The organism is Pseudomonas sp. C2.3V, assembly GCF_058536325.1.
Genome location: NZ_JBZUBN010000002.1, coordinates 1 through 114,527, shown reverse-complemented (window position 1 = coordinate 114,527; position 114,527 = coordinate 1). Strand labels below are relative to the sequence as shown.

General features: G+C 54.1%; 103 protein-coding genes, 3 pseudogenes and 1 riboswitch (1 of these 107 running past the window's edge). Of the genes and pseudogenes, 61 read left to right on the top strand and 45 right to left on the bottom strand.

The window, feature by feature from the left end; all coding sequences use genetic code 11:
* The 7 genes from AC4LF3_RS20365 to AC4LF3_RS20335 form a co-directional block, all read left to right on the top strand.
* Positions 1–375: the 3' portion of an intermembrane phospholipid transport YdbH family protein gene (locus tag AC4LF3_RS20365; protein ID WP_491836504.1), read on the top strand. The gene continues 2,232 nt to the left of window position 1, outside the view; 375 of the gene's 2,607 nt are visible here — the last part of the coding sequence; the start codon falls outside the window, past its left edge; the stop codon is at positions 373–375.
* On the top strand, positions 375–566 hold the full coding sequence (locus AC4LF3_RS20360) for a YnbE family lipoprotein (protein ID WP_019363875.1): 192 nt from the start codon (positions 375–377) through the stop codon (positions 564–566). Before AC4LF3_RS20365 ends, AC4LF3_RS20360 begins: the two co-directional genes overlap by 1 nt.
* Positions 567–576: 10 nt before the next feature.
* A complete protein-coding gene (locus AC4LF3_RS20355; RefSeq protein WP_219652274.1) occupies positions 577–915 on the top strand; it encodes a YdbL family probable chaperone protein in 339 nt (112 codons plus the stop codon).
* 259 nt (positions 916–1,174) lie between these two features.
* Positions 1,175–1,588, top strand: a complete 414-nt coding sequence (locus AC4LF3_RS20350) for a response regulator (protein ID WP_019363877.1) — start codon at positions 1,175–1,177, stop codon at positions 1,586–1,588.
* 193 nt (positions 1,589–1,781) lie between these two features.
* The gene (locus AC4LF3_RS20345) at positions 1,782–2,114 is read left to right on the top strand and encodes a hypothetical protein (protein WP_491836501.1); all 333 of its coding nucleotides are present in this window, start codon (positions 1,782–1,784) and stop codon (positions 2,112–2,114) included.
* A 61-nt stretch (positions 2,115–2,175) separates the two neighbouring features.
* Positions 2,176–2,799: a glutathione S-transferase family protein gene (locus AC4LF3_RS20340; RefSeq protein ID WP_019363879.1), complete on the top strand. Its 624-nt coding sequence runs from the start codon at positions 2,176–2,178 to the stop codon at positions 2,797–2,799.
* 109 nt (positions 2,800–2,908) lie between these two features.
* Entirely contained in the window at positions 2,909–3,550 is a 642-nt protein-coding gene (locus tag AC4LF3_RS20335) for an FMN-binding negative transcriptional regulator (RefSeq protein ID WP_491836498.1), read from the top strand.
* A gap of 29 nt (positions 3,551–3,579) precedes the next feature.
* Here the strand turns inward: AC4LF3_RS20335 and AC4LF3_RS20330 are convergent, their stop codons facing one another.
* A complete protein-coding gene (locus AC4LF3_RS20330) occupies positions 3,580–4,185 on the bottom strand; it encodes a TetR/AcrR family transcriptional regulator (protein WP_491836497.1) in 606 nt (201 codons plus the stop codon).
* Between the two features lie 245 nt (positions 4,186–4,430).
* Between AC4LF3_RS20330 and AC4LF3_RS20325 the strand changes: the two genes are divergently transcribed.
* Positions 4,431–7,136: a beta-glucosidase gene (locus AC4LF3_RS20325; RefSeq protein ID WP_491836496.1), complete on the top strand. Its 2,706-nt coding sequence runs from the start codon at positions 4,431–4,433 to the stop codon at positions 7,134–7,136.
* A gap of 235 nt (positions 7,137–7,371) precedes the next feature.
* Complete coding sequence (locus tag AC4LF3_RS20320) at positions 7,372–7,923, top strand: ATP-dependent Clp protease proteolytic subunit (RefSeq protein WP_434136605.1); 552 nt, start codon at positions 7,372–7,374, stop codon at positions 7,921–7,923.
* A gap of 90 nt (positions 7,924–8,013) precedes the next feature.
* Here AC4LF3_RS20320 and AC4LF3_RS20315 read toward each other — a convergent pair whose 3' ends face one another.
* Positions 8,014–8,448, bottom strand: coding sequence for an HhH-GDP family DNA glycosylase (locus tag AC4LF3_RS20315; RefSeq protein WP_434136604.1), 435 nt, complete (start codon positions 8,446–8,448; stop codon positions 8,014–8,016).
* A 271-nt stretch (positions 8,449–8,719) separates the two neighbouring features.
* Here AC4LF3_RS20315 and AC4LF3_RS20310 point away from each other — a divergent pair, with 271 nt between their 5' ends.
* Positions 8,720–9,310 carry a DUF4142 domain-containing protein gene (locus AC4LF3_RS20310; RefSeq protein ID WP_010798559.1) on the top strand — a complete coding sequence of 197 codons (591 nt, stop codon included), beginning with the start codon at positions 8,720–8,722 and terminating at the stop codon, positions 9,308–9,310.
* Positions 9,311–9,780: 470 nt separating this feature from the next.
* Here the strand turns inward: AC4LF3_RS20310 and AC4LF3_RS20305 are convergent, their stop codons facing one another.
* From AC4LF3_RS20305 to AC4LF3_RS20280, 6 genes and pseudogenes are all read right to left on the bottom strand, one after another.
* Positions 9,781–10,086 carry an ArsR/SmtB family transcription factor gene (locus AC4LF3_RS20305; RefSeq protein ID WP_010798560.1) on the bottom strand — a complete coding sequence of 102 codons (306 nt, stop codon included), beginning with the start codon at positions 10,084–10,086 and terminating at the stop codon, positions 9,781–9,783.
* A gap of 100 nt (positions 10,087–10,186) precedes the next feature.
* Positions 10,187–11,308, bottom strand: a complete 1,122-nt coding sequence (locus tag AC4LF3_RS20300) for an alkene reductase (RefSeq protein WP_491836493.1) — start codon at positions 11,306–11,308, stop codon at positions 10,187–10,189.
* Positions 11,309–11,742: 434 nt separating this feature from the next.
* Positions 11,743–13,620, bottom strand: coding sequence for a J domain-containing protein (locus AC4LF3_RS20295; protein ID WP_491836491.1), 1,878 nt, complete (start codon positions 13,618–13,620; stop codon positions 11,743–11,745).
* Between the two features lie 5 nt (positions 13,621–13,625).
* Entirely contained in the window at positions 13,626–15,320 is a 1,695-nt protein-coding gene (locus tag AC4LF3_RS20290) for an Hsp70 family protein (protein WP_491836489.1), read from the bottom strand.
* A gap of 284 nt (positions 15,321–15,604) precedes the next feature.
* Positions 15,605–16,468, bottom strand: coding sequence for a methyl-accepting chemotaxis protein (locus AC4LF3_RS20285; RefSeq protein ID WP_371106396.1), 864 nt, complete (start codon positions 16,466–16,468; stop codon positions 15,605–15,607).
* A pseudogene (locus AC4LF3_RS20280) lies at positions 16,460–17,392 on the bottom strand (methyl-accepting chemotaxis protein); the annotation flags it as partial. The gene AC4LF3_RS20285 and the pseudogene AC4LF3_RS20280, both read right to left, overlap by 9 nt.
* A gap of 1,031 nt (positions 17,393–18,423) precedes the next feature.
* Here AC4LF3_RS20280 and AC4LF3_RS20275 point away from each other — a divergent pair.
* Entirely contained in the window at positions 18,424–20,208 is a 1,785-nt protein-coding gene (locus AC4LF3_RS20275) for a S8 family serine peptidase (protein ID WP_312271489.1), read from the top strand.
* A gap of 2 nt (positions 20,209–20,210) precedes the next feature.
* Positions 20,211–20,831 carry a hypothetical protein gene (locus tag AC4LF3_RS20270; RefSeq protein WP_491836487.1) on the top strand — a complete coding sequence of 207 codons (621 nt, stop codon included), beginning with the start codon at positions 20,211–20,213 and terminating at the stop codon, positions 20,829–20,831.
* Between the two features lie 67 nt (positions 20,832–20,898).
* Here the strand turns inward: AC4LF3_RS20270 and AC4LF3_RS20265 are convergent, their stop codons facing one another.
* Both AC4LF3_RS20265 and AC4LF3_RS20260 read right to left on the bottom strand, forming a co-directional pair.
* The gene (locus AC4LF3_RS20265) at positions 20,899–21,924 is read right to left on the bottom strand and encodes a hypothetical protein (RefSeq protein ID WP_491836485.1); all 1,026 of its coding nucleotides are present in this window, start codon (positions 21,922–21,924) and stop codon (positions 20,899–20,901) included.
* 371 nt (positions 21,925–22,295) lie between these two features.
* Complete coding sequence (locus tag AC4LF3_RS20260) at positions 22,296–23,228, bottom strand: bestrophin family protein (RefSeq protein ID WP_074825642.1); 933 nt, start codon at positions 23,226–23,228, stop codon at positions 22,296–22,298.
* Positions 23,229–23,505: 277 nt separating this feature from the next.
* Here AC4LF3_RS20260 and AC4LF3_RS20255 point away from each other — a divergent pair, with 277 nt between their 5' ends.
* The 3 genes from AC4LF3_RS20255 to AC4LF3_RS20245 are packed head-to-tail and all read left to right on the top strand — an operon-like array spanning position 23,506 to position 25,756.
* Positions 23,506–24,720: an MFS transporter gene (locus tag AC4LF3_RS20255; RefSeq protein ID WP_491836483.1), complete on the top strand. Its 1,215-nt coding sequence runs from the start codon at positions 23,506–23,508 to the stop codon at positions 24,718–24,720.
* Positions 24,721–24,754: 34 nt separating this feature from the next.
* Positions 24,755–25,243, top strand: coding sequence for a GNAT family N-acetyltransferase (locus AC4LF3_RS20250; protein ID WP_010798570.1), 489 nt, complete (start codon positions 24,755–24,757; stop codon positions 25,241–25,243).
* Positions 25,244–25,291: 48 nt separating this feature from the next.
* Entirely contained in the window at positions 25,292–25,756 is a 465-nt protein-coding gene (locus tag AC4LF3_RS20245; protein ID WP_491836481.1) for a GNAT family N-acetyltransferase, read from the top strand.
* On the opposite strand, the gene AC4LF3_RS20240 is transcribed toward AC4LF3_RS20245, so the two are convergent.
* On the bottom strand, positions 25,757–26,590 hold the full coding sequence (locus AC4LF3_RS20240; protein ID WP_491836479.1) for an EamA family transporter: 834 nt from the start codon (positions 26,588–26,590) through the stop codon (positions 25,757–25,759).
* A gap of 50 nt (positions 26,591–26,640) precedes the next feature.
* Positions 26,641–27,552 (bottom strand): LysR family transcriptional regulator, encoded by a 912-nt coding sequence (locus AC4LF3_RS20235; RefSeq protein WP_289925858.1) that lies wholly within the window; start codon positions 27,550–27,552, stop codon positions 26,641–26,643.
* A 97-nt stretch (positions 27,553–27,649) separates the two neighbouring features.
* Here AC4LF3_RS20235 and AC4LF3_RS20230 point away from each other — a divergent pair, with 97 nt between their 5' ends.
* Positions 27,650–28,435, top strand: coding sequence for a TSUP family transporter (locus AC4LF3_RS20230; protein ID WP_491836477.1), 786 nt, complete (start codon positions 27,650–27,652; stop codon positions 28,433–28,435).
* An 8-nt stretch (positions 28,436–28,443) separates the two neighbouring features.
* On the opposite strand, the gene AC4LF3_RS20225 is transcribed toward AC4LF3_RS20230, so the two are convergent.
* The 3 genes from AC4LF3_RS20225 to AC4LF3_RS20215 form a co-directional block, all read right to left on the bottom strand.
* Positions 28,444–29,055 (bottom strand): LysE family transporter, encoded by a 612-nt coding sequence (locus AC4LF3_RS20225; RefSeq protein ID WP_019363901.1) that lies wholly within the window; start codon positions 29,053–29,055, stop codon positions 28,444–28,446.
* Positions 29,056–29,102: 47 nt separating this feature from the next.
* On the bottom strand, positions 29,103–29,912 hold the full coding sequence (locus AC4LF3_RS20220) for an AraC family transcriptional regulator (protein ID WP_010798576.1): 810 nt from the start codon (positions 29,910–29,912) through the stop codon (positions 29,103–29,105).
* A gap of 81 nt (positions 29,913–29,993) precedes the next feature.
* On the bottom strand, positions 29,994–30,206 hold the full coding sequence (locus AC4LF3_RS20215) for a DUF3079 domain-containing protein (RefSeq protein ID WP_010798577.1): 213 nt from the start codon (positions 30,204–30,206) through the stop codon (positions 29,994–29,996).
* A 919-nt stretch (positions 30,207–31,125) separates the two neighbouring features.
* On the opposite strand from AC4LF3_RS20215, the gene AC4LF3_RS20210 reads away from it, so the two are divergent.
* Entirely contained in the window at positions 31,126–31,473 is a 348-nt protein-coding gene (locus AC4LF3_RS20210; RefSeq protein WP_010798578.1) for a DUF805 domain-containing protein, read from the top strand.
* A 356-nt stretch (positions 31,474–31,829) separates the two neighbouring features.
* Here AC4LF3_RS20210 and AC4LF3_RS20205 read toward each other — a convergent pair whose 3' ends face one another.
* Positions 31,830–32,183 carry a DUF4870 family protein gene (locus tag AC4LF3_RS20205; RefSeq protein WP_010798579.1) on the bottom strand — a complete coding sequence of 118 codons (354 nt, stop codon included), beginning with the start codon at positions 32,181–32,183 and terminating at the stop codon, positions 31,830–31,832.
* Positions 32,184–32,708: 525 nt separating this feature from the next.
* On the opposite strand from AC4LF3_RS20205, the gene AC4LF3_RS20200 reads away from it, so the two are divergent.
* Genes AC4LF3_RS20200 through AC4LF3_RS20170 form a run of 7 tightly spaced genes read left to right on the top strand, consistent with a single transcriptional unit; the run spans position 32,709 to position 42,132 of the window.
* Complete coding sequence (locus AC4LF3_RS20200) at positions 32,709–36,455, top strand: nitrate reductase subunit alpha (protein WP_491836474.1); 3,747 nt, start codon at positions 32,709–32,711, stop codon at positions 36,453–36,455.
* Positions 36,452–37,984, top strand: a complete 1,533-nt coding sequence (gene narH, locus AC4LF3_RS20195; RefSeq protein WP_074825624.1) for a nitrate reductase subunit beta — start codon at positions 36,452–36,454, stop codon at positions 37,982–37,984. The genes AC4LF3_RS20200 and narH overlap by 4 nt, the downstream gene beginning before the upstream one ends.
* Before the next feature lie 4 nt (positions 37,985–37,988).
* Entirely contained in the window at positions 37,989–38,696 is a 708-nt protein-coding gene (narJ, locus tag AC4LF3_RS20190; protein WP_491836845.1) for a nitrate reductase molybdenum cofactor assembly chaperone, read from the top strand.
* 11 nt (positions 38,697–38,707) lie between these two features.
* Positions 38,708–39,412 (top strand): respiratory nitrate reductase subunit gamma, encoded by a 705-nt coding sequence (narI, locus tag AC4LF3_RS20185; protein WP_010798583.1) that lies wholly within the window; start codon positions 38,708–38,710, stop codon positions 39,410–39,412.
* Positions 39,409–39,966, top strand: a complete 558-nt coding sequence (locus tag AC4LF3_RS20180) for a fused DSP-PTPase phosphatase/NAD kinase-like protein (RefSeq protein WP_010798584.1) — start codon at positions 39,409–39,411, stop codon at positions 39,964–39,966. The genes narI and AC4LF3_RS20180 overlap by 4 nt, the downstream gene beginning before the upstream one ends.
* A 4-nt stretch (positions 39,967–39,970) precedes the next feature.
* The gene (locus AC4LF3_RS20175) at positions 39,971–40,855 is read left to right on the top strand and encodes a peptidylprolyl isomerase (protein WP_491836472.1); all 885 of its coding nucleotides are present in this window, start codon (positions 39,971–39,973) and stop codon (positions 40,853–40,855) included.
* 59 nt (positions 40,856–40,914) lie between these two features.
* On the top strand, positions 40,915–42,132 hold the full coding sequence (locus AC4LF3_RS20170; RefSeq protein WP_312271558.1) for an MFS transporter: 1,218 nt from the start codon (positions 40,915–40,917) through the stop codon (positions 42,130–42,132).
* A 164-nt stretch (positions 42,133–42,296) separates the two neighbouring features.
* Here the strand turns inward: AC4LF3_RS20170 and AC4LF3_RS20165 are convergent, their stop codons facing one another.
* Positions 42,297–44,501, bottom strand: a complete 2,205-nt coding sequence (locus AC4LF3_RS20165; RefSeq protein ID WP_491836470.1) for an OsmC domain/YcaO domain-containing protein — start codon at positions 44,499–44,501, stop codon at positions 42,297–42,299.
* 477 nt (positions 44,502–44,978) lie between these two features.
* Between AC4LF3_RS20165 and AC4LF3_RS20160 the strand changes: the two genes are divergently transcribed.
* From AC4LF3_RS20160 to AC4LF3_RS20135, 6 genes are all read left to right on the top strand, one after another.
* Positions 44,979–46,715 (top strand): glycoside hydrolase family 5 protein, encoded by a 1,737-nt coding sequence (locus AC4LF3_RS20160; protein ID WP_491836468.1) that lies wholly within the window; start codon positions 44,979–44,981, stop codon positions 46,713–46,715.
* Positions 46,716–46,912: 197 nt separating this feature from the next.
* A complete protein-coding gene (locus AC4LF3_RS20155) occupies positions 46,913–47,035 on the top strand; it encodes a hypothetical protein (protein WP_280117362.1) in 123 nt (40 codons plus the stop codon).
* A gap of 632 nt (positions 47,036–47,667) precedes the next feature.
* Positions 47,668–47,916, top strand: coding sequence for a hypothetical protein (locus AC4LF3_RS20150; RefSeq protein WP_010798589.1), 249 nt, complete (start codon positions 47,668–47,670; stop codon positions 47,914–47,916).
* Between the two features lie 162 nt (positions 47,917–48,078).
* Entirely contained in the window at positions 48,079–48,594 is a 516-nt protein-coding gene (locus tag AC4LF3_RS20145; protein ID WP_491836465.1) for a cupin domain-containing protein, read from the top strand.
* A 426-nt stretch (positions 48,595–49,020) separates the two neighbouring features.
* A complete protein-coding gene (locus AC4LF3_RS20140; protein WP_491836464.1) occupies positions 49,021–50,214 on the top strand; it encodes a GAF domain-containing sensor histidine kinase in 1,194 nt (397 codons plus the stop codon).
* A 94-nt stretch (positions 50,215–50,308) separates the two neighbouring features.
* On the top strand, positions 50,309–50,545 hold the full coding sequence (locus AC4LF3_RS20135; RefSeq protein WP_010798593.1) for a hypothetical protein: 237 nt from the start codon (positions 50,309–50,311) through the stop codon (positions 50,543–50,545).
* A 47-nt stretch (positions 50,546–50,592) separates the two neighbouring features.
* On the opposite strand, the gene AC4LF3_RS20130 is transcribed toward AC4LF3_RS20135, so the two are convergent.
* Entirely contained in the window at positions 50,593–51,204 is a 612-nt protein-coding gene (locus AC4LF3_RS20130) for an NAD(P)-dependent oxidoreductase (protein WP_491836462.1), read from the bottom strand.
* A 111-nt stretch (positions 51,205–51,315) separates the two neighbouring features.
* Here AC4LF3_RS20130 and AC4LF3_RS20125 point away from each other — a divergent pair, with 111 nt between their 5' ends.
* Positions 51,316–51,690: a winged helix-turn-helix transcriptional regulator gene (locus tag AC4LF3_RS20125; protein ID WP_010798595.1), complete on the top strand. Its 375-nt coding sequence runs from the start codon at positions 51,316–51,318 to the stop codon at positions 51,688–51,690.
* An 18-nt stretch (positions 51,691–51,708) separates the two neighbouring features.
* Here AC4LF3_RS20125 and AC4LF3_RS20120 read toward each other — a convergent pair whose 3' ends face one another.
* A complete protein-coding gene (locus AC4LF3_RS20120; RefSeq protein WP_491836844.1) occupies positions 51,709–52,758 on the bottom strand; it encodes a DUF1615 domain-containing protein in 1,050 nt (349 codons plus the stop codon).
* Between the two features lie 338 nt (positions 52,759–53,096).
* Here AC4LF3_RS20120 and AC4LF3_RS20115 point away from each other — a divergent pair, with 338 nt between their 5' ends.
* Both AC4LF3_RS20115 and AC4LF3_RS20110 read left to right on the top strand, forming a co-directional pair.
* Positions 53,097–54,248 carry a dienelactone hydrolase family protein gene (locus AC4LF3_RS20115; RefSeq protein ID WP_491836460.1) on the top strand — a complete coding sequence of 384 codons (1,152 nt, stop codon included), beginning with the start codon at positions 53,097–53,099 and terminating at the stop codon, positions 54,246–54,248.
* A 19-nt stretch (positions 54,249–54,267) separates the two neighbouring features.
* On the top strand, positions 54,268–54,606 hold the full coding sequence (locus tag AC4LF3_RS20110; protein WP_491836458.1) for a YceK/YidQ family lipoprotein: 339 nt from the start codon (positions 54,268–54,270) through the stop codon (positions 54,604–54,606).
* Positions 54,607–54,838: 232 nt separating this feature from the next.
* On the opposite strand, the gene AC4LF3_RS20105 is transcribed toward AC4LF3_RS20110, so the two are convergent.
* Positions 54,839–55,015, bottom strand: a complete 177-nt coding sequence (locus AC4LF3_RS20105; RefSeq protein WP_491836457.1) for a hypothetical protein — start codon at positions 55,013–55,015, stop codon at positions 54,839–54,841.
* A 494-nt stretch (positions 55,016–55,509) separates the two neighbouring features.
* Here AC4LF3_RS20105 and AC4LF3_RS20100 point away from each other — a divergent pair, with 494 nt between their 5' ends.
* On the top strand, positions 55,510–55,695 hold the full coding sequence (locus tag AC4LF3_RS20100; protein WP_122044094.1) for a hypothetical protein: 186 nt from the start codon (positions 55,510–55,512) through the stop codon (positions 55,693–55,695).
* 74 nt (positions 55,696–55,769) lie between these two features.
* Here AC4LF3_RS20100 and AC4LF3_RS20095 read toward each other — a convergent pair whose 3' ends face one another.
* Together AC4LF3_RS20095 and AC4LF3_RS20090 are read right to left on the bottom strand one after the other, a co-directional pair.
* Positions 55,770–55,910, bottom strand: a complete 141-nt coding sequence (locus AC4LF3_RS20095; protein WP_019364986.1) for a hypothetical protein — start codon at positions 55,908–55,910, stop codon at positions 55,770–55,772.
* Positions 55,911–56,064: 154 nt separating this feature from the next.
* Positions 56,065–58,122, bottom strand: a complete 2,058-nt coding sequence (locus tag AC4LF3_RS20090) for a UvrD-helicase domain-containing protein (RefSeq protein WP_491836454.1) — start codon at positions 58,120–58,122, stop codon at positions 56,065–56,067.
* A gap of 708 nt (positions 58,123–58,830) precedes the next feature.
* Here AC4LF3_RS20090 and AC4LF3_RS20085 point away from each other — a divergent pair.
* The 3 genes from AC4LF3_RS20085 (at position 58,831) to AC4LF3_RS20075 (ending at position 63,368) form a co-directional block, all read left to right on the top strand.
* Complete coding sequence (locus tag AC4LF3_RS20085; protein WP_491836452.1) at positions 58,831–60,252, top strand: OprD family outer membrane porin; 1,422 nt, start codon at positions 58,831–58,833, stop codon at positions 60,250–60,252.
* 337 nt (positions 60,253–60,589) lie between these two features.
* A complete protein-coding gene (locus AC4LF3_RS20080) occupies positions 60,590–62,137 on the top strand; it encodes a TerC family protein (protein WP_491836450.1) in 1,548 nt (515 codons plus the stop codon).
* Positions 62,138–62,360: 223 nt separating this feature from the next.
* The gene (locus AC4LF3_RS20075; protein WP_404628351.1) at positions 62,361–63,368 is read left to right on the top strand and encodes a TerC family protein; all 1,008 of its coding nucleotides are present in this window, start codon (positions 62,361–62,363) and stop codon (positions 63,366–63,368) included.
* Positions 63,369–63,416: 48 nt separating this feature from the next.
* On the opposite strand, the gene AC4LF3_RS20070 is transcribed toward AC4LF3_RS20075, so the two are convergent.
* Both AC4LF3_RS20070 and blaLUT read right to left on the bottom strand, forming a co-directional pair.
* Positions 63,417–64,724: a glycoside hydrolase family 5 protein gene (locus AC4LF3_RS20070; protein ID WP_491836448.1), complete on the bottom strand. Its 1,308-nt coding sequence runs from the start codon at positions 64,722–64,724 to the stop codon at positions 63,417–63,419.
* Positions 64,725–65,204: 480 nt separating this feature from the next.
* Positions 65,205–65,266, bottom strand: a riboswitch (Fluoride riboswitch).
* 43 nt (positions 65,267–65,309) lie between these two features.
* On the bottom strand, positions 65,310–66,200 hold the full coding sequence (blaLUT, locus tag AC4LF3_RS20065) for an LUT family class A beta-lactamase (RefSeq protein WP_491836446.1): 891 nt from the start codon (positions 66,198–66,200) through the stop codon (positions 65,310–65,312).
* A 312-nt stretch (positions 66,201–66,512) separates the two neighbouring features.
* Here blaLUT and AC4LF3_RS20060 point away from each other — a divergent pair, with 312 nt between their 5' ends.
* Genes AC4LF3_RS20060 through AC4LF3_RS20050 form a run of 3 tightly spaced genes read left to right on the top strand, consistent with a single transcriptional unit; the run spans position 66,513 to position 69,584 of the window.
* The gene (locus AC4LF3_RS20060) at positions 66,513–67,532 is read left to right on the top strand and encodes a 2-hydroxyacid dehydrogenase (protein WP_074829354.1); all 1,020 of its coding nucleotides are present in this window, start codon (positions 66,513–66,515) and stop codon (positions 67,530–67,532) included.
* 12 nt (positions 67,533–67,544) lie between these two features.
* Positions 67,545–69,164, top strand: coding sequence for an L-lactate permease (locus AC4LF3_RS20055; protein ID WP_434140815.1), 1,620 nt, complete (start codon positions 67,545–67,547; stop codon positions 69,162–69,164).
* A 60-nt stretch (positions 69,165–69,224) separates the two neighbouring features.
* A complete protein-coding gene (locus AC4LF3_RS20050) occupies positions 69,225–69,584 on the top strand; it encodes a DUF5064 family protein (RefSeq protein ID WP_491836443.1) in 360 nt (119 codons plus the stop codon).
* Positions 69,585–69,679: 95 nt separating this feature from the next.
* Here the strand turns inward: AC4LF3_RS20050 and AC4LF3_RS20045 are convergent, their stop codons facing one another.
* On the bottom strand, positions 69,680–69,931 hold the full coding sequence (locus AC4LF3_RS20045; RefSeq protein ID WP_010798611.1) for a hypothetical protein: 252 nt from the start codon (positions 69,929–69,931) through the stop codon (positions 69,680–69,682).
* Positions 69,932–70,254: 323 nt separating this feature from the next.
* Here AC4LF3_RS20045 and AC4LF3_RS20040 point away from each other — a divergent pair, with 323 nt between their 5' ends.
* A complete protein-coding gene (locus AC4LF3_RS20040; RefSeq protein WP_125889164.1) occupies positions 70,255–71,088 on the top strand; it encodes an isocitrate lyase/PEP mutase family protein in 834 nt (277 codons plus the stop codon).
* A 6-nt stretch (positions 71,089–71,094) separates the two neighbouring features.
* Here AC4LF3_RS20040 and AC4LF3_RS20035 read toward each other — a convergent pair whose 3' ends face one another.
* Together AC4LF3_RS20035 and AC4LF3_RS20030 are read right to left on the bottom strand one after the other, a co-directional pair.
* Positions 71,095–71,475 (bottom strand): hypothetical protein, encoded by a 381-nt coding sequence (locus AC4LF3_RS20035; protein WP_074829344.1) that lies wholly within the window; start codon positions 71,473–71,475, stop codon positions 71,095–71,097.
* Between the two features lie 190 nt (positions 71,476–71,665).
* Positions 71,666–72,565 (bottom strand): LysR family transcriptional regulator, encoded by a 900-nt coding sequence (locus tag AC4LF3_RS20030; protein ID WP_074829341.1) that lies wholly within the window; start codon positions 72,563–72,565, stop codon positions 71,666–71,668.
* A 168-nt stretch (positions 72,566–72,733) separates the two neighbouring features.
* Here AC4LF3_RS20030 and AC4LF3_RS20025 point away from each other — a divergent pair, with 168 nt between their 5' ends.
* Positions 72,734–73,894, top strand: coding sequence for an aspartate aminotransferase family protein (locus tag AC4LF3_RS20025; RefSeq protein WP_491836843.1), 1,161 nt, complete (start codon positions 72,734–72,736; stop codon positions 73,892–73,894).
* 2 nt (positions 73,895–73,896) lie between these two features.
* Entirely contained in the window at positions 73,897–74,649 is a 753-nt protein-coding gene (locus tag AC4LF3_RS20020; RefSeq protein WP_491836439.1) for an SDR family NAD(P)-dependent oxidoreductase, read from the top strand.
* Positions 74,650–74,801: 152 nt separating this feature from the next.
* Here AC4LF3_RS20020 and AC4LF3_RS20015 read toward each other — a convergent pair whose 3' ends face one another.
* Entirely contained in the window at positions 74,802–75,998 is a 1,197-nt protein-coding gene (locus tag AC4LF3_RS20015) for an MFS transporter (protein ID WP_491836437.1), read from the bottom strand.
* Between the two features lie 87 nt (positions 75,999–76,085).
* Here AC4LF3_RS20015 and AC4LF3_RS20010 point away from each other — a divergent pair, with 87 nt between their 5' ends.
* Positions 76,086–76,583, top strand: coding sequence for a MarR family winged helix-turn-helix transcriptional regulator (locus AC4LF3_RS20010; protein ID WP_122044080.1), 498 nt, complete (start codon positions 76,086–76,088; stop codon positions 76,581–76,583).
* A 134-nt stretch (positions 76,584–76,717) separates the two neighbouring features.
* Positions 76,718–77,959 (top strand): alanine transaminase, encoded by a 1,242-nt coding sequence (gene alaC / locus AC4LF3_RS20005; protein ID WP_491836435.1) that lies wholly within the window; start codon positions 76,718–76,720, stop codon positions 77,957–77,959.
* 47 nt (positions 77,960–78,006) lie between these two features.
* Here alaC and ddlA read toward each other — a convergent pair whose 3' ends face one another.
* From ddlA to AC4LF3_RS19980, 5 genes are all read right to left on the bottom strand, one after another.
* Positions 78,007–79,101, bottom strand: coding sequence for a D-alanine--D-alanine ligase (gene ddlA / locus AC4LF3_RS20000; RefSeq protein ID WP_312271520.1), 1,095 nt, complete (start codon positions 79,099–79,101; stop codon positions 78,007–78,009).
* Positions 79,102–79,236: 135 nt separating this feature from the next.
* Complete coding sequence (locus AC4LF3_RS19995) at positions 79,237–79,428, bottom strand: hypothetical protein (RefSeq protein ID WP_010798621.1); 192 nt, start codon at positions 79,426–79,428, stop codon at positions 79,237–79,239.
* Positions 79,429–79,801: 373 nt separating this feature from the next.
* Entirely contained in the window at positions 79,802–81,571 is a 1,770-nt protein-coding gene (dld, locus tag AC4LF3_RS19990; RefSeq protein WP_491836433.1) for a D-lactate dehydrogenase, read from the bottom strand.
* Positions 81,572–81,932: 361 nt separating this feature from the next.
* A complete protein-coding gene (locus AC4LF3_RS19985; RefSeq protein ID WP_491836431.1) occupies positions 81,933–83,735 on the bottom strand; it encodes a glycoside hydrolase family 15 protein in 1,803 nt (600 codons plus the stop codon).
* 11 nt (positions 83,736–83,746) lie between these two features.
* Complete coding sequence (locus tag AC4LF3_RS19980) at positions 83,747–84,640, bottom strand: SDR family oxidoreductase (RefSeq protein ID WP_074829320.1); 894 nt, start codon at positions 84,638–84,640, stop codon at positions 83,747–83,749.
* Positions 84,641–84,967: 327 nt separating this feature from the next.
* Here AC4LF3_RS19980 and AC4LF3_RS19975 point away from each other — a divergent pair, with 327 nt between their 5' ends.
* Complete coding sequence (locus AC4LF3_RS19975) at positions 84,968–85,423, top strand: ribosomal maturation YjgA family protein (RefSeq protein WP_491836842.1); 456 nt, start codon at positions 84,968–84,970, stop codon at positions 85,421–85,423.
* Between the two features lie 23 nt (positions 85,424–85,446).
* Here the strand turns inward: AC4LF3_RS19975 and AC4LF3_RS19970 are convergent, their stop codons facing one another.
* Complete coding sequence (locus AC4LF3_RS19970) at positions 85,447–85,827, bottom strand: c-type cytochrome (protein WP_491836428.1); 381 nt, start codon at positions 85,825–85,827, stop codon at positions 85,447–85,449.
* A 274-nt stretch (positions 85,828–86,101) separates the two neighbouring features.
* Between AC4LF3_RS19970 and AC4LF3_RS19965 the strand changes: the two genes are divergently transcribed.
* Both AC4LF3_RS19965 and AC4LF3_RS19960 read left to right on the top strand, forming a co-directional pair.
* Positions 86,102–86,326: a curlin repeat-containing protein gene (locus AC4LF3_RS19965; RefSeq protein WP_404628363.1), complete on the top strand. Its 225-nt coding sequence runs from the start codon at positions 86,102–86,104 to the stop codon at positions 86,324–86,326.
* An 18-nt stretch (positions 86,327–86,344) separates the two neighbouring features.
* Positions 86,345–87,421 carry a hypothetical protein gene (locus AC4LF3_RS19960; RefSeq protein ID WP_491836426.1) on the top strand — a complete coding sequence of 359 codons (1,077 nt, stop codon included), beginning with the start codon at positions 86,345–86,347 and terminating at the stop codon, positions 87,419–87,421.
* A gap of 163 nt (positions 87,422–87,584) precedes the next feature.
* On the opposite strand, the gene AC4LF3_RS19955 is transcribed toward AC4LF3_RS19960, so the two are convergent.
* Positions 87,585–88,784 carry an N-acetylmuramoyl-L-alanine amidase gene (locus tag AC4LF3_RS19955; protein ID WP_219653364.1) on the bottom strand — a complete coding sequence of 400 codons (1,200 nt, stop codon included), beginning with the start codon at positions 88,782–88,784 and terminating at the stop codon, positions 87,585–87,587.
* Between the two features lie 195 nt (positions 88,785–88,979).
* On the opposite strand from AC4LF3_RS19955, the gene AC4LF3_RS19950 reads away from it, so the two are divergent.
* Positions 88,980–90,062: an IS630 family transposase gene (locus tag AC4LF3_RS19950; RefSeq protein WP_447110440.1), complete on the top strand. Its 1,083-nt coding sequence runs from the start codon at positions 88,980–88,982 to the stop codon at positions 90,060–90,062.
* Positions 90,063–90,801: 739 nt separating this feature from the next.
* On the opposite strand, the gene AC4LF3_RS19945 is transcribed toward AC4LF3_RS19950, so the two are convergent.
* Complete coding sequence (locus AC4LF3_RS19945; protein WP_491836423.1) at positions 90,802–93,195, bottom strand: TonB-dependent siderophore receptor; 2,394 nt, start codon at positions 93,193–93,195, stop codon at positions 90,802–90,804.
* 512 nt (positions 93,196–93,707) lie between these two features.
* Here AC4LF3_RS19945 and AC4LF3_RS19940 point away from each other — a divergent pair.
* Complete coding sequence (locus AC4LF3_RS19940) at positions 93,708–93,863, top strand: hypothetical protein (RefSeq protein WP_404628368.1); 156 nt, start codon at positions 93,708–93,710, stop codon at positions 93,861–93,863.
* 83 nt (positions 93,864–93,946) lie between these two features.
* On the opposite strand, the gene AC4LF3_RS19935 is transcribed toward AC4LF3_RS19940, so the two are convergent.
* The 3 genes from AC4LF3_RS19935 to AC4LF3_RS19925 form a co-directional block, all read right to left on the bottom strand.
* Positions 93,947–94,567 carry a LysE family translocator gene (locus tag AC4LF3_RS19935; RefSeq protein WP_491836421.1) on the bottom strand — a complete coding sequence of 207 codons (621 nt, stop codon included), beginning with the start codon at positions 94,565–94,567 and terminating at the stop codon, positions 93,947–93,949.
* 188 nt (positions 94,568–94,755) lie between these two features.
* A complete protein-coding gene (locus tag AC4LF3_RS19930; protein ID WP_219653397.1) occupies positions 94,756–95,343 on the bottom strand; it encodes a glutathione S-transferase family protein in 588 nt (195 codons plus the stop codon).
* Positions 95,343–95,768 carry a VOC family protein gene (locus AC4LF3_RS19925; RefSeq protein WP_026003723.1) on the bottom strand — a complete coding sequence of 142 codons (426 nt, stop codon included), beginning with the start codon at positions 95,766–95,768 and terminating at the stop codon, positions 95,343–95,345. Before AC4LF3_RS19925 ends, AC4LF3_RS19930 begins: the two co-directional genes overlap by 1 nt.
* A 113-nt stretch (positions 95,769–95,881) precedes the next feature.
* Here AC4LF3_RS19925 and AC4LF3_RS19920 point away from each other — a divergent pair, with 113 nt between their 5' ends.
* The 3 genes from AC4LF3_RS19920 to AC4LF3_RS19910 all read left to right on the top strand — a co-directional run bounded on the left by AC4LF3_RS19920 (position 95,882) and on the right by AC4LF3_RS19910 (position 101,796).
* Complete coding sequence (locus AC4LF3_RS19920) at positions 95,882–96,790, top strand: LysR family transcriptional regulator (RefSeq protein WP_491836420.1); 909 nt, start codon at positions 95,882–95,884, stop codon at positions 96,788–96,790.
* Positions 96,791–97,606: 816 nt separating this feature from the next.
* Entirely contained in the window at positions 97,607–100,654 is a 3,048-nt protein-coding gene (locus AC4LF3_RS19915) for a hybrid sensor histidine kinase/response regulator (RefSeq protein WP_491836419.1), read from the top strand.
* A gap of 479 nt (positions 100,655–101,133) precedes the next feature.
* Positions 101,134–101,796: an HAD-IA family hydrolase gene (locus tag AC4LF3_RS19910; protein ID WP_286786818.1), complete on the top strand. Its 663-nt coding sequence runs from the start codon at positions 101,134–101,136 to the stop codon at positions 101,794–101,796.
* Positions 101,797–101,882: 86 nt separating this feature from the next.
* On the opposite strand, the gene AC4LF3_RS19905 is transcribed toward AC4LF3_RS19910, so the two are convergent.
* From AC4LF3_RS19905 to AC4LF3_RS19895, 3 genes and pseudogenes are all read right to left on the bottom strand, one after another.
* Positions 101,883–104,102, bottom strand: coding sequence for a beta-glucosidase (locus AC4LF3_RS19905; RefSeq protein ID WP_491836417.1), 2,220 nt, complete (start codon positions 104,100–104,102; stop codon positions 101,883–101,885).
* A gap of 695 nt (positions 104,103–104,797) precedes the next feature.
* A pseudogene (locus AC4LF3_RS19900) lies at positions 104,798–105,232 on the bottom strand (methyl-accepting chemotaxis protein); the annotation flags it as partial.
* 114 nt (positions 105,233–105,346) lie between these two features.
* Positions 105,347–106,108 (bottom strand): annotated as a pseudogene (locus tag AC4LF3_RS19895) (PAS domain-containing protein); the annotation flags it as partial.
* 325 nt (positions 106,109–106,433) lie between these two features.
* Between AC4LF3_RS19895 and AC4LF3_RS19890 the strand changes: the two are divergent.
* Positions 106,434–106,811, top strand: a complete 378-nt coding sequence (locus tag AC4LF3_RS19890) for a VOC family protein (protein ID WP_312602290.1) — start codon at positions 106,434–106,436, stop codon at positions 106,809–106,811.
* A gap of 100 nt (positions 106,812–106,911) precedes the next feature.
* On the opposite strand, the gene AC4LF3_RS19885 is transcribed toward AC4LF3_RS19890, so the two are convergent.
* On the bottom strand, positions 106,912–107,253 hold the full coding sequence (locus AC4LF3_RS19885) for a carboxymuconolactone decarboxylase family protein (protein ID WP_026003721.1): 342 nt from the start codon (positions 107,251–107,253) through the stop codon (positions 106,912–106,914).
* A 152-nt stretch (positions 107,254–107,405) separates the two neighbouring features.
* Complete coding sequence (locus tag AC4LF3_RS19880) at positions 107,406–108,341, bottom strand: LysR family transcriptional regulator (protein ID WP_491836415.1); 936 nt, start codon at positions 108,339–108,341, stop codon at positions 107,406–107,408.
* 145 nt (positions 108,342–108,486) lie between these two features.
* Between AC4LF3_RS19880 and AC4LF3_RS19875 the strand changes: the two genes are divergently transcribed.
* The 7 genes from AC4LF3_RS19875 to nfsB all read left to right on the top strand — a co-directional run bounded on the left by AC4LF3_RS19875 (position 108,487) and on the right by nfsB (position 113,679).
* Positions 108,487–108,660 (top strand): hypothetical protein, encoded by a 174-nt coding sequence (locus AC4LF3_RS19875; protein WP_491836413.1) that lies wholly within the window; start codon positions 108,487–108,489, stop codon positions 108,658–108,660.
* Positions 108,661–108,700: 40 nt separating this feature from the next.
* Positions 108,701–109,252 carry an ester cyclase gene (locus tag AC4LF3_RS19870; RefSeq protein WP_491836411.1) on the top strand — a complete coding sequence of 184 codons (552 nt, stop codon included), beginning with the start codon at positions 108,701–108,703 and terminating at the stop codon, positions 109,250–109,252.
* A gap of 252 nt (positions 109,253–109,504) precedes the next feature.
* Positions 109,505–110,512: a zinc-binding alcohol dehydrogenase family protein gene (locus tag AC4LF3_RS19865; protein WP_491836409.1), complete on the top strand. Its 1,008-nt coding sequence runs from the start codon at positions 109,505–109,507 to the stop codon at positions 110,510–110,512.
* A 21-nt stretch (positions 110,513–110,533) separates the two neighbouring features.
* On the top strand, positions 110,534–111,049 hold the full coding sequence (locus tag AC4LF3_RS19860) for a DJ-1/PfpI family protein (protein ID WP_491836408.1): 516 nt from the start codon (positions 110,534–110,536) through the stop codon (positions 111,047–111,049).
* Positions 111,046–112,215, top strand: coding sequence for an L-dopachrome tautomerase-related protein (locus tag AC4LF3_RS19855; RefSeq protein ID WP_491836407.1), 1,170 nt, complete (start codon positions 111,046–111,048; stop codon positions 112,213–112,215). The genes AC4LF3_RS19860 and AC4LF3_RS19855 overlap by 4 nt, the downstream gene beginning before the upstream one ends.
* A gap of 16 nt (positions 112,216–112,231) precedes the next feature.
* On the top strand, positions 112,232–113,008 hold the full coding sequence (locus tag AC4LF3_RS19850; protein WP_491836405.1) for a glycine betaine ABC transporter substrate-binding protein: 777 nt from the start codon (positions 112,232–112,234) through the stop codon (positions 113,006–113,008).
* A gap of 17 nt (positions 113,009–113,025) precedes the next feature.
* Positions 113,026–113,679, top strand: a complete 654-nt coding sequence (gene nfsB, locus AC4LF3_RS19845) for an oxygen-insensitive NAD(P)H nitroreductase (RefSeq protein ID WP_491836403.1) — start codon at positions 113,026–113,028, stop codon at positions 113,677–113,679.
* A gap of 86 nt (positions 113,680–113,765) precedes the next feature.
* Here the strand turns inward: nfsB and AC4LF3_RS19840 are convergent.
* On the bottom strand, positions 113,766–114,527 hold a 762-nt coding region (locus AC4LF3_RS19840; RefSeq protein ID WP_019364107.1), incomplete at its 5' end, for a ParA family protein.

Below are 114,527 nucleotides of genomic sequence, written 5' to 3'. Positions count from 1 at the left end.
GAGCAAGGCGTTGTCGGCGCACGTGGAGCAGGCGTGCTACGCTTCCGCTCGGATCGAATCAAGGCGCTGGGGCGGAGCAATCCCGGGATGAAACTGGTAGCCGATGCGCTCGACGATTTCCATTACGAGGTACTGCGTAGCGGCGTTGATTACCGTGAAGACGGTACACTGATGCTTTCACTCCGCCTGGAGGGCCGCAACCCTGATATTGAAAAGGGACGAGCGTTCAACTTTGGAATCAACCTTGAAGAAAACATTCCGCAACTACTGACCAGTCTGCAACTGACTGACCGAGTCAGCGACACCATTCAACGTCGTGTGCAGGAACGCCTGCGTCGTGATCAAACTGGCCCCAAACCCGAGGAGAAGCCCTGATGGGGTTGCGCCCACTATTCGGCATGTTGCTCTTATGCCTCCTGACAGCAGCCTGTACACCTACCGTACAGGTCGCGGTTCCAAACGAGCCGATCAACATCAACCTGAACGTAAAAATCCAGCATGAAATCTACATCAAGGTAGACAAGGCACTGGACAACGTTCTCAGCGAAAACAGCGGTCTATTCTAAGGAACCAGCCATGCGAATCCGTGTTGCCAGTTTGATGCTGGCCTTGCTTTTCACCAGTCCCGCCTGGGCCATGAGCCTCAACGAGGCGATGGCCACCCTGAGCCATGCCAAGGCAAGTGGCCAGGTGGGCGAACAACCCAATGGCTACTTGGGCGCGGTTGACGGGAGCAGCCAAGGCACCGAAATTGCCAATCTGATCAATCAGGCCCGCCGCGATGAGTACCAGCGTCTGGCTCAGCAAAATGGCATCCAGCTGGGTGATGTAGAAGCCATCGCCGGCAAGAAGGCGATCGAGAAGACACCCGCGGGGCAATACATCCAGCTCAATGGAAAGTGGGTCAGAAAATAAACGGTACCTGCATGAAAAGCCAGCATCTTGCTGGCTTTTATACATCTATTTTACTTGTAAGCTACTCGTCCAGATCCAAGCCTAACGCTTTGGCCAAGCCTGTACGGATACAACAAATTCGCCAATATCATGACTCCGGCTGGCACTTAATCACTCTCTTTGTGTCCATTTCTTCGAACCACATAGGGAACACGCCGAGTCCTCCGAGTACATCCGTTTGACGACGGCTTCTGGCAGATATCTGGAAAAGCACTGACATATGTATAGTCAACAATCGACACAAGGTACCAACCGCACCCCCTCCACTGTTCTCGTTGTAGAAGATGAGGAAGTGATTCGGGAATTCGTCCGTGAGCTTCTGGATGGCGAGGGTTTCAACGTCATGACCGCAGAGTCGGCCGACGTGGCTCATGCCCTTCTGCAGGACAAGGCGGCAGATATCGACCTGCTGATCACCGACATCCGTATGCCAGGCTCGATGGACGGTGCCCAACTTGCCAATCATGTAGGCGCTACATGGCCTCATATCCCAATCATTGTAATGTCCGGTTATGACACGCCAGCCACTGCCAGCATCAAGTACAAGGTCAGGTTTCTGCCCAAACCGTGGTCGATCGGCCAGCTAATCGATATGGTAACGGGTGTTGCGTACTCTGCGACTCCCAGTACCTGACCCTTCTTGAACGGGTTGAACAATACCTCCAGTTGATCAACCCGCTGCGGCACACGATTAAACCACTATCCATGAAGCATGCTCCGTGTTCGACCTAGGCCAACTTGCTCTGCTGTTTTCCTAGCATCTCTCGAGCAAATAAACCTGTCCGCCCAACGCTCTAAAAAGTTTTCACGGGCCTATATGTACACCTATGAGTATTGATACGCCCCCCTACCCCGTTACGCCTGATGGCCGCTATTTCGTGGTACGTGGTCAACTCTGGCGATGCACCAATCCTGCACTTTCAGAGGCGCAACGCAAGGTGCTTACCCGCGAGTTGATGACGGCGCGCAGAGAGGTGGGGCAAGCGAAGCGCAACCACGACAAAGCGGCTGAACAGCAGGCTCGCCACCGGGTCGATGAAGCCAAGCGCGCTTTAGGTGAGCGTGGGCCAGTGTGGTGGACAGACGGAGCGCCCGACTATAACCGTCGACGAGTTACCAACACGCCCTATGCAGGCTGGTTTGAAACATTGACGTCCTGAGAAATACCCAACCATTTCAGGCAATGGGTAGAATCAGCAGTAACCTCTAAAGGGAAATACTATGCTGACGGTTCTGGGAAAGGCGACGTCGATCAATGTTCGCAAGGTCATGTGGACGTGCGAAGAGCTTGGCATTCCCTTCACTCTTGAAGAGTGGGGCACAGGGTTCAGGCCAACGGATGATCCGAACTTTCTAGCTCTGAATCCCAACGCCATGGTCCCGGTTATCCAGGACAAGGGGTTCGTCTTGTGGGAATCGAATTCAATCATTCGCTATCTGGCGAACCACTATAATGGAGAGGCTCTATATCCGGTGGAGAATAAGGGTCGCGCCATCATTGATCAGTGGATCGACTGGCAGGCCTCTACGCTGAACCCCTCCTGGAGCTATGCCTTCCAAGCGCTGGTGAGGCGGTTATCCAGCCATCAGGATCCAGAACAAATCAGCCAGAGTCATCGCCAATGGTCAGCATGTATGGCCATACTTGACGCCCAGCTTCAGAAAACCCAGGGTTATGTAGCAGGTGAAGTCTTTTCGCTTGCGGACATTCCGATCGGTCTTTCTGTGAACCGATGGTTCGAAACGCCTGTAACACATCCCCATCTACCCGCCTTGAACACTTATTATGATCGGCTGGCTGAGCGCTCCGGTTTTCTGGTCTATGGTAGAAATGGCATTCCGTAATTCAGCACGGACCTCATAACTGTAATGTTCAATCTGCTGCATTCTGTATATGGTTGTCTCTGGAGGCATACCGTTAAGGTTACATTGATTCTCTAACGGAGCCTTGCGCATGTACCTTCCGACCCCTTTCAAGGAAACGGACCCAGCCGTTCTGCATCGCTTCGTCAAGGAGCACCCGTTGGGTGCCTTGGTTATACAGGGAAGTCATGGTTTGTCTGCCGAACATCTTCCGTTTTTGTTGGAAAGCGAGGAGACGGGTCTAGGCATTCTCAAGGCTCATGTGGCGCGTGCCAGCCAGCTCTGGCAGGAAGCGCTTAATGGCCATGACGAAACGCTTGTCATCTTCCAGGGGCCAAGCGCCTATATTTCACCTTCCTGGTATGCCAGTAAACTTGAAACGCACCGGGTCGTGCCGACTTATAACTATGCCACCGTACATGCCTACGGACGGATCAAGGTCAGAGACGATGCCCAATGGGTCAGAGGCCTTGTGGCTCGCCTGACCCGTGCACATGAGGCTACTCAGGACACGCCCTGGAGAATGACCGATGCGCCAGCCGACTTCATTGACGAGCAACTGTCTCGAATTGTCGGTATAGAAATCCACGTTTCCCGCTTGGAAGGAAAATGGAAGATGAGCCAGAACCGCAGCGAAGCGGACCGTAAAGGCGTACTTCAAGGCCTACACCGTGAATCTACACCTCAGACCACCGAAGCAGCAGCCGAAATGCTCCGCACCTCACCAGAATAAGCTTAACCCCCCCCCTAAAAAGCGGCAGGTTACGTCTGCAGACGATACCCCTTTAGAAAGAAGGCTACCGCCCTTTGCACGGCGGGGCCGATCAGGCTCGGGTCAATGGCGGGCTCTAACGCCAGCATAGCCTGCTCATGGAACTCGGCCTCCAGCAAAGCCTTGAGATGTAGCGCCGCTACCCAAGGATCAGAAGGTTCCAATACACCGTTATCCATGGCGTTACGGAGCACCTCTGCCATTCGAGACCAGCCAATCCTGGGTCCGTTCTCATAGTAGATAAGCCCTACCTGGCTGTTTCCGGCACTCGATTGCACCAGGCGTCGGCCCTGCATGATTTCAGGTCGAATAATGGTCTGGACATATTCATTACCAAACCGCTCCAGCATCTCGGGCAAATCGGCGTCTAGCGGAAGGTGCGCAAATATTGGCTCAAAATGCTTGGCAGCATTGGCGCGGATACATTCGGCAAACAGCTCTTCCTTGGAACTGAAATAGTTGTAGAGCGTCGCTTTTGAACCGCCTACGCGGCTGGCAATTTCAGACATAGATGCCTGATCAAAGCCCAACTCCATAAAAACCGTCGAGGCAACGTCCACTATTTCGCGGCGTTTGCTTGGGCTTTTCGTTCTCATCCTGCGTCCATGATCACCAACATAATCCTGCCATGCTAAGGCAGATCGTCACACCAGAAAACTTAATAGCGTTTTAATACTCATAGGCCACCAGATAAAAGCAAAGTAATAGCGCTTTGCTTTCAAAAGTGTGAACTTGTCCAATAACTAAACTGAACAGTACGGTTATTTTAAGCGCCCTTCATATTCCAAATGAGATCAGCCTCACGCTGATTATGTAAATCCTAGGATGGACCCCCACCAACATGCAGAAACCTACTCGTGTTTTTCCTGTGGCCAGCAGATCCTTGCTAGCCGTAGCCTTGGCAAGTGCCAGCTGCGCCTGGGCTGCCCCCCTCAAGCAAGGTCCGGAAGTCGAAAGCAGAGTCGAGTCGATCCTGTCCCAGATGTCCCTGTCGGACAAAATCAGCTACATCAATATCGATAACGGCTACATGATGCGTGCCATGCCCAAGTTTGGCTTGCCGGGCACTCTAGCCCGCGATTCCTCTCTTGGCGTAACCGTTGAAGGCACCATGTTCGGGGTGCAGTACCCTGCCCAGTCCGCGCTGGCAGCAACCTGGAACGTGGACCTGGCCAAAACCTACGGTCTGGCTATTGGCTACGACACTCGCGCATCGGGCGGACAGCAACTGCTCTCTCCCGGCCTCAACATGTACCGTACGCCTTACAATGGCCGCTCTGCTGAGCACCTGACCGGCGAAGATCCCTTCCTGGGTGCCGTGCTGGCGCCAGCTGTCGCCAATGGCATCGAAGCTCAAGGTATCTGGACAGGTGCCAAGCACTTTGTCGCGAACGAGCAGGAGGCCAACCGCCATTACCTGAATGTGAAGGTCGACAATCGCACCCTGCGTGAAATCTACCTGCCCGGCTTCGAGTCTCTGGTCAAGAATGCCAATCCCGCGTCAATCATGTGTGGCTTTAACAAGATCAACGGCGATTATGCCTGCGAGAGCCACAGCATGATCGCCGACATGCTCAAGGGCGAATGGGGTTTCAAAGGTTTCGTTGTCAGCGACTTCAACTCCATCCAGAACGGCTACAAGGCGGCGATGGCTGGTGCTGATCTGGACATGCCCAGCGGCCTACAGATGAACGAATCCGTTCTGATGCCGTACGTGTGGAGTGGTCAGTTGCCGGTGTCAGTGATCGACGAGAAGGTCCGTCGTAACCTGCGCGCCATGATTGGCTTTGGCTTTGACAAAGGCCTGCCGACCGCATCGCACATAGGTAACGATCCGCGCAGTCTGAGCACGTCCCTTGATATGGCCCGGCAGGGCATCGTTCTGCTACAGAACGAGAAAGCAAAAGGCTCTTCCAATAACCTGCTGCCGCTGCCTAAAACCGCACGCATTGCTGTGATTGGTGATATCGCAAAGCAGCGTCCACCCTACCCCTTCGGTACCGGTTGGTCTGCCGCCAATACCTATACCACCGAGCTGCAAGGCCTGCAGCAACTGGCTCAGGATAAAAGCCAGATCACCTATATCCAGGCACTGTCTCTCGATCCGCAAACGTCGGAGTGGTACACCTCCAATGACAGCACCGGCTCCACCGAGACCGTAGCAGGTCTGACAGCTGAATACTTCAACAATCCAAACTTCTCGGGCGAGCCCGCCGTCAAGCGTATTGAACCCGGTATAAACTGGGATTTCCTGAAGGCACAGAACGTCACGGCCAATGGCGTCACTACCATTGATGGCTTCAGCCCGGACCAGGATAATTTCTCGGCCCGCTTTACCGGCAAAATCAAACCGACCGTCAATGGCGACCAGGTATTCAAGGTACGTGGTGATGGCGCTTACAAGCTATGGGTAGACAACAAGCTGGTCATCGACTTCGATGGCAAACCATTGTCCAACGACCTGGCGGACTCAATCTCTCACTCGGGCAAGGCATATAACCTCAAAGCCGGCCAGACCTACGACATCAAGCTCGAATATAGCCGCGTCAACGATCACTATATTCCAACGTCGGGTAGCCTGTATGGTCTGCAGATGAGCTGGGCGTCGCTGGCTGCGCCTAAAGACCTGAGCCAATATGACGCTGTCATGGTAGCCGTAGGCTTCAACAGCGAGTACGAAGGCGAAGCATCGGATCATGGATTCGATCTGCCTGAGTACCAGAGCGATCTTATCCAGAATGTCATCAAGGCCAACCGCAACACTATCGTTGTGCTGCATGGCGGTGGCGGCATGAACCTTGAGCCCTGGGTGAAGAAGTCCAAGGCCGTATTACATGCCTGGTATCCTGGTCAGTTGGGCGGTCAGGCCCTGGCGGAAATCTTGTTTGGCGATACCAACCCCTCTGCCAAGCTGCCGATCTCGATCGAAAAGCGTATCCAGGATAACCCTGCCTATGCCAGTTACCCGAATCCGGATTTGTACGTGGGTGACAATGCCCAGACCGAGATGACATATTCGGAAGGTGTATACATGGGATATCGTGGGTTGGATAAGCAGCGTACCAAGCCACTCTTCCCGTTTGGTTTCGGTCTGTCATATACCACGTTCAGCTTCTCTGACCTGAAGATTGGTCCGAAGTCGCTGACACCTGGTTCAACCATCGACGTCACCTTTACCGTCACCAACACCGGCAATAAGGATGGCTATGAAACAGCCCAGGTTTATGTCAGCCCCAAAAAGGCAATGATCGACCGTCCGAAGAAAGAGCTAAAAGGCTTTACTAAAGTGTTCCTGAAAGCCGGCCAGTCCAAGCAGGTCACCGTTCAGCTGGACGCGCGTTCGCTGGCCTACTTCGATGTGAACACATGGAATTGGCTTGCTGATGCTGGTCGTTACATGATCTCTGTAGGCGACTCTTCGGATAACCTGCCGCTGGAAGGTATGCTGACCAACCTGTACCAACAGTCACTGCCAACCAATACTAGCAACCCGCTGCCACCGAAGATGCAGAAGGCCGTACAGGTCGATACCTCACAGGCGTATTGAGTTAATCCCGCAACAGGAAAAAGGCGCTGCACAGGCGCCTTTTTTGTTGAGGATGAAAGCTTGATCAGAAATTCCATCGCTAAAAATCAAAATGGTCGGCCTCAAGAAACCAATAACGTTCCAGGTAGCCTACCTGCTGTCATGAACGCTCAAGGATTGCCCAAGAATGCCGATCTGCTTATTAGGCAGTAGCCGCTGCCAATATCGCAGACCCAATCCTTGAGTCGTACCCATCATGACCACACACGTTATCAATTTCACTGGCCCCATCAACTCAACCACGTGTGGTCAGCTGATCGAGAAATGCTCCAATGCCTTGCAGCAGGACGCCTCTAGCCTGCTCATAAAGATTGCGACCATGGGTGGCGACTGCAGCTACGGCTTCTCGATGTACAACTTCCTGGTATCGCTTCCGATTCCGGTCCATACGCACAACCTCGGGACCGTCGAGTCCATGGGTAACATTCTGTTCCTGGCGGGACGCCACCGCACAGCCTGTCGCCACAGCAAGTTTCTGATTCATCCATTTCACTGGAGCTTGCATGGGGCAATTGACCATGCGCGGATGTCTGAATATGCCATGAGTCTGGATTATGACCTGGACCTCTATGCTGACATCGTCATGGAGCGCACTGCGGGTGCGAGCGAGCGAATGGACATTCGTAATTATCTGAAGGCTTCTCCCCGTATCCTTAACCCTGAAGCAGCGTTGGCTACAGGCATGATCCACGCCGTGGATGACGTCGCCATGCCTGTTGAAGCCGTGCACAGCTGTATTCATCTATAAGAGGTTTCACTGTATGCAACCAGGCGCGGTTCAATAGATCGCTCCTGGTTACCACAAGAGGGCGATCAGACACGTTTTTTGCGCTTTTCGTTAGTGGAACAGAACAGGGCCAGCGTCTCGCATGAAGATTTCCAACGTCTTTGGCCCGACGCCCTTGAAGGCTAGCAGGCGCTTTTCGAAATCCGAACGACTTCCGCTTTGATTTTTGATATCCATGATGCTGCCACCGTATTCAGCTTGAAGTATCTGGCATACCTCCAGTAGCCGCGTGGCGGTAGACTCGTCATAGCGCGTGTAACGCCCCTCCCGTAACAGCCTTACCAAGCCGTGCCAACCACACGCCAACACTTTTAGCGGCGTATCATGGCCGTGAGACTTGAACATCAAACGCCATGTCTGAGCGGCAATCGTTTGCGAAATACGCTTGCCAAACAGGTAACTGGCCAGAAACCAGCCAAACAGCGCTTTCTCATCTCCACTATATAGATCCAGTCCCAGCTCCTGAGCTGAAATCTCGCTTTTCATCTCGACGCCTTCTTCAGTCTTACCTTCTTGCGACTGGCATCAGACAGGTACGGTTCATCATGGAGGCCTTATACGGTCAATATCGAGACACGTTTTTACAAGTGTTTTCATGGATCTGCTTAGGATTGGGAACAACTCGATTGGGATGTCAGTCACAACTAGTAGGCTATATAAGCCCAGCATCATCGGAGATGAGACTAATTGCTAGTGCTGCCTCGCCAGGCACGCCAAGCGATCCGGTGTTTTTTAAAGCTAGATCAGGAGAATCACCATGAGCCCAGCACTGCCTAAGAAATTTGCCTTCACGTGCGCCCTTTTGCTGTCAATGGGCACGGCGACTGCCTTTGCCCAAAACGCTACCCATGCTGATAGCGCACACGGCACTTCCGGCCATGCACAGTCGGCCAATGCTAACCAAGCTGAAGCCATGTCGCCTGAAGACTTCATTAACGATGCATCGGCAAAAGGCATTGCTGAGATAGAAACGGCCAAGCTTGCGCTTGAAAAGAGCCAGTCCCAAGACGTCAAGACCTTTGCACAGTCAATGATCGATGACCATACCAAGATGAATGAGCAACTTCAGCAACTGGCCCAGCAAAAAAAGCTGGAAGTTGCTGATAATGCGATGCTGATGGACATGGCCAAGAAGATGATCCTTCAAGTACGCGATGAGTCGTTCGATGCTGCCTATGCCAACAACCAGGTCGTCGCCCACGAGCAGACTATCGAAATTTTCCGTAACGAAGCCAATACCAGCAAGGATCCGGAGCTGAAGGCGCTGGCGCAGGCTGCACTGCCTAAACTGGAAGCGCACCTTGAGCATGCCAAAACGCTACAGAGCAAATATGCCGAAAAGAAATAATGGCATACGCTAACAAAAGGCAGCCCTAGGGCTGCCTTTTTTATTCTTGAGCATGTCCCATAACTGTTTGACAACACCGATTCTCTGAGGAATGTAATTGTGCAGCCCGGCTGGTCTTCTTAAAACGATGTGAATACACAATCAGGAAACATTTCTGTAAAGGGCTTCTCAGTACCATAGGTAACCATCTTTTTAGCCTGCGACAGCAATGCAGAGCAAAACGTATCAGGTAAATATGATAGCTGTTAGCAAAGCGCTTCTAATGCAGCGCCAGGACAATGCCACGGAAGAAGGGATTCTACTTAAGGCGTTATGGATAACCAGGAGCGCATGCAGGCCAAACATGCATTTAAGGAAGACGCTCTGAATAGCGCGAAGACAACATCAATAAAGACGCAAAGGCCAGTCTACTAGGCTTGCATAGCTACAATCAGGCGCGAGGTCTTACTGATTACACAGGCCCTTCGTGATCAGATCAACTCGCCTAGCGCCTCCTTCAATAAGGCAATGCTCGCCTCGTTACGCTTGTAGTATGTCCAGGGACCTATACGCTGAGAGGTAACCAGCTGGGCGCGCTGCAAGGTGCTCAAGTACAGCGAAACCGTAGGTTGGGAAAGCCCAGCTTTGTCCTGGATAATACTTACACATACCCCAGTGGTTTCAGGATCAACTTCCTGGCTTGGAAAGTGCCGGCGAGGCTCTTTCAGCCAATTCAGGATCTTGAGACGGGTAGGATTATCGAGCGCTTTAAGCGCCAAGCTGACATCGATACTCATTGCTGGTATCCGGTAACGGTTCCTTTATAGTAAACAGCCAGTCAATGTTATCACAGCGGAACCCCTTGGCATTTTTACCAAGGGGTATTTGAACAATTTCTCAGGACTCGTATCGAGAATAGTCTATGTAGCCGACCTCTGTGCCCCCATACATCGTGGCAGGATCCACTGGAGTCCACGGCCAATCATTGGCAATCCGTTCAGGCAGATCGGGGTTGGCAATAAAAGGACGGCCAAACGCAATCAGATCGCCCCACCCGTCCTTTAGCACTCGCTCCGCACGCTCTAACGTATAGCGTCCCGCATAGATGATACGGCCCTTAAACGTGTTGCGGACCGCCTTGCGGAAATCATCGGGAAGCTCTGGTGCGTTATCCCAGTCTGCCTCGGCAATTGACAGGTAGGCTATTCCTACATCTTGAAGCACTTTAATGGCTTCCAGGTAGGTTTCCTGAGGATTTTCCTCAACCAGCCCCAGATACACCCGCGCCTCATCCGTTGTCTCAAAGAGCGGAGCAAAACGTACGCCCATTCGATCCTTGCCAACCACTGCAGCAACTGCTTCGGTAACTTCCCGCAGGAAACGCAAACGATTGTGCAGCGAACCGCCATACTCATCGGTACGCTGGTTACTGTGCGCCGAGATAAACTGATTGATCAGATATCCATTGGCGGCGTGTATTTCAACTCCGTCGAAACCAGCGTCCAATGCATTACGGGCTGCCTGCGCGTAAAACTGGACCAGCTCTTTTACCTCAGCCGTACTGAGCTCACGAGGCGTTGAAGGTGCACTGAGGACTCCAGTCCCAGGGCCGGTTTCGATGAATACGCTGACGTTCTCAGCGGCTATGGCTGAGGGCGCAACAGGCGCGGCCCCTTCTGGCTGCAACGATGTATGCGATACACGGCCTACATGCCAGAGCTGAGCGAAGATAATACCGCCTGCCTTATGCACCGCGTCGGTTACCAGTCGCCATCCCTCGATCTGCTCAGGTGAGTATATGCCCGGCGTCCAGGCATAACCTTGGCCACGAGGCTCGATCTGTGTTCCCTCAGTGACCATGAACCCTGCGCTAGCCCGCTGCTGGTAATAGGTTGCCATTAGCGTGTTGGGTATGTTGCCTGGCTGGGTGCTACGCGAACGAGTCAATGGCGGTAATACAATGCGACTCTTAAGTGTATAAGGGCCTAGCGTGGTAGTTTGCAGTATGGATTTGCTCATTTAAATACTTCAATATCAATGAATAAATGTGACGCTTCGTCAAAAGCCTAAGCTCACGGCTGCCCAAGTGAATCTACAGAATGGCAACCATGAGCCAATGAAGTAACTACTCTACGCATCATATTTATAAATTTCAATATTAGGATGTCTAGTGCGCTGGCTTTACTCCTTGAATAACTACTCTAGGCTCTATACGAAAAGTACCTGCGCTCGGTGGTGCTTCGTTAAAAACCGATTTGGAATGCTCATTTACAACACGTAAACTCCGCCTCCTTACCGATTCCTGCCTCGCCTGACCTTCGCTCGAAGACTTTTCGTATAGAGCTTAGCACCTTAACCTGCTTACTATACTAACGATGAAAAGCCCCGCGCCAATGACACAACGCGGGGTGGTCCATAAACCTTTCCTAAAGCTGAGCCTCTTGAGCCTAGCCTTATGTTGATGCGCTATTTTTAACAGTTGGCTCGGGCTGCTGACTGTTGCATTGCTCGTTGAAAAGTTTTTGTAACTTCAACATACAAGCCTGCGCATCCTGGGCGCTGTTACAAAGCTTTGCTACCTGAGGTGCAGAGTGCATGACGCACTGCTCCACCGCACTGGATGAAACAGGTACCTTTTGATTTGGGGATGATTCGCGTGTAACAAGGCCTACAAGACCGCCCATAACAATAAAGGCAGCAGTAATCAGGATCAGTCGAATGACTTTAGAAAAATCGTTGCGTCGCCAGTAAGCAACCAGCGCATCGAATGGGGTACTCCCGGCTGGCAGGCGTACAAAGCAGGCGCAAGTTACTAGTCCCATGATTCCAAGTGCAATAAGCCCGGCCTTTTGCCCCATAAATAAGGCCATAACGGCTAGGGGAATACCGTTGCGTAGCAGCGTCCAGTGCGAGGTTTCTGGGTTGAATAACCGCCCAGGTAGCACCTTATAAGTGAGGATCAAATCGAGCGGTTCTAGCCATTTGGCTACCGGTCGCCACAAGCGCGTGAGTAGTTTGGTTACCCATACGGCAACAAGCGGCCAAAGCGTCAAGGAATAGAACAAGGTAAATATGTCAAGACGCCCTTCCTGCCACCGCTGTGGCAAGGTATAAAGAAGTGCAAATAGAGCAGCGCCTGCCCATACCCAGCCATACGAAAGTGGCTTGCCTTCTTTAGGTTCTATCTTGACAAACGCATCGAGTCGCGCATCTGGAAAACGCTGCTTCAAACCAGGGTAGCGATGATTCAGACTATCCCTTAGGGTCTCACGCGCCGCTCTGTCTTCTGGCTTGAAAGCCTTGGCGAGACGAATCTGCTCGGAATGAGAGATAGGCCCCAGCAACAGATGAGCAGCCCTTCCTTCAGGGGTTGTCGGCTCTGCATTGAGGAGCTGTTGCAGGCGGAGGGCATAAGCCTCCTGCTCACAGCGCTCTACCAGGGCACACCATGTCTCGTACGGCGCAGGTACAATGCCCTTCCGGTCATCCCAGCCAAACAGGCAACATACGCCCTCGAACAATGAAGGGGTAAGATAGTCGGCCTCGTCCAGCATCTCCAGCACCCAACCCTGCAGTTGTTGCTGTCTGTCGAATGAATTCGCCCAGGGTTGCTTGCTCAGTATCCTGAGCTGCGCTAGAAAGCCTAGCTCGTTACCTGCTTCGCCAAGGTCATCGAGATGCTCACGCTGATGTCCCAGAAGCTCTGCAGTCAGATAGGCTTCCTGACCGGCGCTGAGCACGACACTCTGCCAGGGTGTCAGCCACTGCAGCAGTTCAACCGCAGCGAGCAGAAGCGCGGTTTCATCGTGCCTAAGACAGCGTTCGAGCAGTCCCGCCTGGAATGGAGCTGCGCAGTTCAACTCCTGTGCCTGAGCCCATTGCTGACGTAGGTTCTCGGCAACGGTTTCCTCCAGCAGACGCCTGGCGTGATGTCCGGCCAAGGCCTCGGCATTCAGAGCCGGTTCGGGATAATCAGGCGCTGGGCGAGGCCGAGGTGCATCACCTGGAAAGAATGCCGGCTCTTCAACCTCGTCCGAGCCATGAGCCTGGGTTGCTTGTAGCCAGACACTATTGTCTTCAGGCAGCACGGGCTCAACGGCCGCATCGGAAAAGGTTTCTGGCGTGCGTATGGAGGGCCAAGGGGCATCCTCGACCTCCTCGACGGTTCGCTCTCTGGCCCAGCTCAGGGCTTCCTCATAAGCTTCGCGCAGCCGCTGAAACGCCTCGGCATCATCATCGGGGCGATGCACCTTGAGCAGCTTGGCGTACTGCCGCTTGATAGTACGCTCATCGGCCTCATCATCGAGACCCAGAATTTCCCAGCAGTCCATAGGGCTTACCATGTCCCCCGCTCAAGCCTGTCGAGCTGCTCTGCAATCTGCTTGCGCACTTCACTGATCTTGCGCTCGTCCTGCGTTTCCAGGATCTGTTGAAACTGGGTAGCCAGATACCCCGCGGTCTCGCGCTCGTCGCCCAACAACTCTTGGTACAGACGTTCCAGACGCGCCACCATATGGGTATTTACCTGCTGGTCGCGCGGGTGAATCTTGAGTTTTTCCAGGGCTTTGAGACGCTCTTGAATCTCATCGGGGCTCAGAACGCCGGGGTTGTTTTCAATGACCAGCCGATGGTTGGCACCCGTCAACGGAATGGTGACATCGGTTTCCAGAATACCGTTGTTATCGTAGGTAAAACGCACGTCAATGCTGACCTCGCCTGCCTTGCGAGGAGGAACATCAATCTCGAGTTCGCCCAACTTGATATTGTCCTTCACCAGTCGGCTTTCGCCCTGAAAGATCCTGAACAGGACCTTGCTCTGGTTGTCATGGAGCGTTTGTACCGACCTGACACGGCTGACAGGCACTACGCTGTTGCGCTCGATAATCGGCAGGTAATGCCCGCTTTCACTCTGCTGACCAAACGTGATTGAGGTTTCGATGCCAAGCGTATAGGGACAGACATCGGTCAGGACAACCTCCTCAAGGGCTGCGTCACGACTTTTGAGGGCCGCCTGAACGGCTGCTCCCTGAGCAACGACCTCATCAGGGTTGAGGCTGATGGAGGGGAAACGGCCAAACAGCCCTGCTGCCAGCCTGCGTACCAAGGGCATGCGTGTCGTACCGCCGACCAGCAGCACTTCATCAAGATCAGCCACCCGGATTCGCGCATCCCGCAGTGCACGCTCAATCGGGCCCCGCAGGCGCTCCAGCAGCGGAGCAAAGAGCTCGGCAAGCTGTGCCTGAGTAAACGTCTGGCGCCACTCCTGCTCGTTATACCGCAGGACAAATTCGCTACTGGATTCCTGCGCCAAGGTTTTACGTACGCGCTCCGCCTCACGGCGCAGCGGCTGGCGGACCTGCTCCAGAGTAGGAAAGCCGCTCTGCTGGCCTTGAAGCGCGACGAAACGTTCCATGAGCATGAGATCGAAGTCTTCTCCACCCAGGAAGTTATCGCCTGCACTGGCGCGTACTTCCATGACTCCGTCGTATAACTCAAGAATGGAGACATCAAAGGTGCCGCCGCCGAGGTCAAAGATCAGAAATGAGGTTTCGCTATCTTTCTGGTGAAGCCCATACGCCAAGGCCGCGGCTGTCGGCTCGTTGATCAACTTTTCGACCTTGAGTCCTGCCAGCTCGCCCGCGATGCGGGTAGCCTTGCGCTGTGCATCGCTGAAATAGGCCGGAACACTGATGACCGCTTCGGTCACCGGCTCGCCGTATTGACGCTCGACGTCAGCCTTCAGGCTTTTAAGCACCAGTGCGGACAGCTCTTCCGGCCGGAAGGTGCGCTCACCCAGGCGAACCTCCTGCGCGCTTCCCATGTACCTTTTGAACAAGGCGGCCGTTCGTGTGGGGTGGGTATGCAGCCGCTCACGTGCTGTCTTACCCACCAGTATCTGCCCCTCATCGTCGAGGCCGACTACACTAGGCGTCAGCGTATCTCCCAACGCATTCCTGACCAGCTCCGGCGCACCCTCACGCCAGACGGCGACCAGACTATTGGTGGTTCCCAGGTCTATACCAACGATCATACCAAGCGAGCTCCCTGCTAGAGGCCCTTTCCCTTGCGTAGCCGAAGCGTCGGCACTCAGGAGACAAGACCCAAGACACTATCCCTATAAATGGGCGTATTGAAATGAATGGCTATTGTAGCGAGACCACTGCGCGCAGGCATCTCTTTGATACAGAGATCAACCAGGGCGTGACAGACGCCCGCAACTGGGTAGTCACCCTGGCTGTAAAGCCAACAGCGCTGAGCTGGATATGTCCGCTTGGAGAGTCAGTGCACGGCGAGTACCGTGCACTGAGGAGAGGATCAGACGCGGAAGCGGCTGACCATGGATTGCAGCTCATTACCCAGGCGCGCCAGCTCAACGCTGGAGGCCGCGGTTTCTTCGCTTGCCGCCGCCGTCTGCTCGGACACATCGCGAACATTGACGATGCTGCGATTGATCTCGTCAGCCACGGCGCTCTGCTGTTCAGCCGCCGCCGCAATCTGCAGGTTCATCGACTGGATGTTGGATACCATCTGAGTGATGTTTTCCAGCGAGCCGCCTGCCTTGCGGGCAAGCTCGACGCTGCTGTCAGTCAGCTTGCGGCTATCGTTCATCATAGACGCGACCTGTTGCGTACCAACCTGCAATCCAGCCACCAGCCCTTCGATTTCCTCTGTAGACTTCTGAGTACGCTGAGCCAAACCGCGAACCTCATCCGCCACCACCGCAAATCCACGACCGGCTTCACCAGCACGCGCGGCCTCAATGGCAGCGTTAAGCGCCAGCAGGTTGGTCTGCTCAGCGACAGACTTGATGACATCCATCACGCTGCCGATCTTGTCACTTTCCTTCTGCAGATTGGTCATGGCCTCGGAAGAACGGTTTACTTCAGAAGCCAGACGCTCGATTTGTACAATCGCCTCGTTGACCACCTTGTCACCCATGCGGGCCTGCTTGTCCGCCTCGCTAGCAGCCGTGGACGCATCACCGGCATTACGGGCTACTTCCTGTACGGTCGCGGCCATTTCATGCATGGCGGTAGCCACCTGATCAGTTTCGCTCTTCTGGCCGTTTACACCTGCGCTGGTCTGCTCGGTCACGGCGGAAAGCTCTTCGGCAGCACTGGCGATCTGGGTCACACCATCGCGGATACCGGTAATCAGCTCACGCAGTGTATTGCCCATGTTCTGGATACCCTGCTGAAGAACACCCAACTCATCGCGGCGGGTAACACGGGCAGAAGCCGTCAGGTCACCCGAGGCAATACGCTGAACTTCACCCAGTGTTTCTTTCAACGGCTGGGTAATCTGGCGGGTAATCACCCAGGCAGCCAGTACACCCAACAGCAGAGCCAGAATCGTGCTGCCGATCTGCAGCTGACGCGCATGGCTGCTTTCAATTGCCAGACGATCCAGCTGGAACTGATACAACTCCTCACTGATCTTGACGATCTCATTGCCCTGATCGGTCATTTCCTTACGAGCCTGAGCAATATCCGCATTGGCCTTCTTGTAGCCGGCGACAGCCGTGCTATAGCGATTCAGCGAGTCCTTTACCTGCTGGGCCGTATAACTTAGCTCATCCTTGAACACGGACATCATGTGATCAATGCCCTTGCCCGTTGTCTCGATCTGAGCCAGCAGTGCCTGTTCATTCTCGGACGTTGAATTAGCGGCATAGACACTGACCAGGAACTGCGTTTTCAGCAAGTCTTCTTTGGTCTTTGAGATAGTCTGAAACTGGGAGAAGCGACGGTCATCATAGCTGGGAAGCAGCAGGACGCTATTGGTCATCTTGTCGATCAGCTTGGCCGCGTCAGCCGACTCGCTCTTGATCGTCTCACGAGCCGAATTCGCAACCTTGTATGCGTCACGCATGTTGCCCAGGGACTTCTGATAATCGCCGTTGATGCCGTCCTGCTTTTTCAGCAGCACAACATTGGCCGGGTTGGTAAAGCTACCCAAGAGCTTCTTTTGCTGCTCAAGGTAGATACCCAAATTCTTCTGCAACCGCTCGGTGCTGGTTTCATCCCCATTCGCCAGCATGAATTGCAGACGTGCGATACGCAGGTCTGTCAGCGTTCTGTTCAGCTTGGAAATCTCCGTCATCCAGAGGCTTCGCTGAATGACGCTTCCCAAACCACTCCAGCCGCTCCAGGCAAGAAACAGCGTCAATGCCAGTACCACACCGAACCCCAGCGTAAGCTTGCGCGTAACGCTGATATTCCCAAACCAGCTATTCATAAGTCCTTCCGTCAAATGTCGTTTTGAGTCACTCAGCTGGTGTGTTTGTTCTTTTTTGGGCCAGCCTATCTATCTATGCGGAAGGGCTATCGGCAGATGCCGGGATAACTGAAGACGGAAATACCACAAAAAATCTGACGGAATGCGCCAGGGACAACGCCTGCAGTAATATTTCGACACTGCCTCTTAGCGGTCGCCTGCTCAGTTGCACGCCCTTTAGATCGACACTGGGTGCCAGAAGCATGTGTCAAGCAATCACTTGCCTGCCGAGTTCTTGAGGGAATAACCCAAAAGCACTCTGGCCATAAGGCCTATGCACTGCAGACAGGCGCTACAAGAAATTAGTTTTAATACGCCTACTTTTACTAATTAATTGAGCAAGAACATAAATCAGTTATGACAGCATAAACTTATCTATTCATAAAGCTGTATTTCTTCTCCCCATACAAGCCTATCTTTCATAACGAGCATTACACGCTGCCTTGCTTGGCGCCCCTTTCAATTTATTTTTTATTCATTAAGTGACCACTCAGTCATCTGGATATAATCAAAACCAAGTCAAACAATATTGAAAAGAATTAATGCCGTTTATCGGATTTTTTAGCCATACGTTATATTGATCCATTCATACAAGAGAGCCAATCAAATTATAAATCCATTATTTATCAATAACTTATAATTAACATAACATGCGCTCATGCCATCACATTTTTTCATTTTGAATCTCAATTCAATATCACAAGAATGGCATTTAAAGAAACACCTCCAGCAAACAGTCAATACACCTGATTTAAAAAACGAGACGTTAATTCTATATTCGTATCAGGAAAAACGAATCTGGGCGTATCGTTAATCCTGCCTGGCTAAATCTCTAGATAAAGCGAAGGACCGGAATAATGCTCTCATCCAAACAACCTGTTTTTTTATTAGTTTCGCTTTTTGCAGGGGGAGTCTGCGGTATTGCATACGCTGCCGAAGACACTGCATCATCACAAGCCGCACAAAATGTTCAGAATGGCAGCGACCCACTGTTCATTTACCAGTGGCATTTACGCAATAGAGGACAAAAGGTAATCGGTGATGTCACGCCACTTGCCGGCGTGGATCTGCGGATGGGTGTATTGCATGAGCTGGGTATACGAGGGAAGAACGTCATTGTCGGGGTGGTCGATGATGGCTTGGAAATACGTCATGAAGACTTGTCAGGTAACGTCGTGCCAAATGGCTCGAAGAACTTCGTAAACGGATCAAACGATCCGACGCCGAGTGTCGATACCGATGAACACGGCACCTCGGTGGCAGGCATCATTGCCGAAATGGGATGGAACGGAAAAGGAGGACGAGGCATCGCACCCGAGGCGAAGCTGAAGGGCTTTAACTTCCTGGCCAGCGATGCAGACCCGGCGAGCCAGGATGCAAACATTCTGTACGCCTGGGGCAGCGGCGACGAATCCAAGGATGTGGCCGTTTTCAATAATAGTTGGGGCAGCAGTACACCTTACTATCCTGCATTCTCTACCAGCGAGCAGGCCGCCTGGGAACGTTTGATGCAGTCCACGCGTAATGGCAAGGGCGGAATTTATGTCAAGTCGGCAGGCAACTCCTTCAAGGAGTTCTTTACCTATACTGCGTTTGGCCGAGTCAATATCTGTTCTGAAAAGGCAGCCGAGCTAAATGTGACTTGCGCATCTTCAACGGTTGATCCCAACAACAACCTGATCACGATTATTACCGCCGCCGCCGTGAATGCTCGAGGGCTCCGCTCGTCTTACTCCACAGCCGGATCGTCGGTGTGGATCTCAGGCTTTGGTGGCGAATTTGGCAATCAGAGGGCCTATAACCCGGACCTTACCAATGTACGGGAAGCGATCAGGCCGACCTACTATTCTCCTGCCATCGTAACCACTGATCTGATGGGCTGTTCCCGCGGAGCCAATACCGCAAATACTGTTTCCAACGCCTTGGAAGGCAGTCAGTCACCTATCGACAACTCCTGCAATTACTGGGGACGCATGAACGGCACCTCTTCTGCCGCGCCCACAGTGTCAGGGGTGGTGAGCCTGATGTTGGGTGCCAATCCCAAGCTGACTCAGCGCGACGTGAAATATATCCTGGCCAGCACTGCGCGGCCGCTTGATCCTTATCAGCCGGTAGTGAGCTACGGCGGAACAGTGATCGAGCCGGGATGGATCACCAACGCGGCAGGCCATCACTTCAGCAACTGGTATGGGTTTGGATTGGTGGATGCAACCGCGGCCGTCAATAAAGCCATGAGCTTCAAGCTACTGCCGGCGATGAAAGATACGCATTGGAAAGCCTCCAGTGATCCTGCCAGCCCGATTGGCGGTGTGAATGCTCCGGCAACATTGCGCGTGCGGATCAATCAGAGCATCAAGGTTGAGGCGGTACAGCTCAGCTTCCAGACCAGCCATATGAAGCCATCAAACCTGAAGGCCGTTCTAACCTCGCCAAGCGGTACCAAAAGCTATGTCATGACGCCTTTCTCGACGCTATCGGATGTTACGTCCGGGACCGGGTTCACCGTTTCACTGGCGGCGAGCAACGCGTTTCTGGATGAGCCGGCGACGGGTGACTGGACGCTTTCGTTAACGGATGTGGTTGATGCGGGGGGTAATGCCGCCAAGCTGCAAGACTTCAAACTTCGCGTGGTGGGGCACTGATCATGAAAATAGCCACTTTATTCTTCTTAACCGTTACCCTGGCTGCAACACCTCTGGTACAGGCGCAGACCACAGACGCGGCGCGTCTTCAGCAGGCGGCAACCGGGGCCAGCTTCAATGTCGGAAACACCCCGTTTCGCCTCGTGCCCAACGCAACGGTTCAGCGTATCGACTCCACTGCCTCTGCTCAAACGCCGTCAACCACGCAAAGCCAGAGCCGCCAGCAGACGCTACAGGCAGACAGTAATGTGGTGGGACAGATAGGGCCGTATGCGATCAGGCTGCCGCAGGGTAATCAGGCTCAGCTCAAGTCGCAATCCGCGGCGGCAGCCAGCACTGCCTCAGGTCCGAGCGAGATGGGCGTCGCAGTGAACCTGACCTCCGGGCAAGCCGTGCTCGTGCCTCCGCGCCTGAAGGTATTTGTACAGGATGCGTCTGTTATTGATCAGGTTGCAAAAGCTACTGGCGGTATGATGGTTCAAGCCTCTTCGGCGGCAGGCATGGGCGTCATCCGTTACAGTTCGGTAGACGCTGCTCAGTCAGCCCTGAGCAAGGTAAAGGGCATGCAGGGTGTGAGCGACGTGTCACTGGACATCATCCAGGGCTTCATTCAAAAGCAGTAAGTTCATGATAAACACCGCGCTGTCGTCGAGAGACGTTCAGCGCGGCATTTATTTTCATGGTTAAACGTTACTGCTGGGTAATTGTTGCGCGGTTTGCCGTACCTGTTTGCGTAATGCCTGCAGTGTTGCCATAGAAGGTATCGCCACCCTGAGTAATCAGCGCCTGGTTGGCGATGCCGTTCTGGGTAAGCGACACTGAGTTTTGTGTCTGATATCCCACCTGATCGATCTGAGCAATATTCAGGTCCCCGGTTTGGCTGTAGTTGATAGTGCTGGTGTCACTGTACTGGCTGATTTCAACGTCGTTATCATTGCCAACGGTGGAGCCAGAAAGGTTGGAGCCTCGTGTCCCTTGCACGACATAAAGCTCGTTATTCAAGCCTTCTTGTGAGACACCCAGACCGCCAAACATATTGCTCTGTCTGACAGAGGCAAAATTGTTATCACCCGACTGGGATATCCCACCGTTGGCGAACTCACGCGTGGATTGTTCCAGCGAAGCGCTGTTGCCATTGCCATATTGGCTAATGCCAGCACCGCCACCTCCTGACTGTCTGAAGTAAGCCGTATTGTTATCGCCTTCCTGCGTAACACTGCCTGATGTGGTGCCGCCGTACTGCACAGCTTCGACCCAGTTGTTATTGCCACGAGAAGTAACACCGAGCACCGTATCAAACCCGTTTTGGGTTACGTGCATAGTATTGCCTGTTCCTTCCTGGGTGGCTCGCAAATCAGCGACTTGCGCTATTCCGCTACCCTGATTCAGCGTGGCCAGGTTCGAATCGCCCCGCTGCTCAAGCGCCACACTGTTATCTTGACCGCCGCCCCCCTGGTAGATCTGCCCTTCGTTGGCAGAACCCTCCTGAGTAATTGATACCTGACCGTTATTGACCTGTTGCTGTTGGATAACCCCGATATGACTGCTTCCCAGCTGACTGATAGAGGCCTGGCTATTGATAGCGGTACCAGCCTGCTCAAGGGTTGCCGTGTTGTTTTCTCCGTCCTGCATAACGTCGGCAGTATTCATTTCAGCCCATGAGGGCATCGCGAAGGCCAGCAGGATGGCAGCAGCGAGTGGTTTCAAGCGGGACATATGATTTCCTTTCCTTGTATCCATAGGGATCGCTACCTGGCGACCCGGTTAATCGACCAGATCAGCACCGGTTGGCGTGCTGAAGAACGGCGTATTCCTGGCTATCCGTAACGCGGTATTGCCCTGCGGTAGATGAACCTTGTGCATGGCTTCCACCTGCGAGTGCATCACCAAGACGCCGGTCGATTCTTCAAGGAAAAGGCTAAATATAAAATCGATCCAAAGGATGTAAACGAACCGCTTTTGAGCCTTCTGGTATTAATTCCTGTTACCGAACCTTTGAGATGCATGGCTATTTGAGGCTTTCAAACAGAACATGCATCTCGATAGGTGACTGTGTCGCCCAAGGGACCACGGCAGGCTATTGGCGATTACGCAACGGTGGCGCTAGGTTGATAGCTGAGTCGCCGTGGCATAAAGCCGAACTCCAGCCGCGAAGGCTCTTTGAACATGGAGGCCAGGTTCTTTTCGATATTGCTGCACAGCGAGTTCATCTGGATCTGGTGCTGGCTGTTGGCAAACGGGGTTTGCAGATCGGTCCCGATCCGCTCGATCGCCAGCAGCATGAAGCCTACGACGGTAGAAACCAGTGGCGTATACCACCCCATAGACGACACTAGGCCAACCGGAACGATCAGGCAGAACAGCGAAATGAACAGCCGCGGGAAATACACATAGGGAAAGGGTAATGGCGTGTTGGCAATACGCTCCATTCCACCCTGATGGTTCGAAATCTCCACGAGAGTAGATTCCATACGGGCCAGACGTATGCTGTCCAACCTACCCGCCTGGTACTCCTGCGCCACAATCGCTGCGGAGGCGTTCAGGATATCGTTGGGAAAGTTATTGGTGTCATGTCGGCGGGCAAACTCATCGGCAGGTAGCAGCGTCGCGACATCCGCGGGGCAAGCTTGGCCCTTGAGGTGAGCGGAAAGCGCCTTGAGGTAGGCCACGTGTCGGCGAAACAGCAGCGCTTTGATTGGATTTCGCCTATCGTCTTGATCATCGATCAAGGTCAATACCTGGCGACCCAAACTCCGTGAACTGTTTACCATGGCACCCCATAAGGTACGTGCTTCCCACCACCGGTTATAGGCGCTTGTATTGCGAAAGCTGATCAGGACGACCAGTGCTGAACAGAGCAGCGTCAGCGGCATAAGAGGCAGGTTTAGCCGATTATTCATCAGCAACATCGAATCGGCCGTAACGATGACATCCCAGATAAACAACCAGAACAGCGGCCAGCCGACGTAGGAAAAAACCTTGTGCATCCAGGTCAGCGTTCTCGAAATCCGAGCAATCATGAAACGACTCCCTTGGTGACAGTCTGGAGATCAGTGGCTGTATATCGTTCAGAACGGCGTTAACGCAGCTGCTGCCGGGTTTTCCGCGTGTCGTCAGCAAAAGCCAGGACCCAGGTTGTCCAGATAGATATAGGTGATCTCATGTGATGCATCCTCAATGCAGCTTTTGATGTGATCACGCTAACGGGGCTGGCTTAATTCTTCCTTAAAGGTTGCAAAATGTTTTAAATCAGGATGAGTAGTCGTTATCCAATGGACATAAGAGGCATGCATCCACATGGCGCCCGCTGCGTTCTTGAACGGCCTGAACTTCTTTCTTGCGGATGTTCGTGACGGGCTTGGCCCATTCCTTGGAATCTTTCTTCAGCAACAGGGCTGGACCGCGGACCGAATAGGACTGGTCATGACACTAGGCGGGTTAGCCGGCTTGCTCCTGACCACACCGCTGGGAATGCTGGTGGACGCACTACAGGCCAAGCGCGGTATTGTTGCATGGGCTGCCTTGTGCATTCTTGTGGCCTGCGCCCTCAATTATTTTCTACCTACTTTTCTCTTTACCAGCATCGCGCAGATGGTTGCCGGTATCGCCAGTGCCGCTATTCCACCCGCCATTGCAGGACTTACCCTGGGCCTTGTAGGAACACGAGGGTTCGACCATCAGCTAGGTCGAAATGAAGCGTTCAACCATGGTGGTAATGCCTTTGCTGCAATCGGCGCTGGCGTATTCGGCTACTGGTTTGGCCTGGGCGCTGTATTCGTCCTGATGGGCGTTCTGACATTGGCCGCCTTGTATATGCTAGCCAGGATACGGGCTGACCAGATTGATCACGAGGCAGCCCGCGCTGGCTCGCCGGATCATGCGCAAAAGCTTTCCTGGTCAGCCCTTTTCCGCAACCGCCCCCTTCTAACCGTGGCAGTTACAGTGCTGCTCTTTCACCTTGGCAATGCGGCAATGCTCCCGCTGCTGGGCCAGGCAATGGTAGCGCGCGGCACCGCTGGCGACCCCAGCGCCTATACCGCGGCTACGGTAATCGTGGCTCAGGCCACCATGATCGTCATGGCACTGCTGGCGGCCAGATTGGCCCAGACCAAGGGCTATTACATCGTGTTTATACTGGCACTGTTGGCCTTGCCTCTTCGCGGCCTGCTGGCCTCATTCATCCAGGCACCCTGGGTTCTGATCCCTGTCCAGTTGCTCGACGGTATTGGTGCGGGCTTGCTGGGCGTAGCCGTACCGGGATTGGTAGCCTGCATTCTGGATGGTTCCGGGCGATTCAACACCGGCCTTGCTGCCGTCATGACAGTACAGGGCATCGGTGCTGCCTTGAGTACCAGCCTGGGCGGATTTTTCGCAGCCCGTTACGGCTATGCTGAAGCGTTTAAAATACTGGCGCTGGTCGCCAGCGCAGGTGTGCTGTTGTGGCTCTGTGCGTCTTCCTGGATGTACCCTCTCTGCACGCAGCAAATAGCGCCTCGTGGTGCCAGGCAATGAGTCCGTCCGGCTGCTCAATCAGAGGGGTCATAACGTGTTTCACATTCGCAAGGCAAACCGCGCAGACACGGCGGACACCTGGACAGTCCGCTGTGAGGCCATTCGTCATCAATGCCCATCGTCCTACAGTGACGAGCAGATCCGGATCTGGACCAGTGGCACCTTTACGCAAAGCTATGAAAATGATGTCGAGGACCATTTCCATGTCCTGGTCTCGGATGAGCGCATCATCGGAACAGGTATGGTTGACCTGACATCCGGCAAGATCGACGCAATCTTTGTATTACCCCACTACATGGGACAAGGGGCTGCGCGCCAGATGCTGGAGCATCTCGAAACGCTTGCCGTTCAGGCAGACCTGGACTACCTTCACCTGGATGCAACCCTGAACGCGGCGCCGTTCTATCGAAAGTGTGGTTTTGTAGGTGAAAAGGTATCCACTTACCATTCGCCTCGTGGTCTTACGCTGGACTGTATACCGATGTACAAGATGCTTCGGCCAACCGGAGATATCCCTCGGTAAGGCCACAGATAAAGTCTGCCAACGCACCACAACAGAGATCGTCCACGCATGTTAACCGTTCGACGTGCACAACCTGACGATGCCGGCTACCTCCAACGGCTATACAGCCAACTTGTGGACAGTGCATTCATTACTGTGCTTCCGGCTCGTCTGGAGGAACTTCAGCATGATCCTGTCCATGAGCTTTTAGTGGCCGAATATGGCGGCACCGTTATCGCCAGCGCGTTGCTGATCTTCTGCAAGGATGCAATGTTTGGTTTTCAACCGTTTGCGGTGGTAGAGAATGTAATCGTTGACGAGGCGCAACGCGGAACGGGCGTCGGCAGGCAGCTGATCAGAGCCATCGAGCAACGCTGTATCAAAAAGGATTGCTCTAAGATCATGTTATTGAGTTCAGCCCACCGGACTCAGGCCCACGCCTTCTTCGAGCGGGCAGGCTTCAAGGGTGACAGCAAGCGCGGCTTCGTCAAATATCGGCGAGACTTGCTGGCATCTGGCTTGCCACCTGACTAGTCAAGCCAGACGCAGAATCATTGCCCCGATAGCCATGACACATACCGCCGCAATTCGACCCCGACTCATGCGCTCTTTCAGAACAAGCACGGAGATGAGCGCCGCAAATATAATCGAGGTCTCTCGCAAGGCAGCGATGACGGCCACAGGCGCCAGGGTCATCGCCCAAAGCGCCAAGCCATAAGACGCCAATGTTCCAGCTCCCCCTACCAGTCCCACCAGCCATTGAATGCGGAAAAATGATCCGAAGGCATGCGCGTTGCGCAATAGCATCCAGGCCGTCATGACCGCGCCTGTCAGAAGAAAAATCCATAAAGTATAGGCTAGCGGTGCGCCCGATACTCTGACGCCCGCCCCGTCTACCAATGTATAAGTAGCAATAACCAGGGCGTTAAGTAGCGCCAGACAAACCCCTGTCCCGTGCCTGGATGCACGTTGGCGCGCCATCAATAAGATACCCAGACAAAGCGTGCCGATACCCATCCAGGCCGTCGTGCTCAGATGCTCGCCTAATCCCACCGTGCTGATGACCGCTACCAGCAGCGGCGCCGTTCCCCGCATCAACGGGTATGCCAGGTTCATTTCAGCGACGCGATAAGTCTGTGCCACCAGGTTGTAATACACCACCTGCAGTACAGCAGATGCTCCAATGAAACCCCAGCTGGGCGCTGCCGGCGGAGGGACAAATGGCAGGATCAAGGCTGCTATCAATGCCGCTGCAGCGGTAATCACTGCAGTGATAAGGATCTTGTCGCTTCCACTTTTGACGATCGCATTCCAAGTGGCATGCAAGGCCGCCGCGAACAAGACGACACCATAAACGGTTACAAGCATCTGTACCTCTGCAGGGTGATTGGGCCTGTCGCACCAACGACTCAACCGCTTCAGGCGTAACGTTCACGCGCGGCGCTTTTGATTGCCTCCAGAAATGCGCGCACTCGCTGGGGCAGCTGGGTACTGGCATAAACGGCATGTATCTGTGGGTCATGCCCGGTTGAGGAGGTCAGTCGATAATGGCTGCATACCCGGACTAAACGTCCCGCCTGCACCGCCGGTTCTGCAAGCCAGTCTGCCAGCCGGCAGATACCAAGACCTTGGACAGCAGCGTTATATAACGCTACGCCTGAACTGAGACGGTAACGGGGCTGGGCCTTGTAACGGACCTGAGCATCGCCCTGCCTGAAGTACCAATCCTTGAGAATTCTTGGGGAGGTATGCATCAGCAGGTCATGCTCGACAAGCGCCTCGGGCGCTTCAGGCACGCCACGTATGGCGAGATACGCCGGACTTGCATAGAGGTAACGCCGATAGCTCCACAATGGCGCGCCGATCAGCTCGCTAGGGTAGGCAAAGCCACCACGAATAGCAAAATCCAGTTTGTCTGCAATGGGATCATGCGCCGCATCGCTTACCTGTATATCGATGCTGATCTGTGGGTTCCGCCGCCCAAACTCCGCCATGACGCTGGGCAAGAAATCCATCATCAGGCTTTCAGGGGCGGAGCAGCGAATCCACCCTTGCGCCAACGTACCCTGTACCGAGAGTGATTCCTCTGCCTCGGCCTGCAGCGACAGCATCTGCCTGGCGTAGCCATAATACGCCTCCCCCGCCTCGGTCAATCGGACCTGCTTTTGTGAGCGCTGCAAAAGCTCATGCCCCAGCTGCGCCTCAAGGCTCTGTATGGCGCGCGTCACTGTACTGGGAGAGCGTCCCAGCAGGCGCGCCGCACTCACGAAACTATGGCGATCCACTACTGCGCAAAAGGCTTGTAGCTCCCATAACTGAGCCAGTGACATACCGCCTTCCTTGTTGCGATTTCTGCAATACCACATTGCAACACAAAACCCGGCATTGCTCTATCGTATCCGTCTCGCGTCATCAAAGGATGTTGAAATGGATATAGTATTAGATCCCACCTTTCTGCTGTTACTCGGGCTGGTTGCCTTTGCGGCAGGCTTTATCGATACGCTGGCAGGTGGCGGCGGGCTGATTACCGTGCCTACCCTGATGCTGGCTCAGATCCCACCGGTACAAGCCATTGCAACCAATAAACTCCAGAGCACCTTTGGGGCGCTAATCGCCACATTGACCCTGCTTCGTAAACGCAAGATCGCCTGGGCAGATGTCAAAAAGCCCTTCTTGACCTCCTTTATTGGTGCAGCCGTAGGCGCCGTGGTTATTCAGCGTGTGGATGCCTCCGCTCTTGAAGTCCTGGTGCCTTTCATATTGGGTGGTATTGCGTTGTACTTTCTGCTTGCGCCAGGCGCAGGTAGTGTTGAGCGCAAGCCGCGCATGGGGGAGCGGCTGCACCGTCTCCTGGTTGTCCCCCTTATCGGGTTTTACGACGGTTTTTTCGGCCCTGGCACGGGCTCGTTCTTTTCACTCAGCGAGGTAGCCTTACGGGGCCGCGACCTTATTACCGCTACGGCAACTGCCAAGTCCCTTAACCTGGCGAGCAACCTTGCATCCCTTGCAATCTTCATCGTGGGCGGCAAGGTACTTTGGCTAGTAGGTGGCATCATGGCAGTCGGACAGCTTGCGGGTGCCTATCTGGGCTCACTGGCCGTTATCGGTGGCGGTGCCCGACTGATCAGGCCTCTCATCGTAGCCATCTGCTTTGTAATGATTGGCCGTTACCTTTATCAAAACGATTACCTGTCTTTTATAGCGCATGTATAAGATCGCACTCAGAGACCATGCAGAGCGAGCCCAGCCATGATGAGCAACAGGATTCCGCACAGGGCATGGCTGGCTCTATGCCAGTTTGGCGAGCTGGCACGCCGGAATCCCTCAACAAGCGCTGCCGTCAGAAAGCAGCACAAAATGGAGGCACTCATGACTCCGCTAAAGAACATCGCTGTGTTTGCAATACTGGGAGTGTCGCCTGTTATACCCGACAAGGCGCTTCCCAACGCACCCCAATACACAATGTTTTTTGGATTAGTCAACGAGATGGCAGCACCCGCCATCAAGGCGCCCTGCTGCGGTTGACCTGATTCACTTGTACCGACCGGCAGGCGCCACGCATCCTTGAGACTCTGAACGCCTAGCCAGGCCAGATAAACCGCACAGAGTAGCGTTAGGGGTATGCGAATCGGCTCATGGCCCAGCAGGACTGACAGCCCTACCAACCCTAATACAGCCCACACGGCATCGCCCAACAAAGATCCTACCTGAACCATTAAGGCCGGCCTGAAACCATTGGACAAGCCACGACGCAACGTTTCAGCCAGGACAGGTCCAGGCGACAGGCAGAACGCAGCGCCAAACAAAAAGGCCGATAGGAAGATTGTCAGCATATCAGGCGTCTCGAAAAGAAAGGGCGATCAGTATGGGTTGCCCCTGCTCAATAATCTTGAACAGGATTGCAGGACCTGTAGAGGCGTTGATATTGGCCAGGCGGTATTCCATAAGCCGAACGAAAGTGGCGACTCAAGTGGCTCTGATCAGCAAAGCCAAGCGTATAAGCAACATCCGTGGCGGGCATACCCTGCCGCAGCAGTCCCCGTGCTCGCCGCGTTCTCAGCTGCATGGCCCATTGATGTGGGCTCAACCCCGTTTCCTTTTGAAATGTCCTCAGCAATTGATACTTGGATCGCTGGGTCAAAAGGGCTAGTTCGTCCAAAGTAGGCATTTGCGCCAAGGAGTCGGCAAGACACTCCTGAATACGAAGAACCACCTCTGGCTCGGCTGAATGCGTGGTCAGTGCAACACCACTCAGCTCCGTGATCTCTGCGAGTAACAGGACCAACGCCTGATGAACGTGTGGGTTGCTCATGGAGCTGCCTCGTAACGCCATTTGCACCACGCAGGCAAAGCGGTTTGCAATGTCTGGCTGATAAAGCAAAGGACGCTCGAACTCAACTTGATTGACCCCAAGGCTTTGGGCCAGCCAGTCCGCCGATACATAAAGCCCTACGTAGCGCCAGAAGGCTCCCTCATGGGCCCCGCCGCCTTGTATTTGGCCGGGGTTATACAGAGTGATGGATCCCTTGCCGGCATTGAATATCCTGCCATCCAGCCAGATGTGCTCCTCGCCTTCCAAATTAACGCCAATTACACACTCATCATGGCTGTGCTTGGCGAATCGGTGACCCGTACCGCTGGCATCCACCAGCTCAACGGGACCTGACCAGGCATGCCGCAGGGTAAGCACGTCTTATAGCCTCTCATCCGATTTGAAGAGACTACAGCTTAAGCCAAACGAACGTACGATAGGTTAATTGGACGTTCGGACCTACTGTTTCAGCTGGTGTTCGGGGCTCTCGCTTTCTGCCGGCTCACCCCCGGTTGCATTGAACGTATCCCAGTCTTCACCAAACAGCTCAACCGGATGCATGGTACGGCTGGCGCCATTACCGCAAGCTAACGAGTTTGCAGGACAATACATATCGCACCCCCAACAGATGCGCTCCGGATGCTTAGGCTGCAAAGGAAATTTCTTGGCCATCCGAGACTCCTGAACGTATGAGGTGAACCCCTAACGTATCGAAATCTGGATAAACGTTTTTGATCTCGCTCAAGTGTTACGACGATTATAGCGGTGTTGATACCCACCCAATGATATGACCCTACTGTGTGACTTGTAGCAGCTTGGCATGCTACGACTGTCTAAGGACTCATCGCACCCCAGCGAACAGCCATACATTTTGTTCGATAGAAGTCGATGCTGACGATGTATCAATGGATTTAAACGTTAAGACAATGGGTTTGCACGAGGGAATGCATACGTGCCCACTTCATAGGCAAACGCTGACTTATCAAATGCAACCACAAACTATGTAGTGATAGTTTTGAGAGCCAGGATCTGGTTATGAAGCCACACGCTAGTAAACCTTTAAAGGTAACATTTACACGTTATAATCCTGAACGGTTTGTCAGAACTATTACACAACTGTCTGACTTTTTAGTCTGGTTGAGTCAGCCGCATGTACGATAGATCCACGATGCCTGCCGGTATACCTAACCAAGCAATAGCGGCTATTTCAATGCTCAGGTTGCCAAACCTTAAAAGATACGCCAACCATGGTACTTCACTGATTCAATACCTTCGACGTATCTAAGTGATTGAAAAGCTAAATTTTCCAACTATTACACACTGGTCACTTATCTGGAATGAATGATAGCGCTTTTACTGTAGCGTCAAGTTGACTTCATCTGTAAACTTACCGCCCACCTTGAAGCTATGGACTGGCTTCTGTGAAAGATTATGGATGATCTGGGAAAGATTTCTCTTGCATTGCTTGCTCTCATGGCAAATAGCAGCTCTGTGCAATCATCTGTTCTTTTACTGATTCCCTATCCTAAACTTCATTGTTTTTTAGGATGCTGCCGTTTTATGCCTGGCTTGTATAAGGAAGATGTAATAAATGGAATGGTATCTCTCGGTAGTCAGTAACTACGTCAAGTTTGATGGCCGTGCTCGACGGAAAGAATATTGGATGTTCGCCCTGTTCAGCGCGATCATTACTGTTGTACTTGCCGTTGTAGATGGAGTAATTGGCTGGGGCCCTTGGTTATGTGGTGTCTATACCCTGGCTATGATTCTTCCAAATGTGGCCGTCACTATCCGACGCCTTCATGATACCAACCGAAGCGGTTGGTGGGCTCTTATCAGTGGCGTTCCAGCAGTAGGCGGAATCATTTTCCTGGTGCTTATGTGCCTGGAAGGAGATCTTGTCGATAACCGCTTCGGGCAGAACCCTAAAAACGTCTAAGCCTAATAGAGGGTTATGCAATTGAAGTTTTGAAAACCGCTCATTGCGTACCAGATCGGACATGAATTGATCATGTCCGATTATGCTCCATCTACTTTTCTTGATTGCTCGTCAAAAATATCCCCTGCTAAATAACAGGCCCTCATGTGCAGATAAGAACAGTCTTATCTTCCAAGGTTATTTAATTCACGAGTAGCAGCAGTGTTGAAAACGATAGCGCTTACACTGATGGGTGCGTCTTGATAGGCAGGCTTGTTGGTGGTGTGTTTCTATGGGTTGGACGCCAGCCCGGGGTATCGGCGGTAAACATTCAAACCCCAGGCGGCCAGTTAGATATAAGCCGAGATTACGCTTACTTAAATTCCACGACGATTATTGATTGCCGTCAGCCCTTTCACGATTCGATAAATCGTCCAGATTGCCCAGCCAAGCAGCACGAACCATCCGATGATAAGCAGGGTTGAAGCAAACCCCAGTACAAGCCACAGAAGTCCCCACCAGAATGTACGGATCTGATAATCCAGGTGCGAACGAGAAATCGGATCTGCCGTATCTCTGTTGACATAGGCTAGGATAAGTCCAATCAGCGCGGTAACGCCGTTGAAGAAACCTACAATGTACAGAACATAGACGATGCCAGCCATATTCGAATTGCTGACAATCGGCTGCTGCAATGGAGCAGGCTGGACGGTTTGATTGATATCGGTCATGGCTAAGTCCTTTTAATGAGCAGGTGAAACGCGCACTCCAAATGCGCCTGTGCACATGATAATACGTTCCAGGACATCAAACTACCCTGGCCTCTGTATTAGCAACCTGAAGAGTTGTTCTCGGAACATTTGACGGCCGTATTGAGGCGTTTTGACAAGCGATGACGTCAGCCGGAATGCTTACCCTTTACCGAAAGGCTGAACCTAAAACGGCAATGTTTGATCTTGGTCCGGGCTTGACAGTAGCGCATGTACCTTTCGTACGACTCAATGTTCTTTGGCTCCCTATGAGTTCTTTAAACGGTAAATAGACACCCCTAAGCGCAAATAACCACACAAAAAAAGCGTGTAATTACAAGAGCCTAGACGTATCTATCTTCCAACGTCCTCAAGTGCATGCTCGCCACAAAACGTGCCAACTTGCTTCGCTCGACCAATACCGCTTATCGGAATTAAACACTCCTATTCGCGAAGCAAAATAGTCGTTGCTAGGCTCGAAAGGACCGAGACAAGGGAGCCGACGTTTTGAGCCAGTTCGTTGATCGACTACTGTTCTTCAAAAAGTACAAGGGATCTTTCTCGGAAGGTCATGGAGTAACCACTGACGAAAATCGCGCCTGGGAGGATAATTATCGGTCCCGCTGGCAAAGCGAGAAGATCGTACGATCTACCCATGGCGTCAATTGCACAGGCAGCTGTAGCTGGAAGATCTATGTCAAAAATGGATTGGTGACCTGGGAAACTCAGCAGACCGACTACCCGCGGACCCGTCCTGATCTTCCCAACCATGAGCCGCGTGGCTGTCCCCGTGGCGCCAGTTATTCCTGGTATCTCTACAGCAGCAACCGCATCAAATATCCGATGGTACGCGGTCGCCTTCTTGCGCTTTGGCGCGAAGCACGCAAGACGCTTTCCCCTGTTCAGGCCTGGGAATCCATCCAGGGCGATGCTGCCAAACGGCGGAGTTACCAGGAAGTGCGAGGCTTGGGTGGCTTCGTACGAGTGGATTGGGATGAGATCAACGAACTTATCGCCGCTGCCAACATTCACACAATCAAGGCCTGGGGGCCTGATCGGGTGGTCGGGTTTTCACCGATTCCCGCCATGTCGATGATCAGCTATGCGGCCGGCACACGCTACCTCAGCCTGATCGGAGGCACGTGCCTGTCCTTTTACGACTGGTACTGCGACTTGCCACCCTCATCACCTCAGACCTTTGGCGAGCAGACAGACGTTCCGGAAAGTGCAGACTGGTACAACTCTGGCTATCTGCTGCTCTGGGGCTCCAATGTGTCCATGACACGGACGCCCGATGCTCACTTCTACACCGAAGCCCGGTATCGCGGGGCCAAAAGTGTGGTGATCGCGCCAGACTTCATCGAGGTGGCCCGCTTCGCCGACTTGTGGCTACATCCCAAGCAGGGCACCGACGCGGCCCTTGCCCTGGCCATGTGTCATGTAATCCTCAAGGAGTTCTTCGTCGACCGGCAAGTGCCTTACTTCCAGGAATACGTCCGTCAATACTCCGACTTGCCCTTCCTGATTGTGCTCGAACGTCATCCCGAAGGGCTCGTTGCTGGCCGCATGCTTCGTGCCGCCGACTTTGCCGATAACCTCGGCCAGGACAACAATCCCGACTGGAAACCCGTTGTGATTGACGAAACGACCGATGCTATCGTAGCGCCACAGGGCAGCGCCGGGTTCCGCTGGGGTCAGAAAGGCAAGTGGAATCTGGAACCCAAGGATGGCGCCAGCGGAGCAGAGATCTCCCCGCGCCTAACGCTGCTAGGCGAGGCGACTGCAACCGTTGCTTTCCCCTACTTTGGCAGCGAAGGCAAGTTTGGTCTTACTGACCATGCCCCTATTCAGAAACGCCGGATACCTGTACGTCGTGTGACGCTCAAGGACGGACGCGAGGTCGAAATCACGACTGTGTTCGACCTGATGCTTGGCAGCTATGGCGTCAGTCGCGGACTGGGCGAGGACGGCGCAAGCAGTTTTGACGAAAATATTCCAGGAACGCCCGCCTGGCAGGAGTCGATCACAGGCGTTCCGCGGGATCGTTGCATTGCCGTAGCTCGTGGTTTTGCAGCCAATGCCGAAGCGACCCAAGGACGTTCCATGGTGATCCTCGGTGCGGGCTTGAACCACTGGTACAACATGGACATGACCTACCGCGGCATCATGTCGATGCTCATCCTGTGTGGTTGCGTAGGGAAGTCCGGAGGCGGCTGGGCGCATTACGTCGGGCAGGAAAAGCTGCGGCCTCAAGCCGGCTGGCTGCCGGTCGCGTTTGCGACAGACTGGTCGCGTCCCCCACGACAGATGAACGGGACGAGTTTTTTCTATGCCCACACTGATCAGTGGCGCTATGAGCGTATGGAGTTACGCGAGCAGATCTCGCCACTGGCAGATCCCACGGCGTGGTCTGGAACCATGCTCGACTGCAATGTTCGAGCCGAGCGCATGGGGTGGCTGCCCAGTGCGCCGCAGCTCAAGACCAATCCCTTGCATGTGGCGCGTGCCGCACGCGCTTCAGGCCAAGACCCGGCTGCGTATGTGGCCGACGCCCTTCATGCAGGGTCCCTGCAAATGGCCTGCGAAGATCCAGACGCGCCCGAGAATTGGCCACGCAACCTGTTCGTCTGGCGCTCCAATCTGCTCGGCGCTAGCGGCAAAGGTCATGAGTATTTTCTGAAACACCTGTTAGGTGCACGCAACAATGTACTTAACGAGGAAAGCGATCAGCGGCCCGAAGAAGTGGTTTACCGAGAGCAGGCTCCCGAGGGCAAGCTTGACCTGTTGGTTACCATCGATTTTCGCATGAATACCACTACGCTCTTCAGCGATGTGGTCCTGCCAACTGCCACCTGGTACGAAAAGGCTGACCTCAACACCTCCGACATGCATCCCTTTATCCATCCACTGCAAGCCGCGGTGGACCCGGTTTGGGGCGCACGCACGGATTGGGCCATTTTTCGAGAACTGGCTAATACGTTTCAGCGGCTTGCGCCTGGTGAACTGGGCGTTGAGGAAGACGTAGTGCTGACCCCAACCCTGAAAGATACGCCATCCGAACTGTCCCAGCCCTATGGAGGGCAAGACTGGAAGCAGGGAGGACCGGCTGGCATTCCAGGACGCACCATGCCTGCTATCACCTTGGTTACCCGCGACTACCCCGCGACTTACGACCGCTTTGTCAGCGTGGGTCCCCTGCTTGAGGAACGCGGGAACGGTACCAAGGGCATGGTGTGGGATACGAAGGCGGAGGTAGCACACTTGCGTGATGTCAATCTACCTGACCCCGGCGCAAACAATCGTCCACGTATGCGGTCGGATCTCGACGCGATCGAAACGGTGCTGGCGCTGGCACCTGAAACCAACGGACAGGTAGCCTATAAAGCCTGGCAGGCCCTCTCGGAGGTAACCGGCCGTGATCACACTCACCTGATTGAACGACGTGCCGGTGAAAAGATTGAGTTTCGCGACATCGCTGCCCAGCCTCGCCCCATCCTGACATCACCGGTCTGGTCCGGCATCGAAAGCCACGAGATCTCCTACAACGCTGGCTGGACGAACGTGCACGAGCTGATCCCATGGCGAACACTAACCGGACGCCAGCAGCTCTATCAGGATCACCCCTGGATGCGGGATTTTGGCGAAGGCTTCGCCACGTATCGCCCTCCGATCGATACGCGCTCGGCGTCTCTTGAGCTAGCTCAGGCGCATGACAACGGCAATCCGCCGCTTGCCCTCAACCTCCTCACACCTCACCAGAAATGGGGCATCCACAGTACCTATACCGAAAACCTGATTATGCTGACCTTGGCGCGGGGTGGGCCCATCGTCTGGATCAGCGAGCGTGATGCCGCCAAGGCAGACATTGAAGATAACGACTGGATTGAGGCGTTCAACCGTAATGGTGCACTGGTCGCACGTGCGGTAGTCAGCCAACGCATACCTGAAGGGGCCGCGTTCATGTATCACGCGGCCGAGCGTACGGCAAATGTGCCGGGCAGCGAGGTTACGCAGAATCGCGGCGGCATACACAACTCCGTCACCCGTGTTGTGCTTAAGCCCACACACATGATCGGTGGTTATGCCCAGTTGTCTTGGGGATTCAACTATTACGGCACCGTTGGATCGAACCGGGACGAATTCATCGTGCTGCGCAAGATGAGAAACGTCGACTGGCGCGATCGACCGCTGTCCGAAAAGATCGCCGTGATGAAAACCGAAGAGGAATCTCGCGTGGAAGGGCAGCGGACATGAAAGTCAGGGCGCAGATCGGCAAGGTTCTCAATCTCGACAAATGCATTGGCTGCCACACCTGCAGCGTGACCTGTAAACAGGTCTGGACGACCCGTCAGGGAATCGAGTACGCCTGGTGGAACAACGTAGAAAGCAAACCGGGCATTGGCTTTCCTAAGGACTGGGAAAACCAGGAGCGCTGGCGTGGTGGTTGGGTGCTTGGCAAGGGCGGTGAACTGCGACCGAAGACCGGCGGCAAATGGCGGATTCTGTCCAAGATATTTGCCAATCCGGAGCTGCCGGAAATCGATGACTACTACGAGCCGTTCGATTACGAATATTCCTATATTCATGGCGTGGGTGAAAGCGAGGCTGCCCCAACGACTCAGCCGGTTTCGATTGTGACTGGCGAGCGGATGGAAAAGGTCAGCTGGGGACCCAATTGGGAGGAATCACTCGGTACTGAGTTTCACAAACGCTCGCAAGACTACAACTTCAAGGAAGTCGAGAAAGCGATCTATGGAGAGTTTGAAAACAGTTTTCTGATGTTCCTCCCTCGTCTGTGTGAGCATTGCCTGAACCCTACTTGCGTTGCCGCGTGCCCGTCAGGGGCTATTTATAAGCGCGAAGAAGATGGCATTGTCCTGATTGATCAGGAGAAGTGCCGCGGCTGGCGCATGTGCGTAACCGGGTGCCCTTACAAGAAGGTTTATTACAACTGGCATACGGGCAAGTCCGAGAAGTGCATCTTCTGTTATCCGCGCATCGAGAGCGGTCAGCCGACCGTGTGTTCGGAAACCTGCGTGGGCCGTATTCGCTACCTGGGTGTGATGCTATACGACGCCGACCGGATTCTTGAGGTTGCCTCTCAGGCCAATGTTCAGGATTGCTATCAGGCGCAGCTGGACATCTTTCTTGATCCGCACGACCCGGCCGTAATCGAGCAGGCCCGTAAGGACGGCGTATCGGATAACTGGATCGAGGCGGCCCAGCGCTCGCCCGTTTATAAAATGGCCTGTGAGTGGAAGGTAGCCTTCCCGCTTCACCCTGAATACCGAACCGTTCCGATGGTCTGGTACATCCCTCCCCTGTCGCCGATTCAGGAGGCGGCCGATGCAGGCGCCCTGGCTACCCTTGAAGGCATCCCGGACGTAGATAGCCTGCGTATCCCGGTCCGCTACCTGGCCAACCTGCTGACGGCGGGAAAAGAGGAGCCCATCCGCGACACGCTACGCAAGCTGCTGGCGCTGAGAGCCTACATGCGTCGGCGCAATATCGAAGGGATTGTCGATACCACCGCGCTCGATGCGGTCGGTCTGACAGAGCGACAGGCCGAGGAGATGTACCGCGTAATGGCAATTGCCAACTACGAGGACCGGTTCGTGATCCCGACCTCGCATAAGGAAGTGGCCGAAAATGCTTACGACCAGCGCGGCATTGCCGGCTTCCATTTCGGGCAGATGACTTCCGAAGGGAACAGCCGTTTCATGCTGTGGGGCCAGGACACCCGCAAGACCCGGGGTGAGCGCTTCCCTCTCGACAGGAAGTAACGTGATGATAACGTGCAAGGCACTTGCCGGACTGTTGCTTTACCCCGACCAGGCCCTCATGGAGGCCTTGCCGGATATTCGATATATCCTGAATGACTCACCGCTGCCCGCCACACAACGTGACCAGGTCATCGCCTTTTGCGACCATCTGGCAGCGACTGACCCTATACAGGCGCAAGGGAACTATGTGTCGCTGTTTGACGGTGGCTCACGCGCCCTCTCGCTCTATCTATTCGGTCATGTGCACGGCGACTCACGGGATCGGGGCCAGGCCATGGCTAACCTCGTCGAAGATTATCGAGCCGTTGGGCTAGAGCTGTCAGGCGATGAGTTGCCTGATTTTCTACCGGTCTTTCTGGAATACGTTTCGTGTCATGCACCTTCCGACGCCGCCGTCCTGCTCGGTGAGATTGTAGAGATCGTTGCGCTTCTGGCCAGTCGTCTCGAGAAACGCGGAACACCGTATGCTGCAGTGCTGCGCGCTATCGAGGCGTTAGGCTCACGGCCAGCAGACACCGAGGTAGTCGCCTCCAGACTGGCCGAGGGAGAACAGGAGGATACCCCTGAAGCACTGGATGCCCGCTACGAAGAAGCACCTGTCAGCTTCATGGAGCCCGCAGTTGCCGATAGTGCCTGCTCGAACGCAGCCGCCTTGGTTGCACAGTTCGAACGTGATGTGCAGGTTTCACCCATCCGTCTCATAGAACGCTAGAGGTATGCCGCATGAATTGGCTCAACCAGTTCCTGTTCGGGTTTTACCCGTACCTGTGCATGATCTGTTTTTTTCTGGGCAGTTGGGCACGATTTGACCGCAGCCAATTCTCCTGGCGAAGTCAGTCAAGCCAGTTTTTGAGACGTCGCCAGTTGGTTTGGGGCAGTAATCTTTTTCACATCAGCATTCTGGGCCTTTTTGTCGGGCATACTGCGGGGTTACTTACGCCGCCTGAGGTCTACCATGCCCTCGGCCTGACCGTGAAAGCCAAGCAGATCCTGGCTATCGTGACGGGTGGTGCGCTCGCCGCCCTCGGCGTAGTGGGCGGAATTTTGTTGATACATAGGCGCCTGACAGATGCCCGCATTCGCCAGACCAGCAAGCCGACCGATATTTTCATCCTGCTCTTCATCTTCTTCCAACTCTGCCTCGGGATCAGCACGCTACCCGAATCGTCGCAAAATCTGGACGGCACCTACATGCTGGTGCTTGCCGAGTGGTCTCGCAGCATTCTCTTGTTCCGCCCGGGCTCGGCGCAGCTGGTGGCCGACGTGCCTTGGGTCTATAAGCTGCATCTGGTTTGCGGTATGACGCTGTTCCTTCTTGTGCCTTTTACCCGGCTCGTCCATGTCTGGTCTGCGCCTGTCTGGTACCTGGGCCGCCCTGGATGGCAGATCGTTCGCAAGAACGCCAACATTTCCAAGGAGGGCGTATGACGCCTTTCCAGCGAATGCTCTGGCTGTTATCCGGTGTTCTGTTCATGGAGGCAGCCCTGGCAGCGGGCGCTGCCGATGATGTAGCGCCACAACCGGGGATTGCGCCGTTCGGGGATCAGATTGCCGAGCAGCGATTGCCGCTTTACCACCGTGTTGCGCCGCTGGTGGCTATCGCTGGACCGATTGAGGACGAGGGTGTGGTCGAAGCCAAGCGCGTAGGTTTCGCCATGATTGTGGATCTGAGGCCAGCGGAAGAAATCGCATCCGAAAAACAACATGCGGAATTCGCACGCATCCGCTACGCCAACCTTCCCGTTCAGGACCTGCCGACACAGGAGCAGGTCAAGCAATTTTCGGACTTGCTGGCCGATCGCAGTAACCTACCGCTGTTACTGCACGGAGGAACCACCGACCAGCCCGGTGCCATGTGGGCCTTGTACAGGGCCTCGCTCGGCGTTCCGCCCAACATTGCGCTGGACGACGGCATAACAGCCGGACTACAGCAGAGCACTTCTGCTGTCCGTACCCGGCTCGACGAGCATAAAAAAAAGTAGGGACATGACAATGATCACCGTTGACGGTATTGCCATTACTGATGACCTACTTTCGCTGGAGGCCCAACTGCAGGATGCCGATGACCCAGCCGCTGCCTGGGAACAGGCCGCACGTGCACTCGTCGTTCGAGAGCTGCTTTTGGCCGAGGCTACACGCCACGGTATCACCGGTCAGGATGCTGAGCCCGGTGAGGAGGCCGACGAGGCCGCCATCAGGCGTCTGCTCGAAACTGAGCTGAAGCTTCCAGAGCCAACCGAGACAGAGCTGGAGCACTGGTACCAGCACAACCTTGATCGTTTGAAGCGTCCTGACCGTTGGCAGGTCCAGCACTTGCTGATCGCAGCGAACCCCGGTGATGAACGCGCCATTGGGGCGGCACGGGAAAAGGCAGAAACGATGCTTGCAGAAGTGCTTGATGACCCGACAGCACTGACCGTGTTGGCGGCCCGCTTCTCTGACTGTCCATCAAGCACGCAGGGCGGCGATCTAGGATTGATCGAGCGTGGAAGCACAGTGCCGGAATTCGAAACCCACCTTGCCGGACTGGCAGCAGGTGAGGTATGCCCCACAGTCGTTCAAAGCCGGTTCGGCCTGCATATCATCCGTGTGCTGGCTTGTCATAAAGGACGGGTACCGCCACTGCAGGCAGTACGCCCGCGAATTATCGCCTTTTTGCAGGAAACCAGTTGGCGGCAGGCCGTGCAGGGCTATATCGCCTCACTGGCCGCACGCGCCAGCATCAAGGGCTTCGACCTTTTTGCAGGCGAAAGCGCCCCTGCTCGCCCATCAGCGTGGCCGGCAGGATCATCGTGCACCGCCGCGGGCGCTTCCGCTGTTCACGCCCCGAACCGAGACCCCGTGATCATTCCCGCGAGGAACTGCTCTTGAAAATCGGATCGGCAGCAATCGCATCCTCAAACAGCACACAGTCCTTGCGTGTGCTCGTGATGAGCACCTTGGCATTTCTGATCTCCTTTGCCGTCTGGATGATGTTTGGTGTGATCGGCATCCCCATTCAGACCTCCCTAGGGCTCAGTGCATCTGAGTTCGGCCTGCTTACCGCCACGCCAGTCCTGACCGGCGCCATTTTCCGGTTGCCGCTGGGTATCTGGACAGACCGCTTCGGTGGTCGAACAGTGATGACCCTGCTGCTTCTGACGTGCACCGTTCCCCTTTGGCTAGCCTCCTACGCAAACCAGCTCTGGCAATTCCTGTTGTTGGGGCTGGCACTTGGGCTTGTGGGAGCCTCATTCTCGGTTGGAACGCCCTACGTGGCTCGCTTTTTTCCCAGCGAGCGCAAAGGATTTGCGATGGGGGTATTCGGAGCAGGTACCGCTGGCGCCGCCATCAACATGTTCCTGGCGCCCACCCTTGTTGCCCTCTACGGCTGGGAGAGCGTGCCGCGTGTGTATGCCGTGGCGCTTCTCGTGACGGCGGTTCTGTTCTGGATAATTGCCGCACCGGATACCAGAGCCCCTGGACGCTCCGTTCCGGTTAGACAGCAGCTGGCTGTTCTGCGGGATGGGCGCGTCTGGAAATATTGTCAGTATTATTCCGTTGTATTCGGGGGCTTCACAGCGCTCTCGATCTGGATGCCACAGTATTACCTGAACGAGTACGGTCTCTCGATTGCTCAGGCTTCACTGCTGGCAGCCTGCTTCTCCCTTCCTGGAGGTGCCCTTCGAGCGCTCGGCGGCTTGCTGTCAGACCGGCTTGGTGCCCATGCTGTAACGTGGTGGGTATTGTGGATCGCGTGGATCAGTCTATTTCTACTTTCCTATCCGCAAACCGATTTTACTGTTCAAACTATCCGGGGACCGATGAACTTTCATCTTGGCCTTCCGGTTTGGGGAGCAACAGCACTGCTGTTTATTCTAGGTATCGCTTTTGCCTGCGGCATGGCTTCTACCTTCAAGTACATCGGCGATGATTTTCCACAAAACATGGGCATCGTTTCAGGCATCGTCGGCATGGCGGGAGGACTGGGAGGGTTCCTGTTGCCTATCCTGTTTGGCACACTGCTCGACTTCCTGGGTATCAACTCAAGCTGCTTCATGCTGCTCTACGGCATCGTGTGGGTGTCGCTGATCCTGATCTACATCACCGAAGTACGACGATCACCTCCATTGGGTACCTCCTCTAAAGAGCAGACCCATCATTCGTAGCCGGGCAAAGGGCAGTTCTCCTCTGCCCCAACGCAGTAACAGGTCCGTCTTGCGAGTGCGCCTGATTACTCAAATAGCAGGTAATCAGGCGATTGCACTGCTGGCATCCGCCAGGTGTATAGTCGCCGGGAGCGACCCTAGCCACTACGCGCCTTCAATGACAGCTAATGGGCAGAAGCAGCGGCCCTGGCACGTGCCGTATGCAGTTTCTTATAGCTGTCGATCAGTCGCAGGTGTCTATCCAGCCCCTCCAGCTTCATGCTGGTGGGCGTCAGGCCAAAGAAGCGGATGCTTCCATCCACTGAGCCCAGCACTGCATCCATGCGCTGATTGCCAAACATCCTGCGGAAGTTGACTTCATAGTCGGCCAGCTCCAGCTCCTCGTCCAGCGATACCTCAAGTACTGCATTCAAAGCCTGATAGAACAGGCCACGCTCAACGGTATTGTCGTTGAACTGCAGGAAGGCACCGACCAGTTCATGCGCTTCCTCGAACTGCTTCAGTGCCAGATAGATCAGCAACTTCAATTCAAGAATCGTGAGCTGTCCCCAAACCGTGTTGTCATCAAATTCGATGCCGATCAGGGTAGTGATGTCGGTGTAATCATCCAGCTCACAGTTTTCCAGGCACTCAACCAACGCTTCCAGAGCGGCGTCATCCAGACGGTGCAGATTCAGAATATCAGCGCGAAAGGACAGCGCCTTGTTGGTGTTATCCCAGATCAGATCCTCTACCGGATAAATCTCCGAATAGCCCGGCACCAGGATACGGCAAGCCGTTGCCCCCAGGTCCTCATATACCGCCATGTACACTTCCTTACCCATATCCTCGAGGATACCGAACAGCGTCGCGGCTTCCTCAGCATTGGCATTTTCACCCTCGGCTGAAAAATCCCATTCGACAAATTCGAAATCCGCCTTGGCACTGAAGAAACGCCACGACACTACACCGCTGGAATCAATGAAATGCTCAACGAAGTTGTTCGGCTCGGTCACGGCCTGGCTTTCAAACGTAGGCTGAGGAAGATCATTGAGACCTTCGAAGCTGCGCCCTTGAAGCAGTTCTGTGAGGCTGCGCTCAAGCGCTACCTCCAAGCTTGGATGCGCGCCAAACGAGGCGAATACGCCGCCGGTACGTGGATTCATCAAGGTGACGCACATCACCGGGAACTCACCTCCGAGCGATGCATCCTTTACCAATACCGGGAAGCCCTGCTCTTCCAGTCCTTGGATGCCAGCCAGAATAGCCGGGTATTTTGCCAGCACGTCCTGCGGTACGTCAGGCAGGGCAAGCTCCCCTTCCAGGATTTCACGCTTCACCGCGCGCTCGAAAATTTCCGACAGACATTGCACCTGCGCTTCAGCCAGCGTGTTACCAGCACTCATGCCATTGCTCAGGTACAGGTTTTCGATCAGATTGGACGGGAAATACACCACCTCGCCGTCCGACTGACGTACAAAGGGCAGCGAACAGATGCCGCGCTCGACGTTGCCGGAGTTGGTGTCATACAGATGCGAGCCGCGTAGCTCCCCATCAGGGTTGTAGATTTCCCGGCAGTATGCATCGAGAATTTCAGATGGCAATGCATCCTTACGGCCTGGCTTGAACCACCGTTCGTTCGGGTAATGCACGAACTCTGCATTGGCAATGTCTTCACCCCAGAACTGATCGTTGTAGAAGAAGTTACAGTTCAGACGCTCGATAAACTCGCCCAAGGCTGACGCCAACGCGGCTTCCTTGGTGGCCCCCTTGCCATTGGTAAAGCACATCGGCGAATGAGCGTCGCGTATATGCAGCGACCACACGTTGGGAACGATATTTCGCCATGAAGCGATTTCAATCTTCATGCCCAGGTCGGCCAGAATCCCCGACATGTTGGCAATAGTCTGCTCAAGCGGCAGATCCTTGCCTGCAATAAAGGTGCTCGTGTCAGAGGCCATGCTCGGTATCAGCAGCGCCTGGGCATCGGCATCCAGGTTGTCCACTTCCTCAATGACAAATTCCGGGCCGGTTTGCACCACCTTCTTTACCGTACAACGGTCGATGGAGCGCAAAATGCCCTGCCGGTCCTTGTCAGAGATATCGGCAGGCAACTCGACCTGAATCTTGAAAATCTGCTGATAACGGTTTTCAGGATCAACAATATTGTTCTGCGAAAGACGAATGTTGTCGGTAGGGATATTGCGTGTCTGGCAATACAGCTTCACGAAATACGCAGCACATAACGCTGATGAAGCCAGGAAATAATCAAAAGGCCCAGGCGCCGAACCATCCCCCTTGTAGCGGATAGGCTGATCGGCTATGACCGTGAAGTCATCGAACTTAGCCTCAAGCCGAAGGTTATCGAGAAAATTGACCTTGATTTCCATGCAAAACTACCGAAACGTGAATAAGCGAATTGGCTGCCATTATCCCGCATCTCGACAAGAAGTTTTTGCTTTTGGACGAAAGCGAAAATAGATCATGAAAATATTCAAGAAATATCGAGCCGGATAGGCGAAAGCGCCAGAATAGTCTCGTCTGAAAGCCAGATTTCTGACTGCCCAACGGGTCCCTTCTTGACCAGGTACTGCCTACTCGACCTGAAAAATCAAACCCGATAAACGGTCTTCCTGCTGAAAGCATTGCGCCATCAAGTATTTAGCAAAGCTATCAGGACTTTAATCCTAAATGTTTCCTTATATGTAAAGGTTTTGGCACGTCACTTGTAATCAAGGCCACAAGCGTCAGGATGCGCCTCTTGGTATCTCCTAGTACCAAGACCTCATTACTTTTTATTTAGGGCAGCCCCCTCGTATTCATGGACGCGAGACCTAGCCCATCACTAGCAGAGCAGTATGGTGATTATGAGCACGTCCATTCATTTTTCTAAGCGATTCTTCAAGAGCCTGCCCCTTCTCGTGGGTCTTACCTTTGGCTCGGTAGCCGCCCAAGCCGAACCGGTCGATCTGGTTAGTCTGAACCTGTCCGGTGCGGGATTTGCCCCCCATGTTCTACCTGGAATCAATGGCACCAACTATATTTTTCCAGTGGAATCCTATTTCCAGCAGTGGAGCGCCAGGGGTATCAAGACATTCCGCTTCCCCATCATCTGGGAGCGTCTGCAACCCAAGCTGGGCGGTCCTCTTGATCCTACCTATGTAGCCCTGATAGACCGCACCTTTGGTTATGCGCAAAAGTACAACATCAAGATCATTCTGGACCTGCATAACTATGCACGCTATCGCGGCCAGGTGATTGGTACCAGTGGCGTTCCGTATGCGCGCTACCAGGAGATCATGACCAAGATTGCCCAGCAGTGGAGTAATCAACCCGCCCTGTACGCCTATGACATCATGAATGAGCCCAACGGGGCCCTGGCCTACTGGGCGACCGCTGCGCAATACGGTATCAACGGTGTGCGCGCCGTGGACAAGACCCGCCCGATCATTGTGGAAGGTAACGGCTGGTCGAGCGCTACGCGCTGGGCGGAGTGGAATGATCCCTTGCTGAACCTGAAGGATCCGTCCAACAACATCATTTTCTCGGCGCACTCGTATTTCGATGAGAACGCCGGTGGCAGCTATGGTGACGTAGACGTCAACAAGCTGGACGTGATGTATGGCGTGAATCGGGTCAAGCCGTTCGTAGAGTGGCTGAAAAAGCATGGTCAGCGTGGCTATATTGGTGAGTTCGGCGTACCGGATAACAACCCGCGCTGGAACATCCTGATGGACAATATGCTGGCTTACCTGAAAGAGAATTGCGTACCGGCATCCTACTGGGCGGCAGGTCCGGGCTGGGGCAATTATTTCATGTCGGTTGAGCCGGTAAATGGGCAGGATCGCCCGCAGTGGCCGACGCTCAAGAAATACATGGATAACACCAGCTGTACGGAAATAGGCCCGAAGAAGGCAGGCGCCTCCACGACGCCAACGCCATCCACTCCGTCTGTGGGTACAACTCCGGTTGCGACCACACCGTCTACGGGTACTGGCTCTTCCACAGCACCGTCGACTTCGGTACCACCGGCAGCAACTCCAGTAACCACCACACCTGTTGCTGGAGCAGACGGTGCAGTTAGTAGCGTAATCAACAACTTTACTAACGCCGATTGGCTCAATGGTGTTTATCGCAAGAAAGCCGGTTTCTCGATCCCTGCTACGGCCGCTAATAAGGCTGCCTTCATAGTAGGTGCTTCGGTGCGACTTGCTAACGGAGAGGTCAGAAAGATCTCTGCTGTCCAGATCGGTACCAATATGGCGGTGTACCTGGAAGGCGCTCCGGTAAATGGATCGATCGTAGGCTATCCTAATAAACTGGCGCTGGTATCGGCAGTACTCGCCACAAGCCCGATCAATGACTTTACCAATGCTGACTGGCTCAACGGCGTGTACCGCAAGAAGGCTGGCTTCTCGATTCCCGGCACTTCAACTAACCAGGCGGCATTCAAGGCAGGAGGATCCGTACGCCTTGCCAATGGCGAGGTTCGCAAGATTACCTATGTCCAGGCCGGTAAAAACCTTGGGGTTTATCTCGAGGGCGCTCCGGTAAATGGATCGACCGTAGGTTATCCTAAGACATTGGCGGCGCTAGCCAACTAATCGGAGCTATGCATCCAGAGCCTCTTTCGCCAAGAGGCTCTGGAACTTAATCGTTGTCCTGCATAGCAATTGATTCGGTTCATCATAAGTCCTTGAAACATAATGAAAGCATTTATAAGCGTAATAATCAGGCATCCTTGTAGTTACTGTCTTTAATGAACCAACACGTTCATAAATACAGCTAGGTGAACCTACTATTGAATGCTTTTATAGAATGGCTGCTGAGCGAGCCCGAGCGCACCAGTGATTGGGACTGGTTAGGTGATCTGGAAGCACGTAGCGCTGAAGATGAGCGTGACGATACTGACGTGGAGTTTTAAGCGTATGAGGCGTTATCGGTATGCTTCATTTTCTGCAGTTTGCCGCAGCCTTAAAAGCCTTTATCCGCTTAATATAACGTTAGCCACCTCTTCCCCATAATGCGATCCGTGAGAGGAAAGCTGCCTCAAGCTTAAAGCTTCTGCTTTAGCGGATAACGCCCTTTCTTTTCGACCGATAAGGTTTGATATACAGAGAAGCCTTATCCTTACAACCGAACATCCGCCTTGCCACGGAATAAAAACCAAGCGCTCTTTACCAGCAAGCTTTCAACGGCAACTGGCTAACAACTGGAAGGAGCGGAGCATACTTTTGCAGGGTCAGTAACTCAGGGACAGCGGGCAGCACGAAGCCCTGCATGCTCCAGCAAACCTCGTTATCTTTGCTTCCGCTCCAATAACTCATCTCACTTGACCACTCTTCATCAGGCGAAGCCAACTTCCTTCGTTAAGATCTCTCCTTCTTCAGATCACGCCGGTTTTCTGACGGGCCCTGCGCCAAGCGTATCAATCACCATTGTAATTGGCGCCTATCGGCCATAAGTGATCGTTCGGAGGATGATGCTCGGAAAAGCATCGTTGCAATGCTATTAAAGTAGCCAGGCAAGCAATCAGACTTGCCAGGTAGTTGGACTATGGAAACGAGTGATCGCCCCGTGAAACCTGACAATGTGGTTCATGAGTACACGTCTGCATTAGTACTGGGCATTCGCTTCGTCTGTGTATTGGCGCTGTCTGCAATGATTGCCGGTAAGCTTTCCAGGCTTATGGGTACTGACAATGTTGTTGTTTATTTCCTGGTGTTTATTGCGCTGGTCGTGCTGTTGAACAAGATTCTGGAAAGCCTGTTTGCGCGCCGCAAGTTGGTGCCGGAAGAGGAATGAGATTTACATTACTGCTTCCTATACCATCGGTACCATTGATCGCTGACGCGGTTAGCGATCGCACTTCATGGTATCGCTTGCACAAAGGAGCAAAAACGGAATCCGTCATCGCTCTATGATTGTCTATGCTGCATGACCAGACGCCCCACGGATCTCGCAGCCATGACAACAATTCCCGCCAACAAGGCAGCCGTGCTGGCTCAAGCGCTTATTCGCAACCTGAGCAGTGCGTCGCTGACGCATGAAACCTACGGCCCTTTGTTTGAAAGTCAGAGCGGCAGCCTTTCTGAAGGAACGGCTGCACAAAAGCTTGGTTTTTCGCTGGATATCGTTCCGCCAGGTAAGCGCTCATGTCCCTATCACTTTCACCATGCTCAGGAAGAGGCATTTCTCATTCTAGAGGGCACGGGTACGCTGCGGGTGGCAGGCGAGTATGTGCCGATACAGGCCGGCGATGTGCTTTTTATTCCTGCCGGCCCTGACTATCCACATCAGATCATCAATACGTCTCACGCTGAGTTGAAATACCTGTCAATCAGCACGAAAGAGTCGCCCGAAGTCGTGGAGTATCCAGCTTCGGGTAAGTACCTTGCGACTGCCAGTACCAAGGGAATCAAGGCGTTTCGCGCTCTACAGAGGACCGAGGCCAACTTGGACTATTGGGAAGGTGAAATCTGAACACGGCTGTGTTCTGGAGGCCTCTCTATGCCCGAGGTTATGTCGTTAGAGAGGCATTGCTTGCTGCCGTGACCTGTATGGGCGTGCGCTTTTTCCATTTTCAGCCAGCAGCCACCTTGTTACAGGCACGGTCGTTATAGAACACTATTCTGCTAATACGGTAGCGCTTCACGCTCAACAGCGTCCCACTGTGTAAGCCTCCGGGCAAGCCTAAGCCAGGGATGTGTCATGCAGGCGGCTCTTGAGCCATCCGAGGGTAAAAGACGGCAATGGCAAGCGACTTTGAAAGTCGTCTCCCTGGCCAGGAGTCTCACCTGTGTAAACTGTATACGTCCAACGGTTGTCAACGAAACGATAATCGCGTTCACTACCCTGATCTATCGTCAGGGGCAGCCGTGAAGTACGCCTCGCTTCAAGGTATAACTCATGATGCGTACACTCGAGAATGATCTTTCCATCATCGCTAGAATCAGTGCTGTTGGCGTTATTCTCAAGGTCATATCTGAAAGCACCCTTCTTCGTTTTGTCGCAATCGCACGGGTAACTGAAGATTCCTGGACAACCTGTGCCGTATTGGACCTGATCGGCTTTGGGCTCAAGGTAGGCGATCCTCTGGATGTCACCACAACACTGTGCCGCGAAGTCCATGCAAGCCAGGACTCGATCCTGATCAATCACGCCAGTGCAGATACGCGTTACTGCAGCCACCCAACCCCCAAGCAGTATGGTTTTGAAAGTTATATCTCGGTTCCCATCTTCCGACGCGATGGCAGTTTCTTCTGCACCTTGTGCGCACTGGATCCAGAGCCCGCGAATCTGGACGAGACGAAAACCTTGGCAATGATGAGTTCGTTTACTCATCTGCTTTCGCTGGAAATAGAAACCCAGGAAAACCTTATCGAAACCGAAAGCAAGCTGCTTGATGAAAAGCTGACGGCCAAATCCCGAGAGCATTTTCTTGCCTTGGTTGGCCATGATCTGCGCAATCCACTGTTCTCCATTTGTGCGGGTGCACAGCGGCTACTGAAAACACCGCGCGAGGATCAGGAGCGCTCGCTGGTCGAACTGATCCACGCTTCTGCCCAGCGAGCCCTACGAATGGTGGAAGACATCTTTGATTTCTCCAGAGGACAGCTGGGTAACGGCATCCCGCTAGCCAAGGAGGAACGCGGCAACCTGGAACTGCACCTTCGGCAGGTCGTCAATGAGCTACAGGCAACCTACCCTGATCGCTGCATTGAAAGCGCGGTAAATACATTGGGGACGGTCTATTGCGATTGCGACCGCCTGGCGCAGCTTCTGTCGAACCTGACAGCCAACGCCATTCAGCACGGCAATCCGCAAAGCCCTATTCTGATCCGTGCAGAGGTGGAGAATGGTTTACTGACGCTATCCGTTCACAACGATGGCGAGCCTCTTTCTGAAAACATCCTGTCCGGCCTGTTCCAACCGTATTGGCGAGCCAGCCGAACGACGCTTCAGACCAACCTGCAACAGGGGCTGGGTATCGGGCTGTACATCGTCAATGAAATCGCCCGCTCCCATGGTGGCCATATGAAGGTAAATTCCAACCGAGACAGCGGGACGGTATTCACCCTCACCATGCCAGTAAATCGCTAGCAAGCAAGCGCTCTAGCATCGCCTTTCGAGCCGAATGGCAGGAACATCGGCGGTGCTGTACCTGTCGAAGTGAAAACATCAACAGAATGGTTTTATGACAGTGAACGCCTTGAAATACCGCCTTGCCTCGCTCGATCCGCCCGTCAAGTACACACTTGAGAGTCGCGGCGATGTATTTGTCATTACGCTCATCGACCCGCGAACACCTGCCAAGGTTGAGCGGAGCCTGCTTAATCGTCATGCCGCGAATCAGGAACTCATGAACACCATCATTGAAGATGCCATCCATGAACTCCGTCGCAAAAGTTCTGCCGTTGCACGGGATCTATAAGCGCAACCGCTTACGAGCAAGCGAACGGTAACGATTCTGTCCTCGTTTTAGTACCCAACGGTAAACCGCTTGCGGAGATGCCTGCCTTGCTCCAGTTCGTCAACCATGGCGATTGCATAATCTTCGAATGAAATGTGGCTCCGTCCCTTCTGATCTACCAGTAGGCTGTCTTCACCCAGTCGAAACGTCCCAGTGCGTGGCCCATGTACGAATTCGGCCGAGGGCGAAAGAAGTGTCCAGTCAAGCGCTGGCTCCCTTTGTAACCGCTCGAGAAAGAGAGCGCCTGCCGAAGCCTCTGGCTTGTATTCCGCTGGGAAATCAGCCGTATCGATTACTCTGACTGCGGGTGATACCTCAAGGCTTCCCGCGCCACCCACTACCAGATAACGTCTGATCCCAGCCTTTTTTACCGCTGAGATAAGAATTTCCGGGTTGCTGCTGGTAAACATAACGGCACTGATAACGGCGTCATGACCCTTTAGGACACCCGTTAGTTCAGCTTCGTTATTCGCATCGACCGCTACCGGTAGTACACCTCCTGCCTTTTCTATACGAGAGGCATTTCTGGCAATTGCAGTCACTTGATGCCCTCGCTTCACCAACTCATCCTGAATGCACGAGCCGGCATTTCCTGACGCGCCAATTAATGCAACCTTCATGTATAGTCTCCTTCCGTTAGTTAGTAACTTTCCGAAACCACGTTAATTGGCGCCGTACGTTCCGACAAGAACGCACCTTTTTCTCACTTGGTTACCTTGAGGTGACTGCCAATGAATCAAGCGGCTCTGGCACCCGACACATTTAGCGCTGACTGTCCAACCCGACGGATACTGGATCGAATTGCAGATAAGTGGACGGTGCTGATACTCGATCTTCTGCTGGAAAGCCCCCTACGGTTCAATGAGCTATTGCGCCGAATCGGCGGGCTTTCACAGAAGATGTTATCGCAGACATTGAAAACGCTCGAGCGGGACGGTCTGGTCTTGCGTACGGCATTTCCCACCGTTCCGGTCACCGTGGAATACCGGATCACCGAGCTGGGCGTTACCCTCGCCGAGACGCTCAAGCCACTTCGGTTGTGGGCAGAGGCGAATATGGAGGCGATCGATCAGGCCCAACTGCGCTACGACAGCACGCCTAGGTAAACCAAGGCGTGCTGCACGTTACTTCGCACGCGCCAGACAGCGCTGGTAGCGCTCCTCGACACGCTTGGCAAACCAGGCGGTGGTTAGTTTGCGGGTAATCTTGGGGCTTTCGAGCGTAATGCCTGGCAATATGGCCCGAGGTAGCGATTTACCCGCTTTCTTCTCAGCCAGCTCGAAAACGCGGGTGTACAATTTGGATTCCTCGAAATCGAGTGTTTCTCCTTTTTCAAGCGCACGTCGTATGGCCAGTTCACTCATGTCCAGTCGTTTGCCCAACTTACGTACGGCCAGTTCGGTTGCACTCGGCTCCAGTGAGCCATAGCGGATCAGATCGCCGTCCAGCGCAAGAGAAACACCTGTCAGACTGCTCACTGCCCGTTGAAACGCAGCATTACGGCTCGAATACCAACCGGCATTGTAATCGGCAAATCGGTAGATCTGTTGGGTGTAGCTGACCGGATAGCCAAGCAGGTGTGCCGTCCCGAAATAAACACCGCCGCGTCGGGTAAAGACCTCGTTACGGATCGATCCGTCAAACGTATAGGGATAACCTCTGGATTGGCGCTCAGCGAACGCCACGCTGACCTGCATCGGCCCGCCAGTTTCAACAGGGTTGAAGCTGCCAAAGAGTGTCTTGCCCAGCGGAACCATGCCAATGAAGTCATCAAAGATATCGCTCAGCTCTTTTTCGGTATGTGCCGCAGCAAGTCGCTCGTTATAGGTTTTGCCGTTGGGTGACCGTAGGCTTAATGCGGTACGGACCAGAAAGGCCGGTATATGCAACTTGCCTGCGCGGCGATCGATTTCCTTCTTCGCAATCGAGCCCATGCCTGGTACCCGAGGGTTCGCCTGGAACGTTGACTCCTGCTCGGTCACCGCCAATACGGAACAGATGTTTTCGGTCGTTGGAGGAATTTTTTGCGCATCGAACGCCGTATAAATATCCCTGGCCCAGCCCTGGCGATCAGACACACTACCAGGCATGAGCCTGACAATCCTGGCTTGTACTTCAGTTGGGCTGGGCGCAGATACCTGCTGCGGAGAGTGTGTTCCACATCCTGCCAGCATCAATAGGGCTGTAAGTCCAAGAGCGTACCGGCCATAGCGTAAACCGCTATCCAGTCCCCTGGAAACGGAGTGGAATGATACAAGGAACGTGGCCACCGTGGGTGTGAGACGGAGGGTCTGCAAGGGTTATGGTTCCCGTGTCGAGGTGAGATGCGTGTGAGACCTGCCCCCTATCGAAAGAATTCCACCTCGATAGCAAACGTAACGGTCTGCATCATCCTATCGGATATCGGCCTGAACAGCTGAGATCCGGATTGCCAGAGGGCCCATCCATTTTTAAGTTGTCATACTGCTGTCTATACTCTCGCCTCAATAACAACAACAGCCGGAGTCGCACCTTGAATATTCTGAAATCTCTCGTGCTTTGCGGGATCAGCCTTGCCGCAACGGCAAATGCCCAGGCCCAGTCAGCTTCCGCTCCCATTACGGCCGACGCACTTCCCGGCAATTACCTGCTGCTCAAACAGAAGATGACCTATCCAGATAGCTGGCTGTCAGGTCATTACAAGCACTTTTCAAAATGGCGTACCCATGCCCAAACGCTACTGCGCGAGGCGTTGCTAACGCCAGATTCAAAGCGTGCCTTCAACGCTCAGGTTATTGATCAGCAGCAGCGTTCAGGCTACAGCGCTCAGAAGATCAGGTTCACGCTGACGGATGAAAGTCGTGTCAACGCTCTGCTTCTTTTGCCTGATACGCCCGGCCCTCATCCCGCGGTGCTAATGCTGCATGACCATGGGGCGCGCTTTGATATTGGCAAAGAGAAGATGGTCAAACCATGGGGTGATCAAACAGTATCTGCTTCCGCGCAGCAGTGGGCCGACAAATATTTCTCTGGCCGCTTTCCTGGCGATGAGCTGGCCAAGCGGGGCTATGTCGTGCTTTCGGTCGATGCCCTGGGTTGGGGTGAGCGCGGCCCGGTGACATACGAACAGCAACAGGCGCTTGCCAGCAATTTCTTCAATTTGGGACGTTCCCTTGCCGGAACAATGGCCTATGAAGACATGCGCTCGGTCGATTTTCTGGCAACGCTCCCCATGGTCGACACACGTCGCATCGGCGTTGTCGGGTTCTCCATGGGAGCTTTTCGCGCCTGGCAGTTAGCAGCCCTTTCAGACAAGGTTACGGCAACTGCTGCCATTTCCTGGTTTGGGACTTACCAAGGCCTGATGACGCCGGGGAATAACACATTACGCGGCCAGTCATCGTACTACATGCTGCATCCAGGCATACCGGCCCGGCTCGATATTCCGGACGTTGCCGGAATTGCTGCACCTCGTCCGTTGTTGCTTTTCAACGGTGGAAAGGACACGCTGTTCCCTTCAGAATCGGTCGAAGCGGCTTACGCCAAGGTGCACCGCATCTGGCGTTCTCAACAGGCCGAGCTGAATCTCACCACACAGCTGTGGCCCGAACTTGGCCACGTGTTTGTGCAGGAGCAACAGGAAGCCGCTTTTGTCTGGCTTGATCAGTGGCTCAAGCCACGTTGATATAGGAGGAACGATAGGCATGAAGCTTGACACGATTGCCATTGGCGTCCTGGCGCTGAGCCTGACTGGGTGTGGAACCCTCAATACGGTGTTCCAAGACGATGCGACTACCAGCTACAAGCTCAGGCAGCAGAAAACCTATTGCGAGTCCATAAGCCGGGTCTATAGCGGCGTGGCGTACGATTTCTGCTCACTCAACGCTCCGCCCGTTATCTATCCCCCACCTCAGGAAAAACATGCTGTTCCACTGATTGCGGTAGATATAGCGCTTTCTGGTGTGTTGGATACGTTGGTATTGCCTTATACGATCTATCAGCAGAACAAATACGGCAGTATGGAAATCAAGGGCCAGAAATAGTTTCTCCTTTTCCTTGCAGCCAGTAGTACCCGCTCGTAAGCGTTTGGATCTGCACTCGGTTAACCAGGTGTAATCGAGTACAGATGCTTACAGCGTGAACTAGGAATCGACCGAAGAACGGCCCAGGGCCAGAATACTGCACGGAGGCGTAGCCAGCAGTGTCTCGGCAAAACTTCCCAGCTAGAGCAAGGGATAGTGCTCCGTACGACCAACTACCAACACATCCACCTCATCACGGCTGCAATAGTTGATCACTGCAGCAATGGGCTGCAATCGCCTCGACATAATCAAACATAACCAGGTGCAATGCCGCTCGGCTGGCTTGCGCCATCGCTTGGGCACGCTTAGAGGCAGCAGTCCGCTGACAGCTGTTGTCCACCACAAAAAGGAGGCGTTGATAGCGATTCATCGCGCGGCTCCTTTGGGGCTCTCCCCCTACCTGATGCCACTATCGTCATACGCCTGTAAAGCCAAGGCTTGATACACATCAAGGAAATGAAGCAGACCTGCGTATTGCGGGACACCATAAGTCACGGCACATGATGTCACCCAGGTAGAAGGTGTTTCTCAGCCTGCCCCCAGTTATGGATATCGGCAGCGCCGATTATCCATACGTCGCCAGGTTTCGCATATGACGCAAAGGAGTGCTTAGCTTGGAGGTACGTTCAAGTGGGGCCTACGGAACTGACTGACATGGTCCAGGCTACCGCGCTCCGCTCAAACGACAGTCTGTAGTACGGCACGTCGGTTACCTACGTAACCAAGGCCATGATCGCTGGCGGTGAAATAAGGCTGAAATGAAAAGAGCGGTATGTATACAGCACGCACAAGCCTTGATGTAAATCAGTACCAGACGCTCTACATGAGCGTAACTATGGACGAAACCTTACATGGTCCCTGCCCATGAACATACTTATCAAACAGTCACCAGCCCACTCCCTGCTCCAGCTCATGATTCACGGCTGCGATCTACAAGCCGGAACAATGTTGGCCCAGGAGCGCCAGCATGAGCAGTCAGGCCCCATTCGCCTGTCCAGACATTTGAGACAGGGCTCCACTGCTTTTTTGGATCTTTATCAAAAGCGCTAATCGCTGTCAGGTTAATGTGTCATCCCTTGTGCTTACGCAACAGCTCGCATCAAGCACGAGGGATGGCACCCGTTTCAACGGACTGGATCAATGTTGCCAGTCGCCTTTTTAAGCTGTACCTGTTTTTGCGTACCCAGCAGAAAAGCCGCTTTTTCGGCAAAACTGGTGTGGATATGCAAGGCATTGGCTGGATTACGAAACAATTGATGAGTCATGGCGCTACCCTCTTTAACTGGTGGGCTCTTCAAGGAAGAGACAGGTTCACCATAGGCAGCGCAGGCGCAGGCTAGAAATGTTTTGTAGCACTAGTCATCATCAGCCAAATCGATAATCGGAGAAACAGATTCCTTTTCAAGGGTTTAGCCGCTATCAACATGGCCCTCTCGATTTGGTCGTATACCAGAGTACACGACTAACTCCTCGTGTGATCGCGACATAAGAGAGCCTTGATGACTCATCGGCCATTGCTTGATCATAGGTGTTCTGAAAAAAACCAGACGCTCTATACAATGCGTTGCGCAGCGGATGGGGTAAGGCACCGGCTCCGTCGTCCACAACAATGGCTACTTCAGCCTGTAATCCCTTCGCGCGGTGAATGGTATAGCAGCGAACAGGTAGCGCCTTGTCGAGATGGCTTTGAAGAGTCTTGAGCGTCTCATTGCGTCGGCTCAACACCAACACCGCAGTCCGCTCCGAAGAGTTCCGACTTGCAGCGTGGGCGCACTGAGCCTCGATCTCCTTTACCACTTCCGGCAGGCGACTCTTGAAATCGAACCGTGTAACCGCCTGCACGCCATGATCACCTCGCTTGACAGTCCTGGCGGCCTGGCAGGTCTTTTCCTGCTTGAATACTACGCCAGCCAATACTCTCTCAGCGTCCCGAATAATGGGTTCCACGGAGCGGTAGTTGGTAGCCAGCGTCAGAACGGTACTTTTTCTGTTTCGCCCCTGGCTTGGAAAATGACGGTCGAAGTTCATGAAGAGTTCGGGAGAGCTTCCTCGCCAGCCATAAATGGATTGCCAGTCATCCCCTATCGCCATAAGACTGATTGCCCGCTTCTGACGGGCCAGATATCCATGGACGGCTTGCAGCCACAATACGATCTGTGGGGAGATGTCCTGAAATTCATCGATCAGCAGATGACTGAAGGGCATCAGCATTTCCGGACAGATACTCCGATCGTTTCGATTGAGCCGATCGGTAAGCTCCTGAAACGCACGGTTGAACGTCAGCAGGCCCCTCTCTTTCAGACAGGCTTCAAACGTTTTCCAGAAGAGCCCCAGGGCCTCGATAAAGATCTGCTCGCGAACGGAACACTGCACGCTATCGCTTTGTAGACGATCTATCCGTAGTCCCAGGCTTTCGATAAAGCCCGCCTGGACGTAGAACGCCTCAAAAAGCGGAACCGCTACGAACTCGCCCTCCAGCTTGAACGGCTTGAGTGGAGCGGGCCTGTTTCCTTCGCTTTCATCGCTTTCGTTAGCGATATTCAACAGCTTGTCGACCTTCCTCTTGAACGCCGGGACGTCTGAATAGGCACGCTGGTAGGCCTGTTTGAGCAGGTCCAACTGCACAGGATGAAGACGGCCGCCTGTCAATGGATTGTCCAGCTCGGTAGCCGATGCTTTGCGATCGGACAGCTGCTCAAACCATACCGGCGCACCTAATGCGTCCTTAGCGAGCATACCCATCGCCGAATGAAAGGTCCGTACGCAGCTGCGCGCCTGCTCAGCTGAAAAAGAGAACTTCCAGAAGGACAATACCTTGATAAGCTGCTCGCGCAGCTGCGCGCAGGAGTCGTTAGTAAACGATATGACTGTGAGCTGTTCGGGCTTGATATCCAGATGGCATAGCATGAAGACTACGCGCAGCACCAGCGTAGTGGACTTGCCCGATCCTGCACCTGCAAAGATGCGCGTAGCCGGGCTGCGGCTGACAATCATACTCCACTGCTCGTCTGACGGCGCCCGGATCACTCCTGCTTTGACGGCTTCGGCTACGCGCTCATGCATCGCCTGAACGTGCTGCTCGGTTATAGACAGTAACGCAGGCCCATAGAGTCCTTCCGTGGCAGCTCTATGGGCCTTGGGCTCAGACTCCAAAGGCTTCTTGGCTCGTCCGCTCGGCTTCGTCGATCGCTTGGTCGCAGTCGCACTCTTGCTTTGAGCTTTTTTAGCTGTGGGAGCCGGCTTGCCACGCTTTGGAGAACCTTTTGCACCGTTTTCAGGTTTTTTGCGTGGGTTGACTTTCTGGGTGGGCTTACGGGCGACCATGGACTTGAGTTTATTGGTCAGCAACGAGCCCGCCTGCTTGCTTGGCTTGGGATGAGACAGCGGGCCATCACCATTGCTCTGCAGGTATTCCGTGGTACGTGGAAAATAGTTCGATAACGCCCCTGCCAGGTAGCGTTTAACAGCAGACAGCATGTGAATTCTATCCGGTTGAAACTCACCCTCAATGATACGGCGTTTTGGCTCGTTGTGCTGGATAGATAATCAGGGGAATGCTCAGTGTGGCTGCAACGAGCAGAAGCAAACTACCGGCAGCCAAGCACCCTTTTGAAAAACCATGCACCATTACAGAGCACACCTGTGCACAGTCGGTGCGCATTTCATTACCAATATCTTTCTCAGGCGTAACAATGGTTTAGCGACTGTTACCAAATGTATACAGGCTTAATGATATCGAAACTGCCCTGATTTTTTGCATTTACGCCATAAATATATGTGTAACGGACAAACATAAACCTGACTAATCAGTCATGTTTCCTTAGGTACAGCTTCTGCATAGAGCCCTGCGACGGACATGAAATCCTGGAACTGTTTCCATGGATCTCCATGCCGTTAAACGGCCTGCTTGGTTGCCTTGGCCCTGTCTCGATACGCCATTCGGGAAGTGAGCAAAGCGCAATAGAAGCAGAAACCCATTTTATTCAAATTGACTCGGCGAGACGGGTTTCTAAGCCATGGGCCTAGTACGTCTCGATTGAGGGAGAGCAAATACGTAAGCGTTGCGTTAACCGTCCTGGCAGAGCGTATAGCGCTGCGCCGCGGACACTTTCCTTCTGCCTGTCAGCAGGAAAAGCACCATGGGGCGTTTCACTCGAACTCCTATAAAAATCATAAGGAAAATAGATGTCTACTTTGTACCGCGCCGGTTTTACCCTTTCGCTACTTGCACTTTCGCTTGCAGCTCAGGCTCAGTCTCCGGCCCCTGATGATCCCAGCTACATCAATGAAGTCCAAAGCCTTCCCAATGTACAGCAGCCGGTCAAAGGCCAGGCAGGCGCCAAGGGATTTTTTGAAGACGATACGCTAACGCTGACCACGCGGAACTTTGCTGCTCGGGAGATCGGGCAAGACCGTTTCGGTTTCACCTATCCCAAGAACGGCTCCCGTCACTTCACTCATACTCGTAATACCTGGGTTCAGGGCACAGCGCTCAAATACAGCTCCGGTTATACGCAAGGTACCGTGGGGTTCGGTATCGATGTTGCTGGGTTCAATGCCATCAACCTGGAGCGAGGCAAGGGACGAATCGGTGGTGGCGGCAACCGTACGCTGGCAGACAGTGACGGTCATGGCCACGATGAATGGTCAAAGCTAGGGGTAGCTGATGTCCGTTTGCGTGTGTCCAATACCGAGCTTAAGGTCGGTCGCTTTCTGATTGATACACCCGTGGTCAGCTATAACGACAACCGCGCTCTGCCCTCCAGTTTTACCGGTTTCGGGATCGTCAGCGATGAATGGGACAACCTGTCGCTTCAAGCCGGCAGCTTCCGCCGTGCCAGTCCGCGAACCGGTGCAGGCGATGAGAAATTCACGACCGAATACGGTACACGTGAAGTCATTGGTGATCATTTGAGTTACCTGGGCGGTAACTACAAGCCGCTGGACGGGTTCGAGATCAGCCTCTACGGCGCACAGTTTGAAGACGTCTGGAACCAGTATTACTTGGGATTGAGCAAGACCGGCGGTGATATCAAGACGTTTGGCTGGAAAGCTGCATTCAATGGTTATCGTACCCTCGATCAAGGCGATGCGAAGGCTGGCAATATAAACAATACTGCCTGGAGCATGGCGCTTACCGGCAGCCATCAGGCTCACAGCCTGACGTTCGTGTATCAGCAGATTGAAGGAAACGAGTACTTCGACTATGCCCATGAGACCGCTGCGATCTACTTGGGCAACTCAATGTTTTCGGACTATAACGGGCCAAACGAGAAGTCCGCCCAGGTCCGGTACGAGACCGACTGGAGCTACTTCGGTGTTCCGGGTCTGACAACGGGCATCTGGTACGTTAAGGGCTGGGACATCGACGGTACACATTACAATCCCGGCAGTGGCAATTACGCTAACTATGCCGAAGTACTACAACAGGACGGGGAAACCCACCACGAACTCGGGCTGGTCGGCACATACCAGGTCCAGTCCGGCCGAATCAAGGACAGCAAGTTCCGCCTGATGCTGACCCGTCACAAGGCTAGCCAGAATCAGGTAGACGGCAGCTTCAAGGAGATCCGCCTCGTTTCCACATTGCCATTCAACTTCCTGTAATACCGAAGGACGCGCTTCGGCGCGTCCTTTCTCACCCTGCTGGTCCATAGCAAATTGTAATAGTTTCGCTTTAGGCAAATGTCTATCGCCCGGTTAAGCTCTAGGCTTTCCACTCTATCCAAGGTGTTATGAACACGTCCTCCGAACCTCCCAGTCGACGCTTCCCTTCCATATCGAGCGGCCCTGCTCAGCGTCACGTTGCCACTTCCTTACGCCCTTTCTGTTTACCTCATAATGCCCTCTCGTTGCCACGGTGCCTGCCCGATCATCCCATCGCGCACACCGATACTGCACACGGTCGGCTATTCAACTTCCAACAGATAGAGGCCTGATCCACATGGAATGGATTGCTGATCCCACCGCGTGGCTGGGGCTTGCCACGCTGATCGTGCTTGAGCTGGTCCTAGGCATCGATAACCTGGTGTTTATTGCCATTCTGGCAGACAAACTGCCGCCTCACTTACGTGACCGCGCCCGCATCATCGGCCTGTCGCTGGCGATGCTGATGCGTCTGGGTCTGCTGGCCGGCATTTCGTGGCTGGTAACCCTTACCGCTCCGTTGTTCGAGGTATTTGGCAAGAGCTTTTCCGGGCGCGACCTCATTATGCTGTTTGGCGGTATTTTCCTGCTCTTCAAAGCCACAATGGAATTGCATGAACGCCTTGAAGGACATGTCGTTCAGGCACGAAACAGCAAAACCTATGCGGCTTTCTGGCCTATCGTCGCTCAGATCGTGGTGCTGGACGCGGTCTTCTCGCTGGATTCCGTGATTACCGCGGCCGGCATGGTCGACCATCTCTCCATCATGATGATCGCGGTGATCGTCTCGATCGGGGTAATGATCGTTGCGAGCAAGCCTCTGACCCACTTTGTCAATGCACACCCTACCGTCATCATGCTGTGCCTGGGTTTCTTGATGATGATCGGTTTGAGCCTGACTGCCGATGGTTTGGGCTTTCATATTCCGAAGGGCTACCTGTATGCCGCGATTGGCTTCTCGATTCTGATCGAGCTGCTCAATCAGATCGCACGCCTGCGACGTCGTAAGAAGCTGCACGGAAACCATCCCTTGAGGGAGCGCACGGCATACGCGGTCATGCGCCTGTTGGGCGGGCGTAAGTTTGAAACGGACGAGGTGGATGACGAGATCACCGACCTGCTGGATGATGACCATGATCAAAGCGTCTTCCATCGCCAGGAACGCATTATGATCAGCAGTGTATTGAACCTGTCCGAACGGCCGATTCGCAGCCTCATGACTGTACGCTCCGATGTGGACTACATCGACCTTGCCAATACGGATGAGCACAATCGCCAGCGTCTGATGGACTCCCCTCACTCACGCCTGCCGGTCATACGAGACGGTAAAGTTGATGAGCCGCTGGGATTTATTCATAAGAAAGACCTGCTTCGTGAGTTGTTGGCAGGACACGATGTAGCATTCGATAGCGCTGTTCATGTCCCTATCGTATTGCCAGAAACCTGCGGGGCCTTGCATGCGTTGGAGCAGCTTCGCCATGCGTCGACGCACATCGCGTTTGTAGTCAACGAATTCGGTGATTTCGTAGGTGTGCTGACCATTACCGATATGCTTGAGGCCATTGCAGGTGATCTACCAGACGCCAGCGAAATGGAAGTGCCTGATATCCGCAAGGACAAGGACGGTTTTATCGTCAGTGGTAGACTCCCGCTGGGTGTTCTCAGGCAGCGCCTGGGCTTTCAGGCCAAGGCTACACAGGACTATCAGACGCTGGCCGGCCTCGTCATGAGCCTGCTGGATCGGTTGCCTGTCAAAGGTGATCGCGTGGAATGGCTAGATTGGAGTCTCACCGTGACCGATATTGACGAGCGACGCGTTAGCCGCGTTTATCTTCGCAAGCGATAAGGCCATTGACAGGACTCTTGGAAAAGGCGGCTTCACGCCGCCTTTTCTGTTCGCCCGCATTTGCTCGTTCCCCTCATAGAGTCGCAACGTTTTGTCAAACTTGTCAGTTGAGACGCTGCAGGAAAGGACTTAACGTAATCAGCGTGACGCCGGGCCCCTCTGACGGTCCTTACCGCCATGTCGGAGTCACAGCTGGTACAACTTCGACTGTAAGGAGGGGCTCATGAACACCCTAGAAGCGTTTCTGTTCGCCGATTTTCTTGGTACGGCCACATGGTTGTGGCTCGCATTTCTGGCTGTCGTTATCACCCTGCTCACGCTTGATCTTGGGGTTCTGCATCGTGACAATCACGAGATAGGGATCAAGGAAAGTCTATTCCTCTCGGCAGGCTATATCAGCATGGGCCTGTTGTTTGCCGTATGGGTATGGTTCCAGAAAGGCGGTGACGCCAGCATGGACTACCTGACCGGCTTTCTAATCGAAAAGTCGCTCTCCATGGACAATGTGTTTGTCATGGCGATCATCTTCAGCTTTCTTGGCATTCCTCGACAGTATCAGCACAAGGTGCTGTTCTGGGGAATCATGGGTGTAATCGTCCTCCGAGCGCTTATGATTGGCCTGGGCGCAGCCCTTATCCATCAGTTCAGCTGGATCCTTTATGTGTTCGGGGTATTTCTTGTCGTCACCGGCATCAAAATGCTGTTCGCCAAGGTGGATGAAGCTCCAAACCTGGAAGATAACGTCCTGGTCAAGTTCTTGCGCAGACGGATGCGCGTTACAAACGAGCTGCACGAGCAGCACTTCTTTGTAAGGAAACCTAATGCTGCCGGTCACACAGTCTGGTGGGCAACACCGTTGTTCCTCGCGTTGATTCTGATTGAGTGTGCTGATCTGGTGTTTGCGGTGGACAGCGTACCGGCGATCTTCTCGATCACACAGGACCCGTTCATTGTCTACACCTCGAACATCTTTGCGATCCTGGGTTTGCGTGCACTCTACTTTGCGCTGGCTGCCCTGATTCATCGCTTCGCCTACCTCAAGTATGCGCTGGCGTTGGTTCTGGTGTTCATCGGAAGCAAGATCTTCCTGGTGGGCATCATTGGCAAAATACCTGCCGCCTTGTCATTGAGTGTAACGCTGAGCTTGCTGGCGGGTGGCGTACTGGTATCACTCTGGAAAACCCGGTCAACGGAACCTGCCAAGATCGAGCGCCCCAACGCTGAGCGCTGATCAGGTTAATGCTCAAGCCCTGGCGCCTTACTCGCCAGGGCTTCTGCCTTACCAATGCCACCAATAGGCGTGCGTGTTTGTCTTTGCCTGGCAGATTGGAAGCCATGATGTCAGTGCAAACTGACAAACGAATGGCTTAGGTAGGGGAGCCGGTGCAGGCTGAGGTACTGGCGCGGGCTCAGGTACGGGCTGCGGTTGTGGAGCCGGTACTGGCTGTGGAATGGGCACGGGCTTTGGTTGAGGTTGCGGCTCAGGCTTGGGTTGGGGCACGGGCGGAGTTGGGCTTGCCGCTTTTTGTGGCCCAATAGACACACACGAATTACTAGTCTCCACGTACTTACGCAGGATCGGCCATTGGATGCGGTCCTTGCCGTCAACAGGCTCCACACTCAATACATAGTCATCACCCCATCCTGGCCCAGCAGCCCAGACAGAAGCAGGGATACAATTTTCAGCGAGGTACTTGAGAGTATTGTCGAGCGCAGGTAACCAGGCAGGATTATTGTTCGGAACACCGATTTCTCCCAGATAGCCTTTCTTGTTGTTGGCTTTCAACCACTCTACAAACGGCCTGACCCGATTGACACCAACCATAGGATCATTCATCCCAGCATCCCGAGGATTGGTATAAGTGCCAGAGTTGTTATCGTCCAGGTAGGTATGCGCTGAATAAAGAATCTTGTCGGCCGGATCCTTGACGGAAAGCAGACCTGCACTTGAAGACGACGACCATAGCCAGGCACTAGAGAAGTTTTCACCTTCCACTAATATGTAATGGGTATTATCGATGCGGCGAATACCATCGATACCCGCCTGCATGATGGACGCCACCGTACCCGACGTCGCATAGGGTTCATTCATCACGTCATAGGCGAACAAGGCAGGATGACTTCCCCATGTCATTGCCATTCGATACGTGACATCACGAAAAGCGTCTAGCGGGACATTTCGACTGCCAATCAGCTGATGCTTGTACCGTGCAAAGTTATGCAGGTCCAGAATAACCCGCATATTGTATTTGTGGGCGTAGTCCAGCGTCTGGGTTACAAGCCCAGCATAAGTTGGATCAAACGATGCGTAGGTGGTTTTCTGCAAACGTTCCCACAGGATGGGGAAACGAATGGTCTTTATGCCCTTTGCGCTCCACGCCTTGAAATACTGCTCCGTAGGAAAGATGTAGTTAACGCCATTAGCGCCCGGCAGCACCTCGGCTGCAAAACTTGCACCCGACATGTTCAGACTTACCAGGTCAATGCCTGCTTCGGCCGTTGATAACGCGGATAACAATCCAGCAGCCAGCACTACCTTTATGGCGGCCACGGCAAAACCTCGGGGCTTTAAGATCGCACCCTTCATAGCAGCTTCCTTGCATGAGTTGATGTCTCCCTTCCCGCCTCTGCGTAACAGAATGCGGAGGTAAAGGCCTCCCCAGCGCAGCGCAGGGAGGCCAGGAAGAACTATACGCGCTACGTTTGAAATCAAAGTGATAGCAGCGTCATAGTTATTTAGCTTTCTAGATATGCCTCATAAGATTTGACACAATCTTGTGCGCCAGATGTACTTTTGGGTTCAGGCGAAGCCCGCCTAGAAGATTGATCACACCTCCACGCGCGACACTCTCTGAATCGCGTATCGATGATCCAGAACCCCAGACCGGTCATGAATAGCGTTCCAGTGGGAAGGAGGGAAACATCCCATTCAGCGTTACACCAAGCCAAAAGTGCAACGCGCAGCCAGGAGAGCTACCGGTTACAGCGGCGGGAAAAGAAACGTACATGATTGACCTTTCCTGATGTGGGAAAGGTACAGGCACATGCCTACGAATCCTTCCAGACAGGGTTCGTAGGCATCATTAGCCCAAGGGCAGTTAAAGGAGGAATACCCTCTCCTGTACACCAGTTTAACTACCCGCTGCGCATGAGCGTAGCGTATGGGCTGGAATCAGCCTGTCACCCATTCAGCCACAATGCGCGCCGCATCGGCCAGCACGTCATTGCGCGCTTCCGCCTGCTGGTTTTCAAGAGCGGAATAGAGAGCCAGCACAACGGGTGCACGGCGAGGCGGCCAGAGGATAGCCACGTCGTTGGCCGAGCCGTAATCACCCGTACCTGTCTTATCGCCTACCTGCCAGCCAGCCGGTACCCCGGCCCGGATACGCTTGCCGCCTGTGGTATTGCCTTTCAACCACGCCTGCAACTGATGCTGTTTATCCGCAGCCAGCATGTCACCCAATGCCAGACGTTGCAGGCTCATTGCCATGGCCTGAGGGGTACTCGTATCACGAGGATCTCCCGGAATAGCCGAATTGAGTTCGGTTTCCCACCGATCGAGGCGAAAATGCGTATCGCCTATCGAACGGGCAAATGCGGTGACCGCTTCAGGGCCCCCCAGCTTTTTCATGAGCACATTGGCCGCGGCGTTATCACTGTACTGAATGCCTGCGGCGCACAATTCGGCAACGGTCATCCCAGTGGAAACGTGCTTTTCCGTCACGGGAGAGTATGTGACCAGATCGGCCCGGGTGTACGTGAGCCGCTCTTCGAGGAGCCCCGGTTCGTCTTGGCTTCGGGCGAGAAACGCTGAAGCGAGCATGACCTTGAACGTGCTGTTCATGGCAAACCGCTCATTGGCGCGATAGCCCAACTGTGCTCCATTTGCGGTATCGATGGCGCATACTCCAAGCCGTCCGTTCAGCTTCTGCTCCAACTTAGCCAGCCGATCTTGAAAGGAAGCATCATCCCGATTAGCGCCAGCCAGCGTACCTAGCGAATAAGACGCAGACACCACAGCGCTAGCCAATAAAAACGTTCGACGGTTCAGGATGACATTCATGGCGCGGGCTCGTAATCGACTATGTAGGAAAACAACCTACTGGTTACAGACGTCACGTCGCCTGTAACCAGTAGGGAAACGGTGCAAGCGTAGCGCTGATGGAAGTCGGCTTACCAGCACAAGCTTTCTCAGGATGTTTGCACAATTCGCAATTTTCGTGCTCAGGCTCAGTGAACCCCACGTTGAAGTAGCAGCCTAGACGGTTTCGTCTAGGCTTGGGGTATCTGTCTCAGATGTGGGCATTGCCATACTGGCCGTGCAGTAGCGGACGTCGGACGACCATTTCGTTCTTTTGTGACTTGAGGAGATCGCATGAAAATCACTGTTTTCAGCGCCCAGCCCTACGATCAGCGGTTTCTTGACGAAGCCAATAGACACCATTTCGCCCATCACAACTTCGAGTTCACCTATCAAAATGTCCCGCTCTCGCTTCAAACCGTTGCGCTCGCGCAGGGCAGCGACGCCATTTGCACCTTCGTCAACGATCAACTCGATGCGCCTGTTCTCGAAACACTCAAGGAATATGGGGTCAATGCGATTCTCCTGCGTTGTGCAGGTTTTAATAATGTAGACCTCGACGCTGCCGAGCGACTAGGGCTCTTTGTTGCGCGTGTCCCTGCCTATTCACCCGAAGCAGTGGCCGAGCACACCATTGCGCTTATCCTTACGCTTAACCGGCATACGCATCGGGCTTATAACCGCGTCCGCGAAGGCAATTTCATGCTGGAGGGGCTGCTGGGGTTTACGCTGCATGGCAAAACGGTCGGGGTTATCGGCACCGGCAAAATCGGTTTGGCAACGGCCCGCATCCTGAAAGGATTTGGCTGTCGCCTGCTGGGATACGATCCCATGCCTGCGCCTGAATTCAAGACGCTTGGGGATTTCGTTGACCTCGACATGCTACTGGCACAATCGGACATCGTGACGTTGCACTGCCCCTTGATGGACGCAACCCGTCACATCATCAATGAACGCACCTTGGCCGAGATGAAGCCCGGCGCCATGCTCGTCAATACCTCCCGCGGCGGACTGGTGGACACGGCCGCTGTTATAGAGGCACTGAAGAGCCGTCAGTTAGGCGCCCTGGCCATTGATGTGTATGAGCAGGAAAGTTTCCTCTTCTTCCATGATCGCTCATCCGACATCATTGATGACGATATCTTCCAGCGGCTGATGACCTTTCCCAATGTAATTGTGACCGGACACCAGGGCTTCTTTACCGTCGAAGCGCTACGCGAGATTTCCGAAGTAACACTGCGTAATCTGGAATGCCTGGTGAACGGGACAGCATGCTCCAATGTGCTGATCAATAGGGATCCGGCCGGCCGCTAAGGGAGCCCCGTCATGTGGCAACAACTATACGACCCGCTTGGTAACGCCTATCTCTCGGCTTTGGTGGCCGCGGTTCCCATCTTGTTCTTTCTGACAGCACTGACGCTTCTCAAGTTGAAAGGGCTGACCGCCTCCCTGTTGACCCTGGGCATTGCCGTGGTCTCCTCTCTGTTTCTGTTCGGCATGCCCCTTGGCAAAATCCTGAGCGCCGCACTGTTGGGCATCGCCAACGGTTTATGGCCGATTGGCTATATCGTGCTGATGGCGGTGTGGCTTTACAAACTGGCAGTCAAGAGCGGCAAGTTTGATGTCATCCGTGGCAGTATTGCCACCATTTCTGAAGATCAGCGCATTCAGGTCATCTTGATTGCGTTCTGCTTTGGTGGCTTTCTCGAGGGTGCTGCAGGCTTTGGTGTACCTATTGCCATCTGCGCGGCGCTTCTGGTCGAGTTGGGTTTCAAGCCGCTCAAGGCTGCCATGCTGTGCCTGCTGGCCAATGCTGCGGCTGGCGCCTATGGCGCCATCGGAATCCCGGTAATTGTTGGCGCGCAACAAGGCTCTGTGCCGCTGGATGACATGGCGCTGATGATGATCGCCATTGTTCAGCCAGCCACCCTGCTTATTCCGACGCTCTTGATCCTGGTACTGGATGGGTTGCGTGGCATCCGTGAAACCTGGCCGGTCCTTTTGTTGATCGGCGTGCTCTTCAGTGGTCTGCAGACGCTTACGCTGTATCTGCTAGGACCGGAGCTGGTGGATATCATCGCTCCGCTTGTATCCATGGGGGCCCTTGCGCTGTTCATGCAGGTCTGGCAGCCCAGCCGTATCTATCGCGAGTCTGACGCACCGCCACGCTCTACACAGCGTTGGTCTCTGATGCAGGTTCTGGCAGCCTGGTCGCCTTTTTATATTCTGACCGGAATCGTGCTGCTGTGGAGCCTGCCCGCATTCAAATCGCTGTTTGCAGCGCAGGGCCCGCTAGCGGCCAGCGTGCTCAAATTGAATGCCCCGTTTCTTCATCAGCAGATCGAAGAAATTCCACCAATTGCCGCTGTAGCTCATACCTTACCTGCTACCTGGAGCGTTGCGCTAATCAGCGCGCCGGGAACAGCCATTCTACTTTCAGTACTGTTAACCACACTGCTTTCTCCTACGCTTTCATGGCAGGGTGCAGGCGAGCAGTTGAAACAGACCATAAAAGAGCTGTGGCGTCCCTTGATCATGATCTGCCTCATCATGGGTGTTGCTTATATCGCCAATTTTTCAGGTGCCTCTTCTACCATCGGGCTTGCCTTGGCAGAAACCGGAAGCATCTTTCCACTGCTTTCTCCTGCTATCGGCTGGCTGGGCGTTTTTATCACCGGCTCGGTGGTCAACAACAACACGCTGTTTGCCCATCTGCAATCCGTGACAGCGCTTCAGATTGGCACCAGCCAGGCACTGCTTGTCGCCGCCAATACCAGCGGCGGCGTGATGGCCAAGCTGATTTCACCACAGTCGATCGCCATTGCCGCAGCCGCCGTGGATCAGGTAGGTGCTGAATCTTCGATTATGAGAATGGTGCTTCAGTACAGCCTGGCACTGTTGGCGTATGTTTGCGTCTGGACATTCATACTGTCGCTGCTGATTTGACGGTTACATCATCCACCAGCAGCGTTGAAACGTTAGTGATCATTCTTCAGGAGTTTGCTCATGTTCGTGCCCGGCCACATCGAAGTCGATCAGGTTGCCAATGGATACCTTCCTGCCATGCATTTGCTGCTGGAATATGCGGTCGACCCTGTTTCCTCAAACCAGCATGCTCACTTTCATCTCTCAGGCCACGTGGGCCAACGTGCGGTAGAAGAAAAGTTTTCCATGCACCGAGACGAAGCCTATAACTTCCTGGCGGAAATTGATCATCGCCTGCGCCGCTATGGTGTGCCTCTACCCAAGGCGAGCGTCTTTACGCATCACGAGGATTACGACCAGATGTTTGAAGATTTAAGAGGAAAACTGCATACCCAGCCGGGAGACCCCATAGATCTCGACCGGTTGGTAGGTGGTGAGTAAGCTGTCAGGGAGCGTTTAACAGCTCCTGCTTTATCGTTTGTGCGAGTCGATGCCTGCCTGAGCTCTAGAACTCAGGCGCATGAGGCGGACTTTTATTACTGCTTGATACGCTCAAGAATCTGATTGGTCGTTGCGATGGCTTGCTTGTTGTTCTTTTCAACATCTTCACGAATCAACATAGCCAGAACGGTCAGAATGGAGGACCGGCAGATCTGAGACATCTCGCCTGACTCTTCCATCAGCAGGCGATAGAGAATCGACGAGGCAAGCTTACGGTCATAGGGTGGCAGTGAGTCGCTGCTGGCTAAAAGGGTAAGCTCTTCATTAAGCACGGCGTAGGCGTCCATTCGGCATATCCATAATGTTGAGCCTGGGCGCGGCTCTGATAAAAATGCCCTGAAAGTGAAGATCCTGACGATGGATCCCTGTACGCGAGCTTTGAGACACGACGTTTAAAAGAGTTTAGTGCCAGCTGTCGCCTCCATAGGCCATTGATGAGATTAGTCGACTCCGTCTCAATTCAGTTTAGGAAATTGCATCCCTTGTTTCCGCTGACAGACGGCGGTCTGCTCCAGCAATGACTGCGTCAAGATGCAGGACCCGGTTTGACTGCACGTCGTCAAAGCAGCTGCAAGAATTACCTGACTATTGAGCCTGAAAGGACCTAGCCATGGATGTTTTCGAGAAAGCGGCACTCTTCAAGAAGCTTCATACGTATGATCAACCGCTGATCCTGCCCAATCCATGGGATGCCGGTAGCGCCCGTATATTGAGCCGGCTTGGCTTCGAGGCCTTGGCAACGACCAGCGCAGGATTAGCCTTTAGCCTGGGGCGCCAGGATGCACGCGGGAGCCTTTCCCGTGATTGCGTGTTGGCCAATGCGGAAAGTATCGTTCTGGCAACCGACCTGCCGGTCAGCGCAGACCTGGAAAACGGCTTTGGTGACTCGCCAGAAGCAGTGAGCGAAACGATACAGCGGGCGGCTGAAATAGGACTGGCAGGCGGCTCGATCGAGGATGCCACCGGCAACGCAAGCTCGCCTCTCTACGACTTCAACCATGCGGTGGAGCGTATCGCGGCTGCAGCTGAAGCCGTAAAGGAGCTGGGTTACCCTTTCATGCTGGTCGCACGTGCTGAGACCTATACCTGTGGTGGTGCAAGCCTCGATGATACGGTGCGGCGTCTCCAAGCCTACGAAGCAGCAGGAGCAGATGTCTTGTATGCGCCCGGGCTGCCTGATCTGGAAGCCATACGGCTGATTTGCGAGTCCGTATCCAAGCCAGTCAATGTTGTGATGGGCCTGTCTGGAGCGAACTATAGCGTGAGTGAGCTGGCCGAAGCGGGAGTCAAACGGATAAGTCTGGGTAGCTCATTGGCGCGAGCGGCATGGAGTGGATTTATCGCAGCGGCATTGGAAGCTCGCGATGAAGGCACATTCGGCTTTGCCGAAAGCGCCGTTTCTTTCGCAGAAATCAACAGCTGGATGAACAGAGACGGAGAGTAAAACGCATCATCCTACTGAAGGTACCTCATTGCTTCCAGGCTGGCCCATCAATTGCCCAACCAGGGCACGTGCCAGCTTGAGGCATTCGAGGGCCGCCTGCTCCAGTGTTTCCTGACCGGAAAAAGAGGAAGCATCGATCAGCGTCATGGCAGCATCAAGCATCTGGGCCTGATTGGAAAACTCGCTCCTCAGCTCTGTATCTGAAAGATCAGTCATTAAATTGGCGTCTGCCGCTTGACCATCTGCACGTCCATCATTGGACGCGTGCTCCCTCAGGATCAGATTGATGAACGCATATTCATCCTTTGTAAGATCAAAAGCGCTACCCTCCTGCTGTGCAGCAGGATTTAGCAATCTGTTCGCCGTGCCTGTATAACGTGTTTTCATGATTGATCGTGATGAACTACATCTGAATGTTCAGTATCAATTCGCTCGACCAGTGCTATTGACAAGTCATTAAGCACATGATCCACCTGTTATACGTATCGGTTATCGAGGCGTTAACTTAAGGGCAGCAAGATAAAAGCAACAGTTGTGCCAGTTAGCAACAGCTATGTTTGAGCGGAGAGCAGCATCCTTACCTAAATGTCTCTAACGCATAATCAACAAAACTGCGGAGTTTGGGTGAGCGATAACGGTCCTGGGAATAGACTAGGTGCATGGGCCTGCTGGGCAATTGATAATGGTCCAGCAGCTTGACCAACCTGCCCTGCTGCAGATCTTGCCACACGAGGACGTTAGGTAGCATAACGATTCCGATCCCACTGAGCGCGGCCTGCCGAAGCCCCTGGGCACTGTTGACTATGACACGGCCACTGATATCGATGGAAACCTCGCCTTCCGGTCCGCTCAAGCACCAACGCTTTTCGGTCCATCGCCACTCCGTGCCGGCAGGATAGGCGAAGGACAAGCATTCATGGTGGGAAAGCTCTTCCGGCCGCTCTGGGTAACCATGCCGCTGTAGATACTCAGGCGATGCACATATCGTCAGGCCATAGTCCATCAGTGGTCGGGCAATGAGCCGTGACGCATCCAGCGTGCCCAGGCGAATGGCGACATCGAAACCCTCCTCAACCAGATCGACCACTCGATCCGTTAATACCACGTCGAGCCTGATTTCTGGGTACTGGGCCAGATAGTCTGCCAAGGCAGGCATCAGGCATTCCGAGCCAAACGTGGGCGGTGCCGTGAGACGTAAGACTCCATGAGGGTTAGCCTGCGCCTGCTCAGCCAGACGCTCCGAATCGGCTACGAGACCCAGCACCTCGACGCACCGCTGATAATAGACCGACCCGAACTCTGTCAGGCTTTGCCGCCGGGTAGTCCTGCGCAAAAGACTCATGCCGAGGCGCTTCTCCAACGCGCGGAGATGGTTGCCGACCATCGTAGTGGACAACCCACACTGTTCACCTGCTGCAGTCATGCTGCCACTTTCGACTACACGTACAAACACCGTCATGGCTTGATAAAGATCCATTTTAAAGCCTGGATTCAAAGTGATAGAACAATCATAGCGTTTATCTCATATTGCTACATAAAGATACTCAAGCCTTCTCTAATAGGAGGCTTTATGACAGCTATCTCTTCAACCTCTACCTTCGGATTTGGCCAGACGTCTGCATTTACAGGCTCATCCCTGCCCTTGATGCAGACATATAGCCCGTTGACGGTCAGCTTTGTAAGGGGCAAGGGAACGCGACTTTGGGATCAGCAAGGAATTGAATATCTAGATGCTGTTGCGGGTGTCGCAGTAACCAATATCGGTCACTCCCACCCGCGGATTACTCAAGTCATTCAGGAGCAGGCCGACCTGCTGTTGCACACCTCCAATCACTACAGCATTACCTGGCAGCACGAGTTGGCCGAGCGCCTGACAAAGCTTACAGGTATGCAGCGCGTGTTCTTTGGCAATTCGGGTTCGGAGGCCAACGAGGCCGCTTTCAAACTTGCCCGTCGGTATGCTCAGCATAAAGGCGTCTTAACACCCAAGGTGGTCGTGATGGAAAATGCATTTCATGGGCGTTCACTCGCCATGATATCCGCCAGCGACAGCCCTAGTGTTCGCAACGGCTTCGGGCCGTTGATCAACGACTTTGTCAGGATACCGTTTGGTGACTTGGATGCACTTGACGCCGTAACCCAACGGTATGGTGACCAGATTGTAGCATTGCTGGTTGAGCCCATTCAGGGAGAAGCCGGCGTGATAGCGCCACCCGTGGGTTACCTTACCGCGTTACGTACGCATTGCACGCGCAACGGCTGGTTGCTCATGCTGGATGAAATTCAGAGCGGCATGGGTCGTACAGGTGCCTGGTTCGCCTATCAACATGAAGGCATCCAACCCGACGTCGTTACACTCGCCAAGGCGCTTGCCAATGGCTTGCCTATTGGCGCTTGCCTGGCAGCCGGCATTGCTGCCGATCTTTTCACACCAGGAAGCCATGGCAGTACCTTTGGTGGAAATCCGCTCGTATGTCGAGTGGGATGTGCGGTGCTGGATGTTATCAAGGAAGAAGGCTTGGTCCTGCATGCGGCACAACGGGGTACACAACTCAAGGACCGCCTCGAGAACCGCTTGAGCCACCTCCCACAGGTTCAGGCAGTACGCGGTCATGGTCTCCTGCTGGGCATTCAGTTGAATAAGCCCTGTCGATCACTGATGCAACGGGCGCTTGACCGGCATCGCCTGCTAATCAATGTCACGCGGGAAAATACTATTCGCCTGTTACCGCCATTGATCATCAGCGAAGCGGAAGTCGACACGCTTGCGGACGCCATACACGATCTGGTTAGCCAGGAGTGGTAATCATGGATATCTGTCTTGATGACAAGACGGCGCTGGTCACGGGTGCAAGCGCTGGCATAGGGGCTGGTATTGCAAAGCTATTGGCTGCCGAGGGTGTCAACCTCGTTCTGCTTGCCAGGGATACGGAGCGGTTGCAGGCCGTTGCTTGTGAGGCGTCCATGCTGGGCGCCCCTACCGTAAAGCTTCTTACAGGGGACCTGGCTGACGAAGATGCGTTGCACAGTGTGCTTGAAGCGATCGAAGGCAGCGTCATTGATATTCTGGTCAATGCCGCAGGCGCCTCGCGTCCTGTCGCATTGATGGCAAGCGAAGAGGAGTGGCGCCAAGCCTTTCTGATCAATTTCATTGCAGCCCGGCGGCTGACCCATGCCGTACTTTCTGCTATGCAGAACAGACGTTGGGGTCGGATCATTTCAATCAGCGGGTCCATGGAGCCGCGCAGCCTGAACGCGGCGAGCGCAGCCAAGGGTGCGCTGCATCTCTGGTCGAAGGGACTGTCCTGTGAGGTCGCCGTGCAAGGCATTACCGTCAACTGTATTGCGCCGGGTCGAATCCATAGCAGGCAGGTCATGACCCAGCTGCACCCTTCTGCTGAAGCCAGGGCCGACTTCGTTCAGCGTCATATTCCGGCCGGTTATTTTGGCGAGCCTGAAGACGTTGCTGCATTGGTCGCGTTTCTCGCCTCACCACTGGCACGCTACATCACCGGCGCGGTTATTCCGGTAGATGGCGGTATGCATTATTTTGCACACTGACATACGAACCCTATCTGATTTTATCTCCAAAGGGTCCAGAAAGGCTTCGTTGCCTCTGCCACGCAGCCGCTCGACTCAAACCGGGATGCGAGTCAGCTACCCTAAATGGAAAGGCGGTCGGTGCTGGACCAGACTGACCGCCAAGGTAGCACCTAGCGAGGCTGTAAACGCCAGCTATGAGACTCGAACTGAGCGGCAGGCTTAAAACGCATCACGATTGCCATCAGCACCACAATACCGAATGCCATCAGCAGCCATGCCTGGGAAAGATTGGTTGAGTGTTCTCGTATCAACCCCGCCAGGAAGGGCATACCGCTGGCAATGATGTAACCGCCCCCCTGTACGAACCCCATCAATGCGCCGGCGCCTTTGGCATCGCTGACGTGATCCATAGTCACGATCAGGGAGAGCGGAAACAGTGCGCCGATTCCGATACCGAGCAATACGGCGGCGGGAATGGCCATTGACAAAGGCGCGATCATGAGTCCTGCCAACCCCGCCAATATCAGCAGCAACATACCTAATAACGGAACACGCCGATCAGGAAAGCGACCAATGAACATTGATACGGAAAGCCCTGCAGCTACTTCCGTTAGCGTCAGTGCGCCGAGCAGATAGCCGCTGTCAGCTGCAGACCACCCCAACTGAACATAGAACGGCGGGAGCCAGGCGAGTACCAATGTATACGCACCAGTACCGATACCAAAAGCCGCCATCAGCAACCAGGCTCTACCGGCACCCAACGGGAGCCGGACGGGCGCGGTGGCGGCCGGTGCAGTTTCATGTGAGGCAGTCTGCCTCCACGCCAGCGCACCCAGGACTGCAGGAACGGACCACAGGGCAAAAGTGATTTCCCAATTACCGGTGATCTGTGTCAGCGGCGACGCTGACGCTGCAGCAAGCGCGGCCCCACCCATGATACCGGTGGTGTAAAGGCCCATCAGCATACCTACACGGGTAGGAAAGTGACGTTTGATATAAGCGGGCAGTAGCGCCTGTACCAACGCGATACCCAGCCCTGCAAGCATGGCCGTCAGGACAAGCCCAGTTGTCGAAGGCAGCAGCCAGCGTAATACACCTGCAAACGCAATCGCCACTACGCCAGCCATAACCCCTTTATGTTCCCCCAAAAGCACCTGAAGCCGTGAACCAAACAAGGCGCCCACGCCCATTGCGAATACGGGCAATGTCGTCAGCAGACCTGCCGAAGCATTGGTAAGCCCCGTCGTATGCTGGATTTCATCGAGCAATGGTCCAATCGCAGCCAGGATGGGCCTTAGGTTAAGGCTGACCAGCATCAGGGCCAACACTACTGACCAGGTTCTATAGGTGTGGTTCGAGACAGTCATGCACAACTCCTTTTTGATTGTCTGGATTGACCTCTCTATAATTACCTTAATGCAAAGTATCTTAACGTCAAGATATGGGGATAAAATATGACTGATCGAGCCCTGCTTGCTGCTCAGCAGTGGAAAACCCAACGGCCGGATATAGACCCCTTCCCCATGCAGGTCCTGGGGAGATTTGGTGAACTTGCCCAGCTGATTACGCGGGATTACATCAATCCCTTCTTTGCCCGCTATGAATTGCATCCCGGGGAGTTTGATGTATTGGCCACCCTGCGGCGCTCGGGAGAGCCATTTGCATTGACGCCAACGGCGCTTTATGAGGCGGCAATGATCTCTTCAGGTGGCATGACCAACCGCCTGGATCGTCTGGAGCGCGCCGAATTGATAGAACGGCGCAAACACCCCTCTGACCGCCGCGGTACACTGGTCGCCTTGACAGACAAAGGGCGAATGCTGATCGATGAGATGCTGGCGCCACATGTTGAAAACGAGCGCCAGGTATTGGCCGCACTGACCGCTGCAGAACAGCATCAACTGGATCAGCTCCTGGGCAAGCTGATCGCAGGCCTTTCGAAGGGTGTGTAATACAGAAGGTCATTAAATAAAAAGAAAACTGTCTATGCCGCTTCGCTTTTCTCTCGGCTACAGTCATGTCACGTCACATGCTGTGACCTGCGTCGCTCGGACGGTTCCGGGCGCTTACGTCTATCGAGGAAAACATGGCTGACTCCAGCTCCATGCGTCGCTTCACGCGTATTGATCGTCTCCCCCCTTACGTTTTCAACATTACCGCTGAACTCAAGCTGGCCGCTCGCCGTCGTGGCGAGGACATCATCGACCTGAGCATGGGTAATCCGGACGGCGCCACACCGCCTCACATTGTGGAAAAGCTGTGCCAGGTCGCCCAGCGTGAAGACACTCACGGCTACTCCAGCTCTAAAGGCATCCCTCGCCTGCGCCGCGCCATCTCGCGCTGGTATCAGGATCGTTATTCAGTCGAAATTGATCCGGAGTCCGAAGCCATCGTCACGATTGGGTCAAAGGAAGGTCTCGCCCATCTTATGCTGGCAACCCTGGACGCCGGCGACACGGTACTGGTCCCAAACCCCAGCTATCCGATTCATATCTATGGTGCTGTTATTGCCGGTGCCCAGGTACGCTCCGTACCGCTGGTACCGGGTATGGACTTTTTTGCCGAGCTTGAGCGGGCTATTCGCGAAAGTATTCCCAAGCCAAAGATGATGATCCTGGGGTTTCCATCCAATCCCACGGCTCAATGCGTTGAGCTTGAGTTTTTCGAACGCGTCATCGCCCTGGCCAAGCAATACAACGTTCTGGTCGTTCACGACCTCGCCTATGCCGACATCGTGTTCGACGGCTGGAAGGCACCGTCCATCATGCAAGTACCGAGTGCCAAGGACATCGCCGTCGAGTTCTTCACTCTGTCAAAAAGCTACAACATGGCCGGCTGGCGAATCGGCTTCATGGTAGGCAACCCCGAGTTGGTCAACGCGCTCGCGCGTATCAAGAGCTACCATGATTACGGGACATTTACGCCATTACAGGTAGCTGCGATTGCGGCATTGGAAGGCGATCAGCAATGCGTTCGTGACATTGCTACGCAGTACCAGCAACGTCGGGATGTGCTGGTGAAAGGTCTCCATGAAGCGGGCTGGATGGTTGAGAACCCAAAGGCATCGATGTATGTCTGGGCCAAAATCCCTGAAGTCTATGCGCACCTGGGCTCGCTTGAATTTGCCAAGAAGCTGCTGGCGGATGCCAAGGTATCGGTCTCACCCGGGATTGGATTTGGAGACTACGGCGATGACCATGTCCGTTTCGCGTTGATTGAAAACCAAGACCGTATTCGTCAGGCCGTACGGGGTATCAAGGCCATGTTCCGGGCCGACGGCATCCTTGCCAAACCCGCGGCTCAAAAGGCTGTAAGCTGTAAGCTGTAAGCTGTAAGCTGTGAGGCTAAGGCAGACTGCCTTAGCCTTCTTCTCGACTAACGTGAATGCTTAAGTGCACGCTCCTGGGCATGACGCTCCTGCGCCAGCTCAATTAGCCGAGTGATCAAATCCTGATAAGACAGCCCGCTAGCTTCCCAGAGCTTGGGATACATGCTGATATTGGTAAAGCCCGGGAGTGTATTAACTTCATTGATCAAGACCTCGCCACTGGCTGTCAGAAACACATCGACCCTTGCCAATCCCGAACATCCCAGCACCTTGAATGCGTCCAACGCCAGTGAGCGTATGCGCTCGCTGATCGCAGACGGCAGATCCGCCGGGACATTGACCTCAGCCGCTGCGTCATCAATATATTTGGTGTCGTATGAGTAGAAACCACTGTGCACAACGATTTCTCCGCACGCACTGGCGACCGGCTCCTCGTTTCCGAGAACTGCACACTCGATTTCACGGCCCTTGACGGCCTGCTCCACCAACACCTTGGTATCGTAGGCAAATGCCTGAGCCATCGCATCAAGGTATTCGGCTTCCGTTTCCGCCTTGCTGACACCTACGGACGAACCTTGATTGGCAGGTTTGACGAACACCGGCGTCCCTAACGCTGCGGTGACCTCACTGAATGAAGTGCGGGCAGCGGTCAGGCGGCTGAATGTCAGGAAGGGAGTAACCGGTAATCCTGCATCGCGCAGTAGCCGCTTGGTAACATCCTTATCCATGCAGACAGCAGACCCCAGCACGCCAGACCCCACGAAAGGCAGATCGGCCATGCGGAGAAGCCCTTGAAGAGAACCGTCTTCGCCCAAGGTGCCGTGCACAATCGGGAAAATGACATCAATTTGCCCCAGCGCCAGGGCAGAAGAGGTTTCAATCAGTTGCTGCTCACGCTGTCCTGGCACAAGGGCCAAGGCTCGATTGGACCGATTGAGTGCAATGAGCGCGGGGTTCTCAGCATGAAGCAGATAATCGGACGCATCATTGAGATGCCATCGGCCTTCCTTGTCGATTCCGATAAGAATGACCTCGAATTTCGCCTTGTCGATGGCGTCGACAATATTTTTGGCGGATTGTAATGAAACCTCATGCTCCGAAGAGCGACCGCCAAAGATAACCCCTACTCGCGTCTTGCTCACGACCCTGCTCCTCAAGCGTTATACGCAGCCATAGGATACAGGGCAGAAGCGATTTGAAAATCGGGACTATTGAATTATCGATTAGAAAACTGATTACGCGAACCAGAATCGCCCAGCCTGAATAAAACGCAGTTGTCAGGCACTAACGCCCTGATGCTGCCATTCGGCTTCAAGCTGAGCCTCCAGCAAACTCAAGGTATTATAGGCTTCCGAGTAATCCAGAAAAGTTTTCTGGACGAGCAGGCGGGCCTGGTCTACCTTTATCTGGTACTGACGAATTTCCTTCTGCAGCTCTACGAGCCGTCTCGCCTTATCTCTTTCCGCCACGCCATCACCCTCCATGAGACCTGAAAAGAGGCGGCCTATTATGTGCTGCAGATCACATTGCGAAAATACCGCCTGTCTATATTTTTAGACCGTTCAGCGGCTTTATCATTGACTAATATCAAAATGATATCTAGCGATATGGCTACGGTCTTTTACCTTTTCTAAGATAAAAACAGACATACCAATCCTGGGTCTTTGTTCTTGATGATCGGAGACCTACTGGTAAGCCGTCATGCTTCCTTCATCGCGCATTCATCATTTCTTCACATTCGATACGTAACATTTATATCGACCGCTTTAGCTTCCCCACGGTTACCCGTTCTAAGGCGGTCATTTATTCTCTTCGCCTGATTTAACTCAGCATCTAATTTCTTTACTCAATCACCCTTCCCGCCTGTATTCCCGGCTCTGCCCAATGGCTGCACTTGCTGGTGTGTCCGATGCCAGGGTTGAAGCTATTGCATGGATCGAGCTTGCGGTAGAACGCTTTTAGGCCCGGCTTGGCATGGTAGAGATGGCCCACGTTGTGTTCTGCCGGATACTCTGCACCACGCTGATCCAGTAAGTCCCACATGCGATGCTCAATCGCCAGACAGTCATTACCTTTCTTGACGATGTAATCCTGATGGAAAACATGGCAGAAGAAATGACCGTAGTACAGCTTATGAACAAGCTTGCCATCGAGGTCAGCGGGAAGCGTTTCGAACCATTCTCGGTCATTGCGTCTCAATGCAATGTCCAGCGCCACGATGTCTTCCACCTCATGCGGATGAACATCCCGATAACGTACCGCTGCGCTGGCGGCGGCAAAGCGATGCAGGAACGCCTTTCGCCCCTCTTCAGCCGTGCACCTGAAATAGGCGCCTCGGGTTTGACCGAAAAAGCTGTCCAGATAATACTGCGTCTCTTCAATCAAAGGGCCTGCGACCTTGAGTATCAAATGGTGCTCATACTGATCCCGATACGCTTTCATTCGCTTGGGCAGATGGCTTGGGAACAACCGGCTCAGTGCCTGCAGAACCCGGTCACCCAGGTGCGATGGTAGAAAGCTGAAGCGATTGAATACCTCATCGAAACGGCTCTTGAGCGAGAACAACTTGGGCAGCCGTTCGGTGCCTAGGCGGTCGATGATGAGAAAAGTGTCTTTGCCGTAGGCTTCTGCGACATCGAAGGCATCCCGATGCATGTACTCACCGGCAATGGGTAATTGCGGAAAGTTGGCGAGCATATGCCGCCGGATTTCCGTAAGGTCGGCGGTATCGTTAGTGCCGATATAGAAAACCGCGGTATCTTTCTCGATGGGAAAGGTATCCAGCCGAACCGCAAAAACAGCCAGCTTTCCTGCGCTGCCAGAAGCCTCATACAAGCGGCTCGTGTCGGCGTTGAAGCGCGCCGGGGTATCGGCATCTACCTCCCGCACATGGCTGGTGTAGCCCTTGTCAGAACCGGCCCCTGCGTCACGTTCGATGTCGGCTTCACTGTACTGGTGATTATCCAGCCGCGTCAGGATTTCCTCCGGCGTACTGCCTAGCGCAACACCAAGGTGATTGACCAGATGAAGCTCACCACGCTCATCCAGACGCGCATAAAGCGCCATCTGGGTATACGCCGGGCCGCGCTGGATGAGCGAACCGCCTGAATTGTTACAGACGCCACCCAGCACGGACGCACCGATGCAAGAGGAGCCAATCACCGAATGAGGCTCCCGGCCGTGAACTTTCAGCTCTCGCTCCAGCTGATCAAGGGTGGACCCAGGAAAACAGATCACCTGCTCTCCATTCATGATCAGCTGGATCTTCTTCATGCGCATGGTATTGATGAGCACAATGTCACGGTCGTAATCGTTGCCGTCGGGGGTTGATCCGCCTGTAAGTCCTGTATTGGCCGCCTGCATGATGATAATCGTATTGGCTTTCACACACGCCTTGACCACCTCCCACTGTTCCAGAAGCGAACCGGGCTGAACGACAGCAATCGCATCACCCGTACCAAAGCGATACCCGCTGCGAAATCGCTTCGTGCGGGAGGGGTCGGTCAATACGTGCTGAGGGCCGACCACTCCTTTCAAATGGTGAATAAGCGCCTCCCTGTCATGAGCAATGGCGTCGTCTACAGCAGGAGCGACGGACGATGACGCGTGCATAAGAACTCCATAGGCAGTAGCTAAAGATTGGCTTCCTCTATGGTAGACCTGGCCTACCCGCGCTTCCACCCACTCGCGGCGAAGGTTTAATCCCGTGAGAAACTGCCGTTATCTTTTCAGAGAAAAAGAAATAATGCGGTAATTGTCAGGCTTTGCGATTTGAAGTCGAGGTCTTCAAGAAGACGTTAATTACAGGTTTGAGCGGGTACAAGGCCACTTGGGAAGAAAAATATCTAGAGTCGCTACAAAAAGTCAGGCCTGTGCAGGCGAACGCAGGCTTGATATCTATTAACTCTGCTATTCCCAATCCCTAGCATCGTCTGTCTGCGCTCATTAGAGAGGTTTTGTTAACCGCTCTTATTCAGGACTCGGTCTTGGCAGGGTCATCAACGGCCAGAATGGCATGGATCATGGCAAGATGACTTAAACCTTGAGGGAAGTTGCCCAGTGCTTCGCCGGTCTTGGGGTCCATCATCTCGGTCATCAATCCCACCCCGTTGGTTGATACTTTCAGCACATCCTCCATCAATGCCTTGGCGCGCTCGTTGTCACCCAGCACAGCATAAGCTTCAACCAGCCAGAACGAACAGGCCAGAAACGCGCCCTCTTCTTTCTCCGCACCGCTATAGCGATACACCAGCGGGCCGCGCGCCAGTTCATGATGGATTGCTTCACACGTGGTGATCAACCGCTGCTTGCTCTCAAAGCCGAAGCGAATAGCAAGCAAGAGGCCGGCGTCCAGCTTGTCAGTACCGGCATAGAAGGTATAAGCCTGCTTGGCCTCGGACCAGCAATGTTCATCAATCCAATTACGGATACGGTCACGCTCACGCTCCCAGCGCTTTTGCATCGTATCGGGAATGTGACCCTTTTCTGCCAACTTAACTGCTCGATCCAAGGCAAACCAGCAGCCTAACTTGGACATGGTGTAATGCTGCTCTTCTTCCAGCTCCCACATCCCGGCGTCCTTGCAATGCCATTGATCAGCGCAGAGATTGGCCAGCTCGACCAGCATTCCGGTGGTATTAAAATCCAGGATATGACCGCCCTCCACATACATGAGGATGGTTTCTAAAAGATCGCCATACAGGCTCAGCTGGCATTGATAACTTGCTCGGTTGCCTATTCGAACAGGGCTGGACTTTCGATAGCCCGGCACATTGATCACCCGCTCTTCCGGCGCCTTATCGCCCTCCAGAGTAAAGCAGGTGTGTAGACGGTGGCCGTGCCGGCGGATGACGTTCTGCAACCACGCCAGCGCAGCCTGTGCTTCTGCCATGGCACCAATGCGCAGAAATGCTTTGATGGTAAACACCGCATCTCGTACCCATGCATAGCGGTACTCGTAATTCTTGTCGCCTCCCAATCTTTCAGGCAGCCCACATGTAGGTGCCGCCACGATAGCGCCACTTGGCGAATACAAGAGAAGTTTTAGCGCGAGAGCCGAACGAATGACTGCTTCCTTGAACACCCCCTGGTATTGCAGACCTTCAGCCCATTCCCGCCACGCCATGTCACTGCGATCAATACGCTTGTCGACTTCCTCAAGTGTTGGCACAGCCAATGGCTCATTCTCGGCCGCCATCAGCGCCAATACGGTACGGTCCCCTTGTTTCAACGTAACGCGTGCACGCACCAGCCGGTCGGTACATTCATCAATCACCACCTCATCGCCGTAGCACAGCATGGCCATCAGACCATCGATATGCATCACTTCACCGTTCGGTGTCTGGCGAATCCACGGTGAGATGGTCTGGCCTCGCGTACCAGGCACTAACTCGATACTAAGCGTTACCTCACCCTGTACGCCCTCAATACGTCGCCCTAGCTCGGACCAGGGCAACCGGCCAGCAGATCCACTGTTAAGCGACTCGGTCAGGCGGACCTGACCCGAGTCGGTCTCAAACAACGTCTCCAGTACATTGCTGCTTTGCAGATAGGCACGTCGGGCTGTGTAAGGTTGGACAGGGGTAATCGAAAAATAACCACCGCTGGGCGCATCTAGCAGACGATCAAACAGAGGGGGTGAGTCCATATTGGGGGCACACCACCAATCGATGGAGCCGTCAGCCGCTACCAGGGCGACCGAGCGGCCATCACTTAACGCAGCATAATTTTCCAGGGGCGCGTACCCCTCAATGCGGTGCGTCTCGAACGTCTGCATGATGCGATCCGTCAGGCCATGCCGCCGGTTGCGCCGTATACTTCACCCGTCACATAGCTGGACTCCTGGGAAGCCAGAATGACGTAGATCGGAGCCAGCTCTGCCGGTTGGCCAGGCCGCTTGAAGACGGTCTCGCTGCCAAACGACGGAATCTTCTCTTGAGGCTGGCCGCCGCTGGGCTGAAGTGGAGTCCAGAAGGGTCCGGGTGCTACCGCATTGACGCGGATACCCTTGGAAATGACCTGTTTGGCCAACGCCTTGGTAAAGGCAGTGATCGCCGCTTTAGTAGGCGCGTAATCCAGTAGGGTTTCCGACGGTTGCACGGCCTGAATGGACGTGGTGTTGATAATAGCGGCACCGGCCGGCATATGCGGAATTGCCGCCTTGCATAGCCAGAACAGCGCATACACATTGGTCTTGTAAGTGGCGTCGAATTGATCAGTGGTCAAATTGGCGATGTCTTCAACGGCTGTCTGCTTACCTGCCACGTTGACCAGAATATCCAGTCCACCCAGTGCATCCTTGGCTTTGCCAATCAATTCATTGCAAAAGGCCTCGCTTTTCAGGTCGCCCGGAACGCAAACCGCTTTACGACCTTCCGCTTCGATCAGTTGTACAACTTCTTTCGCATCCGCCTCTTCTTCAGGCAGATAATTCAGCACGATGTCGGCCCCCTCGCGCGCATAAGCGATTGCCGTTGCTCGCCCGATACCCGAGTCCGCGCCGGTAATAAGCGCCTTGCGGCCCGCAAGACGTCCAAATCCCTTGTAACTGGTTTCACCGTGGTCAGGGCGTGGCTGCATGTCCTGAGCGAGACCGGGCGGATTTTGCGGCTGCTTCGGAAATTCTGGCTGGGGATATTGGGTCAGGGGATTCTGCATGGTGTACTGGTTATCAGTAGGCATAAAATAGTCCTCTCGTCAGTGACGCCGCGATGAAAAGATGAAGGCGGCTTGGATAAGGACAGCGGACGTGTCCAAGTGCTGTCTAAAAATGGGAAAGCCTGACTGCGGAGATGGTTCCATCCGATTTTGGATCGAACTTAATGCATCAAGTGCTTGACGATCCTAAGTGGACGTAACGTGACGAAAGAAATATTAAATAAAAAGCGGTCTGAAGCTTTAAAATCGTCCCGCAAAAGATATTTAGAAAAATTCACCTGCTTTTAGCTGGCTCGTCCACAGGATGGGTTTGCTACAGCATATTCATACCAGTAATCGAGACTATATAAAATTACTCTCAATTCATTACGCTCTTCTGCTGACTGCGCCCAAAGGAACCGTAACAGACTCCATCTTGGTCTAGCCCTTTGTGCTGTAATAGCGCTCGGGCTAACCTCTCGCCAGTTTCCTATCATCATTCCTGACGCTCTTGGAAAATACCCAGGCGATGCGCTTTGGGCGCTCATGATCCTTACAGGTCTGGCTTTGATCGCGCGCCGCGCCAATGCTGCATGCCTGGCGGTAACAGCATTTAGTATTTCATGTGCGGTGGAGGCAACGCAGCTTTACCAGGCGCCCTGGATCAATGCGATTCGCCACCATCCGCTAGGCCATCTTGCCTTGGGCACTACGTTTTCCTGGATGGATATCGTTGCTTACGGTATCGGCATATTGGCGGGCGTTTTGATCGATGGCCTGGCCAGACTCACAGTAAAGGCTAGCCACTCACTCAAAGCAGACGCCTGAAATGATTCTGGCGCAGCAAGCGCTTACTGTCCTTTGTTCTGGAAGGTCGCAAGATAGGCAAGCAGGTCGGCAATCTGCTGCTCATTACTCATTCCCCAGAAACGCATCTTTGTGCCGGGTACGACCTTGTCCGGATCCTTTAAGTAGGCAGCGAGGGTTTCCTCATTCCAGACAATTCCTGACGCTTTCATGGCCTCGGAATAGTCGAAGTCTTCAGTAGCCCCTGCCTTGCGTCCGAAAATAGCGTTGAGTTCGGGGCCGAACGAGCCCCTGGCATAGGTCCCCACCTTATGACAGTTACCACACCAGGACGTAAAATACTTTTTCCCTGCCGTTGCGTCACCGGCACCATAGGCGACTCCGTGCACCAGCAAGGCCAACGTCATTAACACCCAGTTTCGCATGTCTTCTCCCGAATACGATTAGCGACGCCTGACAATCATTATGCCTGTGTAATACAGCCACGTTCATTGATATGAAACGTAATGACCAACCATGGCCAGAAGTCAAGGCCTGCACTCTCCTACTTTGCATAACGTCATCGCTCAGCTGGCAAGTACTCCTGCTTGTCAGCGCTTCAGGACCAATGGCTTTGCCAGCCTGTTGAAGGTGGTCTATAGGTTCCTCTCTCGGTCTTGTGACTGACTGAGCCCTAATGGACACACAAGGAAAGTTATCATGTTCAAGCTCACCCCCCTGGCGCTTATCGTCCTTGCCTCGTTCAGCAGCCTTGTCGTAGCTGAAAACAACCGCGCCACACAAACGCAGAGTGGATTCGACAATGAGGCTTCCCTGGAGCAGCGTGGCGACGGTAATAACGCGACACAGGAGCAGCTGTTAGCAGACCACCAGAGCTCAACCGTTATACAAACGGGCAATAACAATGACGCCGACGTACTGTAACAAGCCTCTGGCCATAGAATGACGCTTGACCAGACGGGTAATGGCAATAGCGCTGCTGTCCATCAAGCTACCGCCGGGAGTGGAAGCGAGGCTTCGATCCTGCAGGTTGGCGATACCAATATTGTCACTGTAAACCAGCAGGGCGGTGACTCTGGTTACGACGCCACCTTATACCAGGAGGGCAACAACAATACTCACACGATCGAGCAAGCAGGCGATGGGCGCGCCACGTTGACAGCCAATACCCTGGGTAACGGCAACACGATTAATGCATTACAACGAACGGGTGTATCGGCCAGCCTTACTCAGCTAGGTGAAAATAATCAGATCACACTTGAGCAGAGCGGTTATAGCAATAACAGAGAGGGAGACAACGCTTCTGTAGTGCAAAATGGCGATGCGAATGTACTTACTTTGAATCAACTGGGTTACAACCCAGGTAAAACCGCCACGCTGTCTCAGGAAGGCAACAATAACCTGTACACGATCGATCAAATCGACGATGGCGTAACAACATTGGTGGCGAATACCCTGGGTAACGGAAATACCATTACAGCGCTTCAGGAAAAAGGCAAATCAGCCACGCTTTCCCAACAAAGCGATAACAATCAGATCGCACTGGCCCAACGTGGCGGCCCGATGGAAGCTGATGTAAGTGTTGTGCAAAACGGCAACGAAAACAGCGCAACAGTTGAGCAGTCGACAGGGAGTCGTTATGGCGCTTATTCCACTCGTCTGGCTCAAGAGGGGGATGCCAACACTGCTTCCCTCACTCAAGGAGGCGGCCTAAACGTGATAGACGTCGCCCAGGACGGTAACGGAAACGAGCTGACCGTCGACCAGGACACAATAGCCGGGACCCTCATTGGTCGATCTACCGGCGCCAGCAATTTTGCAGACATCAGCCAGGAAACATCCATTACCACGCTGTATTTTACACAGGAAGGAGACGCCAATCAGCTCACTGTCGATCAGGCCGGCATCAATAGCCAGGCACGTGTCGACCAGTTTGGTACTGCCAATGAAGTCTTTATCTCCCAACGCGGACCTACAGAGTTATTTACCGGGCCGGCTAATTCAGCAACGGTCATGTAGAGCGGAGCAGGTAACACCGCTACGCTTTATCAACAATGAGCGGTGCGGGTCTTGATAAAGCAATAAGCAGGGTGGCCTGTTCGGTATCGCTCCTAGCTCAGCGTTCTTGACTCTCGGGACCTGGTTGGACTGACTGGCTTATTTCCAGTCAGTCCAAATCAACTCATGCCGTTGCGGCTGTCTTCTGATCTGCAAGGTAAGTCCCCACCGGTGGCCGCTGGCTGAAGTAGGTGTGTACCCCATGAAATATACGATCAGCGACTACTTGCTGGTGACGGGGATTGAGCAACCGTTTGCTGTCCTGAGCATTGCTCATGAACCCCGTTTCTACCAGAATCGACGGGATGTCAGGTGACTTGAGTACAGCAAAACCAGCTTGCTGGACCTGCTTCTGATGTATCTTCGCAACGGTACCCAGACTCGTTAGTACGCTGTGTCCCAGATCCAGGCTCGAAGCAATGGTAGTGCTCATGGACATGTCCAGAATAACGTTGGCGAGGTCTGGATCCTTGTCTTGCAGAGGCAGGCTATTGGCTCCGACAAGATCGGCATCGTTCTCCCGCTTCGCCATCCAGCGAGCCATAGCAGACGTCGCACCGCTGCTGGAAAGCGCAAAGACAGAAGCCCCACGGGCACGGCGGTTGGGTGCTGCATCGGCATGGACCGAGATAAACATGTCGGCGTCATACTGGTGAGCGATGTCCACGCGCTTGCGCAGTGGAACGAAAATATCCTCGGTCCGTACCAGCTTGGCCTTGTAGCCTTTCTCCTTGTTGATCCGCTTGGCTAGATTATGAGCAATCGCCAGGGCGACCTTCTTTTCATAGGCACCTTTAGCACTGATGCATCCAGGGTCCTTGCCACCATGACCAGCATCTACGACAACCACCAGATCACGGCCGGGACGCTTCTTGGCGCGAGCTGTCGATGCCGCATGCGCTACTTGTGTGGTTGCAGGCCCCATTGGGTGAAGGTCAAACACCAGTCGATCACCAAAGGAGCCGGACGGGCCAAGCACCAGGCTGTCGAGTTTTACTGGCTGCTTCAATTCGAGGACGATACGACTGCCTGTCGTACCATGGGCTCCACCCCGAATCGTTTTGATTGCTGAGCCGGTAACATCCAATTTTGAAACATTGGTGGCTAACGTCGTATTAGGTAAATCGATGACCAATCGATGAGGTGAGTCGAGCGTGAACGTGCGATAGTGGCTCGGGCCATTGAGATCCAGTACCAGGCGAAAGCGACCAGCGGTACGTGATGCCCTTACGGAGCGTACCTCGCTTGAAGCGGCAAAGGCGTTGGGAAAGGCTGGCAGCGTCAGCCCTGCCAGGATGAAGTTTAGAAGGTGACGACGGTTCATAACTACAACACATTTCGGCGAAACAATTTGTAACCATATAACATATCTAACTAGCAGGCCAAGGCTATGGTGGGCACAATGCGCTATATTCCTGATTTATCGATCCTGTCACTTACTAGTGTGGTGAATCACAACTACCAAGCATAAGTATGGTCTGAAGAATGAGTACTCAAAACTGACTCAAGGAGGCATGCGATGAGAACAGGCCGTCCTGCTGTACAGATCACCCTGACCAGGCAAGAACATGCCGAGCTCAGCCGTCGAAGGGCTCAGCGTAAAGGTCCTGCGGATTCAAAACTACGCGCTGAAATCATCCTTTCTTGCGCTAGCGGTGAACCCGGCTCATCGATTGCCAGGCGCCTGGGTATTACAGCTCAGACCGTATCGCGGTGGCGTCTTCGCTTCTCACAATGGGGACTTGAGGGGCTTAATGATGAGCCCAGATCTGGGCGACCCCGCAGTATCAGTGACGAGAAGGTTCAGGAGGTTGTTGATCGGGTCCGGCAAACCAAGCCTGAGGATGCCAGCCACTGGAGTTCGCGCCGCATGAGCAAGGCTACCGATATTTCCATGGCCAGTGTGCAACGTATCTGGCGAGCCTTTGGCCTTAAGCCTCACCTTGAGCAGACGTTCAAACTCTCAACCGATCCGGCCTTCGTCGATAAAGTTCATGACATCGTTGGGCTATACCTGAACCCACCGGATAAGGCTCTGGTGCTGTGTATTGATGAGAAAAGCCAGATCCAGGCCCTGGATCGAACCCAGCCAGGTCTGCCTTTGGCACCAGGCCATCCGGTCACTCGAACACATGACTATCAGCGCTTTGGCACAACGTCATTGTTTGCTGCGCTGGATGTTGCCACAGGCGAAGTGATTGGGCGTCTCAAGCGTCGTCATCGTAGCGCTGAGTTTGTGGAGTTTTTGAAGGCTATTGATGAAGAAATCTGTACGGACCTACCGGTTCACTTGATCATGGACAACTATGCGGTACATAAGACCGATCAGGTAAAGGCCTGGCTAGCCGCACACCCTCGTTATCAGGTGCATTTCACCCCAACCTCGGCTTCCTGGCTAAACCTGGTAGAACGTTTCTTCTCGACCCTTAGCCAGAGATGGATCAAGCGGCAATCACATACCAGCGTAAGCGATCTTGAGCAGTCTATTAACCATTACCTGGCTACTTACAACCAGAACCCGAGGCCCTTCCGCTGGAGTAGAAGCGCTGGTGAAATCCTGGCTTCAGTAGGTAGAGCAGCACGAGCTTTTCGTAGAAACTAATTAAACGTACTTGTGATTCATCACACTAGAAGGCCCACCTTCTACATTCACGTGGCAGCATCGAAACGCCAAGCGCTCTAGGGTGGGGTTGTTGTAGAGGAATAGTTTGCCTAAAACATTCTGCCGAGCGTAACGTTCCGAATGGATAGTTATGTGCCCACAGTTAGATGTACGTATCTCTTAAGTTGAGACGTTAGCTAATCTCATCTTCATCAATCATACACTAGTGACCCTAAATAGCGACTAACCGAGAGGGATTCCAGCGGGGTCGTTTCTGATCTGGGCTGTAACACTGTGGAGTACCGCCCTACTGTGCTGATCTGCCTTGCGACAGTTATACGTTACCAACGCAACGATTAGGTGGATGGCAAGGTACTTTTAAATGACTTTTCTCGGCCCAGCGCCTAACGGTCAGAGACGCTCTATTTGCGATACAGAATTGCCGTACCGTTATTTCATTGGAATAACGGCACGGCAAGCGACTGATCTTCAGTCCAGAACCGCGCTATGCATCCCTTATGGAGGCATGCTGAAAACCGTCGCTTAGCGCGCGGCTCGTCACTACATCAACGCAAGGCCGAGACTTGCCATAGCGCTGCACCCATGGAGCTGACAAACCAGACGCGCTTAGTCGCCGCCTGGTTTGTTCGTTATCGATATCACCTAATCGGCCTATCAATCCAAAGAACGCTAAACAGTCCTATGGGCTGGAAACTCTTTTCCAGCCCATAGAGACGCGTTACAAGCTCCACCTTAAACTGAACATGACGTTACGCGGGTCACCATAGACACCTGTACCGCTGGAGTTAGGTATGCCTTGCCAGTACTTTTCATCAAACACATTGTTCAGGTTTACCTGACCATCCCAATGTTCATTGAATTGATAGCCCGCCATAAGCCCGACCACAGCATATGAATCCTGAACGGCGCGACCGGTACCAACACGGTTATAGGTTTTGCTCTGGGCAAGCACATCTGCACCAATGCGCCAGTCGCTCAGCGCTCCGGTCAAGCGATAGGTAGTAGCCGCTTTGAACAAGTGCTTGGGTTGCTCAGGGGCAAACAAGGTACCCTTATTATAGGTTTGATCTTTCACGTATTGGCTGAGCACCAAGGTGTAGGAGGCCGAAATGTCCCAGTTGGGCGTCAAGGCACCTGACAGCTCGGTATCAATACCGCGGCTACGCACCTCTCCTGCCGCTTCATAACAGGTACGGTTCTGGTTTCGGCAAAGCGTAGGCTGATCTGGCACTGCGTATGCCCGGTTCTGCTGGGTCATATCGAACACCGCGATGGAGGCGTTCAGATTACCCTCCATGTACTCGCCCTTTAGACCGATCTCGTAGCTCTCCCCTGTCATAGGCTCAAGCGTGGACCCACTTAGATCCTGTTCGGTCTGCGGCTTGAAAATCTCGGTGTAGCTGGCATAGACCGAGTAGGTGTCATTCAGGTCATAGATAACCCCTGCATAGGGCGTCACCTCACGGGTTACCGTGTAATCCCCGGTATCGCTCGCACGGTTATCGTAGTCGTACCACGTCACGCGGCTACCCAGGATAACGTGCAGCGGATCAATGGGATTAAACCGGGCGACACCGTAAACAGCTTTTTCCGTTGCCGTATTTTTGCTCGAATAGGGAAGCCGGTCGCTCAGGCTGGGCTTGGCAATGACACCGGGATCAAAGTTGTAGGTATCAACCGGCGTTGCTGTCGGCCAGTATCCTCCTTTTTGATCAAACCGCTCTTGCCGGCGGCTGGCGCCCAATGCCAGTTCATGCTCGCGTCCAAACAACGTGAATGGGCCGGATACGGTTGTGTCCAGGTTAGTCTGTACGTCCTTGCTGTGGTATTGACCGGAAGACTGCGTATAGGCATTACCCACCGGAGGATTAAGGTAACTGGAGAAGGTATTCGATTCCGCCCAGATTCGAGCAGCTGCCAGCCTGGCACTCCAACCGTTGTCGAAACGGTGGGTGACATCGGTGAAGGCGGTAATGTTATCCCGATCCCAATATGCCCAGTCGTTACTAAGAAAGGTCGACCGCGACAGGTGCAGATTTTCCCCATTAGGCCCGGCGGGCAGGCTTCCCCAGTCCGATACGGCATCGTCGCGCTGTTTTGAGGCTCCGAGAGTCCAGGTGGTGGAGTCGCTGAGATCGGCTTCGAGGATGCCATAAAAGGTCTGCCGCTGCTTTTCTCGCTCATCAACAAAGCTGCCATCGTCTTCATAGGCTGCTACCACGCGCCCGCGCAACGTACCGCTTTCGTTCAGCTTGTTGGATGCGTCCAGCTGGGTACGGTAACGGTCCCAGCTGCCAGCGCTGGTGGTGATACTGACTTGCGGAGTAGCGGTGGGACGCTTGCGCACTAGATTCAATGTCGCTGAAGGGCTGCCAGCGCCAGTCATCAGGCCTGTAGCACCGCGCACGACTTCCACGCGATCATAGATGGCAAGATCAGCGCCGCTGATGGTATCGAGCGTAAACGTGCTAATGCTAGTGGGCAAGCCATCGTACATCAGGTTGTCGATGGTGAATCCACGCGCGAGAAACTGCTGGCGGTCTCCACCGAGTTTACGCAGTTGTATGCCGGGTGCGTATTTGACGATGTCATTGAGTTCATTAAGGGCCTGGTCGTCGATACGCTGGCGCGTCATTACACTTACCGATTGAGGCGTCTCGCGTATCGACAGAGGCAACTTGGTAGACGTACTCATGCTACCTGTCGTGTAAGAGCCGGACCCTTCTGTTGCAGCTATATCGCTGGTAATACTGCCTGAGCCCTCTGCTACTACCTGAGTGATACCCAGCTGCGCCACTTCCTCACCCGCAACCGATCCTGCCTCGGCGATAGTCAGCACGTTACCCTGAATACTGCCTACCAGATCACTCCCGGCCAACAGCGCCTGTAGTGCCACTGCAGGCTCCATCTGGCCCCGTACGGCAGGCGCTGTCTTGCCGGCCACTGCTGCCGAAGTATAGGAGACCTGAAGACCACTGGCCTGGCCTAGCTGTCTCAACGCATTTGCCAAGGGCTGGGACGCAAGATCAACTGTGATCGGGGCGGCAAGTACTGTACCGGTAGTCAACAGCGAAACGGTGAACACCAACGGCCGCAGAGGAAACGCTTTCATTATTCAGAAGTCCTTGAAAAGTGCGAGCACCGCTATACCAGGCCGAACGATGTCGATCTGGGACGTTTTGTACATATGAAAAACGGCGTACAGGCAAAACTGGCAAGATGCTATAAAAGTGACCTATCAATGTAAATGATAAATATTAACAATTAATAATCAATTACAGACATATGACGGATGCCATGGTGACTTCATGTTGTCTATGTAGTGGAAAACGCTTGAAAAATTGCTAATCGACATTGGATCTACGTCATGATGACCAGTGCAAAAAGGCATGAATGCGTATGGTTTGAAGTAACGGAAGGATTATTCTGGCCGCAGGCGGGCGAGTTGCCGGTTATATCTGCTGGTGCGAGATTGGCTTGTAAATCTTTACAGCCCTACTGCTCTCCAATCAGATAATGGAACGGCAGTTGGACCCTAACGATGCCACAACAACGCCGGTTTGAGATAAATGCCAAGCGCCTGACCTTGTCTTTGTTTCGCTCGTTGTCTCTGCCCTGACAATTATGGAATGTTGGCAGGTATGGACAGGCTACAACGAAGCGCTTGAGCAAGCCGAAGCCAATACATTCAACCTGACTCGCTCGATTGCGCAGCATGCAGAAAACAGTATCAAAGAAGCCGATACCCTGATCATAGGTGCCTCTGCTTTGTTTCAGTAGCTTAGAACACAATAGACGAGATCTAGCCTCAAGAAAGAAAGGCCGTCTAGTAAGCCGCTCTGCATCGCTAAAATTAGAGACTTTCAGCGCTTGGTGAGCGCCAGGCGGGCGGCAAAGAGGAGGAAAACGCCCCCAGTGAGTCGGTCCATCCACTGGATCACTTTTTCACGACGTAAAATCTGGGCCAATGGGCGAGTCGCACCGATCAACGCCATGGACCAGATGAATCCAATCACCACGTGAATGCTTACCAGGCCAAAGGTCCAGAGGATCAAGGGGTGTCCCTGAGGAATGAATTGAGGCAGGAAGGAGACGTAGAAAATTCCAACTTTAGGATTCAATACGTTACCCAGCATCCCTTTGAGAAACCAGTTCGTGTTCTGCACGCGGGTAGTGTCGTTGGCGGCCATTGAACTGCGGGGCCGCACAATCATATTCAAGCCCAGCCAGCACAGGTAGGCAGCGCCACAATACTTGAGCACATCATAAGCCAGCTCGGATACGGCAATTAAAGCCCCAAGGCCAAAGGCAACGGCGGCGCCCCAGATCAAACACCCCGCATTGATGCCCAGTGCTGCCCGGATGGCCTGCGCTCTTCCCTCAACAGCCGCTGTGCGTAACACCAGGGCAGTATCAAGCCCTGGCGTTAATGTAAGTAAGGTAGCAGCCAAAGTAAACGCAACGACGTTATCAATGATGGGCATGGCTCAAAGAACGGTAGAGATGAAAACCAAACCTTAGCGCGTTTTAGCGTAACCCGACTATACCGCACGTGGAGTAATTCCTTTCCGGGAGCGCAACACTCTGTCATTACGGTGTGTAGCGCCCCTGCCTGACTAACCGATCCTCAAAGGCAAACTCCTGCCTCATAGGTGCCACGCCCATAGATTGATCAAGGCTTTTGCAAATAGCCGGGCAGCGCTTCCAGCCGCCTCATCCACCGTGCGACATGATTATAAGGCTCTAGATCCACATCGCCTTCTGGCGCCAGCACGACGTAAGGATAGACCGCGCAATCTGCGATGGTTGGGCGGCCCATTGCAAGCCAGTCGTTGTGCTCCAGATGCTTGTCGAGTAGCGAGAGCGTTACCACCGCTTTCTCAAGCGCCTGCGATTTATCCAGGTCGTAGCCAAATTTCTGCACCAGCCGTGCAGCACATACGCTGTGCTGCACTTCATTGGCAGCAAACGAGAGCCACTGAACGATCTCGGCTTGGCCTTGCGGATGCGCTGGCCACCATGCCAAACCACCATATACACCTGCCAGATAGACCAGAATGGCCTGCGAGTCTCTGACGACCTGCTTGCCGTCTTCCAGGATAGGTAACTGGCCCAACGGATTCAGCTCCGACAGCGGCGGCTGCTTGTGTGCTCCGCTCAGAAAATCCACTGGCACACGTTCAAGCTCGATATTGGCCAATGACGCAAAAAGCCTCACCTTGTAGCAGTTTCCGGAAGCCTCCAGATCATACAGTTTCATCATGCATCCCCTTCAACAAGCTGATTGAACTCGAGAACGTTGCCATCGGGATCGCGGATAAACAGCGCGACGCGTCTAGGACCAATAGGATGCGGCCCTTCCGTAATCATGATCCCCTGCTCGTTCAACCACCTCTGGAGTGCCTCAAGGTCATCTACAATAAAGGCAGGATGAGTCATACCCGGCAGCTTTATCGGTTCATCCAGTAAAACATTGTGAGCATGGGGTATACGGGTCCCGTTAAAGATCAGGTTTATACGAACCCCATCAGGGCTGAGCATCTCATTGGCCTCATACCGAGGAAAATGTGCGCTCTCCATAAATCCGAGGGCCTGATAAAACGATATCGCTCGGTTTTTATCACTGACACGAATCCCGATGTGGTCGTATGAGAGAATGCGAGCAGGACTTGGTTGCTGGTTCATAGGTTGCACTCCGGTTGACATCAGGCGTTCTAGTTTCTGCTGATCCATCCGTTTCACCTATGCCGTGAACCTGAGAAGACTTATGCAGTAATTGCACAGATAAAGGCGCAGCAATGGACAAGCTCAAGGCGATGGCCAATTTCATTCGGATAGTGGAAAACGGCAGCTTGAGTTCAGCGGCAGAGGCAACCGGCCAATCGGTGGCGTCGCTTGTACGCTCACTGGCGGCCCTGGAGCGTCATCTGGGGGTTCGGCTATTGAACCGCAGTATGCGCCGTATGGCCCTTACCGTCGAGGGTGAGGAGTATCTTGCCTGGAGTCAGCGGATGCTGGCTGATGTCGACGACATGGAGCAGCGCCTGGAAGCTCGCGATGGCGTAGTTAGAGGTGTGCTCCGGCTAACGGCGCCTGTCGAATTCGGACAACACTACGTTGCACCTGTCCTAAACGACTTTCTTAAGGAGCATGAAGAAGCAAGCGCCGAACTGACTTTAAGCGACGAGATCCTCCCGCTGCTGGATGAGCGCCTCGATCTTGCCCTGCGGATCGGCCACCTTCGTGACTCGACCATGATCGCACGAAGAATAGGAGGTACCCGCCTCGTTACCTGTGCCAGCCCTAATTACCTTCGCGCCTCACCTGTCATTGATAACCCAGGCTCATTGCGTGAACATGCTTGCATCCTGTTGTCATCACAAGGCCGGCACTGGTACTACCGACACAACGGAAAGGCGCTGGCCGAATCCATTACACCTCGGCTGGTCTGCAACCAGGTTAGAGCAGCCACCCTCGCCTGCCTGCAAGGTTTGGGCATCACACGGCTGATGCATTATCAGGTTGCCGATGAGCTTGCTGAGGGTCGTTTGATTAGAGTCCTCGAATCGTTCGAACCTGCGGACCTGCCCATTCATCTGGTCTATCCGCACGCCCTGCAGCTTTCGCCCCGTGTGCGCGCCTTCGTGGACTGGGCTTGCCTGCAGCTGGAAAAACGTACACCTGATCCGCGGGTACGCCGCCTGTAAAAACCAGGCGGCCTCAGGTTTTCACACTTTCAAACACGCAGAATCAGAGGCATAACATAACGCTACCTGCTCAAGCGATACGCCTTGTTGTCCATACACTATTGAGTTTGGAGCTCGGCCTTGCAAAAAGGACAGAGCCAGGCAAGCGAGTCGCTCTCAGGATGAAGCGAATAAATACAAGCCCGGAGCTCACCGCACTCTTCGCACTCGACACGACGGTTCAGTTGGTCATCGTCATCATCAGGCATGCCAGACATAAGAACATCCATTTAATATGAGTCGGTTGTTACTAGAGGCAGACAGCATGGAATTCAGGACGGCCTCATGTCCTGAAGGCTTTTCTAGAGCCAATCAAGCCAGCCGACACTAGTAAAAGGGTAAAACACGTAAAAGGGAATAGCCGTTTGCCACCTTGATACTGCGCTTATCAAGCCAAGCCGTCTATTACCAAGAGGTATTAAAGAAGGTATAAGGCGGGGCTCAAGGCTGCGAAGATTGAAACACTGTGCTAGCTACCAGTGGCCATCCATACCGCAAATGGTTTTCATCTAGGTAATAGACTCCTGCTCGACTAACTTTCTCTTCTACTGCATGTTCCGCTGCCTGTTTCTATCGCACCCCTTCGTGGAGAATGGCCGCCTGTGCTTCAGAAAAAGGAGTCGTGTGTTTCTACCTCTTCGAATAGCTTGTATATGGCCGGATGATCAAAAGCACCGGCCGCTGCGCTAGATGTCGTATCATAAAAGGGCTTCTTCTAGTCAGCCTTGGCTGGAATGCTCGTGCGCAGCAGGCTTTACCTTTGTTGAGGATCTACCCTTGGCTTTACCCGGCAAGCTCACCCCCAAGGTTCGTCTACGCAGACGTCTTCTGACGCTTTCATTGGCAGGCATTGCGCCAATTGCGCTGATTGCCGGGCTTGGTCTCGTGGCCATCATTCATGAGCAGAAGTCGATAGCCGAGCAGCGGAGCCTCGAGGCCACGCGCCTGACAGCAACGGCAGTAGACGTTGAAATTAACCGCTCGCTGGACCTGCTACAAACCCTTTCGCAATCTCCTTTTCTCGATGATGGCAACCTCGACAGCTATCAGGAATTGGTGCGCCGTGTCGTCCCGCTGGTGCCCGGTTGGAAAACCGTCATTATTGCCACACCGGATGGTCAGGTACTGAGAAGGATTACCGCCCATCATGTGAGTGCAGACGGCCCGTTGGCAGAACCGGAAAGCTTTATGCAGGTCGTGAGCACTCTAAAACCTGTGATCGGCCAGTTGGCGGCCGGCCCCTCAGGCACATCGGCTATCCCGCTGCGTATGCCGGTCATGCGCAATGGCAAGCTGGTTTATGTCTTAACGGCGGTGCTCAAGCCTGAGGTGATCTTTAACGTTATCAACCTTCGACGTCTACCCAGCGATTGGGTCGCCACCGTAGTCGATGCCAATGGGCGCCGCATTGCGCGTACGCGCGACCATGAGAAAACCTTGGGCAAACCTGCTGCCCCTTCACTGATGGCAATGGTCAAGCAGAACACAAACGAAGGCAGCGGGCTGACACAGACGGTAGAAGGTATAAGGGTATATTCCGCCTATGTGCATTTGAAGCAGAGCGGATGGTTTGTCGCGACGGGCATTCCCGCACACGATATTGCCAAGGGGGCCCTCAAGGCGTTTGCCATTTATGGTGGAGGCCTTCTGTTGTCCCTGATTGTCGCGCTGTTGGCCACACGATACGCCTCGCGCCGCATCAATGACCCGATGCGCGCCTTGCGGCATGCTGCATTGGCCATGGGTCAGGGCCAGGCACCTCATCTACCGGAAACCGAGATTCGAGAGATCGATGACGTGGCCCAGGCGCTGATCGCATCGGCGACGGCACGCCAGGAGAGCGAGCACCAACGTGACCTTTTAGTATCACGCCTGCAAAAAGCCCAGACGGCTCTCTCACAGCAAGTCGAAGATTTGGAAGGACTCTATGCGCTCAGTCAAAGCCTGCTGCAGTTATCGTCGCTGTACGACCAGTTAAGTGCGATTCTGAACTTGGTCTGCGAGCTGCTGAACGCACCTGGAGGGTTCATCGGTTTGGAAGGTACAGCACCAGCGCCCGATCGGCTGGTCAGCAAAGGAATATCAAATGCTGCCCTACCGGTGTCATGTCTCCATGATCAGGTGCAGGGCAACCTGGTAGAGCACTCAAGCCGGCTGCGCGCTGAGGGTTTCAGAACGCATCACGATGTAACGATACGGCGTGATGGTCAGGACACACTGGGCTGGCTAACGGTGCTGTTCAGAGAGACCCATGAGCTTTCACCACGGGAGATTCGGCTGGTCGAGATCTGCGCAGCGACAGCTGCCCTCTTTATAGATCGCGCCAGCCAACAGGAAAAAGCCCGGCGCTCCGAACAGCAACTTCACGTAGCGCTTAACTCTTCAGCTATTCCCTTCGCCATTCTCTCTCCTGCTACAGAGGCACAGACATCGGCTGAAGACTTCACCCTGGTCTATATCAATGACGCTGGGGCGACGGCCCTACGCTCCCGTGCAGCGGCGCTTACAGACAAGCCCATTAGCGGAGTGCTGTCTGGTTGGGCGCAGGGCGACATCTATCATGCGCTGCGTGAAACAATGATCAGCGGCGAGCCTAGATCGCTCGAGTCGCTGGTACAAACGAGCACCTGCGAAGGCTGGTTCCATATCGTAGCCACGCCGTTCCAGAACAATATTGCTGTCTGGTTTGCCGATATCAGTGAGCGCAAACTTCAGGAGCAGCAGCTTCGCGAGGCTGATCGCCAGAAAGACGAGTTCCTGGCGACATTGGCCCATGAATTGAGAAACCCGCTGGCGCCTATTCGTCAGGCAGTCAGCCTGCTGGAAACAGGTCAAATCAGCGAAGAGCAGCGCCGGTGGAGCCAGGACGTCATCAAGCGTCAGGTGACCCATATGGGGATGCTACTGGACGATCTGCTTGATGTTTCCCGCATAACCCGCGGCAAGATCGAACTACGTAAGCAGCCCACGCAGCTAGCCTCTGTGATACGTGCCGCCGTCGAAACGACTAAGCCTTTGTTCGAGACGAAGGGGCACACGCTGACTGTCGAGCTCCCTTCAGACTCTATCGCTCTGAATGTGGACCCGTTACGACTGGAACAGATTCTGATCAACCTGTTGAGCAACGCAGCCAAATATACGCCCCAGAAAGGTCGGATTACGGTTACCACAGCCCTTAATGGCAACAAGGCCTGCATCACTGTTTCAGATAATGGGATTGGTATTGAGCCTGACGCCCTGGCCTCCCTGTTCGAGATGTTTGTACAGGTTCCCAGATCCAGCGAAGAAACCAATAGCGGATTGGGTATTGGATTGGCCCTGGCTCAATCCCTGGCTCAACTGCATGACGGCACGCTTACTGTTGCTAGTGAGGGCTCAGGCAAGGGCGCCTGCTTCACCCTCAGCCTGCCTTATGATGAGACCCTGGAGGCACCGCACGACGTCGTCTCAGCGCCTGCCATCTCGACAGCGGCCCATCGCCGCATCGTAGTTGCCGATGACAACCCTGACATAGCGGAAACCATGGCCGAGCTACTGCGCCTGGAAGACCATGAGGTCTCATTAGCCTACAACGGCTTTCAGGCGCTGGAGCTGTTCAAAACGCTCAAGCCCGACGTGATGCTGCTGGATGTAGGTATGCCCGGCATGACGGGGCATCAGGTCGCTCAGGCTATTCGGGCATTGCCGGAGGGCAGACACACGCTGCTTATCGCGATCACGGGATGGGGACAGGATCAGGATAAGGAAAAGGCCCTGCAGGCCGGCTTCGACTACCACTTTACCAAGCCAGTAAGCATTGCCGATATTTATGCCCTGCTCCAATAGCCAAACGTTATCTGGAAAGAACGCATGGCTCATAGCATGACACTTTCAAACCCTGCTCTGGAGCACCGGCGGGCCATATCGCACCGAAGAGGCAGACGCTCAATGGCCTTGCTCTGGTTGTCATGAGGAAGACTGCATAGCGGGCGCCATCGCCGAAGCCTGGGGTGGCCTGTATTACCTGGAGCGGTTAGCGAAGGTACAGATACGCGCAATGAGCACAGGCAGGTAAGCTCTTTGCTCGCGTGACCCTGCGATCATACGTAAGACCGCCGAGCAGATGCGCGAAGGCGATCTGGAAAGCGCTCGTCTGCACCTTGCCAGCATCAAACGGATGCTGGATCGTCATGAACCGAACTATGCAACGTAGTAGGAGCAGATCCCGCTCCGGCGATGCAGAGCGGAACACACTTACTGACGCACTAGGGACGGGTTCGGTACTATGCGGTACGCCACTTACTCACCTATTCCGAGAGCTACGGATGACATTGCCCACGCGACCCTATTCTGCCTTTCTTTTTGATATGGATGGCACACTGCTGACCAGCATCGCCTCCGCTGAGCGTGCCTGGACGCAGTGGGCATTGGGTCATGGCCTTGACCCGGCTGACCTTATTGCCGTCATGCATGGCGTACGCGCCGTGGAAACCGTTCGCCGTTTTGCGCCACCCGGCGCGGACATTGAGGCAGAGACGCGGGCCATTACCGAGGCCGAGATAGCCGACACCTCGGATGTAAGGGAAATTGCGGGAGCGGCAGCCTTTCTTGCCAGCCTGCCGGAAGGCCGCTGGGCACTAGTGACCTCAGCCTCACGTCGTCTGGCTGAGGCACGCCTTGCCGCGGCGGGTATGGCGCTGCCTGCCGTCATCATTTCGTCTGAGGACGTTGAGCATGGCAAGCCCGCCCCTGACTGCTTCCTGGCAGGCGCCAAAGCCCTTGGGGTCGATATCAGTGAGTGTCTGGTATTTGAGGATACTCATGCAGGCATTACGGCGGCGCAGGCTGCTGGCGCCGATGTAGTGGTCATTACGGCTACTCACAAAACACCACTGGATGTCGCCCATCCTGGCCTTGCGCACTACGCGGATGTGCGTATCAAGCATGAGGCGGAAGGCCGGTTCCGACTGGTTACGGCGAGCAATTGAGATAACAGGGCAGGCCTCTAGATGTCACTGTCAGGCCCACCCGTAACTGGCAGGCGCGCCGCAGCACAGGCTACGGCGCTTACCTTTTAGGGTGCCAGATAACGCTCGTCGAGCCGTACTCGCACCTTGTGCGGACGATCCATTGCATTAGCGCCTGCACTTACGTTGTAACTCTCTGCATGGATATGCCAGCTGTTGAACCGCTCATCGAACCGGGCAACCAGACGCGGATCAACCGTCACTTTTACCCGCTTGGTATGCCCTGGCTTGAGCTCAACGCGATCCCAGCCTACCAGGCGACTCGTGAATCCGTTTTTCCTGGATGGGTTTTCGATATAGAACTGCGGCGTATCGATACCCTTAACCCGCCCACAGTTGGTGATGTCCATGCTCAGCACCAGCTTGCTGCCACGTGTTTCGGCATTGAGGTTACTGTATTTGAACTGGGTATAGGACAGTCCATAGCCGAACGGAAATAGCGGCTTCTTGCCCTCTCGCTCATACCATTTGTAGCCCACGTCAGCACCTTCAATGTTGTAGTTCTCTGAGAAAAACTCATCAGGTACTACAAAGGGACTGGAGGTTGTAGTTGAAGGGTCACGCATGGTAGGCCGTGGCAGTTGGCTTTCATCCTGGGGAAAGGTAACCGGCAAGCGGCCAGACGGGTTGACACTACCAAACAGGACACCCGCAATGGCCTCACCGCCTTTGGCTCCGGAATACCAGGCCTCCAGTACTGCTGGCACTCGGTTGAGCCAAGGCATCTTTACGGGTCCGCCTGTCTCAAGCACAACGGTTGTTCTTGGGTTGGCCTTAGCAACCACTTCAATTAAGGCATCCTGATTATCAGGCAGGCTTAAATCAGGAACATCGACTCCCTCGGTTGCCCATTGCCGAGCGAAGAAGATAACGGCATCTGCGCCTTTGGCCAGTCTGGCAGCCCGCTGAATATCCTCTCCGCTGTCATACACAACCTGGGCGCGCGGCGCTTCAGCCTGAATAGCCTTTAAAGGTGATGAGGGATGATAGACCTGGCTGACATAATCAGAACCCGCCGGCAGAATCAGGCTTCCGATGGGTGTCACCTGGGCAGAGCCGCCACCTGATAAAACACCGGCATCCGCATGGCTACCTATCACAACGATACGTCTTAACGTACGTGAGAGCGGTAACTGATTACGGTCGTTTTTCAGAAGCACGATACCCTGCTCTGCCGTCGCCTTAGCCACCTTGGCATGAGCCTTGAAGTTTATGTCGGTCAGCTTGGGCGGATGATCAACCGCGCCCACAGCAAACAGGCTGCGCACCACGCGCATGGCCATATCATCCAGCCGCTCCTGGGAGACACGCCCTTCCTGCACAGCCTGCTTCAAAGGCTCGCCAAAGTAGATGACTGGGTCCAAATTTTCACCGGACTCCTGATCCAGTCCCGCAAGCGCTGCTTTCTCTGTACTGGCAGTAGCGCCCCAGTCAGACATGACCCAGCCCTTGTACTTCCAGTCACCCTTCAAGACCTGATTGATGAGAAAGGCATTTTCCGAGGTATAGGTGCCGTTGTATTGGTTATAGGAAGTCATCACCGAGCCCGGCTGACCTTTTTCGATAGCCAGCTCGAAGGCCAGGAGATCGGACTCACGTGCGGCCCCTTCCTTGATATCGGAGCTCACCGCCACGCGGCCCGTCTCCTGAGCGTTCAAGGCATAGTGCTTGATCGTCGAGACAACGTGCTTACTCTGTATCCCTTTGATGGAGTAGCCTCCCATGATGCCTGCCAGCAGAGGATCCTCTCCCACGTTCTCGAAATTACGACCACTGCGGGGTTCCCGAACCAGATTGACGCCGCCAGCCAACATGACATTGATACCTTTGGCATGCGCTTCGGTGCCGATAACCTTGCCACCTCGGTAAGCCAAATCAGGGTCAAAAGTAGCAGCCAGCATGATGCTGGAAGGCAAGGCCGTGGCATTGTCATCTGGGCGAATGTTTGAGGGGTTGGCCACCCCCATGCTGGCGTCACTTTCCTGCAACGCAGGAATACCAAGGCGAGGAACCCCTGGTGCATAGCCTGCTGAGCCGACAGCTCCGTCAGGCTTGGGCGTATTGCCGATTGGAAACGGAAAGCCCACTTGGGTGTGCAAGAGTGAAATCTTTTCGTCGATCGTCATCGCCTTGACAGCAGCTTCGGCACGACGGTCTGCTGAATCTTTATGGTCAGTTGAGTGGGCCGCCCAACCATGCTCAACGTTAAATAAAGCAGCACCCACTATTGCAAGCGAAAAACAACTACGCAGGTTTGTTATTTTCATGTCTTATCCCGAGCCGAGCGATTACCTTCTTATTGAATGTGCTTGGGATGTATCACTGCTTAAAGACCTATCCTAAACACGTTTGTCCGGAGCGTAATGAATGGGATATAGGGAATAGATGACGATGACGCCGAGCCCTTACTGATCCTTGAATTCAATCCTTCTTCTCTGTCCTTGATCGATACTCAACCGGTCGGCTCAGCTTACGTTTCTTTAACACACCGCTCTTCCGTCTAGAGGCTGAAAGGCCCTCCTCCTTCTAGCCGAGGAGAGCCGGCCTGCGTGACCAACCGGGAGACAAAGGACAGGATAACCAGGCGATCAAATCCATGATGCTGCTTATAACGCTCAGGCAATACAGGTGCGGTACTTTACAGAGGCTCAGCATCAACTACCGTAACGGCATGACAGGAATACTCTTCTTTACGGCAGGCTTTCGCTGCTAAAGCGAGGCTATTTTACAGGCAACAAAAAACCCGCCGAAGCGGGTTTTTGCTGACCGTGCTCGATATCCGTATCAAGCTGCCATCCTGGCTTGGTCATCATCCTTGACCTGACTGAGCGCGTCCTGCGCTCCATCCAATATGTGTAGATTAGGACATGACTTAGCTGAGTAATAGCGCTGCTTTTCCAACGCTTGTGTAAGCCTTTTGCTATAGATAAAGCAGCTTGGCCCTACACCAGACTTATACCGACTAGAGCTCACTGGCAAACCGTTTGACTGCTCCCACGACCTGTTTTGCCCCATCCTGAATCTCGACGATCGCCGTACCGGCCTGTGCAGCCAGATCCAGTCCCCGCGCGGCCTGTTCACGGCTACTGGCCATGCTACGTACGGCGGTTTCGGTCATCTTCTGATTCTGCTGCACGACGCCTACAATTTCTTCAGTCGCCGAGCTGGTACGCCCTGCCAGTTGCCGTACTTCGTCAGCGACCACGGCAAAGCCTCGCCCCTGCTCGCCGGCACGAGCGGCTTCGATTGCGGCATTGAGCGCCAGCAGATTGGTTTGTGCAGCAATGCCACCAATCGTCTGGACGATGGAGTTGATCAGCAGTGACTGACGGTCCAGCGCTTCGATCCCCTCGGCAGCAGCTTGCATTTCAACCGAAATCTGCTGCATGGTTTCGACGGCATTATTCACGACCGCAGCGCCCCGCTGAGCGATGATGTCTGTTTGCCTGGAGATATCAAAGGCTATTCCGGCCGCTTCGCGCACCTCGGCCTCCCGAAGTACCTGATCCGTCACGACTGTTGCGAATTTCACGACCTTGTAAAGCCGGTTATGTGAGTCATAGACCGGGTTGTACGTGGCCTCGAGCCAGACTTCGGCACCGTGGCTATCGACTCGCCTGAAGCGGCCGGCAACAAATTCGCCCCGGTTCAGCTTGGCCCAGAACGCCTCATACTCTGCAGAGGATGCTTCTTGCTGTGTGCAGAAAATACGGTGGTGCTTACCTGCTATCTGCGGCTCTGAATACCCCATCGTCCTGAGGAACAAGTCGTTGGCTTTGATCACCGTACCGTCAAGGTTGAATTCAATGACTGCAGTAGAGCGCAGCAACGCATTGATAAAATGCTCGTTCTCCTTGGCTAGTTCGATGGTTTTGGTCACTTCCTCGCCAAAGCCCTGGATATAGGAAAGCTTATTCTCTTGGTCGCGGACAGGTTGCCAATGGATGTTTAGCCAAGCGAGCGTGCCATCCTTGCGGATATAGCGATATTCGTCACTGACCGGGAGCCCTTTGGCAACGGCTGCACGAAAATTGTGGAAGCATGGCAGCGTCTTCACATAGGGAGGCACGATATCCGCCATCGGACGCCCTATCACCTGGTCAGCCGAGTAGCCCAGCGTCTGAAGAAATTTGCTGTTGGCACTCTGAATACGGAACTCAGGATCAAGGGTCAAGGCAACCATGGAGTCATTCATTCCATTGACGATCTGACGTAACGCTGTCAGCTCTTCGGCCTGGACTTGCAAGTCCTTTTTCAAGCGAGCATTGAACATGATGCACCGGCTAAACCAAGAAAGGGGTCGATGGTTAACGGCAGGGCTGGAGTATTTCTTGAGTAGCCAAAGGCAACTTTTTTCTTAATATCCAAGGTACATCAAATCGCTCTAGCTGAATGCTTTCAGCATAGAACTCATGAGCAACGGCGGCTAACTTGGTTACCTGTTTACTTTGCTCAAATGTGTCTTTCAAGTATGTACATATATGTGGGCTGGTATTATAGCTTGATAAGTCTGTTGAATGCGCCGTTGTTGGACGAGGCCACAGCAAAGGCTCTATAAATCGCACCATTGTCAGCGTCCGATGCACAAGAGGTACGCCATGCAGATCGACAGGATCGACCACCTTGTTTTGACCGTTCGCAACCTTGAGCGGACCTGTGACTTCTATACTCGTGTGCTGGGCATGGACGTCATCACATTTGGCGAAGGACGTAAGGCCTTGGCGTTTGGCGAGCAGAAATTCAACCTGCATGAAGCGGGAAAGGAACTCGAGCCCAAAGCCGAGAGGCCGGCACCGGGTGCCGTCGACATTTGCCTGATTACCCGTATGCCTATTGAGGATGTCGTGACCCATCTGCATTCGACAGGCGTTACAGTGATTGACGGACCGGTACGGCGTACCGGTGCCACCGGAGCAATCGTCTCGGTTTATTTTCGGGACCCGGACGGTAACCTAATCGAGGTATCGAATTATTAGTTACCTTCAAAGGAAACTTTTACAAAAGCATCCTGGCAGCGAATCGATATCGTCAAAATTCGATCGGCGGCCAGGAGTACTGCAAGGAGATCCGCTTTCGCTACACGGAAGTCTTGGCCGCGTACGCATCCATTACACGGGCTGAATACACCATAGCCGCACCCGCATTGATTGCTACCGCTACGCCCAGCGCTTCGGCAATTTCTTCTTTACTGGCGCCTTTCTTGATAGCGGCATCGGTATGGACCGTGATACAGCCATCGCATTGACGGGTGACGGCAACGGCCAGCGCAATCAACTCACGCGTCTTGGCATCTAGGTGGTTGGTCTTGTTACCCGCCTCGCTCAAGAGCGAGTAACCGCGCACCGTATCAGGGCTCAGCTTGCCAATTTCGCCAATGGTGCTAACCAGTTGCTTCTGATAGGTGTTCCAGTCGTACATCATGGTGATTCTCCTGCTATCGGTTGGAGTGATGCGCTCACACTGTTGAAAAGCGGTATCGGAGCGTCTATAACGATAGTAGGAGTGCTCGTAGTGGACAAACACCACCACAACGCGATAACACTTTCACTCGATTCAAGAAAATAGTGTTATCAGGCAATACGTTTCGTATCGAGCATGGAATAGGCCTGAATCAGGTCTGCAAATCCCGACTTGAGCCACTCATACAGTAGCCTGACGCCAGGAGAGAATTGCTTGCGGTGCGGGCAAACCATATGCAGCGCACAGCTCTCGCCGGGAATCTCCGGCAGCAGGACCTCCAACCGCCCGGCTAATACATCTGCACTGACATCCAGCCATGACTTGTAGATAATCCCTTCGCCCTCAAGTGCCCACCGGCGAACAATATCAGCATCATCACTCATCAGCGGGCCTTTGACGGTGATGGTTTCACGGCGACCGTTGACGTCGGGAAAGACCCAATTGTCATACACCCGACCATTGAGCATATAAAGCAGGCAAGGGTGCTCCGCCAGATCCTTGAGAGAGGCCGGCCGCCCGTGCCGCTCGAGGTAAGCAGGGGACGCGGCCAGCACCCGCCGATTCTCGGGCGCCAGTGGTAAGGCAATAAAGCTTGCGTCCTCCATCATTCCGTAGCGCAAGGCCACATCAACCGGATCGCGAAAGACATTCGCCACCTGATCGGACAGAAACAACCGAAGCGCAAGACGAGGATGCTCGCGGCGAAATGCCGTGAGTCGTGGCAGGAGCACGTTACGTCCCAGGTCTGAAGGTGCAGCCACCTGTATGACGCCCTCTAGAGCAGTGCTTTCCGGTTGAAGCCGCTCGCGCCCCTCCCTGAGTGTACTGAGCACATCATTGGCATAGGGCAAGTACCGCTCCCCCTCCCCTGTCAGCCGGAGGCTGCGTGTTGAGCGCGCAAAGAGACGGATATCAAGCTCGCGTTCAAGACGTTGAATTGCAGCACTGACCTGTCCTGGCAGGAGATCCGCCTCTCTGGCCGCCGCCGAAAAACTGCCAAGCGCTGCCGTGCGAACAAACAAGGCCAGATCGTCGAAACGGATCATTTTCACTCCTCCTGAGAAAGTGCTGCTTGATTCTGCGGGTTTTTTTGGAGCTTGGCGACAGTGAAGATGCGGTCATGGCATGCAACGTCCCGATGCGAACGTAGCGACCCATCCCGTTATCCCGACACCACCTCAAGGAACTCTCATGCGCCGCTTACTCGTTGAAGATACATCCGCCGAAGCCCAGTTCGAAAAAGACCGCGACACAGCCGAGAAGTGTACAGAGGCGAAGCCGTCATGCCATGACAAGAGCCCAACGCTGCCAACACTCGAAGCGGTAATAGAGCCGCCTTTCTGGATCACCAATGGTCTGCCTTGATCACCCACAAACCCATCCGGTTTCAGAATGGAGATATTCCATGCCTAACACTTCTCGTTTTTCCCTGGCCGTTACAGCGGCATTTGCGTTATCCGCACTGCTTGCTGGCTTTACCCCTCAGGCTCAGGCTGCTAGCAACCCCTTGATTGAGCCTCGTGTGCTGATTGTTGACCCGGCGGCACAAGCTGATGCATCGGTTCAGGCAGCACGTCGATATGGCACTTTCTGGGCCACAGGTAACGAAGGGTTGGCCCGGGAGGCGCTTGCGCCTCAGTTCATGGATCGCACCCTTCCGCCAGGCAGAGCTCAAGGAGTAGAAGGGCCTCTGGCGGCCTCGAAGGCTTTTCGCGCCGCCGTACCGGATCTGGATTGTCAGATCGAGCAGATGATCGTGGCGGGTGATCGGGTTGTGGCGCATCTGCGTTTTACCGGTCACTTCAGCGGGCAATTCCAGGGTATTAAAGGCAAGGGACAACCGATTGATTTTATCGCGACCGACATCTACCGCATCGCCAATGGCCGCATCCAGGAGAACTGGCACATCGAAGATAACCTGACCCTTTTGCAGCAACTGGGTGTGGTTGGAGCATAGCGGTAAAAATTCAGACGTCATCTTTTTCCAGCCCCGGCTCCGTCAAGGAAACCGGGGCTTTGTTTTTCCTGGAGGGTTCCCTGGCGCGGCGTCAAAGCACTCATGCAGTATTGCTTTCCGCTTACTTCACTCCATTTTCACTGCGCCAGTGAAAGTCCTGCCCGTTTCGATGGCTGTTTGCTCCCGTCGTGAATCGCGATGATGGCTCCACGGTTAACGCCCCTGTTCGTATGTTCACTTATGGAGTCCAGCATGAAAGCGATTGCCTATACCCAGCATGGCCTGTCCATCGATGATTCTCGCTCGCTGGTTGATATCGAGCTGCCCACGCCAACCCCTGGTCCACACGATCTTCTAGTTGAGGTTCAGGCCGTTTCGGTCAATCCTGTCGATACCAAAGTCCGTGGTGGCTCGGCTACTGACACGCCGCGCGTGCTTGGCTGGGATGCGGTGGGCGTCGTACGTGAGGTGGGGTCAGAGGTGACACTCTTCCAACCGGGTGATGACGTTTACTATGCCGGCTCGATTACCCGCCCTGGCACCAACAGTGAGTTTCATCTGGTGGATGAGCGTATTGTAAGCCGCAAGCCCGCCTCGCTAGGTGCGGCCGATGCCGCTGCACTCCCTCTGACATCCATAACCGCCTGGGAATTGCTCTTTGATCGACTAGGCATTCTGGAGAACGGTGGCAAAGGCGAAAGTCTTCTGATAGTCGGCGCCGCAGGCGGGGTCGGCTCAATCCTGACGCAACTGGCCCGACAGCTCACCCAACTTACCGTTATCGGTACGGCTTCGCGCCCTGAAACCCAGGAATGGATCCGAGCGCTTGGCGCGCACCATGTGATTGACCATAGCCAGCCACTCACTGAAGAACTGGCTCGCATCGGTCTCAAGGAGGTCAGCCATGTTATCAGCCTGACTCATACCGATAGCCATTTCCCACACCTTATCGAAGTGCTTCGCCCACAAGGGCGCCTCGCGCTAATCGACGATCCCGATACGCTGGACGTAGTACCCATGAAGCGCAAATCCCTGTCATTGCACTGGGAGTTGATGTTTACCCGCCCGATGTTCGAAACATCCGACATGATCCGCCAGCATGAGCTGCTGAACCGGGTAGCGGAGCTTATCGACCAAGGCGTGCTGCGCTCTACGCTAGGAGAGCATTTCGGCCGGATCAATGCGCACAACCTGCGCCGTGCCCACGCCCTTATCGAGAGCGGGAAGGCCAAAGGCAAGCTTGTCCTGGAAGGCTTTTAGCCTCTGATAAGGAGTAGCCCCATGTCACGTATTGCTGCAGTCAGCACGACAACATCCCTGCTTCCGAAGGACATGCTCGACATCGTGTCCTTCTGGCGGCAGGCAGGTCATGAAACCTGTATGTTCTTGTGCGATGACCAAGCTCCTCTGGCACATATTGACCCTGTCGAATTCGACGCCCTGGTAGTGCTTGGTAGCAGCGATACGCTTTGCCCACTCGGTTACAACGAGTCGCTATGGAGTAGCGTGCAAGGCTTCGATGCCATCAAGAAGACGGTTGCCGGCATAGGGACTGGGGCATTGGTACTGGCCCATGCCGGCCTGCTGGTTGGCAAGCGTGCCACCTGCAACCCAACACCCGCTGTGATCGCTGACCTCAAACTACACGGCGCCCTATACAGCAATGAATCACCGGTCGTGGCCGGCTGGATCGTAACAGCGACACGAGGGGGCACTCATTCTTTTGCCGAAGCCGTTTTGGATAACTTAGCCGCCGCCAAGGCACCCCGTTTTCATTTACAAGGAGCCACCCAATGAAGCATTTGATTCCCACCCTGCTGGCCGCAACCATTGCCGCCGTGAGTACGTTGTCGTTTGCGGCAGGTCCTGCATCACAGGACCTGCCACATGAGACATCCATTGGCCAGCTGGAACCTGTGTTTGCGTTCTATGACGCCATGCCGACCGGCGTTACGGTTTCCGAGCAAGGCCGCCTCTTTGTCAATTTCCCACAATGGGGGGACAACGCACCCTTCAGCGTTGGCGAAATACGTGACGGCAAGGTAGTCCCCTACCCTGATCAGGCCATCAATACGCCTGACCAAAAGGCACCGGCCAGGCACTTCATCAGCGTGCAAAGCGTTGTAGCGGACGGACAAGGACGTTTGTGGGTACTAGATACTGCTGCGCCGAAGTTCAGTGCTCCTCAACCTGGCGGCGCCAAACTGGTCGCGATCGACCTCAAGAGCAATAAGGTTGTGAAGACGCTGGTTTTCCCTGCCAACGTCATCCTGCCGAGTACGTATGTCAATGACATGCGCTTTGACTTCCGTACCGGGAAGGAAGGTACGGTGTATGTCACCGACTCGTCTGTCAGCGGGCCGGGCGCCATCATTGTCATGGACATCGCCACCGGCAAGGCGACTCGCCGCCTTGATGGAGACGTCTCGACCTCTGCCGACAAGCGTTTTATTCCTACCGTGGAAGGCGAAGCCATGCTGGCACGCGGCGCAGATGGAACCGCTAAACCGTTTGGTGTGGCATCCGATGGTATTGCCCTGTCGCCGGACGGTCAGACCCTTTACTTCAGCCCACTTTCGAGTCGCCACCTTTATGCAGTGCCAACCCGTCTGTTACGGGATGAGCATGTGACTGAAGCACAGCTATCGGCTGCGGTACTGGATATGGGCGAGAAAGGCGCCTCCGATGGCCTTGAAGCCGATGCCAATGGTGCCGTCTATGCCAGTGACTACGAGCACAACGGTATTCGCAAACGGCTTGCCGACGGCACTTGGCAGACCATCGTCCACGATCCTCGTGCAATCTGGCCTGACACCCTGTCCATCGGGCCGGATGGCTATCTCTATTTCACGGCTAATCAGCTAAATCGCCAAGCTGGCTTTCATGGCGGCAAGGATCTGCGTACCAAGCCTTACAGCCTGTTCCGTGTGAAGATCAACGCCGCTCCGGCGCCAACCCGCTGATACGGGAGAGCTCATCATGCATAATCCGATTCGTATAGGTCATATTGGGCTGAGCTTTCATGCCGCCAGTGCCGCCGTGGTTCAACGCATTGTTGAGCGTCATGGCTATCGCGTAGAGAGCGTAGCTGCTCCCCATGAAGCTATGTTCAAGCACTATGGCGCTGGGGAGGTGGACTTTTTGGTATCGGCCTGGCTACCGGCCAGTCATGGGGGCTATCTGGCCCCCTATGCCGAACAGACCCGTACCCTGGGCGTTCTGTATCAGCCGTACTGTATCTGGGGCGTGCCGGACTATGTGCCTGCCGAGGCGGTGGCAAGCATCGATGATCTGAAGCGACCTGACGTTGCGACACATATGAGTCTGCTGATACAGGGCATCAATCCGGGAGCCGGTATCAGCCGCTTTTCGCGCGACATCATCGAGCAGTATGGCCTTGATCAAGTTGACTATCACTTCGCCAACGGTACGCAAGCCCAGTGTTTCGAGCGATTCGAGCAGGCCGTAGAGCGTCGCGAATGGATCGTCGTCCCCCTCTGGCACCCTCAGTTCCTGCATTACCGCTACGCCATCCGGGCGCTACACGAACCACGCGGCCTTCTGGGTGGCCAGGATGACGCCACGCTGATTGTGCGCGAAGAAACGGCTGCCCATCTGGCGCCGGCACTGCTTGATGAGCTTTCTCAGCTCTCGCTGGGAAACGCCACAGTCAGCGAACTCGATTACTGGATCTGCCGGGAAGGGCTTTCGCCTCTGGAAGCGGCTGATCGCTGGCTGGCCCAATCTTTCACCTGACCTGAGAGAAGATACCTATGAATCTATCTACATTACTTAGTCAGCGGTACACCACCAAGGCGTTCGACCCTTCGCGAAAGATACCGCACGCCACGCTTGAAGAACTGCTTGGTTTGCTACGACAGAGCCCTTCATCTGTAAACTCACAGCCCTGGCATTTCGTGGTTGCCTCAACTGACGAAGGCAAGGCTCGCTTAGCCGTCTCGACACAAGACACGTTTGCCTACAACCAGCCCAAGGTGCTCAATGCGTCCCACGTCATAGTGCTCTGCACACGCACCGATATGACCGAAGAACATCTTGGCGTCATCCTGGAGCAGGAAGATATCGCTGGTCGCTTCCGGTCTGAAGAAGCCAAGGCCACACAGGACAAAAGCCGTCGTCATTACGTGAGTCTACATCGCTACGACCAGAAGGATTTGCAGCATTGGATGGAAAAACAAACCTACCTGGCCCTGGGAACGCTATTGCTGGGTGCTGCCAGTCTGGGTGTCGATGCCACGCCTATGGAAGGTTTCGACTCTCGCAGACTGGATGAAGAGCTCGGCCTTCGTGAACAGGGCTTCACAAGTCTGGTTCTGGTAAGCCTTGGCTATCGAGCCGATTCAGACTTCAACGCGAGCCTGCCCAAGTCACGCTTGCCAGCTGAGCGCCTTTTCACTTATGTATGAACGGGCCAGGTGCCAGACAAAGAAACTGTTTGGCGCCTACCCTTTTGGATACAGGCATGAGCAGCTTGCCTTAATCACATATGCCGCTATCGCTCCAGCCAGTCGAATAACGCCTTGTATTGTTGGGTCAGCTTGTGGCCAGGGTCCAGATGGATAAGCGGCTTGCTCTGCTGGTGGGACTCTTTCATCTTGACCGACCCCATAAGGTACGTCGGGATAATCGGCATGTCCGTCTTTTCCAGTTCACCTAACAGCGCTCGGGGAACACCGGCATTGGCCTGAAACTGATTGACGACGATACCTTCCACACGCAAACGATCACTAAAGTCCTCCTTGATCTCTTCAATATCAAGAAAGAGCTCACGTAACGCATTAAGCGAAAACGTATCGCAATCAAAGGGAATAAGGCAGCGGTCGGCTGCAATCAGGGCCGATACACTATAAAAATTCAGCGCCGGTGGTGTATCGAGATAGATACGATCGTACTCCTCAATCAATTTCTCAAGGTACTTTCCCAGCTTCTGGATCTTATATTTGGCTTCGAGCTTCATTTGAATATCTTCCAGCTCGCGGGAAGCCGTGATGATGCTCAGATTATGAAAGGGCGTCTCGAGAATAGAAGCCTTGGCTTTCTTGGCGGAATCAGAAACCGTTTGCTTGAAGAAGTCGGCAATACCGGCCGGAATCTCGTCGCCTACAAAGCCTGTCAGATAATGAGTGGAATTGGCCTGTGGGTCCAGGTCAATCAGAAGTGTGCGAAAGCCCTCAGCTGCGCTGATGGCGGCGAGGTTGCAGGCAATACTGGTCTTGCCCACGCCTCCCTTTTTGTTGAAAACCGCTCTGATCAT

What these genes read in the sequence shown, in the direction of transcription:
- AC4LF3_RS20360 (WP_019363875.1), top strand. Translation starts at nt 375, where the DNA reads ATGGGGTTGCGCCCACTATTCGGCATGTTGCTCTTATGCCTCCTGACA.
- AC4LF3_RS20355 (WP_219652274.1), top strand. Translation starts at nt 577, where the DNA reads ATGCGAATCCGTGTTGCCAGTTTGATGCTGGCCTTGCTTTTCACCAGT.
- AC4LF3_RS20350 (WP_019363877.1), top strand. Translation starts at nt 1,175, where the DNA reads ATGTATAGTCAACAATCGACACAAGGTACCAACCGCACCCCCTCCACT.
- AC4LF3_RS20345 (WP_491836501.1), top strand. Translation starts at nt 1,782, where the DNA reads ATGAGTATTGATACGCCCCCCTACCCCGTTACGCCTGATGGCCGCTAT.
- AC4LF3_RS20340 (WP_019363879.1), top strand. Translation starts at nt 2,176, where the DNA reads ATGCTGACGGTTCTGGGAAAGGCGACGTCGATCAATGTTCGCAAGGTC.
- AC4LF3_RS20335 (WP_491836498.1), top strand. Translation starts at nt 2,909, where the DNA reads ATGTACCTTCCGACCCCTTTCAAGGAAACGGACCCAGCCGTTCTGCAT.
- AC4LF3_RS20330 (WP_491836497.1), bottom strand. Translation starts at nt 4,185, where the DNA reads ATGAGAACGAAAAGCCCAAGCAAACGCCGCGAAATAGTGGACGTTGCC.
- AC4LF3_RS20325 (WP_491836496.1), top strand. Translation starts at nt 4,431, where the DNA reads ATGCAGAAACCTACTCGTGTTTTTCCTGTGGCCAGCAGATCCTTGCTA.
- AC4LF3_RS20320 (WP_434136605.1), top strand. Translation starts at nt 7,372, where the DNA reads ATGACCACACACGTTATCAATTTCACTGGCCCCATCAACTCAACCACG.
- AC4LF3_RS20315 (WP_434136604.1), bottom strand. Translation starts at nt 8,448, where the DNA reads ATGAAAAGCGAGATTTCAGCTCAGGAGCTGGGACTGGATCTATATAGT.
- AC4LF3_RS20310 (WP_010798559.1), top strand. Translation starts at nt 8,720, where the DNA reads ATGAGCCCAGCACTGCCTAAGAAATTTGCCTTCACGTGCGCCCTTTTG.
- AC4LF3_RS20305 (WP_010798560.1), bottom strand. Translation starts at nt 10,086, where the DNA reads ATGAGTATCGATGTCAGCTTGGCGCTTAAAGCGCTCGATAATCCTACC.
- AC4LF3_RS20300 (WP_491836493.1), bottom strand. Translation starts at nt 11,308, where the DNA reads ATGAGCAAATCCATACTGCAAACTACCACGCTAGGCCCTTATACACTT.
- AC4LF3_RS20295 (WP_491836491.1), bottom strand. Translation starts at nt 13,620, where the DNA reads ATGGACTGCTGGGAAATTCTGGGTCTCGATGATGAGGCCGATGAGCGT.
- AC4LF3_RS20290 (WP_491836489.1), bottom strand. Translation starts at nt 15,320, where the DNA reads ATGATCGTTGGTATAGACCTGGGAACCACCAATAGTCTGGTCGCCGTC.
- AC4LF3_RS20285 (WP_371106396.1), bottom strand. Translation starts at nt 16,468, where the DNA reads ATGGGCAATACACTGCGTGAGCTGATTACCGGTATCCGCGATGGTGTG.
- AC4LF3_RS20275 (WP_312271489.1), top strand. Translation starts at nt 18,424, where the DNA reads ATGCTCTCATCCAAACAACCTGTTTTTTTATTAGTTTCGCTTTTTGCA.
- AC4LF3_RS20270 (WP_491836487.1), top strand. Translation starts at nt 20,211, where the DNA reads ATGAAAATAGCCACTTTATTCTTCTTAACCGTTACCCTGGCTGCAACA.
- AC4LF3_RS20265 (WP_491836485.1), bottom strand. Translation starts at nt 21,924, where the DNA reads ATGTCCCGCTTGAAACCACTCGCTGCTGCCATCCTGCTGGCCTTCGCG.
- AC4LF3_RS20260 (WP_074825642.1), bottom strand. Translation starts at nt 23,228, where the DNA reads ATGATTGCTCGGATTTCGAGAACGCTGACCTGGATGCACAAGGTTTTT.
- AC4LF3_RS20255 (WP_491836483.1), top strand. Translation starts at nt 23,506, where the DNA reads ATGGCGCCCGCTGCGTTCTTGAACGGCCTGAACTTCTTTCTTGCGGAT.
- AC4LF3_RS20245 (WP_491836481.1), top strand. Translation starts at nt 25,292, where the DNA reads ATGTTAACCGTTCGACGTGCACAACCTGACGATGCCGGCTACCTCCAA.
- AC4LF3_RS20240 (WP_491836479.1), bottom strand. Translation starts at nt 26,590, where the DNA reads ATGCTTGTAACCGTTTATGGTGTCGTCTTGTTCGCGGCGGCCTTGCAT.
- AC4LF3_RS20235 (WP_289925858.1), bottom strand. Translation starts at nt 27,552, where the DNA reads ATGTCACTGGCTCAGTTATGGGAGCTACAAGCCTTTTGCGCAGTAGTG.
- AC4LF3_RS20230 (WP_491836477.1), top strand. Translation starts at nt 27,650, where the DNA reads ATGGATATAGTATTAGATCCCACCTTTCTGCTGTTACTCGGGCTGGTT.
- AC4LF3_RS20225 (WP_019363901.1), bottom strand. Translation starts at nt 29,055, where the DNA reads ATGCTGACAATCTTCCTATCGGCCTTTTTGTTTGGCGCTGCGTTCTGC.
- AC4LF3_RS20215 (WP_010798577.1), bottom strand. Translation starts at nt 30,206, where the DNA reads ATGGCCAAGAAATTTCCTTTGCAGCCTAAGCATCCGGAGCGCATCTGT.
- AC4LF3_RS20210 (WP_010798578.1), top strand. Translation starts at nt 31,126, where the DNA reads ATGGAATGGTATCTCTCGGTAGTCAGTAACTACGTCAAGTTTGATGGC.
- AC4LF3_RS20205 (WP_010798579.1), bottom strand. Translation starts at nt 32,183, where the DNA reads ATGACCGATATCAATCAAACCGTCCAGCCTGCTCCATTGCAGCAGCCG.
- narH (WP_074825624.1), top strand. Translation starts at nt 36,452, where the DNA reads ATGAAAGTCAGGGCGCAGATCGGCAAGGTTCTCAATCTCGACAAATGC.
- narJ (WP_491836845.1), top strand. Translation starts at nt 37,989, where the DNA reads ATGATAACGTGCAAGGCACTTGCCGGACTGTTGCTTTACCCCGACCAG.
- narI (WP_010798583.1), top strand. Translation starts at nt 38,708, where the DNA reads ATGAATTGGCTCAACCAGTTCCTGTTCGGGTTTTACCCGTACCTGTGC.
- AC4LF3_RS20180 (WP_010798584.1), top strand. Translation starts at nt 39,409, where the DNA reads ATGACGCCTTTCCAGCGAATGCTCTGGCTGTTATCCGGTGTTCTGTTC.
- AC4LF3_RS20175 (WP_491836472.1), top strand. Translation starts at nt 39,971, where the DNA reads ATGACAATGATCACCGTTGACGGTATTGCCATTACTGATGACCTACTT.
- AC4LF3_RS20170 (WP_312271558.1), top strand. Translation starts at nt 40,915, where the DNA reads ATGAGCACCTTGGCATTTCTGATCTCCTTTGCCGTCTGGATGATGTTT.
- AC4LF3_RS20165 (WP_491836470.1), bottom strand. Translation starts at nt 44,501, where the DNA reads ATGGAAATCAAGGTCAATTTTCTCGATAACCTTCGGCTTGAGGCTAAG.
- AC4LF3_RS20160 (WP_491836468.1), top strand. Translation starts at nt 44,979, where the DNA reads ATGAGCACGTCCATTCATTTTTCTAAGCGATTCTTCAAGAGCCTGCCC.
- AC4LF3_RS20150 (WP_010798589.1), top strand. Translation starts at nt 47,668, where the DNA reads ATGGAAACGAGTGATCGCCCCGTGAAACCTGACAATGTGGTTCATGAG.
- AC4LF3_RS20145 (WP_491836465.1), top strand. Translation starts at nt 48,079, where the DNA reads ATGACAACAATTCCCGCCAACAAGGCAGCCGTGCTGGCTCAAGCGCTT.
- AC4LF3_RS20140 (WP_491836464.1), top strand. Translation starts at nt 49,021, where the DNA reads ATGATGCGTACACTCGAGAATGATCTTTCCATCATCGCTAGAATCAGT.
- AC4LF3_RS20135 (WP_010798593.1), top strand. Translation starts at nt 50,309, where the DNA reads ATGACAGTGAACGCCTTGAAATACCGCCTTGCCTCGCTCGATCCGCCC.
- AC4LF3_RS20130 (WP_491836462.1), bottom strand. Translation starts at nt 51,204, where the DNA reads ATGAAGGTTGCATTAATTGGCGCGTCAGGAAATGCCGGCTCGTGCATT.
- AC4LF3_RS20125 (WP_010798595.1), top strand. Translation starts at nt 51,316, where the DNA reads ATGAATCAAGCGGCTCTGGCACCCGACACATTTAGCGCTGACTGTCCA.
- AC4LF3_RS20120 (WP_491836844.1), bottom strand. Translation starts at nt 52,758, where the DNA reads ATGCTGGCAGGATGTGGAACACACTCTCCGCAGCAGGTATCTGCGCCC.
- AC4LF3_RS20110 (WP_491836458.1), top strand. Translation starts at nt 54,268, where the DNA reads ATGAAGCTTGACACGATTGCCATTGGCGTCCTGGCGCTGAGCCTGACT.
- AC4LF3_RS20105 (WP_491836457.1), bottom strand. Translation starts at nt 55,015, where the DNA reads ATGAATCGCTATCAACGCCTCCTTTTTGTGGTGGACAACAGCTGTCAG.
- AC4LF3_RS20100 (WP_122044094.1), top strand. Translation starts at nt 55,510, where the DNA reads ATGAACATACTTATCAAACAGTCACCAGCCCACTCCCTGCTCCAGCTC.
- AC4LF3_RS20095 (WP_019364986.1), bottom strand. Translation starts at nt 55,910, where the DNA reads ATGACTCATCAATTGTTTCGTAATCCAGCCAATGCCTTGCATATCCAC.
- AC4LF3_RS20090 (WP_491836454.1), bottom strand. Translation starts at nt 58,122, where the DNA reads ATGCTGTCTGCTGTTAAACGCTACCTGGCAGGGGCGTTATCGAACTAT.
- AC4LF3_RS20085 (WP_491836452.1), top strand. Translation starts at nt 58,831, where the DNA reads ATGTCTACTTTGTACCGCGCCGGTTTTACCCTTTCGCTACTTGCACTT.
- AC4LF3_RS20080 (WP_491836450.1), top strand. Translation starts at nt 60,590, where the DNA reads ATGGAATGGATTGCTGATCCCACCGCGTGGCTGGGGCTTGCCACGCTG.
- AC4LF3_RS20075 (WP_404628351.1), top strand. Translation starts at nt 62,361, where the DNA reads ATGAACACCCTAGAAGCGTTTCTGTTCGCCGATTTTCTTGGTACGGCC.
- AC4LF3_RS20070 (WP_491836448.1), bottom strand. Translation starts at nt 64,724, where the DNA reads ATGAAGGGTGCGATCTTAAAGCCCCGAGGTTTTGCCGTGGCCGCCATA.
- blaLUT (WP_491836446.1), bottom strand. Translation starts at nt 66,200, where the DNA reads ATGAATGTCATCCTGAACCGTCGAACGTTTTTATTGGCTAGCGCTGTG.
- AC4LF3_RS20060 (WP_074829354.1), top strand. Translation starts at nt 66,513, where the DNA reads ATGAAAATCACTGTTTTCAGCGCCCAGCCCTACGATCAGCGGTTTCTT.
- AC4LF3_RS20055 (WP_434140815.1), top strand. Translation starts at nt 67,545, where the DNA reads ATGTGGCAACAACTATACGACCCGCTTGGTAACGCCTATCTCTCGGCT.
- AC4LF3_RS20050 (WP_491836443.1), top strand. Translation starts at nt 69,225, where the DNA reads ATGTTCGTGCCCGGCCACATCGAAGTCGATCAGGTTGCCAATGGATAC.
- AC4LF3_RS20045 (WP_010798611.1), bottom strand. Translation starts at nt 69,931, where the DNA reads ATGGACGCCTACGCCGTGCTTAATGAAGAGCTTACCCTTTTAGCCAGC.
- AC4LF3_RS20040 (WP_125889164.1), top strand. Translation starts at nt 70,255, where the DNA reads ATGGATGTTTTCGAGAAAGCGGCACTCTTCAAGAAGCTTCATACGTAT.
- AC4LF3_RS20035 (WP_074829344.1), bottom strand. Translation starts at nt 71,475, where the DNA reads ATGAAAACACGTTATACAGGCACGGCGAACAGATTGCTAAATCCTGCT.
- AC4LF3_RS20030 (WP_074829341.1), bottom strand. Translation starts at nt 72,565, where the DNA reads ATGGATCTTTATCAAGCCATGACGGTGTTTGTACGTGTAGTCGAAAGT.
- AC4LF3_RS20025 (WP_491836843.1), top strand. Translation starts at nt 72,734, where the DNA reads ATGCAGACATATAGCCCGTTGACGGTCAGCTTTGTAAGGGGCAAGGGA.
- AC4LF3_RS20020 (WP_491836439.1), top strand. Translation starts at nt 73,897, where the DNA reads ATGGATATCTGTCTTGATGACAAGACGGCGCTGGTCACGGGTGCAAGC.
- AC4LF3_RS20015 (WP_491836437.1), bottom strand. Translation starts at nt 75,998, where the DNA reads ATGACTGTCTCGAACCACACCTATAGAACCTGGTCAGTAGTGTTGGCC.
- AC4LF3_RS20010 (WP_122044080.1), top strand. Translation starts at nt 76,086, where the DNA reads ATGACTGATCGAGCCCTGCTTGCTGCTCAGCAGTGGAAAACCCAACGG.
- alaC (WP_491836435.1), top strand. Translation starts at nt 76,718, where the DNA reads ATGGCTGACTCCAGCTCCATGCGTCGCTTCACGCGTATTGATCGTCTC.
- dld (WP_491836433.1), bottom strand. Translation starts at nt 81,571, where the DNA reads ATGCACGCGTCATCGTCCGTCGCTCCTGCTGTAGACGACGCCATTGCT.
- AC4LF3_RS19985 (WP_491836431.1), bottom strand. Translation starts at nt 83,735, where the DNA reads ATGCAGACGTTCGAGACGCACCGCATTGAGGGGTACGCGCCCCTGGAA.
- AC4LF3_RS19980 (WP_074829320.1), bottom strand. Translation starts at nt 84,640, where the DNA reads ATGCCTACTGATAACCAGTACACCATGCAGAATCCCCTGACCCAATAT.
- AC4LF3_RS19970 (WP_491836428.1), bottom strand. Translation starts at nt 85,827, where the DNA reads ATGCGAAACTGGGTGTTAATGACGTTGGCCTTGCTGGTGCACGGAGTC.
- AC4LF3_RS19965 (WP_404628363.1), top strand. Translation starts at nt 86,102, where the DNA reads ATGTTCAAGCTCACCCCCCTGGCGCTTATCGTCCTTGCCTCGTTCAGC.
- AC4LF3_RS19960 (WP_491836426.1), top strand. Translation starts at nt 86,345, where the DNA reads ATGACGCTTGACCAGACGGGTAATGGCAATAGCGCTGCTGTCCATCAA.
- AC4LF3_RS19955 (WP_219653364.1), bottom strand. Translation starts at nt 88,784, where the DNA reads ATGAACCGTCGTCACCTTCTAAACTTCATCCTGGCAGGGCTGACGCTG.
- AC4LF3_RS19950 (WP_447110440.1), top strand. Translation starts at nt 88,980, where the DNA reads ATGAGAACAGGCCGTCCTGCTGTACAGATCACCCTGACCAGGCAAGAA.
- AC4LF3_RS19945 (WP_491836423.1), bottom strand. Translation starts at nt 93,195, where the DNA reads ATGAAAGCGTTTCCTCTGCGGCCGTTGGTGTTCACCGTTTCGCTGTTG.
- AC4LF3_RS19940 (WP_404628368.1), top strand. Translation starts at nt 93,708, where the DNA reads ATGGAATGTTGGCAGGTATGGACAGGCTACAACGAAGCGCTTGAGCAA.
- AC4LF3_RS19935 (WP_491836421.1), bottom strand. Translation starts at nt 94,567, where the DNA reads ATGCCCATCATTGATAACGTCGTTGCGTTTACTTTGGCTGCTACCTTA.
- AC4LF3_RS19930 (WP_219653397.1), bottom strand. Translation starts at nt 95,343, where the DNA reads ATGAAACTGTATGATCTGGAGGCTTCCGGAAACTGCTACAAGGTGAGG.
- AC4LF3_RS19925 (WP_026003723.1), bottom strand. Translation starts at nt 95,768, where the DNA reads ATGAACCAGCAACCAAGTCCTGCTCGCATTCTCTCATACGACCACATC.
- AC4LF3_RS19920 (WP_491836420.1), top strand. Translation starts at nt 95,882, where the DNA reads ATGGACAAGCTCAAGGCGATGGCCAATTTCATTCGGATAGTGGAAAAC.
- AC4LF3_RS19910 (WP_286786818.1), top strand. Translation starts at nt 101,134, where the DNA reads ATGACATTGCCCACGCGACCCTATTCTGCCTTTCTTTTTGATATGGAT.
- AC4LF3_RS19905 (WP_491836417.1), bottom strand. Translation starts at nt 104,102, where the DNA reads ATGAAAATAACAAACCTGCGTAGTTGTTTTTCGCTTGCAATAGTGGGT.
- AC4LF3_RS19890 (WP_312602290.1), top strand. Translation starts at nt 106,434, where the DNA reads ATGCAGATCGACAGGATCGACCACCTTGTTTTGACCGTTCGCAACCTT.
- AC4LF3_RS19885 (WP_026003721.1), bottom strand. Translation starts at nt 107,253, where the DNA reads ATGTACGACTGGAACACCTATCAGAAGCAACTGGTTAGCACCATTGGC.
- AC4LF3_RS19880 (WP_491836415.1), bottom strand. Translation starts at nt 108,341, where the DNA reads ATGATCCGTTTCGACGATCTGGCCTTGTTTGTTCGCACGGCAGCGCTT.
- AC4LF3_RS19875 (WP_491836413.1), top strand. Translation starts at nt 108,487, where the DNA reads ATGCGCCGCTTACTCGTTGAAGATACATCCGCCGAAGCCCAGTTCGAA.
- AC4LF3_RS19870 (WP_491836411.1), top strand. Translation starts at nt 108,701, where the DNA reads ATGCCTAACACTTCTCGTTTTTCCCTGGCCGTTACAGCGGCATTTGCG.
- AC4LF3_RS19865 (WP_491836409.1), top strand. Translation starts at nt 109,505, where the DNA reads ATGAAAGCGATTGCCTATACCCAGCATGGCCTGTCCATCGATGATTCT.
- AC4LF3_RS19860 (WP_491836408.1), top strand. Translation starts at nt 110,534, where the DNA reads ATGTCACGTATTGCTGCAGTCAGCACGACAACATCCCTGCTTCCGAAG.
- AC4LF3_RS19855 (WP_491836407.1), top strand. Translation starts at nt 111,046, where the DNA reads ATGAAGCATTTGATTCCCACCCTGCTGGCCGCAACCATTGCCGCCGTG.
- AC4LF3_RS19850 (WP_491836405.1), top strand. Translation starts at nt 112,232, where the DNA reads ATGCATAATCCGATTCGTATAGGTCATATTGGGCTGAGCTTTCATGCC.
- nfsB (WP_491836403.1), top strand. Translation starts at nt 113,026, where the DNA reads ATGAATCTATCTACATTACTTAGTCAGCGGTACACCACCAAGGCGTTC.